This is a genomic window from Alphaproteobacteria bacterium (genome assembly GCA_040216735.1).
Classification (GTDB): Bacteria; Pseudomonadota; Alphaproteobacteria; order SHVP01; family SHVP01; genus CALJDF01.
Map to the genome: position 1 here is coordinate 1,256,583 of JAVJOO010000002.1, position 114,435 is coordinate 1,371,017.

At 59.5% G+C, this 114,435-nt stretch carries 113 protein-coding genes and 1 tRNA gene (1 of these 114 cut by a window edge); 64 read left to right on the top strand and 50 right to left on the bottom strand.

The window, feature by feature from the left end; all coding sequences use genetic code 11:
- Positions 1–278 precede the first annotated feature (278 nt).
- Positions 279–2,099, bottom strand: a complete 1,821-nt coding sequence (locus tag RID42_07410) for an asparagine synthase-related protein (GenBank protein ID MEQ8247495.1) — start codon at positions 2,097–2,099, stop codon at positions 279–281.
- Positions 2,100–2,317: 218 nt separating this feature from the next.
- On the opposite strand from RID42_07410, the gene RID42_07415 reads away from it, so the two are divergent.
- The 12 genes from RID42_07415 to pseB all read left to right on the top strand — a co-directional run bounded on the left by RID42_07415 (position 2,318) and on the right by pseB (position 16,045).
- Entirely contained in the window at positions 2,318–3,166 is an 849-nt protein-coding gene (locus tag RID42_07415; GenBank protein ID MEQ8247496.1) for an SDR family oxidoreductase, read from the top strand.
- A gap of 28 nt (positions 3,167–3,194) precedes the next feature.
- Entirely contained in the window at positions 3,195–4,328 is a 1,134-nt protein-coding gene (locus RID42_07420) for a polysaccharide pyruvyl transferase family protein (GenBank protein MEQ8247497.1), read from the top strand.
- A gap of 322 nt (positions 4,329–4,650) precedes the next feature.
- Positions 4,651–6,060 (top strand): hypothetical protein, encoded by a 1,410-nt coding sequence (locus tag RID42_07425; protein ID MEQ8247498.1) that lies wholly within the window; start codon positions 4,651–4,653, stop codon positions 6,058–6,060.
- Positions 6,061–6,086: 26 nt separating this feature from the next.
- Positions 6,087–7,013, top strand: coding sequence for a radical SAM protein (locus RID42_07430; GenBank protein MEQ8247499.1), 927 nt, complete (start codon positions 6,087–6,089; stop codon positions 7,011–7,013).
- Positions 7,014–7,290: 277 nt separating this feature from the next.
- Positions 7,291–8,163 carry an N-acetylneuraminate synthase family protein gene (locus RID42_07435; GenBank protein MEQ8247500.1) on the top strand — a complete coding sequence of 291 codons (873 nt, stop codon included), beginning with the start codon at positions 7,291–7,293 and terminating at the stop codon, positions 8,161–8,163.
- 501 nt (positions 8,164–8,664) lie between these two features.
- Positions 8,665–8,961, top strand: coding sequence for a hypothetical protein (locus tag RID42_07440; GenBank protein MEQ8247501.1), 297 nt, complete (start codon positions 8,665–8,667; stop codon positions 8,959–8,961).
- Positions 8,958–9,995, top strand: coding sequence for a Gfo/Idh/MocA family oxidoreductase (locus tag RID42_07445; GenBank protein MEQ8247502.1), 1,038 nt, complete (start codon positions 8,958–8,960; stop codon positions 9,993–9,995). Before RID42_07440 ends, RID42_07445 begins: the two co-directional genes overlap by 4 nt.
- A gap of 13 nt (positions 9,996–10,008) precedes the next feature.
- Complete coding sequence (locus tag RID42_07450; protein ID MEQ8247503.1) at positions 10,009–11,364, top strand: DUF4910 domain-containing protein; 1,356 nt, start codon at positions 10,009–10,011, stop codon at positions 11,362–11,364.
- The gene (locus RID42_07455; protein ID MEQ8247504.1) at positions 11,348–12,376 is read left to right on the top strand and encodes a GNAT family N-acetyltransferase; all 1,029 of its coding nucleotides are present in this window, start codon (positions 11,348–11,350) and stop codon (positions 12,374–12,376) included. The genes RID42_07450 and RID42_07455 overlap by 17 nt, the downstream gene beginning before the upstream one ends.
- A gap of 30 nt (positions 12,377–12,406) precedes the next feature.
- Entirely contained in the window at positions 12,407–13,396 is a 990-nt protein-coding gene (locus RID42_07460) for a formyltransferase family protein (protein ID MEQ8247505.1), read from the top strand.
- An 8-nt stretch (positions 13,397–13,404) separates the two neighbouring features.
- Positions 13,405–14,958 (top strand): hypothetical protein, encoded by a 1,554-nt coding sequence (locus RID42_07465; protein ID MEQ8247506.1) that lies wholly within the window; start codon positions 13,405–13,407, stop codon positions 14,956–14,958.
- 88 nt (positions 14,959–15,046) lie between these two features.
- Positions 15,047–16,045 (top strand): UDP-N-acetylglucosamine 4,6-dehydratase (inverting), encoded by a 999-nt coding sequence (gene pseB / locus RID42_07470; GenBank protein MEQ8247507.1) that lies wholly within the window; start codon positions 15,047–15,049, stop codon positions 16,043–16,045.
- A 72-nt stretch (positions 16,046–16,117) separates the two neighbouring features.
- Here pseB and RID42_07475 read toward each other — a convergent pair whose 3' ends face one another.
- Entirely contained in the window at positions 16,118–16,471 is a 354-nt protein-coding gene (locus RID42_07475) for a hypothetical protein (protein MEQ8247508.1), read from the bottom strand.
- A gap of 416 nt (positions 16,472–16,887) precedes the next feature.
- Here RID42_07475 and RID42_07480 point away from each other — a divergent pair, with 416 nt between their 5' ends.
- The 13 genes from RID42_07480 (at position 16,888) to RID42_07540 (ending at position 30,951) form a co-directional block, all read left to right on the top strand.
- Positions 16,888–17,967, top strand: coding sequence for an N-acetylneuraminate synthase family protein (locus tag RID42_07480; protein MEQ8247509.1), 1,080 nt, complete (start codon positions 16,888–16,890; stop codon positions 17,965–17,967).
- The gene (locus tag RID42_07485) at positions 17,964–18,620 is read left to right on the top strand and encodes a glycosyltransferase family 2 protein (GenBank protein MEQ8247510.1); all 657 of its coding nucleotides are present in this window, start codon (positions 17,964–17,966) and stop codon (positions 18,618–18,620) included. The genes RID42_07480 and RID42_07485 overlap by 4 nt, the downstream gene beginning before the upstream one ends.
- Positions 18,617–19,357 carry a glycosyltransferase family protein gene (locus tag RID42_07490; protein MEQ8247511.1) on the top strand — a complete coding sequence of 247 codons (741 nt, stop codon included), beginning with the start codon at positions 18,617–18,619 and terminating at the stop codon, positions 19,355–19,357. The genes RID42_07485 and RID42_07490 overlap by 4 nt, the downstream gene beginning before the upstream one ends.
- Positions 19,347–19,973: a pseudaminic acid biosynthesis-associated methylase gene (locus RID42_07495; GenBank protein ID MEQ8247512.1), complete on the top strand. Its 627-nt coding sequence runs from the start codon at positions 19,347–19,349 to the stop codon at positions 19,971–19,973. The genes RID42_07490 and RID42_07495 overlap by 11 nt, the downstream gene beginning before the upstream one ends.
- A gap of 36 nt (positions 19,974–20,009) precedes the next feature.
- Entirely contained in the window at positions 20,010–21,758 is a 1,749-nt protein-coding gene (locus tag RID42_07500) for an ABC transporter ATP-binding protein (protein ID MEQ8247513.1), read from the top strand.
- Positions 21,759–21,812: 54 nt separating this feature from the next.
- Positions 21,813–23,615: an asparagine synthase (glutamine-hydrolyzing) gene (gene asnB / locus RID42_07505; GenBank protein ID MEQ8247514.1), complete on the top strand. Its 1,803-nt coding sequence runs from the start codon at positions 21,813–21,815 to the stop codon at positions 23,613–23,615.
- Between the two features lie 10 nt (positions 23,616–23,625).
- Positions 23,626–24,777: a glycosyltransferase family 4 protein gene (locus RID42_07510; protein ID MEQ8247515.1), complete on the top strand. Its 1,152-nt coding sequence runs from the start codon at positions 23,626–23,628 to the stop codon at positions 24,775–24,777.
- Between the two features lie 8 nt (positions 24,778–24,785).
- Positions 24,786–25,598, top strand: coding sequence for an FkbM family methyltransferase (locus RID42_07515; GenBank protein ID MEQ8247516.1), 813 nt, complete (start codon positions 24,786–24,788; stop codon positions 25,596–25,598).
- A gap of 131 nt (positions 25,599–25,729) precedes the next feature.
- Positions 25,730–26,533 (top strand): FkbM family methyltransferase, encoded by an 804-nt coding sequence (locus tag RID42_07520; protein ID MEQ8247517.1) that lies wholly within the window; start codon positions 25,730–25,732, stop codon positions 26,531–26,533.
- 21 nt (positions 26,534–26,554) lie between these two features.
- On the top strand, positions 26,555–27,646 hold the full coding sequence (locus RID42_07525) for a glycosyltransferase (GenBank protein MEQ8247518.1): 1,092 nt from the start codon (positions 26,555–26,557) through the stop codon (positions 27,644–27,646).
- A complete protein-coding gene (locus tag RID42_07530; protein ID MEQ8247519.1) occupies positions 27,633–28,697 on the top strand; it encodes a hypothetical protein in 1,065 nt (354 codons plus the stop codon). The genes RID42_07525 and RID42_07530 overlap by 14 nt, the downstream gene beginning before the upstream one ends.
- Positions 28,698–28,733: 36 nt before the next feature.
- Positions 28,734–29,828, top strand: coding sequence for a glycosyltransferase (locus RID42_07535; GenBank protein ID MEQ8247520.1), 1,095 nt, complete (start codon positions 28,734–28,736; stop codon positions 29,826–29,828).
- A gap of 4 nt (positions 29,829–29,832) precedes the next feature.
- A complete protein-coding gene (locus tag RID42_07540) occupies positions 29,833–30,951 on the top strand; it encodes a glycosyltransferase (GenBank protein MEQ8247521.1) in 1,119 nt (372 codons plus the stop codon).
- A gap of 8 nt (positions 30,952–30,959) precedes the next feature.
- Here the strand turns inward: RID42_07540 and RID42_07545 are convergent, their stop codons facing one another.
- The gene (locus RID42_07545; protein MEQ8247522.1) at positions 30,960–32,381 is read right to left on the bottom strand and encodes a mannose-1-phosphate guanylyltransferase/mannose-6-phosphate isomerase; all 1,422 of its coding nucleotides are present in this window, start codon (positions 32,379–32,381) and stop codon (positions 30,960–30,962) included.
- 100 nt (positions 32,382–32,481) lie between these two features.
- Between RID42_07545 and RID42_07550 the strand changes: the two genes are divergently transcribed.
- Genes RID42_07550 through gmd form a run of 3 tightly spaced genes read left to right on the top strand, consistent with a single transcriptional unit; the run spans position 32,482 to position 36,634 of the window.
- On the top strand, positions 32,482–33,882 hold the full coding sequence (locus RID42_07550; GenBank protein ID MEQ8247523.1) for a glycosyltransferase family 39 protein: 1,401 nt from the start codon (positions 32,482–32,484) through the stop codon (positions 33,880–33,882).
- A gap of 5 nt (positions 33,883–33,887) precedes the next feature.
- Positions 33,888–35,606 carry a glycosyltransferase gene (locus tag RID42_07555; protein ID MEQ8247524.1) on the top strand — a complete coding sequence of 573 codons (1,719 nt, stop codon included), beginning with the start codon at positions 33,888–33,890 and terminating at the stop codon, positions 35,604–35,606.
- A complete protein-coding gene (gene gmd / locus RID42_07560) occupies positions 35,603–36,634 on the top strand; it encodes a GDP-mannose 4,6-dehydratase (protein MEQ8247525.1) in 1,032 nt (343 codons plus the stop codon). Before RID42_07555 ends, gmd begins: the two co-directional genes overlap by 4 nt.
- On the opposite strand, the gene RID42_07565 is transcribed toward gmd, so the two are convergent.
- Complete coding sequence (locus RID42_07565; GenBank protein MEQ8247526.1) at positions 36,594–37,607, bottom strand: lysylphosphatidylglycerol synthase transmembrane domain-containing protein; 1,014 nt, start codon at positions 37,605–37,607, stop codon at positions 36,594–36,596. The two genes, gmd and RID42_07565, sit on opposite strands and share 41 nt — an antisense overlap.
- A 119-nt stretch (positions 37,608–37,726) precedes the next feature.
- Between RID42_07565 and RID42_07570 the strand changes: the two genes are divergently transcribed.
- Complete coding sequence (locus RID42_07570) at positions 37,727–38,599, top strand: methyltransferase domain-containing protein (protein MEQ8247527.1); 873 nt, start codon at positions 37,727–37,729, stop codon at positions 38,597–38,599.
- Positions 38,600–38,660: 61 nt separating this feature from the next.
- Positions 38,661–40,493, top strand: coding sequence for a hypothetical protein (locus RID42_07575; protein ID MEQ8247528.1), 1,833 nt, complete (start codon positions 38,661–38,663; stop codon positions 40,491–40,493).
- Positions 40,494–40,503: 10 nt separating this feature from the next.
- Here the strand turns inward: RID42_07575 and asnB (RID42_07580) are convergent, their stop codons facing one another.
- Positions 40,504–42,366: an asparagine synthase (glutamine-hydrolyzing) gene (gene asnB / locus RID42_07580; GenBank protein MEQ8247529.1), complete on the bottom strand. Its 1,863-nt coding sequence runs from the start codon at positions 42,364–42,366 to the stop codon at positions 40,504–40,506.
- Between the two features lie 296 nt (positions 42,367–42,662).
- Between asnB (RID42_07580) and RID42_07585 the strand changes: the two genes are divergently transcribed.
- From RID42_07585 to RID42_07605, 5 genes are all read left to right on the top strand, one after another.
- Positions 42,663–43,241, top strand: a complete 579-nt coding sequence (locus tag RID42_07585) for a D-sedoheptulose 7-phosphate isomerase (protein MEQ8247530.1) — start codon at positions 42,663–42,665, stop codon at positions 43,239–43,241.
- Between the two features lie 657 nt (positions 43,242–43,898).
- On the top strand, positions 43,899–44,615 hold the full coding sequence (locus RID42_07590) for a glycosyltransferase family protein (GenBank protein MEQ8247531.1): 717 nt from the start codon (positions 43,899–43,901) through the stop codon (positions 44,613–44,615).
- The gene (locus tag RID42_07595) at positions 44,608–45,600 is read left to right on the top strand and encodes a Gfo/Idh/MocA family oxidoreductase (protein MEQ8247532.1); all 993 of its coding nucleotides are present in this window, start codon (positions 44,608–44,610) and stop codon (positions 45,598–45,600) included. The genes RID42_07590 and RID42_07595 overlap by 8 nt, the downstream gene beginning before the upstream one ends.
- 3 nt (positions 45,601–45,603) lie before the next feature.
- Positions 45,604–46,929 (top strand): DegT/DnrJ/EryC1/StrS family aminotransferase, encoded by a 1,326-nt coding sequence (locus RID42_07600; protein MEQ8247533.1) that lies wholly within the window; start codon positions 45,604–45,606, stop codon positions 46,927–46,929.
- A 126-nt stretch (positions 46,930–47,055) separates the two neighbouring features.
- Positions 47,056–48,033 (top strand): hypothetical protein, encoded by a 978-nt coding sequence (locus tag RID42_07605; GenBank protein MEQ8247534.1) that lies wholly within the window; start codon positions 47,056–47,058, stop codon positions 48,031–48,033.
- On the opposite strand, the gene RID42_07610 is transcribed toward RID42_07605, so the two are convergent.
- A complete protein-coding gene (locus RID42_07610) occupies positions 48,014–49,384 on the bottom strand; it encodes an MBOAT family O-acyltransferase (protein MEQ8247535.1) in 1,371 nt (456 codons plus the stop codon). The two genes, RID42_07605 and RID42_07610, sit on opposite strands and share 20 nt — an antisense overlap.
- Positions 49,384–50,415, bottom strand: coding sequence for a hypothetical protein (locus tag RID42_07615; protein ID MEQ8247536.1), 1,032 nt, complete (start codon positions 50,413–50,415; stop codon positions 49,384–49,386). The genes RID42_07610 and RID42_07615 overlap by 1 nt, the downstream gene beginning before the upstream one ends.
- Positions 50,416–50,648: 233 nt before the next feature.
- Between RID42_07615 and RID42_07620 the strand changes: the two genes are divergently transcribed.
- From RID42_07620 to RID42_07635, 4 genes are all read left to right on the top strand, one after another.
- Positions 50,649–51,638 (top strand): SDR family oxidoreductase, encoded by a 990-nt coding sequence (locus RID42_07620; GenBank protein MEQ8247537.1) that lies wholly within the window; start codon positions 50,649–50,651, stop codon positions 51,636–51,638.
- 113 nt (positions 51,639–51,751) lie between these two features.
- Positions 51,752–51,922 carry a hypothetical protein gene (locus tag RID42_07625; protein ID MEQ8247538.1) on the top strand — a complete coding sequence of 57 codons (171 nt, stop codon included), beginning with the start codon at positions 51,752–51,754 and terminating at the stop codon, positions 51,920–51,922.
- A complete protein-coding gene (locus RID42_07630) occupies positions 51,919–53,229 on the top strand; it encodes a 3-deoxy-D-manno-octulosonic acid transferase (GenBank protein MEQ8247539.1) in 1,311 nt (436 codons plus the stop codon). The genes RID42_07625 and RID42_07630 overlap by 4 nt, the downstream gene beginning before the upstream one ends.
- An 18-nt stretch (positions 53,230–53,247) precedes the next feature.
- A complete protein-coding gene (locus tag RID42_07635) occupies positions 53,248–54,282 on the top strand; it encodes an MraY family glycosyltransferase (GenBank protein ID MEQ8247540.1) in 1,035 nt (344 codons plus the stop codon).
- Here RID42_07635 and RID42_07640 read toward each other — a convergent pair.
- Together RID42_07640 and RID42_07645 are read right to left on the bottom strand one after the other, a co-directional pair.
- Entirely contained in the window at positions 54,279–54,782 is a 504-nt protein-coding gene (locus tag RID42_07640) for a transcription termination/antitermination NusG family protein (protein MEQ8247541.1), read from the bottom strand. The two genes, RID42_07635 and RID42_07640, sit on opposite strands and share 4 nt — an antisense overlap.
- Positions 54,779–55,399 carry a winged helix-turn-helix transcriptional regulator gene (locus RID42_07645; protein MEQ8247542.1) on the bottom strand — a complete coding sequence of 207 codons (621 nt, stop codon included), beginning with the start codon at positions 55,397–55,399 and terminating at the stop codon, positions 54,779–54,781. The genes RID42_07640 and RID42_07645 overlap by 4 nt, the downstream gene beginning before the upstream one ends.
- Positions 55,400–55,599: 200 nt before the next feature.
- Between RID42_07645 and RID42_07650 the strand changes: the two genes are divergently transcribed.
- From RID42_07650 to RID42_07665, 4 genes are all read left to right on the top strand, one after another.
- Positions 55,600–57,552, top strand: a complete 1,953-nt coding sequence (locus tag RID42_07650; GenBank protein ID MEQ8247543.1) for an ATP-binding protein — start codon at positions 55,600–55,602, stop codon at positions 57,550–57,552.
- 52 nt (positions 57,553–57,604) lie between these two features.
- Positions 57,605–57,678, top strand: a tRNA-Gln gene (locus tag RID42_07655).
- Positions 57,679–57,723: 45 nt separating this feature from the next.
- A complete protein-coding gene (locus RID42_07660; protein MEQ8247544.1) occupies positions 57,724–58,134 on the top strand; it encodes a DUF350 domain-containing protein in 411 nt (136 codons plus the stop codon).
- Between the two features lie 12 nt (positions 58,135–58,146).
- Positions 58,147–59,031, top strand: coding sequence for a serine protease (locus RID42_07665; protein ID MEQ8247545.1), 885 nt, complete (start codon positions 58,147–58,149; stop codon positions 59,029–59,031).
- Between the two features lie 14 nt (positions 59,032–59,045).
- Here RID42_07665 and RID42_07670 read toward each other — a convergent pair whose 3' ends face one another.
- Positions 59,046–59,981: a glutathione S-transferase family protein gene (locus RID42_07670; protein MEQ8247546.1), complete on the bottom strand. Its 936-nt coding sequence runs from the start codon at positions 59,979–59,981 to the stop codon at positions 59,046–59,048.
- A gap of 304 nt (positions 59,982–60,285) precedes the next feature.
- On the opposite strand from RID42_07670, the gene RID42_07675 reads away from it, so the two are divergent.
- Positions 60,286–60,792: an N-acetyltransferase gene (locus RID42_07675; protein ID MEQ8247547.1), complete on the top strand. Its 507-nt coding sequence runs from the start codon at positions 60,286–60,288 to the stop codon at positions 60,790–60,792.
- Between the two features lie 46 nt (positions 60,793–60,838).
- Here the strand turns inward: RID42_07675 and RID42_07680 are convergent, their stop codons facing one another.
- The 4 genes from RID42_07680 to RID42_07695 are packed head-to-tail and all read right to left on the bottom strand — an operon-like array spanning position 60,839 to position 67,546.
- Positions 60,839–62,920: a hypothetical protein gene (locus RID42_07680; GenBank protein MEQ8247548.1), complete on the bottom strand. Its 2,082-nt coding sequence runs from the start codon at positions 62,918–62,920 to the stop codon at positions 60,839–60,841.
- Positions 62,917–65,682 carry a DUF4159 domain-containing protein gene (locus RID42_07685; GenBank protein ID MEQ8247549.1) on the bottom strand — a complete coding sequence of 922 codons (2,766 nt, stop codon included), beginning with the start codon at positions 65,680–65,682 and terminating at the stop codon, positions 62,917–62,919. The genes RID42_07680 and RID42_07685 overlap by 4 nt, the downstream gene beginning before the upstream one ends.
- A 12-nt stretch (positions 65,683–65,694) precedes the next feature.
- The gene (locus RID42_07690) at positions 65,695–66,603 is read right to left on the bottom strand and encodes a DUF58 domain-containing protein (protein ID MEQ8247550.1); all 909 of its coding nucleotides are present in this window, start codon (positions 66,601–66,603) and stop codon (positions 65,695–65,697) included.
- A 7-nt stretch (positions 66,604–66,610) separates the two neighbouring features.
- Positions 66,611–67,546 carry a MoxR family ATPase gene (locus RID42_07695; protein ID MEQ8247551.1) on the bottom strand — a complete coding sequence of 312 codons (936 nt, stop codon included), beginning with the start codon at positions 67,544–67,546 and terminating at the stop codon, positions 66,611–66,613.
- A 116-nt stretch (positions 67,547–67,662) separates the two neighbouring features.
- Between RID42_07695 and RID42_07700 the strand changes: the two genes are divergently transcribed.
- Genes RID42_07700 through RID42_07715 form a run of 4 tightly spaced genes read left to right on the top strand, consistent with a single transcriptional unit; the run spans position 67,663 to position 70,427 of the window.
- Complete coding sequence (locus RID42_07700) at positions 67,663–68,232, top strand: DUF1285 domain-containing protein (protein ID MEQ8247552.1); 570 nt, start codon at positions 67,663–67,665, stop codon at positions 68,230–68,232.
- Positions 68,225–68,884, top strand: a complete 660-nt coding sequence (locus tag RID42_07705) for a CoA pyrophosphatase (protein MEQ8247553.1) — start codon at positions 68,225–68,227, stop codon at positions 68,882–68,884. The genes RID42_07700 and RID42_07705 overlap by 8 nt, the downstream gene beginning before the upstream one ends.
- Entirely contained in the window at positions 68,885–69,157 is a 273-nt protein-coding gene (locus RID42_07710; protein ID MEQ8247554.1) for a DUF6111 family protein, read from the top strand.
- A gap of 55 nt (positions 69,158–69,212) precedes the next feature.
- Positions 69,213–70,427, top strand: a complete 1,215-nt coding sequence (locus RID42_07715) for a CCA tRNA nucleotidyltransferase (GenBank protein ID MEQ8247555.1) — start codon at positions 69,213–69,215, stop codon at positions 70,425–70,427.
- Between the two features lie 7 nt (positions 70,428–70,434).
- Here RID42_07715 and RID42_07720 read toward each other — a convergent pair whose 3' ends face one another.
- From RID42_07720 to RID42_07735, 4 genes are read right to left on the bottom strand one after another with little or no spacing between them, the layout of a single operon-like run.
- Positions 70,435–70,980: a hypothetical protein gene (locus RID42_07720; GenBank protein MEQ8247556.1), complete on the bottom strand. Its 546-nt coding sequence runs from the start codon at positions 70,978–70,980 to the stop codon at positions 70,435–70,437.
- Positions 70,981–71,038: 58 nt separating this feature from the next.
- On the bottom strand, positions 71,039–71,584 hold the full coding sequence (locus tag RID42_07725; protein MEQ8247557.1) for a hypothetical protein: 546 nt from the start codon (positions 71,582–71,584) through the stop codon (positions 71,039–71,041).
- A 13-nt stretch (positions 71,585–71,597) separates the two neighbouring features.
- Positions 71,598–72,449: an oxygen-dependent coproporphyrinogen oxidase gene (gene hemF, locus RID42_07730; GenBank protein MEQ8247558.1), complete on the bottom strand. Its 852-nt coding sequence runs from the start codon at positions 72,447–72,449 to the stop codon at positions 71,598–71,600.
- Entirely contained in the window at positions 72,446–72,928 is a 483-nt protein-coding gene (locus RID42_07735) for a tRNA (cytidine(34)-2'-O)-methyltransferase (protein ID MEQ8247559.1), read from the bottom strand. Before RID42_07735 ends, hemF begins: the two co-directional genes overlap by 4 nt.
- Before the next feature lie 150 nt (positions 72,929–73,078).
- On the opposite strand from RID42_07735, the gene petA reads away from it, so the two are divergent.
- The 8 genes from petA (at position 73,079) to RID42_07775 (ending at position 81,345) form a co-directional block, all read left to right on the top strand.
- The gene (petA, locus tag RID42_07740; protein MEQ8247560.1) at positions 73,079–73,621 is read left to right on the top strand and encodes a ubiquinol-cytochrome c reductase iron-sulfur subunit; all 543 of its coding nucleotides are present in this window, start codon (positions 73,079–73,081) and stop codon (positions 73,619–73,621) included.
- A 10-nt stretch (positions 73,622–73,631) separates the two neighbouring features.
- Positions 73,632–74,882, top strand: coding sequence for a cytochrome b N-terminal domain-containing protein (locus RID42_07745; GenBank protein ID MEQ8247561.1), 1,251 nt, complete (start codon positions 73,632–73,634; stop codon positions 74,880–74,882).
- The gene (locus tag RID42_07750) at positions 74,879–75,655 is read left to right on the top strand and encodes a cytochrome c1 (protein MEQ8247562.1); all 777 of its coding nucleotides are present in this window, start codon (positions 74,879–74,881) and stop codon (positions 75,653–75,655) included. Before RID42_07745 ends, RID42_07750 begins: the two co-directional genes overlap by 4 nt.
- Positions 75,656–75,774: 119 nt before the next feature.
- Positions 75,775–76,668, top strand: a complete 894-nt coding sequence (locus RID42_07755; GenBank protein MEQ8247563.1) for an S-methyl-5'-thioadenosine phosphorylase — start codon at positions 75,775–75,777, stop codon at positions 76,666–76,668.
- A gap of 1 nt (position 76,669) precedes the next feature.
- Positions 76,670–77,197, top strand: coding sequence for an adenine phosphoribosyltransferase (locus RID42_07760; protein ID MEQ8247564.1), 528 nt, complete (start codon positions 76,670–76,672; stop codon positions 77,195–77,197).
- A gap of 23 nt (positions 77,198–77,220) precedes the next feature.
- Complete coding sequence (mtnA, locus tag RID42_07765) at positions 77,221–78,321, top strand: S-methyl-5-thioribose-1-phosphate isomerase (protein ID MEQ8247565.1); 1,101 nt, start codon at positions 77,221–77,223, stop codon at positions 78,319–78,321.
- 77 nt (positions 78,322–78,398) lie between these two features.
- A complete protein-coding gene (locus tag RID42_07770) occupies positions 78,399–80,456 on the top strand; it encodes a bifunctional aldolase/short-chain dehydrogenase (protein ID MEQ8247566.1) in 2,058 nt (685 codons plus the stop codon).
- A gap of 37 nt (positions 80,457–80,493) precedes the next feature.
- A complete protein-coding gene (locus RID42_07775) occupies positions 80,494–81,345 on the top strand; it encodes a VOC family protein (protein ID MEQ8247567.1) in 852 nt (283 codons plus the stop codon).
- On the opposite strand, the gene RID42_07780 is transcribed toward RID42_07775, so the two are convergent.
- The 11 genes from RID42_07780 to RID42_07830 form a co-directional block, all read right to left on the bottom strand.
- Positions 81,342–82,664, bottom strand: coding sequence for a TRAP transporter large permease subunit (locus tag RID42_07780; GenBank protein ID MEQ8247568.1), 1,323 nt, complete (start codon positions 82,662–82,664; stop codon positions 81,342–81,344). The two genes, RID42_07775 and RID42_07780, sit on opposite strands and share 4 nt — an antisense overlap.
- Positions 82,665–82,668: 4 nt before the next feature.
- A complete protein-coding gene (locus RID42_07785; GenBank protein MEQ8247569.1) occupies positions 82,669–83,205 on the bottom strand; it encodes a TRAP transporter small permease subunit in 537 nt (178 codons plus the stop codon).
- 61 nt (positions 83,206–83,266) lie between these two features.
- Complete coding sequence (gene dctP, locus RID42_07790; GenBank protein ID MEQ8247570.1) at positions 83,267–84,331, bottom strand: TRAP transporter substrate-binding protein DctP; 1,065 nt, start codon at positions 84,329–84,331, stop codon at positions 83,267–83,269.
- 112 nt (positions 84,332–84,443) lie between these two features.
- Positions 84,444–85,766, bottom strand: a complete 1,323-nt coding sequence (locus RID42_07795; protein ID MEQ8247571.1) for an FAD-binding oxidoreductase — start codon at positions 85,764–85,766, stop codon at positions 84,444–84,446.
- Positions 85,767–85,771: 5 nt separating this feature from the next.
- Positions 85,772–86,443: a dienelactone hydrolase family protein gene (locus tag RID42_07800; protein MEQ8247572.1), complete on the bottom strand. Its 672-nt coding sequence runs from the start codon at positions 86,441–86,443 to the stop codon at positions 85,772–85,774.
- Positions 86,436–86,912: a MaoC family dehydratase gene (locus RID42_07805; protein ID MEQ8247573.1), complete on the bottom strand. Its 477-nt coding sequence runs from the start codon at positions 86,910–86,912 to the stop codon at positions 86,436–86,438. The genes RID42_07800 and RID42_07805 overlap by 8 nt, the downstream gene beginning before the upstream one ends.
- Positions 86,913–86,918: 6 nt before the next feature.
- Complete coding sequence (gene ychF, locus RID42_07810; GenBank protein ID MEQ8247574.1) at positions 86,919–88,019, bottom strand: redox-regulated ATPase YchF; 1,101 nt, start codon at positions 88,017–88,019, stop codon at positions 86,919–86,921.
- A 6-nt stretch (positions 88,020–88,025) separates the two neighbouring features.
- Positions 88,026–88,619, bottom strand: coding sequence for an aminoacyl-tRNA hydrolase (gene pth / locus RID42_07815; protein ID MEQ8247575.1), 594 nt, complete (start codon positions 88,617–88,619; stop codon positions 88,026–88,028).
- A gap of 39 nt (positions 88,620–88,658) precedes the next feature.
- Positions 88,659–89,315 carry a 50S ribosomal protein L25/general stress protein Ctc gene (locus RID42_07820; GenBank protein ID MEQ8247576.1) on the bottom strand — a complete coding sequence of 219 codons (657 nt, stop codon included), beginning with the start codon at positions 89,313–89,315 and terminating at the stop codon, positions 88,659–88,661.
- A gap of 105 nt (positions 89,316–89,420) precedes the next feature.
- Positions 89,421–90,353 carry a ribose-phosphate pyrophosphokinase gene (locus tag RID42_07825; GenBank protein ID MEQ8247577.1) on the bottom strand — a complete coding sequence of 311 codons (933 nt, stop codon included), beginning with the start codon at positions 90,351–90,353 and terminating at the stop codon, positions 89,421–89,423.
- Between the two features lie 99 nt (positions 90,354–90,452).
- Positions 90,453–91,079 carry a carbonic anhydrase gene (locus RID42_07830; GenBank protein MEQ8247578.1) on the bottom strand — a complete coding sequence of 209 codons (627 nt, stop codon included), beginning with the start codon at positions 91,077–91,079 and terminating at the stop codon, positions 90,453–90,455.
- A 304-nt stretch (positions 91,080–91,383) separates the two neighbouring features.
- Here RID42_07830 and RID42_07835 point away from each other — a divergent pair, with 304 nt between their 5' ends.
- Complete coding sequence (locus RID42_07835) at positions 91,384–92,358, top strand: sodium-dependent bicarbonate transport family permease (protein MEQ8247579.1); 975 nt, start codon at positions 91,384–91,386, stop codon at positions 92,356–92,358.
- A gap of 28 nt (positions 92,359–92,386) precedes the next feature.
- Positions 92,387–92,698: a hypothetical protein gene (locus RID42_07840; GenBank protein ID MEQ8247580.1), complete on the top strand. Its 312-nt coding sequence runs from the start codon at positions 92,387–92,389 to the stop codon at positions 92,696–92,698.
- Between the two features lie 37 nt (positions 92,699–92,735).
- On the opposite strand, the gene RID42_07845 is transcribed toward RID42_07840, so the two are convergent.
- Genes RID42_07845 through lgt form a run of 4 tightly spaced genes read right to left on the bottom strand, consistent with a single transcriptional unit; the run spans position 92,736 to position 96,277 of the window.
- The gene (locus tag RID42_07845; protein ID MEQ8247581.1) at positions 92,736–93,659 is read right to left on the bottom strand and encodes a hypothetical protein; all 924 of its coding nucleotides are present in this window, start codon (positions 93,657–93,659) and stop codon (positions 92,736–92,738) included.
- Entirely contained in the window at positions 93,622–94,383 is a 762-nt protein-coding gene (gene pgeF, locus RID42_07850; protein ID MEQ8247582.1) for a peptidoglycan editing factor PgeF, read from the bottom strand. Before pgeF ends, RID42_07845 begins: the two co-directional genes overlap by 38 nt.
- Positions 94,380–95,462: an SAM-dependent methyltransferase gene (locus RID42_07855; protein MEQ8247583.1), complete on the bottom strand. Its 1,083-nt coding sequence runs from the start codon at positions 95,460–95,462 to the stop codon at positions 94,380–94,382. The genes pgeF and RID42_07855 overlap by 4 nt, the downstream gene beginning before the upstream one ends.
- Positions 95,459–96,277, bottom strand: coding sequence for a prolipoprotein diacylglyceryl transferase (gene lgt, locus RID42_07860; GenBank protein ID MEQ8247584.1), 819 nt, complete (start codon positions 96,275–96,277; stop codon positions 95,459–95,461). Before lgt ends, RID42_07855 begins: the two co-directional genes overlap by 4 nt.
- Positions 96,278–96,436: 159 nt before the next feature.
- Here lgt and RID42_07865 point away from each other — a divergent pair, with 159 nt between their 5' ends.
- Positions 96,437–96,727: an accessory factor UbiK family protein gene (locus RID42_07865; GenBank protein MEQ8247585.1), complete on the top strand. Its 291-nt coding sequence runs from the start codon at positions 96,437–96,439 to the stop codon at positions 96,725–96,727.
- Between the two features lie 5 nt (positions 96,728–96,732).
- Here RID42_07865 and RID42_07870 read toward each other — a convergent pair whose 3' ends face one another.
- Positions 96,733–97,365: a DUF3105 domain-containing protein gene (locus RID42_07870; protein ID MEQ8247586.1), complete on the bottom strand. Its 633-nt coding sequence runs from the start codon at positions 97,363–97,365 to the stop codon at positions 96,733–96,735.
- Positions 97,366–97,706: 341 nt separating this feature from the next.
- Between RID42_07870 and RID42_07875 the strand changes: the two genes are divergently transcribed.
- Genes RID42_07875 through RID42_07885 form a run of 3 tightly spaced genes read left to right on the top strand, consistent with a single transcriptional unit; the run spans position 97,707 to position 99,402 of the window.
- Positions 97,707–98,210, top strand: coding sequence for a YbjN domain-containing protein (locus RID42_07875; GenBank protein MEQ8247587.1), 504 nt, complete (start codon positions 97,707–97,709; stop codon positions 98,208–98,210).
- Positions 98,211–98,221: 11 nt separating this feature from the next.
- Positions 98,222–99,043, top strand: coding sequence for a pyrroline-5-carboxylate reductase (gene proC, locus RID42_07880; protein MEQ8247588.1), 822 nt, complete (start codon positions 98,222–98,224; stop codon positions 99,041–99,043).
- A gap of 20 nt (positions 99,044–99,063) precedes the next feature.
- Positions 99,064–99,402 (top strand): tRNA-binding protein, encoded by a 339-nt coding sequence (locus RID42_07885; GenBank protein MEQ8247589.1) that lies wholly within the window; start codon positions 99,064–99,066, stop codon positions 99,400–99,402.
- Between the two features lie 5 nt (positions 99,403–99,407).
- Here the strand turns inward: RID42_07885 and RID42_07890 are convergent, their stop codons facing one another.
- The 3 genes from RID42_07890 to RID42_07900 are packed head-to-tail and all read right to left on the bottom strand — an operon-like array spanning position 99,408 to position 101,931.
- The gene (locus RID42_07890) at positions 99,408–100,739 is read right to left on the bottom strand and encodes an ATP-binding protein (GenBank protein MEQ8247590.1); all 1,332 of its coding nucleotides are present in this window, start codon (positions 100,737–100,739) and stop codon (positions 99,408–99,410) included.
- A 12-nt stretch (positions 100,740–100,751) separates the two neighbouring features.
- Positions 100,752–101,435 carry a response regulator transcription factor gene (locus RID42_07895; protein MEQ8247591.1) on the bottom strand — a complete coding sequence of 228 codons (684 nt, stop codon included), beginning with the start codon at positions 101,433–101,435 and terminating at the stop codon, positions 100,752–100,754.
- A gap of 1 nt (position 101,436) precedes the next feature.
- On the bottom strand, positions 101,437–101,931 hold the full coding sequence (locus RID42_07900; GenBank protein ID MEQ8247592.1) for a MarR family transcriptional regulator: 495 nt from the start codon (positions 101,929–101,931) through the stop codon (positions 101,437–101,439).
- A 76-nt stretch (positions 101,932–102,007) separates the two neighbouring features.
- On the opposite strand from RID42_07900, the gene RID42_07905 reads away from it, so the two are divergent.
- On the top strand, positions 102,008–102,910 hold the full coding sequence (locus tag RID42_07905; protein ID MEQ8247593.1) for a branched-chain amino acid aminotransferase: 903 nt from the start codon (positions 102,008–102,010) through the stop codon (positions 102,908–102,910).
- A 15-nt stretch (positions 102,911–102,925) separates the two neighbouring features.
- Here the strand turns inward: RID42_07905 and RID42_07910 are convergent, their stop codons facing one another.
- From RID42_07910 to RID42_07960, 11 genes are all read right to left on the bottom strand, one after another.
- Entirely contained in the window at positions 102,926–103,420 is a 495-nt protein-coding gene (locus tag RID42_07910) for a molybdenum cofactor biosynthesis protein MoaE (protein ID MEQ8247594.1), read from the bottom strand.
- 1 nt (position 103,421) lies between these two features.
- Positions 103,422–103,673 carry a molybdopterin converting factor subunit 1 gene (gene moaD / locus RID42_07915; GenBank protein ID MEQ8247595.1) on the bottom strand — a complete coding sequence of 84 codons (252 nt, stop codon included), beginning with the start codon at positions 103,671–103,673 and terminating at the stop codon, positions 103,422–103,424.
- Entirely contained in the window at positions 103,670–104,881 is a 1,212-nt protein-coding gene (locus tag RID42_07920; protein ID MEQ8247596.1) for a molybdopterin molybdotransferase MoeA, read from the bottom strand. Before RID42_07920 ends, moaD begins: the two co-directional genes overlap by 4 nt.
- Positions 104,882–104,927: 46 nt before the next feature.
- Positions 104,928–105,449 carry a molybdopterin-guanine dinucleotide biosynthesis protein B gene (mobB, locus tag RID42_07925; protein MEQ8247597.1) on the bottom strand — a complete coding sequence of 174 codons (522 nt, stop codon included), beginning with the start codon at positions 105,447–105,449 and terminating at the stop codon, positions 104,928–104,930.
- Positions 105,446–106,027 (bottom strand): CDP-diacylglycerol--glycerol-3-phosphate 3-phosphatidyltransferase, encoded by a 582-nt coding sequence (gene pgsA / locus RID42_07930; GenBank protein ID MEQ8247598.1) that lies wholly within the window; start codon positions 106,025–106,027, stop codon positions 105,446–105,448. Before pgsA ends, mobB begins: the two co-directional genes overlap by 4 nt.
- Positions 106,028–106,072: 45 nt before the next feature.
- A complete protein-coding gene (uvrC, locus tag RID42_07935; protein MEQ8247599.1) occupies positions 106,073–107,962 on the bottom strand; it encodes an excinuclease ABC subunit UvrC in 1,890 nt (629 codons plus the stop codon).
- 387 nt (positions 107,963–108,349) lie between these two features.
- On the bottom strand, positions 108,350–108,769 hold the full coding sequence (locus RID42_07940; GenBank protein MEQ8247600.1) for a dihydroneopterin aldolase: 420 nt from the start codon (positions 108,767–108,769) through the stop codon (positions 108,350–108,352).
- Positions 108,766–109,524: an SDR family oxidoreductase gene (locus RID42_07945; protein MEQ8247601.1), complete on the bottom strand. Its 759-nt coding sequence runs from the start codon at positions 109,522–109,524 to the stop codon at positions 108,766–108,768. The genes RID42_07940 and RID42_07945 overlap by 4 nt, the downstream gene beginning before the upstream one ends.
- On the bottom strand, positions 109,521–110,489 hold the full coding sequence (locus RID42_07950) for a calcium/sodium antiporter (GenBank protein ID MEQ8247602.1): 969 nt from the start codon (positions 110,487–110,489) through the stop codon (positions 109,521–109,523). Before RID42_07950 ends, RID42_07945 begins: the two co-directional genes overlap by 4 nt.
- 209 nt (positions 110,490–110,698) lie before the next feature.
- Positions 110,699–111,148: a YeeE/YedE family protein gene (locus tag RID42_07955; GenBank protein ID MEQ8247603.1), complete on the bottom strand. Its 450-nt coding sequence runs from the start codon at positions 111,146–111,148 to the stop codon at positions 110,699–110,701.
- 1 nt (position 111,149) lies between these two features.
- The gene (locus RID42_07960) at positions 111,150–111,572 is read right to left on the bottom strand and encodes a YeeE/YedE thiosulfate transporter family protein (GenBank protein MEQ8247604.1); all 423 of its coding nucleotides are present in this window, start codon (positions 111,570–111,572) and stop codon (positions 111,150–111,152) included.
- A gap of 163 nt (positions 111,573–111,735) precedes the next feature.
- Here RID42_07960 and RID42_07965 point away from each other — a divergent pair, with 163 nt between their 5' ends.
- Positions 111,736–112,341 carry a nitroreductase family protein gene (locus tag RID42_07965; protein ID MEQ8247605.1) on the top strand — a complete coding sequence of 202 codons (606 nt, stop codon included), beginning with the start codon at positions 111,736–111,738 and terminating at the stop codon, positions 112,339–112,341.
- On the opposite strand, the gene RID42_07970 is transcribed toward RID42_07965, so the two are convergent.
- Both RID42_07970 and uvrB read right to left on the bottom strand, forming a co-directional pair.
- Positions 112,338–113,183 carry a GNAT family N-acetyltransferase gene (locus RID42_07970; GenBank protein ID MEQ8247606.1) on the bottom strand — a complete coding sequence of 282 codons (846 nt, stop codon included), beginning with the start codon at positions 113,181–113,183 and terminating at the stop codon, positions 112,338–112,340. The two genes, RID42_07965 and RID42_07970, sit on opposite strands and share 4 nt — an antisense overlap.
- Positions 113,184–113,190: 7 nt before the next feature.
- Positions 113,191–114,435 carry the 3' portion of an excinuclease ABC subunit UvrB gene (gene uvrB, locus RID42_07975; GenBank protein ID MEQ8247607.1) on the bottom strand. The gene runs 942 nt beyond the window's last position, so only the last 1,245 of its 2,187 coding nucleotides appear in the window; its start codon lies off the right edge, out of view; its stop codon occupies positions 113,191–113,193.

Genomic DNA, 114,435 nt, shown 5'->3' on the forward strand with positions numbered 1-114,435 from the left:
ACTCTCCCGAACCTAGCCTCCGTGAAAGTCGGTTCGGAAAAACCAATAAACATCCCGTATGGGGGGCTTTGCTAGAAAATCTTCGGGCACAACGAAAAACGCTCCCCCTGCCGAGGCCCCCATTCCGGAAAAGTGTGGAACGACCGATATAGCCAATTCGCCCAATTGATTCCCGGTCCTAACGAGAAGCGCGATCGAAACGGTTCCGCCCATCAGAACGACAAAGCCCTTTGGACTGGCTGCGGTCTTTAGATGCAGCAAGGCGAATCCCTTGCCGACTAAAGTCGGCGCAAGAGTTGGTCGATGGTCAATAGCCCAACCAACACTTGGCTCGTTCCGTAGTCAGGCAGCGCCGGTGAGGCGAGAATATCTTTGACGTATACTCGGAGTCGGTCCCTCTGAAGAAAATCTAGCGCCTCTAGAGACGGTCCTTTCACAAAATCTTCAAGAAAGGGCTTCCACTGCGTCTTGAGCAGGTGGTCGTATGGAATACCCATGCGTTCAAATCTGTCGTCTCCTGGTTCCTCGCGAAGGCCCAGGCGTCGCAACGCAAAGTCTTCAATCTGGCTCACGGTGCGTCGGGCCGAAGAATATCGGATCGGAAATCGGTGGTTCGCGGCGGCTAAGTTTGCCAATTGGGGACTAGCTAGTGTGAGAGCTGTGCGTTGAATGCGCGCGTCGAAGCGCAGGCTAGATGGGAGAGTTTGGTACAAATGGTAAAGGTCGTTGTCAAAGGATGGCGTTCTTTGTTCGAGCAGCGTGTTTATTCCCCAATGATCTGCACACGAGTAGTGACGCGCCAGGTTCGAAAAGGAGAGGTACTCCCACACATCAGTGGGCTCATCTGCAACATCAAGCGCTTCATCGTAGATCGAATCGAGTTCGGCACGCAGCCGTTCTTCTTCCTGCTTTCTAAACGCGGCGTCAAAAAAGTCGTGGTCTGGCCTTACTCGATAAGAAATTGAATTTGCGAAGTGGCCAACGATATTGGTGGGCAGGTGTTGCGGCAGCCGAAAGAAGAGCGTGTGGCCCCCAATACGTGGGTTCCACCTGGGCAAGTACATACCTTGGAAGAAGTAGTCAAAACCATGGCCGTGAAATCCTATGTCGGCGTAAGGCGCTATCTGTTCTTCCAAACCTATGAACATGCACATGGGCACGTATTGTCCCGCGCCAACACGGGCGGCCCTGGCGAATGTTGATTGATAGTGGGTTTCTGGCGCCGCTACGAAGACATGCGGCATGCCGACCATTGCGGCTGCTTCCTTCGCGACACGAACTTCGCGGTTCTCGAATGCTGCAATGGTGAAGCAGGTAAACTCTTTTCCGATGCTCTCAAGGCTGGAAAGAAGCAGTCGAGTATCCATTCCGCCAGACAGAAATAAGGAATACCGTCCTTCTTCGCTGGTTCTCCTACGAAGCGATCCCCGCACTCCCTCCAACAGTAGAGTTGCTGCGTCTTGGACTCCGATTCGCGACTTGTTCTTGAAGTTCGGTCTCCAGTACTGACGAACTTTCGTACTTCCTAGTTTGATTTCGATGATGCTTGAAGGAACCAATAGCTTGGTGTTTTTCTCCGGTGTCTTGTCGCCAAAGACCCTCTTGTAGTTGAGGAAGTCGAACACAGTCGAGGTGTCGAGTTGAGCCCGTCCCAACGATGCTAGGCGCTCCCAAACATCAGCAAAAGTTGTTCCGAGCACGACTAAGTCGTCAAATACAGCGTAGTAGAGTGTCGGATACGCGAATCGGCAATTGATCGCTCGGAGGGTGCGGTTGCCAACATCTGCGTGGATCAGGAGGAACTCCCCGTTGATCTCCGAGAGTTCGCTATCCGACGCGCCCCTCGCGACAAGTTTTGCGGCCCCCATCTTATCGATGCATTCGCCGAGTATTGGGTTGCCAAGAACGCATACCCGATGGTCGTCGATCTGCACAAAGAAGGGCTTTGGCCTAAAACGAGCATGTGCGACATCGGCGAACCAGCCGTCCGAAAAGGAAGCCCACGTTAAGGTTCGGGTGCCTCGGATAATCTCGATGAGAAACGAGGGTTGCTCCCCCGGTGAAGGGACTTCGCCGGCAGATTGTTCTATCGAGCCCATTGTCTTCCTAATTGTGCAGGCAAGATCATAGTTATGACTAGGCCTCTAGTGTGGCACATGCTTTTGTGGTTCAAGAAAAGGTGCCGAGCCTATTTTCAGCACTCGAGAGACGTTAAGTGATGCGACAATAGGGTATATGAGGGCGATGGGGTGGCACTAGGTCTGTACGCCGGAGCCTTTCACCCCTAGGTACGGTCCAGTAAGATAGAGGAATTGTTGTGACAAGTGTTTTCCCAGCCTTGGTACTAGATCGCTTTGATCTAAATGGGCGGGTTGCCGTCATTACAGGTGCCGCGGGATTGCTCGGCTTACGCCATGCCCGCGCGTTGGCATCTCTGGGCGCTGACCTCCTACTCATGGATTCCCATGCGCCGCGGCTTGAGAGCGCTGTCGCAGCAGTCAAAGAAGAATTTCCAGTTAGGTGTATTGGTATTCCTGGGGATATCAGCAAACGCAAAGATGTCGAAGGTGCCTGCAAAACCGGAATAGCGGAGTTCGGCAGGATCGATATTCTCATCAACAATGCTGCAAATAATCCGCATGTCGGGTCGAGCAGCCCCGGCGTCGAATGGAGCCGTTTCGAGAACTACCCGATGGAGACTTGGGATGCCGACATTGCGGTTGGTCTGACAGGGGCGATGCTTTGTTGTCAGACTTTCGGTGCTGAGATGGCTAATCGCGAGAGCGGCGTCATACTCAACATAGCTTCAGACTTGGCGCTCATTGGGCCCGACCAGCGGCTCTATCGCAAAGTTGGCGTTCCGGATGATCAGCAGCCGGCAAAGCCGGTTTCGTATTCTGTGGTGAAGGCAGGGCTCATTGGCCTGACGCGGTATTTGGCAACGTATTGGGCCGATAAGAACGTCAGGGTCAACGCTATTTCACCGGGCGGCGTGTTTGTGGATCAAGATCCGGGGTTTCGGGTGAAGCTAGAGAGCCTTATTCCGCTTGGACGCATGGCTCAGCCAGAGGAGTACATGGCCGCGGTGGCTTTCTTGGTTTCCGACGCGTCCAGTTACATGACGGGCGCCAATCTGGTGATCGATGGCGGTAGAACCGCATGGTAACCGACAAATCTCTTCGAGAATTGCCAAAGTGAAACTGCTCCATTTAGCCAACTCTCTCAGCACGAATATCGGAAACGGGGCGCTGATTCTCGGCACCGAAAGAGTGCTCGACGAGGATCTGGGTCCTATTGAATGGCTCCGAGAGCCCTGGGATGACTACACGTTCGAGAGGCGGAAGTTCGATGACACTTTCGTCGAGAAGGTAAACGCCACCGACGGCCTGCTCGTTGGAGCCGCAGTCGCAATCAATGGACGACCGTATCTCGCAAATGGCGGCATGCGTCTCGACCTACCGCCACCCCTGTGGGCTAAAGTGCGCAAGCCGATTATCGTTTACGGAATATCCTACCGCCATTGGCCCGGCCAACCCTTCCATCATTTGGAAAAGCTGCGCGAAACAGTTCGTGTTCTGTTGGACAGGCCAGATTGTTTCTTCTCCGTCCGCAACGATGGCACCAAGCAGTGGCTCGAAGAACTGCTAGGGATTTCCGACGAGCGCATCCGGGAGGTACCTGACCCCGCAATCTATGTGCCTAAATCGCAAGTGGAAGCGGCGGAATTAGAGCCAGGCCGTCCCAACATCATCTTTGCGCCGAACGGCGAAGACTCCGACCTACGTTTTGGGAGCCGCGGCAATGCGTCCGAATATCGTCAGCGCATTCTCGGTGCAGTAGCTAGAGTCTTAACCTCTGTCGTCGAACGGACCAACGCCAATATCATTTTGGTGCCGCACTATCTCGATGATTACGGAATGATCTCGGAATTGTGGCCAATGTTGCCGCCTCGAATCGCGCATCAGAATACAGTGTCTACCGGGCTGCGCCGGATTGGTTCGACTGAAGAGTTCTACGGTCTTTATGCGGGTGCAGACGTAGCGATCAGTATGCGAGTGCATTCAATGTCGCCATCGATCGGGCTCGGTGTGCCCATGGTCCCACTGGTGACGCAAGACCGGATGAGGGCATTCCTGAGCCGTGCCTCGCTTGAGGACTTCGTCGTCGATGCGTTTTCAGACGACTTGGAGGAACAGCTTCTATCGCTCACTCTTGGTTGCTTGGAGAAGCCAGACTTTGTTCGTGGTCACTTCAAGCGGACGATGACGAGGTTCCGTGAGGAAAGCCGGGAATCACACCAACAAATCCGCAAGACACTGGGCGTTTAGTTTCCTATTGCGTTGGCGTGCGGAGCGAGATAGATACTAGGCGCAGTAGAGCTGGTACACGGCACCCAGTTGGCGGAGCTTGCCAGTTTATCAAGAATCACCCTTTTGCATCCGGCCCCCGTACTAGCTGGTCGAGTGACGGCATAGCTGTCTTTGCAGATAATTGATTTAGAGCTGCCTAGGGGTTCGTCATTCGAGCATCTTGGATGATTAGTCGGGCCGCCAAAACTTCTTGTCGTGGAATTCTTGGGGTAGCGGGCCTGAAAGCAATTGCACGCAATTTGGATGAGTCGGTTGCTGCCGTTATCTGCTCGGAGTGATCATGTCTAGTGGAAGTGTGCCGAAGGTCATGTTTACACGGCTGGCTTTCGGAGTGTTGTCCCTAATGGTCAAAGCGGGGGCCCACAAGGCCGTTGCCGTCATTCTGTCGAAGGCAATCGTCCGCGAGTCAGGTTCCTGGAAACATGCCCAGCCGCCCCGCGTTACGCTGCTTGCGCTTTCCCCAAGGAGATTTCGCGGCGACATTGATGTTCTCCCCTCTTCTGGTGTGGTCCGCGTACTGGAGTTGCCTGAGCGCTGGCAGCAGCACATGATATCTTGGTTCTGGCCACTGGGATCGATTAGTTCGCTTGAGTCTAGCTGGGATTTTTTTTCTGATTTAGGCAGTGAACTTGAAGGATGCCGGGCACGATACAGGCGCTTCCTGACCAAGCTTGTCGCTGAACTTTTTGACCGGTTGAACATCGATGGGGTCGTTAGTGCTGCGGTCTGGTACGTCCAGGATTTGGACTGGGGTATTGCGGCAGAAGCAAACGGTCGAGCATACATCGTCCTTCAAGCTGAAAATCTTGCCACGGCACCTGGGCATGTAAAACGGTTGGAACACAACGCCCGGCGCATCGGAAAATTCCAGGGTAGCTATATCATCACCCACAACGAGGTGAGCCGCGGTGCATTTGTTCGCGGAGGACTGATCGCCCCCGATCGCATCGTTGCAGCGGGGGCGCTGCGAATGGATGGGTACTTAAAAAAAATCGAGCGCGGCATTCAGCGCTCAGGCCAGCGAAAACGTGTGGTTCTTTTTTCGTTTCATCGAATGGCGGGGCTATGGGGACTCTCGAAGGTCAATTGGCCAAAGGATCCGAGTGTTGGCCTTACGTGTTTTTTCGAGCAAGTGCATCGCGTGATTGCGCGGTTGGCCACGGAGCTTCCCAGCGTCGACTTTGTTATCAAACCGAAGTGGGGTGGGCAGTGGATTGATGAAATACAAAAGGTCCTCGAAAAAGACGGCATTTCGTTGGATTCACAACCCAATCTGACTGTTTCGGAGGCGCTTGAGCCTCACTCGCTGATTCTGGACTCGGATGTCGTGATCGGTTTTGGCTCAACGACCCTTCTTGAGGCGAGTATCGCAGGTAAGCCGACGATAATGCCGGTATTCGAGGAGGCCTCCCGGGAGGAATACAAGGACTATTTGCACTTCAGCGACTCATTGGACATGTTTCTAGTACCTCGAAGTGAGGACGCTCTGCGTCGCGAAATTGTCAGGTGCCTCGAAAACCCGGTCATTGACGAAACGAGATATGCCTTAAGTAAGGCGGCTTTCGAGAGCCATGTTTCCAGCGCTTCTGGAGGGGTGCTTGAGAGGTACATCTCTAGACTGGAAGCGATCGTTGTAGAGCGGCGGCAACTGATTATCGACAACAACATTTCCCAAAGAAAAACCGGATAGCGTCCAGCGAGAAAGAGAGAGACCAAATGAATGTAATGGTTCACCCAAGTACACCGAGCGCACAGGGTTTGGAGGCTGCTCTTAAGCGTGTTGACAGTCGTTCATTGCCTGACGTTGTAAATGCTGAACTGACAAACAACTGCAACCTAATGTGCGCCAAATGTCCGACCTATGAAGCTGGCCGAGGGCGCGGCTACATGTCTAGGGACCGTTTTGTTAAGATTCTGGAAGACATTCGTCTTGGACGGGACCAAGTGGCGAGCATGGGGCTTAGCGGTGGCGGTGAAGCCATTCTTCATCCAGAAGTTTTCGATTTTATTGCACTGGCGCGCGACGTTCCAAACTTGGCTGGTGTCCATGCAGCAACGAATGCGCTGGGGTTGACGCCCGAGGCGGGGCGGTCGCTCTTAGAGGCAGGGCTAACAAGCTTGAAAATCAGTTTGGACACAAACGACCCGAAGCTCTTCCTGCGCTACAACCGCGTTGATGGCTATGAGCAAGTTGTCGAGAACATCAGCCGCTTCTTCGAGATTAGAAAGGCCGGAGACTATCAGTGCCGCGCGGAACTGAAGGTTACCTTATACAAGAAGGACGAGGCCTTTATGCGTGAAATGCGCGAGAAATGGGAGCCAATCGTTGGGACGGTTCGCTTCACCGGAATGCATAATTGGCTGGGTCTGCGCGGTGCCAATCCGAAGATGATCCGGACAACTCCGTGTCAGATTCCCTGGAACGAGGTGCAGATATTGTGGGACGGTCAGATTACCCTTTGCTGCTTTGACACAATGGAGGGTTTCATCAACATGGGGAATGTCGACGATATCTCGCTGACCGATTACTGGAAGACCAGCGAAACCATGCGCTCATTGAGGCGCGCTCAGCTGACATCTGACTTCAAGGACCATCCGGTATGCGGCAACTGTGGCGTTAACGAATACGAGCGAGATATCTAAGGCAGGAAAGAAGTCCTTATTTCTTGGCTACCTGGAACCACCATTGGAACTCGAGGGACAGCTTCTCGAAGCTTTGGACGAACAGGTAGAACGTCACGCGCTGTCGCGCAGGTCGCCAACTTTTTGAGACGCGTATTTGGTCGATTGAAGGACGTGCCACAGAGGCCTGTCTGAAAGCGTTGGCGAAAGCGAGAATCGACGATTATCTACTTCGCAAGAGATGGAGTTGGGGCGGGACGGAGCGCTGCAGCTTGGTGAAAACATGGAGAAACGGTGAATGACTGAAGTTGTACAGATCGGAGACAGGCTGGTCGGCGACGGCCAGCCCGTCTATTTGATCGCAGAGATTGGGATAAATCACAACGGTGACATCGACCTGGCCAAGCGCCTGATCGACAAGGCTGTAGAGGCCGGTTTTGATGCAGTGAAGTTCCAGAAGCGCACGGTGGAGGTCGTTTACACAGCAGATGAGCTCGCTAAGCCTCGCGAGTCCCCGTTTGGGACTACGAATGGAGACCTAAAGCGGGCGCTCGAATTCGGCGACAAGGAGTATGCCGAAATCGACCAGTATTGCCGCGAGAAGCAAATCCAGTGGTTCGCTTCTCCATGGGATGTTGGGAGCATTGATTTCCTCGAGAAATACGACCCACCTTGTTACAAGGTCGCGTCGGCGATGCTCACTGACGATGTGCTGCTGAAGAAGCTAAAGGAAACCGGTCGTCCCATTCTGGTATCGACCGGAATGAGTTCATCGGAGGAAATCGATCACGCCATGGATGTCCTCAAGGAAGCGCCTGTCGTGATCTTTCACTGCACTTCCACGTATCCGAGCGACGACAAGGAACTCAATCTCTCGGTCATCGCCGCCCTACGGGAACGGCACAACGTGCCGATCGGCTATAGCGGTCATGAAGTAGGTGTTATGCCGTCCGTGATGGCGGTTGCCGCCTATGCTGCGTGCACGGTTGAGCGTCATATAACGTTGAATCGGGCGATGTTCGGAAGCGATCAGGCCGCAAGCATCGAACCACACGGCATGGATCAACTTGTCAAATATATCCGCATGTGGCCTACCGTAAAAGGCGATGGGGTCAAGCGAGTCTACGAAAGTGAGATTCCCATCCGCGATAAGTTGCGCAGGGTCGGCTGATTGTTCGTTTGACCTAATGCTGGGCTCCATTCAGTGACCGACGTACTCGCGCTTGTACCTGCGAGGGGAGGCTCGAAGTCGATTCCACGGAAGAATCTGCTTCCGCTTGCGGGTAGGCCCCTGATCGCTCATTCGATCCAACACGGCCTTGACTGTCCCGCGATAACGCGGGTTCTGGTCACAACCGACGACGAAGAGATTGCTGAAGTGGCAAGGGCGTTCGGCGCGGAGGTTCCATTCCTCAGGCCGACCGATCTCGCGGGAGACTATTCGTTGGATGTCGAATTCCATCGCCATGCCCTGGAATGGCTTCGGGATAGTGAGGGCTACCTTCCTGATATCGTCGTTAACCTTCGTCCATCTCACCCGATGCGAAGTATCGCGACCATTTCTAGAGCCATCGAGACGTTCGGTAGCTGCCCGTCTGCGGATTCTCTTCGCTCCGTGCGGTTGGCTGATCAGACGCCTTGGAAGATGTGGACCCTTGACGAGAATGGTTTCATGACTACCGCGGGGAGGGAATTGGATGGCATCCGCGAACATTACAACATGCCCCGTCAGTTGCTGCCCGTCGCCTACTGGCAAGACGGGTACGTAGACATCGTTCGTCCCGACGTTGTACTCAACAAGGGCTCGACGACAGGAGACAGCGTCCTCGCGTTCATTATTGACGAGCCTACGATCGACATCGACTACGCGGATCAACTGGAGGCAGCTGAATCTCGCCTTACAGGGAGTGCAGCACCGACAAGTGCACCTAGGAACCCGACGGATGCCGGGACCCGATACCCCTCATGAAGATACTAATCTGCGGTCTTGGCTCGATCGGACAACGTCATGCCCGATTGCTGCGTCAGGTCGGTGGGAAGGGTCTCCAGCTTTCCTGCTTTCGTGCCCGGGGTCTCGACCTAGTGATTTCGGACCGACTGACGGCAGATAAGGGCGTTTCCCCCGAGAAGTTATACGGTCTAACCCGTTTTGATGACCTCGCGTTGGCGCTGGCGGATCGCCCCGATGCCGTGTTCGTGACTAATCCTATCTCGATGCACGTCGAGACGGCACTTGCGGCCGCTCGTGCCGGCGCGCATGTCTTTGTCGAGAAGCCGCTTGGCCATAGCCGAAAAAACTTGATCGAGCTTCGCCAGGCTCTGGCGGAGCGTTCGCTTGTCGGAATGGTCGGGTATCAACTTCGCTTTCATCCCGCGATCCAGATCATAAAGGATGAGTTGGAGAACGGTGCGATCGGACGTCTTGTTTCGGCAGAGTTCCACTTCGGGGAGTGGCTTCCAGGCATGCACCCATATGAGGACTACCGGGAGAGCCATGCTGCGCGACAGGATCAGGGCGGCGGGGTGATTTTATGCCTCAGTCATGAGATCGACATTGCCATGTGGCTGGTCGGTCGACCGAACAGAGTGTACTGCGTCGGTGGCCATCTTTCCAACCTGGAGCTCGATGGCGTCGAAGATACCGCCGTCATCACGATGTCTTGTGACGTTGAAGGTCGAACGATACCGGTGACGGTCGGTTTGGATTTTTTGCAGAAGCCACCGCGTCGTTTCCTCCACCTCGTTGGTGAGTCGGGAGTGATTCATTGGGATTACTACGACAATTTGGTCATTGTCGAAGAGGCGGCTGGCGGGTTGAAACGGATTCACGAGTTTCCGGGCTTTGCCCGCAATGCGATGTTCGAAGCAGAGATCAGGAATTTTCTTGACGCGATTCAGGGAAGGGGCAATGTCCGGATCGCCATCGAAGATGGGATCGCGGCAACCGAGGTTTGCCTTGCGGCGCGCGACTCGATGAATTCCGGCCGAGCTATCGATCTCTAGGGCCCATACGCTCATGTCTGACAAAGCGAAAAGCGGTGCGCAGTGGGCATGCCGAGAAGATATCGGCGAGGCCTTGTACGGGTTTGTCTCCACACTGTTCCCATACTGCCGGTCTTTGACCGGAAGCGGTGTTCGGCAGACCCTCTCAGCCATAAGGGCGTTGCTGCCCGAACTCGACATCCACGAAGTGCCAAGCGGATCCAAGGCATTCGACTGGACCGTTCCGGAGGAATGGACAATCCGGTCGGCGTGGTTGGAGAGCCCCGATGGTACGCGAGTCGTCGATTTCGAAGACTCCAATCTGTCCGTCGTGAGTTATTCCGAGCCTATTGACGCGATCATACCGCTTGCCGAACTCCAGCCGCATCTGCACTCTCTTCCGCAACTCCCTGACGCTGTCCCCTATGTCACGTCGTACTACAAGCGGAGTTGGGGGTTTTGCATGCCGGATCGGATTCGCCGCGGACTGCCGGAGGGCGATTACCGAGCCTTCATAGACAGCTCGCTCAAGCCAGGGTCTCTTTCGTATGGGGAGTTCTACCTACCCGGCGAGAGGCCCGAAGAGGTACTCATCTCGACCTATGTATGTCATCCTTCGATGGCCAATAACGAGCTCTCAGGGCCGGCCGTCGCCACCTACCTGGCGCGCTGGCTTGCGACCGAGAAACGCAAATTTTCTTACCGGTTTGTCTTCGTACCCGAGACGATTGGAACGCTAGTCTATCTGAGTCGAAACCTAGACGCGCTGAAAGCGCGCATGGTGGCAGGCTTTGTCCTAACCTGCATCGGCGACGAGGGCGATTACTCCTATCTGTCTTCTCGAGCAGAGGGCACACTAGCCGACCGGGTTGCCAGGCATGTCTTGCGCCATCATACAGACCAGCCGAAGACCTACAGCTACCTTGAGCGAGGCAGTGACGAACGGCAATACGGATTTCCGGGTATCGACCTGCCGGTTTGCTCGCTGATGCGCACGAAGTATGGCGAATATCTGGAATACCATACGTCGCTGGACGATCTTTCGTTTGTCACGCCGGCTGGACTTTCCGGCGGCTATCACCTTGCTAGGCAGTGTGTGGAATATATCGAAGCGAACGAGTTGTACGTCGCAACGACGTTGGGAGAGCCGCAGCTTTCTCGTTACGGCCTCTACCCCACGACAGGGGGGAGAAAGGCCAGTGATGAGGCGCGCCTGACCCTGAACGTGCTCGCCTATGCAGACGGTAGAAACGATTTGTTGGCGATCGCCGACCGCCTCCAACAACCAATGGCCGATGTTGTAGCGGCAGCTGCCGCGTTGAAGAACGCGGGACTAATTGACACACGGGGTTCCCGCACGACAAGAAATAGAGATGAGCTCAGACCCTAATCGGTTCTATCAGGATGGGTACCTTGATTTATCCGGGTACTCCCTTGCGGATGCCACTTTGGGCGAAGAGTGGGATGCAGCAGTAACTTTGTCTCCGCAAGGTTCTATTTTTGCGACCTCCGCGTTTCTTGCGCCGCTGGCCGATGACGTGTCGCTCATCTATTGCCTCAAGGGCACAGAGAAAAAGGCGTGTGTCGTTGCAGCGAGCGAAGACAAGGGTAGGAAGGCGAGCCTTCCGCCTTGGTTGGTTTACGGCGGGATCATTTTCTTGCCTCACCCGCCAGCTCGAAATATGGCGCAGAACGTCTCGGAAGAATTTAGAATATCAAGTGCGCTTGTTCAGGAGTTGTCCGTTCGGTTCTCGTCCATTGAACTCGCGTTGCACCCGAGATTTGGTGATCTGCGTCCTGTGCTGTGGCACAACTACGGTCAACAGGGGGGATTTGAAATCTCGCTTCGCTACACGGCGATGATTGAGCTTCCTGAATTTGGAGGCGCCCAGTCCGGAAGTGAACTTGAAAAAAGCCCACTCTATTTGAGGGCTAACAAGTCCCGAAGACAGGAACTCCGTTACGCCATTCGTGACAATGTCGTCACCAAGGAAGATCTGGACCTCGAACTTTTCCTTGTGCTCTACATAGATACTTTTACACGACAAGGAATCGATGAGTCAGAAGTCGACGTGTCCACTTTGAGGAATTTGTTGGCAAGTTTGGTCAAGGCCGGTGCGCTCCGAATGTATAGTAGCCGATCAGAGGCTGGAGACCTGCTCGCTTGCGCGATTTTCGCGATTTTTCGAGATGAGGCCACCTACCTCTTTGGTGCGACCAGCCGCTCTGATCGCAATGGAGCCGGCGGGACCAAGGTGATCTGGGATGCGCTCCATGATCTGTGGGCGCGTCACATTCGAACGGTAGACTTAGAAGGGGTGAATAGTCCAAAACGGGGATACTTTAAGCTTAGCTTCGGCGCCGAGCTCATTCCATATTTCAGAGTGCGCCTCGATTCCTAATCGAAGCTTGATGCGATGGTAGGGGGGGAAGTGCAGCTTGATTTGCCCACCGAACGCAAGGTTTGCTTGGTAGGTGCGGGTGACGCCGCGCGACTCCTTTGCAAGCACCTTCTGCGTTCATCCGTAGATCTGAGCATAATCACAAATTTCGAACTGGATAGCTCGTGGTCATCGACGGTTGGTACGCCGCTCTGCTCGCACCCTGTTATGACGAAGAGTGTCAATCCGGGCGAGAAGGACGAACTCAAAGTGGCGGTCGCCGAGCTAATGCCGACAATAATAGTGGTGGCTGGGTGGCCCGCGTTTGTTGGCGCTTCGATTCGTGATTCCGTTGGAGGCCGAATCTTTAACTACCATCCGTCCGAGTTGCCCGTTCTTCGGGGGGCTGCGACGGCGAGTTGGGCCGTTATGTGTGGCACAAGCCGCGTCGGCGTCTCAATTCATCAACTTACCGGAAAACTTGACGCGGGCCCCTTGCTAATTCAGTACACGCGGGATGTTGGCCGAGAGGTTGAGACGCCCATCGAGTACCTTGATGTCGCTTACCAAATAGCGAACCAGATCGTGTTCCCAGAGTTTGCTGGTATGTTAGCGAGTCACAAGTTTGTAACGCTGAGGCCGCAAGAAGAAGCAAAGGGTGTCTATTTTCCCGCGTTACTAACGCCGATGAATGGTGTTCTTCAGTTTTCTTGGTCGCCGGCAGAAACCGTGCGCTTCGTTAGAGCGTTCAGCGCTCCTTACCCGGGAGCGGCGCTCCATTATCGTGGAGAGGTCTATCGAATCAGAGAAGCCGCCATGGCAGAAGGTTTTCTGAAGGGGCATCCATTTGTGGATGGTCTAATTTCTAATCGAGATCAACGTACTTTGTACGTCCATGTGCGGGGCGGTATTGTCGCATTTGGCTCGATTACTGATAGCCAGGGCCAAGATATTAGCCCCAAAGACGTGTTTCGAATTGGCGATCGTCTCGTGCAGCCGCCTGAGATAGTTGCTCGCTCCCTTTCCTATAGGTCGACATAGGACGCCGCGTGAGTCGGGCCGTACCCGTTTCGCTTCGCAGCCTTAAGGAGTACGGGCCAAGAGCCTGGGCGGAAACTGGGCAATGGCCCGTGTCGGAGCAGGAGTTCAGGCTGATTGTCGACTCCATTGATGGTGCATACGAGACAATCTATTCATCACTTGATGGTGTGTGGCGATCTGCTCATCAAACCGACTCAAAATTTTTTGAGTGGATGAAGCAATTCGTGCATGCCCAAGTTGTCCGCAATCGGTGCGAAACGATAGGGGCAGACGAAGCTACCTCATACTACGCTCCCCTCCCCACTCCTTCGTACCGACTTGGCTTGAGGGACTCGCGATCTTCTGTCCTGGAGCCTCTCAAGCAAGCTAGACGCCAGTGGCTCGCAAATAGCCATCAGGGCTCTTGGCGCCGTGTTCGCGCATTTGGTGGAAAGGATGGGATTTGGTCGCTCGGTGAGGTCGGGCGACTGAAGCGCGATTACCTTCGGAACGAAAAAACCTCCTGCGTCGTGATATCGCCCGGCAGCCTTTTCGACGGTGGATTCGCCTCCGTCGATATCCCTCAAGGCCCACGAGATGTTGTTGGAGCAGTTCTCTCCGAAAGTGCGAAAGTCTGGAGCGAGACCTTAGGTGTGAATGTCCCATTGAAGCATCTGCTCGACCTTTGGCTGGAACGGACTTCGTATTTTGGCGGGTGCATAGTCGCTTTGAGTGCGCAGGCCAAATTTCCAGAAACGCTACTGGTTGGAAGTCCGGGAAACGCACTTTCGCGAGCCGCGGCTTCGGTCGCCCGCACAGAAGGCGCAGAAGTTATTGTCTTCCAACATGGCCATAATCCCGGGACTACTTTTGCACGAACATTGGCCCATAGCGAATTCACGCTTGGTCAGTCAGTAGCATGTGCGACCAGTGGAATGGCTGAGGCTTTTCGGCAGTTGGCTGCGAGATTCTCCTTTTCGGCAAACAAGAACACCAAGTTCCAGTCGGTAAAGAGCCGCGTCTACGAAGAAATGAGACAGGTGTTTCTGGGGTATTCGTCCAACAAGGCAAAGGGGAGGGTAGTAATGGTTGGTTATCCGATGAATACGCCAGCACCCCGATTGTCATATGGATACGGAGATTTCTTCGCGCTTCAAATTCCGCTGGAGCTAAAGGTCGTAGATACATTGAAGCGATGTGGATATCAGGTCGTTTACAAGGCGCATCCGGATACCGCTAGCTTGGTTGCGCCGCTTTTCTCCGACGATGTTGAGGTCGAAAAGGATATGTCTTTTGAGGCAACTTTATTGTCTGCCGAAACGGTAGTCTTTACCTACCCATTGACCTCTGCGCTCGGAATAGCTCTCACCTCCGATCGGCCCATTGTCATGCTTGATCTTGCGGGACGAGACTGGGTTCCGGAGGTCTATGCTGATCTTGCGCGCCGATGTGCAATGGTGCCAGCGACACTTGATGATCGAAATTTTATCTCGGTTAACGAGGGCGCGTTGATTGACGGGCTCGTGCGGGCTCCAGATCTGGTTTGCGACGACTACTTTGTGAAATACATGAGCCAAGCTTGATGGGTTGGATGCTGATTATGCCAACGGCTAGTAGGAAAAGACGATAGGTATGATAAATAGATTCGAGAGTAGGGTTGCGACTGACCTTTTGGAGAAAAAGACTGTTCTGGTCACTGGAGGAACAGGCTCGTTTGGACGCGCGTTCGTCAAGATCCTTCTTGAGAAGTTTTCCCCTCAGCGTGTCATTGTTTTTTCTCGCGACGAACTCAAGCAATTCGAAATGCAAACGGAATCGGATTCCCAATTGCCCACGATGCGTTTCTTTCTGGGAGATGTGCGTGATGTGGATCGGCTGGAGATGGCGTTCCGGGATGTCGATATCGTTATCCACGCGGCTGCGCTGAAACAAGTGCCCGCGGCGGAATACAATCCGTTCGAGTGCATTCGGACCAACGTTCATGGTGCGGAGAACGTGGTGAAGGCATCGATTCGTGCGGGCGTGAAGCGTGTGATCGCCTTGTCCACCGACAAGGCGGCGAGTCCAATCAACCTCTATGGCGCTTCGAAGCTTGCGTCCGACAAGATATTCACCGCGGCACATTGGCTCGTCGGCTCCAAGGTTGAGCCGAAGTTCAGTGTGGTTCGCTATGGAAATGTGCTGGGCTCTCGAGGAAGCGTCGTACCCTTTTTTCGAGATCAGATTTCCCGAGGCTCCGAGAGCTTGCCGATAACCGATCCGCGCATGACCCGTTTCTGGATCACGCTTGAGGAGGGCGTTGCCTTCGTTCTGTCATGTCTCCCCCTAATGCAAGGTGGAGAGATATTCGTTCCGAAGATCCCGTCGATGAAGATTGTTGACCTAGCGCGAGTTATGGCTCCGCGAATGAATACACATGTTGTTGGCATCCGTCCGGGCGAGAAGTTACATGAATCGATGATTACATCAGACGATGCGCGCAATACCTACGAGCTACCCGATCGTTATGTAATAACGCCGGAGCAGCCCCAAGATAGGGCCGCCTATCATCCTGCCGAACGGCTAGTGCGAGAGGATTTCAGCTACGTGAGCGACAAGAACTCGGAATGGCTTTCCGATGAAGTACTGGTCGGTCTCCTCGCAGGTCTGGGGATTTCTCCTGCTGCGTGAGCTGACGTGAGGCTGATTGTCACTGGGGCATCCGGCTTGCTTGGTCCATACCTTATGGAAGCCGCAGGGGCACTAGGCGAAGTTGCCGGGGTGGCGCGACGGGATACTGACGTAGTGGTCGACTTGGCCGACGCCAGCTTGGTCACCCGCCACCTTGACGAAATGCGTCCCGACGTGGTTATCCATGCTGCGGCCTGGACGGATATCGAAAGGTGTGAGCAAGACCCCGAAGGTGCGGAGCGAGCGAATGTCTTGCCCGCCGCGAATCTTGCAGAAGCAATGCCTGAGGAAACTCGATTGGTCTTCCTTTCGACCGATCAAGTATACGCGGACGAGCCGGGCCTCAAACGCGAGGGTATCGCCGAGCTTCCGGTAAACGAGTACGGCCGCAGCAAGTTGAGGGGAGAACGGGCAGCGTGCAGGCACAAGAATACAGTTGTGCTTCGTTGCAACCTTTTTGGACCGTCCCGAACACCAGGGCGGTCCAGCCTTAGTGACTGGGTCGTCAAGAATCTGGCTGAAAACAAAGAAATAGGCCTATTTACCGATTCCTTCTTCTCGCCCCTACACATGGAAACGCTAGCTGCCGCCGTTTGCCACATGGCGATTGCCGAAGTTCGCGGCACCTACAACCTCGGATGCCGGAACGGGCGATCAAAGCGGGACTTTGCCTATTTGGTGGCGTCGCATCTCGGTTTGCCCTTCACGAGCGCCCGAGATGCGCGGGCATCGGACATTCCGGATCGAGCCCCGCGGCCAAAGGATCTGCGGATGGACGTTTCAAGGATCGAAGCGATTCTCGGGCGGCCGATGCCGTCCCTGGAGGAGGAGATTGCAAAGCTATGACGAAGCACTCGAAAGATATCGAGATCGGCCGTCACCGAATTGGCGTAGATCAGCCCGTTTACTTTATCGCCGATATCGCGGCTAATCATGACGGAGATCTCGGTCGAGCGATCGATCTCATCCATCTCTGCGCCGACGCGGGAGCGCAGGCGGCGAAGTTTCAGAATTTCCGAGCTTCGACCATCGTGTCCGATTTCGGCTTCCGGTCGCTGGGAACGCAGCAGGGCCATCAGTCGAAGTGGAAGAAAAGCGTGATCGACGTCTACGAAGAGGCTTCCCTACCGCTGGGATGGACGCCGCAGCTTCGCGAGGCCTGCGACAAATCCGGCATCGACTATTTCACGACTCCCTATGACCTCGATCTGCTCGCGCAGTTATCGGAGTTCGTTTGTGCCTGGAAACTCGGATCAGGGGATATTACTTGGCACGAGAACATATTAGCCCTCGCTTCGGAAGGGAAGCCGCTCCTCATTGCAACCGGAGCGTCCGACATGAACGAGGTCCGAGCGGCTGTTGAAGTCGCCAAGACGCAAACCGACGACATTGTCCTTATGCAGTGCAATACTAACTATACCGGCTCGTTGGAGAACTTTCGTCACATAGCTCTCAATGTTCTCAAGACTTACGCGACCGAGTTCCCGGATGTCGTCCTTGGGTTGTCGGACCATACTCCGGGACACGCAACCGTGCTCGGTTCGGTGGCGCTCGGTGCGCGGGCCATCGAGAAGCATTTCACTGACAGCACGGGTCGCGACGGACCAGATCACGCCTTTGCTATGGATCCGAAGGCTTGGCGCGAAATGGTTGACCGGACCCGAGAGCTGGAACTCGCGCTTGGACCGTCGGAGAAACGAGTAATGGAGAACGAGCGTGAAACGGTAGTAGTACAGCGGCGTTCACTTCGTGTGAAGAAAGACATCGCTGAGGGAAGTGTACTAACCGGCGATGATCTCGCTCCGCTTCGTCCATGCCCGCCAGACGCCATTTCGCCTTACAAAATGAACGAAGTGGTGGGGCGCAGGCTCCGCCGTAGCATTCCGGCCGGTGACTACGTGCGCTGGAACGACCTCGCTTGACGGTTGCAATCGTTATTCCTGCGTTTAATGAAGCCGGCTCGATTGGTCAGGTAGTTGTAGGAGTGAAGTCTTTGGGGCACGTCATCGTCGTCGACGATGCCTCCAGCGACGCGACAGCGGATGTCGCTGAGAGCGTCGGTGCGCACGTCGTGCGCCATGAAACGAACAAGGGATATTCTGGCGCCTTGAACTCAGGCTTCCGGACGGCCCGGGATCTGAGTGCGGACGTTTGTGTCACTTTTGACGCAGATGGACAGCATCGTGCCGAGGACTTGCGTTCCATTCTTGACTTGATGGGGCGCGATGATGTTGCGCTCGTGATCGGCGCGCGTCCGTCGCAAGCACGCATTTCCGAGAGAGTCTTTTCGGCCTATGCGCGCCAGCGGTACGGGATTCCAGACATACTGTGCGGTCTAAAGGCATATCGGATGGACCTCTTTGACGCGCGCGGATATTTCGACATGATCGACTCGATCGGAACAGAACTTGCCCTTTCCAGCATCGCCCACGGCGCGCGGTGGACCTCTTTTCCCATCGCGGTCGAAATCCGCGCGGATCAGCCTCGAATGGGCAACGCTCTTCGCGCGAATTGGCTTATCTTCCGTGCCCTCTTCCGCGTAATTAGGGCGGACCTTGGCGGGTGGCGTCAGTGAAAGTAGTTGCGATCACACAGGCGCGCATGACATCCACCCGTCTGCCGGGCAAGGTGATGCTGCCGATCCTTGGCAGGTCGATCCTCGAGTGGCACGTTGAGCGCGTTCGCCGTGCGGAACTGGTCGACGACGTCGTAGTTGCAACGACCGAGAACGCAAGCGACGATGTCATTTGCGAAGCGGCGAGGCAACTCGGCGTTGGTTGCTTTCGCGGCGATGAGCATAATGTGTTGAGTCGCTATCTCGCGGCGGCCAATGAATTTGATGCCGACATCGTTGTGCGAGTGACCTCAGATTGCCCGCTGATCGATCCTTGCGTGATCGATCAGACTATAAGGGCCTTCCTGGACGCAGAACCTAGTGTCGACTACGCATCAAATCGCGCTGTTCAGACCTATCCTCGCGGGTTGGACACGGAAGTGCTGTCGAAAGACTTACTTGCGCTTGCGGATCGCGAGGCGGATCGCCCAGACGACAGGGAGCACGTGACCCTGTTCGTGTGGCGTCAGCCGGAACGTTTCCGAGTCAAGAATGTCCCTTGTCACGTGGACCTGAGCCAGCATCGCTGGACGGTGGACACCGCCGAGGATTTTGACCTCGTCTCCAGAATTCTTGGAGCCGTTGGCGGCGACGGTCCGGGGTTCACACTTGAGGACTGTCTTCGGGCCATTGAGATGAACCCGGAGTGGCCCATCATCAACGCACACATCATACAAAAGGCTCTCAATGCGACATAAGACCGAACACGAAGCTTTCTGGGCTGGAAGTTTCGGCGACAACTACATAGACAGGAACCAAGGTAGTCGCTTGCTTGCGGTCAACCTCGCTTTGTTCTCGACTATTCTGCGGCGTTGCATCGGCGTCGAAAGCGTTCTTGAGCTGGGTGCGAATGTTGGCATGAATTTACGGGCTCTCCACGCGTTGCTTCCCCAGGCGTCGCTCCGAGGGATTGAAATCAACGAAAAAGCCGAGGCAGTTCTTCGTGACTTACCATATGTGGCGAGCGAGCGGCGCTCTCTGCTTGGCTATCGTGCGGCTGAGATGGCCGATCTGGTGTTCACCAAGACCGTGCTGATCCATATCGACCCCAACCATCTATCCGAGGCATACGCAGCGCTCTATGAAAACACACGCCGCTACTTGCTTGTCGCCGAGTACTACAACCCCTCGCCGGTCGAGGTAACCTACAGGGGCCATCAACACCGTTTGTTCAAGAGGGATTTCGCAGGTGACCTGCTGAAAACCTATCCTGACCTCCAGCTCGTCGACTACGGTTTCGTTTATCACGGCGATCAGTTCGCGCAAGACGATATCACCTGGTTCCTAATGGAAAAGGAAGAAGGGGATGTATGAGCTGGCCGGGCGTTGTCTCACTCTCAAGGGGTCGGTGTGATTGAGCTTCGCAGGACAAAGGGCCTTGGTCTCATCCTTAGCCTGGTGGCGACCACGCCACGTAGGTCCGCGCTTTTGGTCGTGTTGTTGCTCGTCGCCGGCATCGCAGAGGGTGTAGGGATTGCGGCCTTCTTGCCCCTGCTTCAAGTGTCTGGATTTGGCGAGTCGGACAATGTTCTGACTTCGACCATTTTCGAAACGATAACGGCCACGGGTCTCGATGCATCCCTCGGTGTAATACTCTCGATCATCGCTATCGTTTTCGTGGTCAAAGGCCTCCTGATGATGGCTGCGAATCTCGCGATGGGCTACGGTTCGACGACATTTGCAACCGATCAGCGCGCGGAGATCGTCAAGAGATTTCTTCGCGTCCGATGGGAATATCATCTGACCATCCCGGTCGGCTCACTTTCAAACGTCATAACCATCGACACGGCGCGAGGAGCATCAACCTATGCGCTGAGCTTCCAGTTAATTGCCCAAGTGGTTCAGATCACCGTCTATTTTTCCATTGCCTTCTGGGTATCTTGGGTCGCCAGCATCGTTGCAATTGCAGGAAGCGCTGTGATTTTGACAAGCATGTCCTGGTTGGTTGTTATGTCGCGGCGGGCCGGCGAAGCGGAACAAAAATCGTATAAGCGGTTGGCTTCGCGCTTAGTCGATCAGTTAGGTGGCGTAAAGCCCATCAAGGCAATGGGTGCTGAAGACAGTGTCGAACCTCTTTTGCTATCGGAAATCGGGAAGCTTGATCGGTCAATGCGGCAAGCGGTCGTAAGCCGCGCCGCGCTTACGACCCTGCAAGAACCCTTAATGGTCATGACCCTGTGTGGCGGCATCTTCGCTGCAGTTGGCGTTTTCTCCTTCGACATCAGTACGATTCTACTCTTGGTTCTCGTGTTCTATCGCACGGGCTCGCGTTTGACCGGCATGCAGGGGCGCTATCAGTCGTTGGTGTCCAACCAGTCGTTCGTCCACGAAACACTCGAACGAATTCGAGAGGCTGGAAACCAGCAGGAACGGCTGCATGGCGGCGGCACGCCGTCGCTCGATGAAAAACTTGAACTTCGCAATGTCGCATTCAAATATGGGCAAAAGGCCGTTGTTGAGGATGTGTCTCTCACGGTCCCTGCCGGAAAACTCACGACACTCATTGGACCGTCTGGATCTGGCAAGACCACGATCGTCGATATCGTCATCCAGCTGCTGATCCCGACGAGCGGCGAGGTGCTGATCGACGGTCGTTCGCTGCTTGAGATGGATATCCGCAAGTGGCGGAAGATGATTGGCTATGTCCCACAGGAAACCGCCCTGTTCAACGATACAATCTTGACGAACGTGACGCTTGGCGACCCCAAAATCGATCAAGATACTGCTGTCCAGGCACTAAAGGACGCGGGTGCCTACGAGTTTGTATCGGCACTTGAAAGGGGGCTTGATTCGACCGTCGGAGAACGCGGTGCACAGCTTTCGGGTGGGCAACGGCAACGCATTGCCCTGGCTCGCGCGTTGGCTCGCAAGCCGCGGTTGCTCATTCTGGACGAGCCAACCACAGCTCTTGATCCGGTTTCTGAAGCGTTGTTCTGCGAGACCCTGCGCGACTTGTCCGGGCGCCTGACCGTGCTCGCTATTTCCCACCAAGTCGCGGTCGCGGACATAGCCGATCAAGTTTATCGCATTGGCAACGGTACTGTCATGAAAGTGGAGAACCGGGCGAACTCGTCGACCTACGGGGACAGAGTATCCTAATGATACGCGTATTCTTTGCCATATCGTTTCTTATCAGTTACCTGCGCTAGAAGTATGTGTGGCGTTTTTGGGATGTTCCTGTCCCGGCCTTTAAGGGAGGACGACATTGCCCTAGGCCGACAGGGGAACGAGTTGTTGGCACATCGCGGACCCGACGGCCAGGGCGAGTTCTTCGATATCGGCGATGGCGTCTATCTCGGGCACAGGCGGCTTCGGATTATCGACCTGTCGGAACGCGCGAAGCAGCCGATGACGCGCGGTAAGACCACGATTTGCTACAACGGAGAAATCTACAACTATGCGGAACTTGGAGCGGACCTAGCCGCTGCGGGGGTCTGTCTTGGTACAAGTAGCGATACGGAGGTTCTCCTCCAGGGGTGGCTGCACTGGGGGCCAGCCGTGTTGGACCGCCTTGATGGGATGTTTGCGTTTGCGCTCTGGGATGGCGCTACCGGAATCCTTGCCGCCGACCTATTTGGCGAGAAGCCACTCTATTACAGCGAGACCGAAGATGGTGTCTACGCGGCCTCCGAGATCAAGGTTCTGGCGGAGCTCCTTGGAAGCGCGCAAGCGCTCGACGAAAGTCGGTTGGCTGCTTTCATGGCATTAGGGTTCGTACCGGCGCCGGAGACTGCTTACCGCGGTATCAAGAGGGTAATGCCCGGCACCTACCTTATCGTGCAGGACGGCAAGATCTCCAAGACTGTGAAATACTGGACTACACCTTCCGGTGAACCAGGCAGGGGGCCTGTTCAACAGCTTTCGGAAAAGGCTCTCGATAGGATACAGGAGGCGTTGGTTCTCAGCGTGAGCCGGCGACTCGTCTCCGATGTGCCGTTGTGTCTTTTCGGATCAAGCGGTGTGGACTCATCCCTTGTGGCTGGGATCATCGGGCGTGATCTTGGCGCCGATATCGAGATGCTTACGATCCGATTTAAGGATACTGCGGTCGACGAAAGCGTCGAGGCGGCAGCAATGGCCCGTGACGTCGGTGTCGAGCACCGGATTGTGGACGGAGTCGCTCAACCTCAAGACGTTGGCTGGAATTCATTGTTGGATTTATTTGGCCAGCCCAACGACAACATGAGCATATTGGCGTCCCTGCAACTTGCTGAAGTTGCACGGGAAAATGGCTATGTCGTCGGCCTGGTAGGAAGTGGTGGCGATGAGGCGTTCTACGGCTACCTGAAGCAGCAGTTCTTTTGGAGACATCGTCGAATAATGGCGCTTCCAGAGCCGGTCAGACTAGCGTCGCGTATTATGTCGCCGCTGGCACCTTTCAGCAGTCGGATTCGCCTATTTCTTGATCTGGTTGCCGTGCCGGATGGGGAACGTTACATCGCCGTCAAGAACCAGCCAGCCTATCGAGCTTTGAAGCAAATCCCTTCGATGAAACTCTGGGCGAAGTACGCATTTGCAGAGACGGGAACGCCGCTTGAGTTCGAGGTGCCGCGCATCGAGCGCGACTGCGTTCTTCCGGGCAGCCAGCTTGATTCGCTCGATCTTGGCTCAATGCACGTTGGTGTCGAATTACGAACACCGTTTTTGTCGCGGGGCCTATTCGAGCTACTGGCCAATTACGACCCCCGATCATTCCTTGCATTTGGACAAAAGTCTATTGGCCGACGTCTCGTTGCTCGGTATCTCCCTAAGTCAGGTGCGGCAAATGGAAAGAAGGGGTTCGTTTTCCCTTTAGATCAGCTGCTAGCCGCATCAATGCGCGAACCTTCCGTGGCAGGCTTGCCGGCCACGGTTTCGAGCGAGATTTGGAAGAATCGCTTTTCAGGATCGGGTTGGGGACGATTAGCTGTGCGCCTCGCTCAGGCCGACGCCTTCGTGAACAGGACGCCAGCGTGAAGGCTTTCGGATGAAAGAGGGGGAGTTCCGAGCCTTGCTCCCGATAGTCGGGGATCGAATCGGGGGAAGCCAGCTTTCGGCTCTGGCCTTGGCCGAACAGATTCGGGCCCATGGGCGTTTCTCTCCGCTTCTCGTCCTTCATCGGGATGGTCCTGTGGCTGACCTCTTGCGATCGCGAAGCCTCTCGTTCGAGTTCTTGCCCGTCCCAGCTTTGCTGGGTGAGGGGGGCTATCGTCCGTCTAATCTTTTGAGACACATTCGGGCGGTCGTTCGGATTGCACGGTTCCTCAGGCGGTGGAAGGTCGCCATCGTGCACACCAATGACCTCAGGACAAATCTGTCATGGGCGCTGCCCGCAAGGCTTGCTGGAAGCAGGCAGATTTGGCATCAACGGACGTTCTTTCCCCAATCGCGGCTCGCCCATCTTGTTTCGAGGTGGGCGGCACGTATCGTGTGTGTCTCGGAGTATTGCAAATCAACACTTCCTTCCGATCGGCGGGATCGCGCGGTTGTTGTGTTTAACCCCATCCCGGTACCGGCGTCGATCTTGGACCGGCCGGCGGCCCGTGCGGCACTTTGCCGGGAGCTTGGGGTTGGTCCCGCGACGCGGATCATCCTCTTTGTCGCCAATTTGCAGCCGCAAAAGCGACCGGACATCTTCATCAGGGTAGCCCAGAAGGTGCGCGAAGTGAGCAACTTTCCCATCATATTTGTGCTATTGGGCGAAGATAAAAAGGGAATGCAATCTAAACTCGAACTCTTGGCCGAAGACTTAAAGGTATCGGACATCGTTTTCTTCGGGGGGTTTCGGTATCCGGTTGATCACTGGATGGCGGGGGCCGACTTGTTCCTCGCGCCTCAAGTTTGTGAAGGGTTTGGGCGGACCCTGGTCGAAGCGATGCATGCGCAAGCACCTGTCGTTGCAGCGCGATCGGGCGGTCATCCGGAGATTGTGATCGATCCCAATGTTGGGGTCCTCGTTCCTGCGGACGATGCCGGTGCGATGGCCCAGGCAGTGACTCAGCTCTTATCCGATCCGAATCGTGCATCGCTCATAGCAAAGCGAGCCAGTGCGGTCGTTGCGACGAAATTCAGTGCTGAAGCACACGCTGAAGCAATCATCAACGTCTACGAATCTTGCATGGATTTGGCGAACCGATGAGGAGCAGTATGCCGCCGTTCGTGCGAACATTGTTGCGTTTTGCGTTTAGGGCCGTGTTGAGCGTACCAGGAGTCAAATTTGGCGTTTCGAAGAAGGTTGGCCCCTTCGGTCCATTTGTCATGGACGGGTGCTTCCTTTTCAGCGATTTCTCAAATTGGGATTCATACAAGAATTCCGGCTTCTCGATTGGCGTTAATTCCATTAGACCCGGCGCAGTTGTGCTCGATGTTGGTGCGCATGTTGGGCTTTTTGCGATGCCCGCCGCAATTGCAGCCGGGAAGAACGGCGCGGTTGTTGCGTTTGAGCCCGCACCGAGGAACGTTGATCTGCTTCGCCGGCACGTACGCCTTAATAAGTTGTCAAACGTTGAAGTTGTTCAGACGCTTCTTGGCGATCAGGTTAGGCGCGACGTCGAGTTTCATGTCGCGAGCCGCGATTCCGGTCTCAACTCGCTTGCCGACACGCCGAAGCTGAAAGGATCTCGAAAGATCGGGTTGCCGATGATCAGCCTCGACGCATTCTGTTTCGACCGCGGCCTGAAGCCGAATCTGATCAAAATGGACATCGAAGGAGGCGAACTTGCGGCGCTACGTGGAGCGCGGAACGTCTTGCAACGCGATCGGCCATTGCTACTGTTGAGTGTCCATCCCTGGCATCTGCGCCAACTTGGGCACTCGGTCGAAGAGGTCCAGGATCTTCTGGGCGAGTTGGGTTACGAGGTTTTCGACTCGGACGAAAACAGGGTAGAGACCCTCGGTGGACATGAGTATTTGGTAGTGCCAAGGGAGATGGAGGGCAATTGGTGTCTAACCGTGCTGTAAATGCGATGCGCGTGTTGCGCTACATGGGGCCAACTGGGCTCATTGCGGCCCTCGTGGGGGGGCTTAGGATTGAACTCACAAGACGGTTCTCAAGGCAGAGGCTCATCAGTAAGCGCGTACACGGTCAGACGATGTTTCTCGACGTCAACGATCGTGGGATTTCTCGAACGCTTCTCTTGTTTGGCCGAAGAGAAGAAGACCATCGTCGGATACTCAATCGAGTGCTCCGGAAGGGGATGAATGTTTTCGATATCGGCGCCAATATTGGCTACTACGTACTGATGGAAAGGTCGCTGATCGGCAGCGACGGGCACATCCTCGCGATCGAACCGTCTCCATCTAACACGGAACTGCTGATGCAGAACGTGGAAGCTAACGGCTATCAGAACGTGACTGTCCGGCAGGCTGCCGTCTCTGACCGCGCGGGTAAGCGCGATCTTAGGCTTTCCCATATGTCGAACCTGAACAGTTTCCACGATGAAGGTTCGGCAAGCCGTTTTTTCAGTGGTGAGGTAGTCTCCGTTGAAACGTTTACGGTACCTATGTTGGCCGAATCGATGGGGCCGCCTGATTTTATCCGCATGGATGTGGAGGGGCACGAAGTCGAGATCCTCAACGGGCTCGTCCCGGCTGTTGAAGCAGGAAAGATGGCTCCGATGATTCTCTTCGAGACCCACCGGTCGACTTATACACCGGATCACGATATTCGGGGCCCATTGGAGCGTCTTTTCCGCGCAGGCTACACCGTGCCTTTCGTCGCTTCTTCGACGGAAGATGGCGCCGAAAAGATGGTAAAGATGGGGTACGCGACGGAGGGGTTGTTTACCACCGACTTTCAGCGGCGAGCCATTTTTGAGAAACTCAAGCCCAGCGATCTTATCGACATGGTGTGCGGTGAGGGCGGAATTCGGACGGTTCTTCTGGCCAAGCCCTGATTTGGTAGCTAGGGACGGCTTATGAGGCGGACCTCACTAGTTATCAGCGATCTAGGGAGCGGCGGTGCGCAACGCGTTCTCATCAATTTGGCCCGTCTTTGGTTGCAGCAGAATCTGTCGGTTACCGTCATTACTTTCGCTGGCCCGGAATCCGATTTCATGGTGTTGCCGGTGAAGGCGGCGCGCCTCAATGTCGGTGGGTACGGTCCATCCAATTCGCTGTGGGAAAGCCTAGTCGGTAATGTCGGGCGTGTGCGGCGTCTGCGCAAGGCAATCCGCGACTCCCGTCCTGACGTAGTGGTCTCATTCCTTGCTGCCACCAACATTCTGACAATATTCGCCACCTTCGGCCTCAACTGCCGGGTCGTAATTTGCGAACGGAACGACCCCAAGCGGCAATCTCTGGGCCGGCTCTGGGATTTCTTGAGATGGCTGTTCTACCGGTTTGCCGATGTCACAACTGCTAATAGCCGCGATGCCATTGAGTCCCTTAAGCGCTATGTCCCTGCGGCCCGTCTCGAATATGTTCCTAATCCGGTTATTGCGCCGGAAGGGGTGGTTGCGAAAAACCTTCCCTTTCCTGTCATCTTGTCGGTGTGCCGTCTCAGCCACCAAAAGGCAGTGGATTGCGTGCTAAGGGGTTTTGCGCGCGTGATCGAGTCGTTTCCGGACTGGCGCCTCTTGGTTGCGGGAACGGGAGAAGATGCTGCGGACCTGAAGCAGTTGTCCGCGCGCCTCGGGATTGAGTCTCGGGTCGTTTGGCTGGGGGAAGTGGAGGATCCGTGGGCATATTATGCAGCGGCCGAGGTGTTTGTCCTTGCCTCGCGATACGAGGGCACGCCCAACGCCCTGCTTGAAGCGATGGTCAGTGGCGTTGCGCCGGTCGTGTCGGATGCGATCTTGGGAGCGGACGGTCTGGTTTTGCATAACCGATCGGGCCTAGTTTTTCCGGTCGACGAGGATCGTTCTTTGGCGGACGCGCTAGCACAGCTCATGGCGGACGAGGAAAAACGCAAAACGATTGGTCGGGCGGCACGCGAAAGTGTTCGACGCTATCTAGAAGACGACGCCATGTTGGCGTGGAATCGTGTCATCGGCCATGTTCCGAGTTAGGATTCTTGCCGACCGACTGACCAACCAGAATACGGCGGCGCTCCTATATCCGATTTTTCGGTTTAAGCAGCTTGCTCGGGAACAAGGCCTCGACATTGATATTCTCTTCGAGAACCGTGTCGATCAATCGAACCCCGATCTTCTCGTGGTGTTCGATCGATTTCTGGGTGCGAGGGACGGTCGCGAGAAAGTCGGCCAGCATCTGAACGAACTAGGGAAGAGCGCTGGTGCCCTTGCCTACTTCGACACCGGCGACAGCAGCGGATTGCTGCATCGCGAGGCCCTGGAAGCGAGCGACATCTACCTTAAGTCGTTCGTCCTGAAGCCCAGGGAGCGATACAGTGAAGCGCACTACGGTGGCAGGGCCTTTACCGACTACTATCATCGCAGATGTGCCGTGACGGACGACGTGCCACTGTGGTCCGAGCCGGTCACTGACAGCTCTAAGTTGGACAAAGTTCGTGTTGCATGGAGTCCGGCTTTGTTCCCCTACCAGCGCTGGGCCAATCGGGCGGCCAAGGCGTATCGCTTCGTCAGAATGCCGTTGCTTCTAAGGTGGCCGCGGTACTACCGGTCGCCGCGTACGCCCCGTCCTTTGATGGCCTCATGCCGAATGTCCTCCGGCCACAATCGGAGAAGCGTGGTCTACCAGCGAGAATGTCTGCAGCAAGCCCTAGTCGGCATTGTCGATACGGATTTCATCAGCCGCCGAGGGTATGAAGCGGAGATGCGGCGCGCACGGGCAGTCATCTCGCCGTTTGGGTGGGGTGAGTATGCGATCCGTGACTACGAGGCGATGGAAAGCGGAGCGGCGCTCATCAAGCCCGACATGAGCCATCTGGAGACCTGGCCCGCGATCTATCAGGCGGGCGAAACCTACGTGCCACTACACTGGGACCTAAACGATCTGTCCGACATTTTCGCTCGCCTTGCTCAAGATTCGGAATCGTTCATCGCGATCGCCGAGAGAGGGCAGTCGGCCCTGCGGGCTGCTCAATCTGACGGTAGCGCTTTTGTGCGTCACCTTACTGATGTCCTGAGAGTCGACTAAGTGCGATCGCTGAAGATCGTTTATCTAACGAGAGCGATGGAACTTGGCGGTGCAGAACTGCAGTTGGCCATGCTCGCAAACGCCATGGCATCCAGAGGTCACGCCGTGACCGTGCTGACGTTCTATCCAGGCCAAGAAAACAGTAGGCTTCAGTTCAATGAGGGTGTCGTCCACCGCGTACTCGGAAAGGCAGGCCGCTGGGACATAGTCGCCTTCCTATCGCGCCTGCGCCGGGCCTTTGCGGATGCATCGCCGGATGTCATCCATTCGTTCCTCGGTCCGCCCAATGTCGCGGCGGCCCTCGCGCGGAGAAAGGGCAGTGGGGGACGTTTGATTTGGGGCATCAGGGCGTCGAACATGGATGCGGGTCGCTATGACTGGGCCCACGTTGTCGCGCTGCGTCTCGAGCGGATGTTAGCGACGCGGGCGGATCTTATCGTGGCGAACTCCACGGCGGGCAAGGAGCATGCAATTCGCCAAGGTATGCGTGCCGGAAAGGTCACTGTTGTGGGAAACGGCATTGATGTGGTGCGTTTCTGCAGACGCCGCGATGAGGCGAGGAAGCTTCGAACGTCCTGGCTTGGGCCGTTCAAAGGTCCTCTTATCGGTCTCGTCGCTCGCCTAGATCCGATGAAAGATCATCCAACGTTTCTCCATGCAGCAATGGCGCTCGTCGAGCGGATGCCGGAGGCGGTGTTTGTCTGTCTGGGAGGTGGAAGTCAGGCCTATGGTGCCGCCATGCGGCGATTGGCGGTCGATCTCGGGCTTCAAGATCGGATCCGCTGGTCGGAGCCGGTTGACAATGTCGAAGTTGCGATGAATGCGTTCGACCTTGTGACCTTGACGTCTTCGTATGGAGAGGGATTCCCCAATGTCCTCGCCGAGGCCATTGCGTGTGAGGTGCCGGTGGTCGCGACCGATGTAGGTGACGCGCGGCGGATCGTTAGCGACGATAACAGGATTGTTCGTCCTGGCGAGCCCGATGCACTGGCAGCCGCCTGGTACCAATCGCTTCAGCAAACACCGGAGCTTCTTGCGCAGACAACGGCACGTCACCGGAAGCGGATTGTACGTGACTTTTCACATGCCTCGCTATTGGAGCGCATGGAAAAAATATACGCCGAGTTATGAAGACATGAGGAAAATCCGAGTCGCTCACCTCATCACGTCTCTAACTGTCGGCGGCGCCCAGTCCATGCTTTACAAACTTGTTGCCGGTATGGATCGGTCGCTCTTTGAAAGCCATGTCATTTCAATGACCGACGGCGGCACCATGGCGCCTGAATTCGAAAAGCTGGGCGTAGCAGTTTCATCTCTCGGAATGAGGCCGGGGTCGCCCAACCCCGTCGGTGTGCTGCGCCTCCGACGGCTACTGGAACGGGCAAACATCGACGTACTACAGACGTGGTTATACCACAGCGATCTGCTGGGAACTCTGACGGCGCTGACTCTGGGGAAACTTCCGGTCCTTTGGAACATTCGCTGTTCCACTATGGGTCCGGAACACGAGCGCTTGCAGATGAGGGTGATTCTCTTCCTCTTGGTACGTTTGTCTCAACGACCGACGGCTGTGGTCGTTAACTCGGTAGCCGGTAAGAAGGTGCATCAGATCTTTGGCTATGTGCCGCGTAGGTGGGAACTCATTGCGAATGGCTTCCAACTGACAGCTGGCGCGGATGCGGCTGCGCGCTCGGCTCTCGGTTTTGCCCCCGACGACGTCGTGTTCGCGATGGTTGCCCGGGACGACCCCATCAAGGATCACCTTACCTTTTTACAGGCCGCAAGGTCGCTCCTGACAAGCGTGCCACGGGCCCGTTTCATGCTCGTCGGGGAGGGGGTAACGCCTGACACTCCCAAGTACGCATCTTGGGCAGCCGACCCAGTACTCGGTCGGCGTCTGCATTTGCTTGGTGAGAGGCGTGATGTCACTTGGCTTCTAGGGGCTGTGGATTGTTTGGTTTCTACATCGTTGGGCGAGGGTCTGCCAAGCGTCGTTGGCGAAGCGATGGCGGCCGGCGTTCCCTGCATTGCGACGGACGTCGGGGATACCGCCCGCCTCATGGCTGATACGGGCATCCTAATCTCTCCGGGCCGACCCAGAGAACTTGCGAGCGCGATGGAAAGGATGGCTGAAGATTCTTCGTTAAGGCATTCCCTGGGCACAAAGGCCAAGGAGCGTATCGAACGCGACTACTCTTTGGAGGCAGCTATAAAGACGTACGAGAACCTTTACCGAAGTGCCGTGGCATCTTGAGCGCTAGCCTATCCGATGCGCCCATAGACGTCGCTGAAACGCTCGATGTCGGATTCCTCAAGAATCGGACCGGTTTGGACCTCGATGAGATTAAGGGGCTCCTTAGAAGGGTTCTCCAAGCGGTGCTTAGTCATCTTGGGTATGAAAGTCGATTCATCTTGCCGTAACTCGAAGACATCTTCGCCGCGCGTAACTTTGGCGACGCCCGAAACGATGACCCAATGCTCTGACCGATGATGGTGGCGCTGTAGCGATAACGCGCCATCCGGTTTGACGTGAACTAGCTTGACCCGAAAGCCCGGGCCACGATCCAGTTCTTTGTAGTGCCCCCACGGGCGGTAGGCGGTTCTTGCCACGAGGTGCTCGGTACGGTTTTCCTTCGACATCAACGAAACTAGGTCTCTTACCTTCTGGGTGTGGTTGATGTCTGTCACCAGAACCGAATCTTCGGTTGCAACGACCAGGATGTTCTTTAGCCCAAGCGCGGCAAGGACGGGGCCCTCGGAGCGAAGGTAGCTTGAGGACACGTCGATGGAAATCACGTCTCCGATCGTTGTGTTGCCCTGGACATCGGTTTCCGAGATCGAGGCTACCGATTGCCATGATCCAAGATCGTTCCACGTGGTCTGGAGTTCGGATACTGCGAGATTGGAATGCCGTTCGAGCACTGCGTTGTCAAAGGAGACACTTGGCGTCTTTGCCATCTCCGACTCGTTCAAGGTGACTAAGCCTGCACTTCGTGAGCCCGAAAAAAGGCTCTTGCGAGCCTGTTCGATCAGATTTGGCGCAAGGGTTTCGAAAGCGTCAATTGCTTGTTTGGCCGAAAAGACGAAAATGCCGCAATTCCAGAGATGGCGGCCCGTCTTCAGGAGGCGCTTGGCTACTTCGAGATTTGGCTTCTCGACAAAAGAGCGAACAGCGTAGCACTCACCGCGGTCATCGAGCGGTTCCTCCAATTCGATATAGCCGAAGCCGGTTTCTGGCCGGTCGGGTTTGACCCCAAGCACGGCAATTGTACCGCTCTGCGCAGCCGTTGCAGCCTCCTGGAGTGCCTTGTGTAGAGCGCGAGGGTCCCCGACTAAGGTGTCGCTCGGAAGCACCGCGACCACTGTGTCGGGATCTTGTTCCGCGGCGAGGAGCGCGCCGATCGCCACGGCCGGTCCCGTATTCCGTCCCATTGGCTCGAGAACAATATTTCCGACCCCAACGCTGATCGCCTGTATTTGGTCTTGCACAACGAAGCGGTGGTCCTGGCTGCAGATTATGTCCGGCGGCAGGAACGAAGAATTGCCGGCGAGCCCGGTCAAGCAATACTGAAAGAGCGTCCGATCTTCATGAATGGAGAGGAATTGTTTGGGCATGTGGGCGCGTGAAAGCGGCCAGAGGCGTGTTCCGCTTCCGCCGGAAAGTACTATTGGTTTAATGCGCATAGCCCGGAGATTCGATTCCAATAATGAATGGTGTATCGGGGTGCCGAGTGGTGTACTCGTCGAAAGAGAAAAGGTCTAGGTAGGTCAAATGGGAAGCCGGTTGAAACTCGAGGTTGCAGTACTTTTCGGAGTATTGATTGTCCTTCAATTCATGACGAGTCTCAACGTTTTGATCTATTTTCCGGATGGGTTTTGGACGGAAGGCTACTACCACCCTGCGGCAGTTAACTTGCTTGAGCATGGTGTCTACGGTTTTTACGACGGAGACAGTCTGACTCCCACCACGAACCGCCCTCCGCTCTATGTGATCTTGCTTGCTGGTCTGTATTCGATATTTGGTGCACACGAAGTCATCGGAGTGATCCTCAACAACATCATGCTATTTGGTGTTTTCGTTTTCACTTACCTGCTCGGTAGGCGCTTAGGCCCAGCGATCGGCTTCCTTGCAGTTATCATGGTGGCGCTCGACTCCATTTATCTAGCAGAGGCTAACCGGAACCAATCTGACATGGTGTTCTCGCTACTTGTCGTAGCGTCGCTCTACGCGATCGTGCGAGCGCTCGATGGTGGGCTTTCCTTGAGACGGGTTGCAATAGTTTCGATTCTTGTTGGGTTGGCGACATTTACCCGAGCCGCCGGCCTTTACCTTTGGGTCGCTTTGCTGATCGTCATCGTGGTGGCGTCTTGGCGCGTAGAACGTGCGCGCCGAATCGCGATGGCAGGTCTCATTGTGATTGTGATCAACGGTGCCTTTGTTGTTCCTTGGATGATCCGAAATCAGTCGATCACGGGGAACGCCGACTTCGCCGGGATGAAGGGATATCATCTGACTAACTACTTCGCGCCGCTCTTCATCGCGAATAAGAAGGGGCTGACGTATGACGAGGCGTCAAAGCTCATTTTTTCTGGGATCGAAAACGATCCAGAGTTTCAGGCGATTACAAACCAGGGAGAGAGGGAGAGGTATTTTTCGCGTTTTGCCAGGGATCTAATTCTCGACAACATTCCCCACGCAGCATGGGCCGTGATCGAGAATATCCCCAGGATGTTTCTGTCCTACGCGTCCGAGCCGCTGGCAGTCTACCTTGGGCCGCAAGGCTTTGAACGTTGGTATCTGAGGTATCAACAAGGGGCGGTTGGAGGGAGTGCTGAGAAAGAGAGCCTTGGAATCATGGGGCGGCTCCGTGACTACTACGAGAGCGGCACGTGGTTCATCGTCGGATACGGCATCCTGGTGAAGATTCTCAATGCGGCAGTGGTCATCCTGTCGGTCGTAGGATGTGTCGTGTTAATTTTTTCCAGGTCTGCGACCAATCGAAACGTGGGATTGGCGGTCTTCCTAATCTGCGGGGTATTGACCCTGACGGCGATAGTTGCGACTCAGGGTAGGTTCCGCCTTCCCATCATGCCCGGCATCGGGGTTGCAGCGGCATATATCCTTATCCTGCTTGTCTCGCGTATCCGGGGCCAGGATCGACCAGTGGCGGAACATCAGAAATGAATGAGATGTCTTTGAGCGAGTCGGCGACCAAGCCTCCGCTGGTATTCGCAGCCACATATAATGAACGCGATAATATTGAAGAGCTATGTAGACAGGTCCTGGGGCTACCCTTAGGTGTGTCCATGCTCGTGGTCGACGACAACTCACCGGACGGTACAGGTCGAGTTCTCGATCGGATCGCGGCTTCCGAACCCCGCCTGAAAGTTATGCACCGACCGAGAAAACTCGGCCTTGGAACGGCCCACATGCTCGCAATGGCCTACGCCATCCATCATCGTTATCCCTACCTGGTCACGATGGATGCAGACTTTTCTCACAGTCCTGCCGATATTCCGCGATTGCTAGGGGAGCTTGAGAGAGCGGATCTTGTAATCGGGTCTAGGTACATGGAGGGCGGTCGGTGCGACTACAAGGGGTACCGGAAGTTCCTTAGCTGGTCGGCCAATCGTTTTGGCAAGCTTCTGCTGGGCATGCCGGTACACGAGCTCACCACATCCTTTCGAGCATTCCGAACTTCGATGCTCGTCGATCTCGACTATGCTACGGTCCGATCGCAGGGGTATACCTTCTTCCTGGAATGCGTTTGGCAGATTGCACGCGGAAAGTTTCGCTGCCGGGAGGTGCCCATCCACTTTGCCGACCGGCTGCATGGGCGGTCCAAGATTCCTCGTCTCGAAGTCTTTCGGGGGATTGGCAAACTACTTCTACTGACGGCGCGGCGTTTGCGCGGGTGGCGCCGGTGGGGCGGCGGAGCGGTGGTGCCGAAGGGCGGCTGCCCTCATTGCGGTGCTGTATACCGTGTGGAGGTCTATCCTTCCAAGAACCAGGGTGCGGATACAAAGGTGGAAGCGTATCGATGCACGTCTATGGAACATGGGTCCAAGCCCCAAGTCGTCAGATGCCTAATGTGTGGCCTTCTAGCAGCAGGAGAGCCGGCCAGTGGGCGCGAAATTCTCGATCTCTATCGCGAGGTTGAGGATCCGAGTTACCTCCGCAACCAGTCATCGCGAATAAAGACTTTCTCGCGAATCCTGGACGAGATGGCGAACTGGGTCCCCGAGCGCGGAAAGGTCCTGGAGGTTGGTGCTTATTGCGGCGTCTTCATGGACTGTGCCGCTGGCCGGGGATGGGATATCGAAGGTGTCGAGCCTTCGAGATGGGCTGCATCCCTAGCCCGCCAGAAAGGTCATACGGTTCACAGCGGAAGCCTTCCAGAAGTTTCTGACAGGCTTAAACCTCCTTACCAGACCGTTGCCATGTGGGATGTCTTCGAACACCTATCATGTCCGGGCGAAACCTTGGACGAAATCGGATCCCTTCTCTCCGATGACGGTTATCTCCTTTTCTCCACGCTCGATGCCGAATCCCGCTGGGCTCGAATGCTCGGTCGGAACTGGCCGTGGATCATGGATATGCATCTTCTCTACCCCTCCGTCAGGACTGTCTCGACTATTCTCGAGGCGCACGGCTTTGAAATAGCGTCCGTGCAGCCGTATCGCCACTACGCATCGATTTCATATCTCTTCGAGAAGATCGGCCAAATTGCGCCAGGGGGTATTGGTAAACCGTTCGGCATGATCGCAGGTGTTCTTCCGAAGCGCCTTGCATTGCCGGTTTACCTAGGTGACGTGAAGCTATTCGTATGCCGCAAGATCGTTTCCGACGGGCCGCGCGAGCCAGTCGTCGTGGTCAATAAGCAAAACATTGAATTGGGTGGTTCATGACAGGTGTTGCCTTCATAACCGGCGTGACGGGGCAGGATGGGTCCTATCTTGCCGAATTTCTTCTCGCCAAGGGGTACGTGGTACATGGCCTCTGCCGCCGCAGCTCGACGAATAATCAGTCGCGAATCCGAAAGTTGGTCGAAGAAGGTGGCAGTCCACGCTTTCACCTGCACCAGGGTGATATGACGGATAGTGACAGCCTGTTCCGCATTGTAAGCGAGACCAAGCCGACGGAGGTCTACAACCTCGCCGCGCAGAGCCATGTTCACGACAGTTTCTCTGCGGGTGAGTACACTTCGAACGTCAACGGGCTAGGCCCTCTCCGTCTTCTCGAAGCAATTCGAGTGCTTGGTCGCACCAACGAAAGCCGCTTTTACCAAGCGTCGACTTCCGAGTTATATGGCAAGGTCCAGGAAACGCCGCAGACTGAATTGACTCCGTTTTATCCGCGCAGTCCATATGGCGTTGCAAAGCTCTACGGCCAGTGGATTACGATCAACTATCGTGAGGCGTATGGGCTTCATGCTTCGAATGGCATTCTGTTCAATCACGAGAGCCCTCGCCGCGGAGAGACCTTCGTGACCCGGAAGATCACTCGTGGCGTCGCTGCAATCGCCAAGGGCTCAAGAACTCCAATCCATTTAGGGAATTTGGACGCGCTTCGAGACTGGGGTCATGCCCGAGACTATGTTGAGGCGATGTGGCTCATGCTCCAACAAAGTGAGCCTGACGACTATGTAATAGCGACTGGTCAGGCCCGCAGCGTAAGAGAATTTGTCGAAGCGGCCTTCGCCTGTACCGGTAGGAGCGTCGAGTGGACGGGAGAGGGCGTTGATGAACGGGGCATTGATGCCCGCGATGGACAGGAACTTGTCCGGGTCGACGAAAAATTCTTCCGGCCGAGCGAAGTCGAAGCGTTGCTTGGGGACAGAACAAAGGCGCAACGTCAGCTCGGCTGGGAACCGCGGACAACCTTCGAACAGTTGGTCAGCGAAATGGTAGATAGCGACGTCGCGGCTCTTGCTTGACGAAGTCAGAATTCCGATCGCGTCGGAGAAGCTCGGCGCTGGCCCACAACGTGCCACACACAAGTCCCTGTGCGAGAGACAACAGGCCAATTCCCAATCCCAACAGGAGGGCGTCCGCTGCGGGGACATCGATCCGAGTAAAAAGGAATACCAAGCTTGTCTCGCGCACGCCCCAGCCACCGATGGAGATTGGCAGAGCCGATAGAAGAAGGCCTATCGGTGCGAGTACAAAAAATGCGCTGATTGGAATCCCGGGAGAGATTTCCGAGAACCAGATAAAAGCCGATACCAGCAGGGCGAAATGAGAAAGCGCGCCGAGTACGAATGCGGGCACGAGCTCTGCCTTGCGCACTACAGGCAGTGCCCTCAGGATTTTGCCGAGTACTCTTGGCCAAAAGCCGGCCCTCGCTGCTATCCGAAACGCGATCAGGGCAAGGAGTCCGAGGCCTACAAGCGCTGCAACGGTAGCCGCACCCTGCCATCCCAGTATTCCGAGTTCGGTGTCATATAGCGCGAGGTACGAAGGGGCAAACAATGTGGCCAGAAGAAGCAACGCGACGAGTCCAACAGCCCGATCGACCAGTGTCGCTAGGATCGCTTCAGAAATGCTGAAACGATATCGCCGGAATAGGAGAAACGCGCGAATCGCGTCTCCACCGATGCTTGATGGCATCGCCTGCCCGAAGAAAAGGCCCGCAAACAGCGTCGAAAACCCGTGTCGTTGGGCGAACTTCGAATTCCACCAACGACATATAAGAGTCCAGCGAAGCCCCAACAGCGCCACCTGAACTGCCGAGAGCCCGAACACAACGAGGATCGTCGTGGCCCTAATCCCTTCAAGCTTGATCCAGGCCTCGCCAAAGTCGAACTTTCGGAATACCCAATAGATGAGTACCGTGCTGACCGCCAATTTCGCGGCGGTCAGAAACCGCTGCCTCAATAAATTTTTTTTGTCAGAGGGAAGCTGCCGCAACTCAATGTTCCTGTCGTATCATCACCGTGACACTTTCTTCGCCTAGAATGCGGCTATCGACCGTCATACGCAGAAGTCGCTTGCTAAACTGCGCCTATTTTCTTGTCGATGACTATCGGATGGGTCGGCGTCTGCGTTTGGGGCGGATCGAAACCTCCTCGGGTACCCGCCACCGCCATGGCAACATCGAAAAGAGTATAGCCTATATCGATCGTGTCTATGAGGACTACCTTAGATACGGTGAGATCGAAGCGTTCCGAGGTTCTGTTTGTGAAATCGGGCCGGGAGATAACCTGGGTGTCGCACTCCGGATACTCGGAGGCGGTGCGGAGGAGGTCGTGTCTATCGACCGGTTCTACTCTCGACGAGATGAGGCCTATCAGCAAGCAGTCTACCAGGTATTGGCGGATACATACGGCCTTGGGCATCTGTTCCAGGGCGACGTGGCCGAGAGCAACGTTCAGCAGCTCACCTATTTGCCGGCGACCCCGGCGGAGCAGTTCTTCGGTACCGCTGGCGGACGCTTCGACTTCATCGTTTCGCGAGCTGTACTCGAACACCTTACCGACCCGATTGCCGCTCTTTCGCAAATGAGTGCGGCGCTCAAGTCCGGCGGGATGATGATTCACCGTATTGACCTCCGCGACCATGGAATGTTTCCCCGTCACAGATCGCTCGAGTTCTTGACGGTGTCAGATCCCGTTTACCGGCGTATGACGCAGAACAGCGGTAGACCCAACAGAGTTCTCGTCGACCGCTATCGTCGTTGGCTCAACGAGTCTGGTCTTTCCGGGCGCATTCTCGTGAGCCGTCTTGCCGGGGTCAGGACCGAACTTGATCCAGCATGTTGGCAAGAGCTCGCCGTGGACGTGCGGGAGCAAGCCTTGCGTGAGTCCGCACATGTACGGTCGCGACTTGCCCGAAGCCTTGCAAAGACCAGTGACCAAGATCTTGCCGTCAGCGGGATCGTTTTGGTCGCGCGGAAACCGTAGGCGAGAAGAAATGCCCGCTAGTCATGAACAAACCTCAGTCTTGGCGGGATGGGCCATTGGGATGGCGCTTGCCGTCGGGACCCTTGTCTTCTTCCAGTCGGATGTGTCGATCACACAGGCCGGGGCGGATGCAACGATCGGGCGGACTAAGGATGTCCTTCTTCTCAGTATCGCTTACGAGTTTGACCAGACGAAGTGGCTGGCCATCACCGTTGCACTCATGGTTTGGGCAGTTGTCTTGGCTATGCGGGTTGAGTGGGTCGAAACACCGAAACTCGGTTTGCCTGACATGCTTCTTCTGGGATTTGCCGGTCTAGCCGTCCTCTCCCTTGCCTGGACTCCAGATCCTCGGGCCGGAGCCCTAGCGTTAATTCACGGCGGCATTGCGGTGGCCAGCTACATCTTAATGAGATGGACGGCTCCGACCGTTGGAAAGTTTATATTGTTCTCCTTTGGCGTCACCTCCGTGTGGGGCGTCATCGCGATATGGGCGGTCTTCTCCAGCGACCAGATACTTGGCGGGACCGGCAACGACAATTTTCTCGCTGAGTTCACTGTTGTTGCTGGTGCGTTATCGTTGGCATTCGCACACCAAGAGGTGCAGTGGCTGCGCTATCTCGCACGGGTCACCGTCGCCGCCGCACTGGTATTCGTGTTTTTTGTGCCACAGGCCAATCTACAGATATTGGCACTGATCGCGATTGCGATCTATGCCCTGGCGTGGCGAGGGCACCAACGAGTCGCCATCTTCGTCCTGACGCTGATCGCCATCGCGACCCTGTCAACGACAGCATTCTTGATGGTTGATGCGAGCTTCCTGCAGGAGGCGCCGATAAACGTTCGCGACCGACTTCAGATTTGGGTTAGTACGATAGTGCAAATCAGTCATGCTCCGGTTTTCGGTCATGGCGTCGGTAGCTTCCTCTATCGCATGGGGGACTTTACGGATTCCTACGCTTCTCTCGTTCCTCAGCTTGGCCTGCCGGCCTATGACAACTTCGCTCGTCAGGCCGGTGCCGCTGACAACGAACTCCTCCAGGTTGCAAGCGACTTCGGCCTAGTGGGCGCAATTGTTGTTGTCGCGTTTGTCCTCGCGATGATGCGACGCGTTCTGGAAGATCGGGGCACGTTGACGGGTCGTTTGGGGTTTGTACTTGCAGCTGCTATCCCGCTTGCACTCGTGTCACAGACGTTTGAGAAGGCGTTTACCATTGTTCCAATACTAGTGATCTGTGCGTGGGTCGCTCGTAACGTACCCGTCCACCTTACAAGTCGATGGTCTGGCGGCCTGGCCGCAGTGGCGATGGCAATCTTTCTTGTGCCGGCAGGCATCACATTGGTCCCCGTAGTGAAGGCAAGTTGGTTGTTTTCAGAGGGCGACGCCTTTGAAGCACTTAACTCGCTTTACGGTCTAAACAACCAGTTGGCGCCAGCAGCCGGTCGAATTCTGCTGGCATTGGATGAATCTGATAAAGACCCAAGACTACGTCTTCGAGCCTTTCCCCAAGTTTTGGTCGCGGGCCCAGACTTCTGGACGGAAAAGGGTTTGTCGGAGGAGGAAATTGAAGGTCTATTCGCTCTTAGTTCCTCGGCGTCGCCTCACAATACGCTTCTAATCGATCTGCGCCTCAAGCAACTCCTGTCTTCTAAGGGCCGATCGGTGAGCCGTGGCGAGGTCGAGTCGTTACTCTCGCTACTGCACCGGAAAGTCGGCTGGTATATGGCCAACCCGCATGTTTTGGAAGCGGCGATCGCCCTCCAGGTTGGGGAGCCGGATAGAGCCAGGGCGGCGCTGGAGCGGGCACGCAGTCTGATCAAGGCTCCGCTTGGTCCCCGGGATACCGCCAACCTCGAAAATATCGAGATACTCAGCCGTCAGCTAGGTTCCCGTTAGCGCACCTGCGTCAAGGCGTAGCGTTCCAGTGCCGAGACCATTGTTGCAGGGTAAGGACCATCCAGAGTTCGTGCTGTCGGTTGACGGCTCCTTGTTTGTGTTCGCGCCAAATCTTTGAAACGGCTGTTGGATCGAAGAATCCCTGCGCCCTGATTGCCGATTCCGAAAGTAGATCGTCTGCCCAGGATGCCAAGGGGCCGTCAAGCCATACTCCGACGGGCACGCTGAAGCCCTGCTTTGGACGTTCGTAAAGCCCAACCGGTAAGTGCCGAGACAGCATTTTCCGAGGCAGTGCTTTCCCCACACCGTTCTGTACGTGGACCTCGGTTGGGAGAGAAAATGCGAGCTCTACGAGACGGTGGTCGAGGAGGGGGACGCGCGTCTCAAGGCCAACCGCCATGGAGGCGCGGTCCACCTTGGCCAGGATGTCGTCCGGAAGATAGCTGAGGGTGTCGCTAACCTGCATCTCACGGACTGTCCCGGGGGTTTCGCCGTGTTTTTGGACGGCAGGATAGTGCGCCCGGTTTCGCATCAGATTCTCCCTCGATACAGCGAGAAGATTGTCGTGCATCGCCAGCAGTCCCGGCTGGGCAGCTAGTTCGCCAAATCGTCGGAGCTTCGTTCGCTTGTCGCGAAGGCAGACTGTCGCGGGCATTAAACCCGCGGCGTTGTTGGCTAGCCGGGCAAGGATATGTCGTACCGGAGGTGGGCCGAGGGCGCCGATCCGAGACACCCAGTGGTAGCGGGAGTATCCCGCGAATAGTTCGTCGCCTCCGTCGCCGGAAAGAACCACGGCGACATGTTCTCGAGCGAGCTTCGATATGAGTAGCGTGGGAAGTTGCGAGGAGTCAGCGAACGGCTCATCGTAAACTTCCGGCAGTTGCCCGATTAGGTCGAGGGCAAGTTTGGGTGTCGCGCCAACTTCGACGTGATTCGTTCCAAGGTGCTCAGCGATTGCCCTCGCTGCGTGGCTTTCGTCGTAGCGAGGATCGTCAAAGCCGACGGTAAAACTCGTAACGTGGACGGGGGCGCGGGCTTGGTTTGCGACCGCAGTTGTCAGGGAGGAGTCGATTCCGCCCGAAAGAAAAGTGCCAATCGCAACGTCACTGATCAGGTGCTCATGGACAATCTGGTCTAGGAGTCCGCAAATATCGTCAATGCTGGAGGCATTGTCGGGCAAAACTGAGGGCAGTTGCCAGTAGCGCATGCTTGTGGATTTGTCCGGTCCAGCGAGTGTGAGTATGTGGCCGGCCTCCAGTTTTTGGATGCCTTTGAATATGCTCCGCGGTGCGTGGACAACGCCGTAGCGGCAGTAGTCCCCAACCGCATTGAGGTCGAGCAGCGGTTGGAAATCCGGAAAATGTCGGAGTGCTTTCAATTCGGATGAGAAGACGATGGCATCTCCTGCCCGACCCCAGTAGAGCGGTTTGATCCCAATTCTGTCCCTGACTAGGTAGAGGGTGCGTAGACGGTTGTCCCACACCGCCGCGGCAAACATGCCGGCCGCTCGCTCGATAGCCTGTTCGATTCCCCAATGTGAAATTGCCTCGACAAGTACCTCCGTGTCCGACGTGCCGCGAAACACATGCCGATGGCCCCGAAGTACTTCCCGGAGAGCGGGGGCGTTATAGATCTCGCCGTTATAGGTCAGCACAAAACGACCATCGGCCGATGTCATGGGTTGCTTGCCCGCATCGCTCAAGTCTTGGATAGCTAGGCGCCGATGACCGAGTGCAACTCCGGCTGCTGGTTCCAACCAAGTTCCGCGTCCGTCGGGCCCTCGGTGCGCCAGGGAGTCGGTCATCAAGTCCAAGACAACACGATCGGCGGCGTCGAGCGGGCGCCCGCGCCAGAAACCTACAATGCCGCACATTGACTAGTTCGCTACTTCCTAAGGAGACGGGCGCGGGTCATGATATCGGATCTTCTGCCCGTGTGACCACTCGCTAGTGTCTCCTGCTATGTTGACCGAAGGGAGCAGGCGATTCGAAGGCTACCTGGAAACCCTTCGGCGCAGGTTAGTACGTTTATAACTTTGAAGTTAAGCCTTTCCATTCGAATGTACGTCCCAACAAATTATGTTCTCTCGGAAACCTATGGCGCCGAAAACCTTCCCGACGGAAGCGCCGAATCGACCGGCAGCGCCCAAACCAAGAATAGGTGACATTGATGGATGCCAGAACCTACTTCAATGAATCATTCGATGAGCATGAGACTGTCGCACGCGAGACAGTTCTAGCGGTAGAGGACGGCTTTGTGCGGCTCCTTGAGCTTTGCGTCCAGTCCATTAGGAGCGGCGGTAAGCTAATGTTTTTCGGCAACGGCGGGAGCGCTTCCGACGCGCAGCACCTTGCGACAGAGCTTACCGTTCGTTTCATCACCAATCGCCCGTCCATCGCAGCGATTGCGTTGACCACCGACACTTCGGCGCTGACTGCAATTGGAAACGACCTAGGATTTGAATTCCTGTTCTCACGCCAAATAGAGGCGTTGGGTAAGCCTGAGGACGTTGCGATCGCGATATCAACATCGGGGCGTTCGCCCAACATCGTTCGAGCTCTTACCAAGGCCCGCGAGATTGGCATGACGGCAGCAGCGTTCGGGGGAAAGGACGGCGGTGACATGAGAGGTCTGGCGGACCCACTTTTGATTGTGCCGTCAATGACTACCGCTCGCATTCAGGAGATGCATATAGCCCTAGGGCAGATGCTATGTGGTGCGCTGGAGATCAAACTGGGACTCGTCTGAGTCATCTGCCCCTGGTGCCTCAAGGGCGCGGGCATGAACCGCTGTGGCGATTCGTTCGCTTTTGCCATCCAAAAGGCCATGGTTTTCGCAAGGACGCATCTGTCAAAGGTCAAACCCGGCGCAGAGTAGCGTCAGACGCGAAGGCTGAGGCAGTGCGCACCACTATCGGTCGACGCCGTCTTGACCGCTATCTTGCTTCACGCGATGGCGTCGCGACAAGTCCGAACGATTCGAGAGAGCGGTGTTAGCGAGAAGCGGCAAGGAAACAGTACCCTCGGCACTAGATGCACAGGTTCACGCCGAGTGATCTTGTCGCCCTCACAACGGTCTATTCTGCTTCTAGAAGCGTTTGGCACCTGCTGTAGGATTGTCCAGTTTTGGCTAGAATAGGTTTGTGCCGACGGGCCAAAAGCCAACGGAATGCACTTCCCGGATCGGAACGCGATGAAATGCCAACAGGTATCTCGGGCGACTACTCTTGCCCCGATACTGACTAATTCGATATGGATTGCGTACGGTTGTGCGTCCTAAACAAGTCGTTTCTGTGTCTTGCGCGAACGGTCAGCCTGAAAACGATCTGATTCCTGGATAGTCAATATTCGGACCAATATGCCATCATCTGAAAAAAAACGAGTCTGCGCGACAATCGAGGCGCGAATGACGTCCTCGCGTCTGCCAGGAAAGGTCATGTTGCCGATCCTGGGCAAGCCGGTTCTCGAACTCATGATTGAACGTATCAAGCGTGTGCCTTCGATCGACGCCATCATTATCGCCACGACCAGTAACGCGACCGACGACTGTTTGAAAGAACTTGCGGAAAGGCTTGGCGTCTTCTGCTTTCGAGGAAGCGAGGAGGATGTGATGGGCAGAGTCTTAGGAGCTGCGCAAGCGTATGACGTTGACGTCATCGTGGAGCTGACTGGGGATTGTCCCATGATCGATCCGATGGTGGTCGAGGAGTGTATTGTGGCCTACCACAGAAGTGGCGTGGACTATGTGTCGAACCGGCTTGAACGTACCTACTCGATCGGAATGGACACCCAGGTTTTCTCAACCAGTGCGCTTGCGGACGCTGCCAACCGAACACAGGCGCCTAACGATAGAGAGCATGTTAGTGCCTACTTCTATGCCTACGACCACAACCTCTACACTCTCAAGAACGTAGCTGCGCCGCCGGAGCTGACGGATCCCGAATTGGCTATAACGCTCGACACGCCCGAGGACTATGACCTGATCAAGACTATCTTCGAATTGCTCTACCCTCAGAACCCAGAATTCACACTTGCCGATATTCTCGACCTGACGGTTCAGGAGCCCCGTTTGCGTGAAATAAACCGTCGGATCAAGCGCACTTGGGATCGAGCCGATGCCTGACTCCCCTTTTCGAGTCCTGGTAATCGGATGCGGGATGATTGCTGGCGGGTATGACGAAGTGCACAGCGATGGGGGCACCGTACTCAGTCATGCCGGCGCTTATCGTCGGTCGGGCTGTTTCGAAATTGTCGGATGTGTCGAACCCGATGCGACCCGCCGCAAGGAATTCATGGAATATTGGAAGGTTGACCGAGGCTTTTCGAGCATTGACGAAGCCTTATCCGACGGCATTGCGTTTGAGGTTGCGAGCGTGTGCAGCCCTACGGCGGACCATCCGACGAGTTTGCGTAAACTTCTCACCACGTCCGTTCGCGCGGTCTTTTGTGAAAAGCCGATTTGCGAGTCATTGCAAGAAGCAGTTGAACTTGCCGATGCATACCGGAAGCAGAATCGCATCCTAGTCGTAAACTACCGGCGTCAATGGGACCCTTCGATGATTCGACTTGCCCAGGACTTGAAGTCCGGGCGGTGGGGGAAGGTCCTTGCCGGGTCGGTTTTCTACGGGAAGGGGCTCCGGCACAGTGCGAGCCATATTGTCGACCTTCTGACCTTGTTACTCGGCCCATTGGAGGTCTGCGGTCGACTCGGTCGGCGTGGGGATTTTGTCCAAAGCGACCCGTCCCACGAGGCGGTATTGCGGACCGCTGACGGCGCCAGCGTAGTACTGCTGGTCGGTGACGACAGGGCCGTTTCGGTCTTCGAGGTCCATCTTGTCACCGAGAAGGGGCTCATTGATATTGAGGACAGCGGGCACGTTCTTCGTGTCCGACCCAGTCGACGCGATCCCCGCTATCCGAGCCATGTAACACCTTCCAAAGGAGAGCGTATCAAGACCGGTTTGGAAGACTCCATCTTTTTTGCTGTCGAAAATCTGCGCGAGGCCCTGGGCACCGGTGCTACGATACGAAGTGGTGCCGAATCGGCTATCGCGACGATGAGCATCTGTGAGCAGATCGCACTTTCCCCTTCCTATTATGAAAGCTGACCCATGAGTGATCTTGCCCTTCTTGGCGGCAGACCCGTCCGCACGAAACTGTTTCCAGCGCATAATTTCATCGGTGCAGAAGAGCAAGATGCAGTCCGCAAGGTCCTAGAGAGTGGCGTACTCTCCAAGTACCTCGGGGCTTGGCATCCCCATTTCTACGGAGGACCCGAGGTCCGGGCATTCGAAGACGAATGGGCTGAAATGTGTGGCGCTAAACATGGCGTCGCGGTCAACAGCAATACCAGCGGACTCTTAGCATGCGCCGGGGCCATGGGCGTCGGCCCGGGTGACGAGGTCATCGTTCCACCGATCACGATGTCGGCGACAGCAACGGCACCGCTCATTTTCAATGCCGTTCCAGTATTTGCCGACGTGGATCCGACAACTTTTTGTATCGATGCTGCCAGTGTACGCGACCGAATTACGCCGCGAACAAAGGCAATCATTGTGGTCCACATTCTAGGCAATCCAGTGGACATGGATCCAATTATGGAAATCGCAAATGAACATGGCCTCATGGTGCTTGAAGATTGCGCGCAGGTGCCGACCGGTACTTACAAGGGACGCCCCCTCGGCACGATCGGGAACCTCGGTGTCTTCAGTCTCAACTATCACAAGCATGTGCATACCGGCGAGGGCGGCGTGGTGGTGACCAATGACGACGATCTTGCCGAAAGGGTGCGTCTAATTCGGAACCACGCCGAATCAGTCGTTGCTGGGCGGCCCGGGATCAACCTCATAAATATGGTCGGATTCAACCTGCGGATGACAGAAGTCGAAGCGGCGATCGGTCGGTGCCAAATAAAAAAGGCGCCGGACCTTGTGCGGCGCCGTCGCGAGAATGTTGCATACCTGGAGGGCGCGTTTGACGATTTTCCCGGCGTTACGATCCCCAAGACGGCGCCTGGACGGGACAGCTGCTACTACTTTCATCACATGTTTTATGATGAAGATGAAACTGGCGTTCCTCGCCCGCTGTTGGTTGATGCCCTGAGGGCTGAATTGGCCCCCTACGAGCTTAGAGAGGACGAAGGCACACTGATAAACTATGGGTATGGTGGCCCGCTCTACATGCTTCCCATGTTCCAGACGAAAACGGCGTTCGGGGATGTCTCTTGCCCGTTCAGGTGTCCGCACTATGGGGGAGATGTGGACTATAGCGCCGGTATTTGCCCGAATGCGGAACGGTCGCACGCAACGGTGATCACCCACGACCTTATGAAGCCTTCGCTCGCCAAAGAAGACCTCGACGATGTTGCACGGGCGTTCAATAAGGTTTTCGCTCGCCTCGACGACTTGCGCGGTTACCGTCGCGACAATGAAGACTGATTCTCGCCCATGAGCACTGGACCAACTACCCGCATGCTCATGTTCTCACGGGATGCAGGGGGAGCGAACGTGGTTGTGGCCGTCCACGATCTCCTAACCGGACGCCTGGATATTACTAGTCTTCAAATGGCTGAAGCCGCGGTACATCTAATGGAGTCGCTGGTCTCCGACAGCAGTACCCTTGAGCTGATGGTATATGCTCGGGAATTTGCACTTCCGGTATGGCGAGCCGCCGGCATTCCCGCGACAGACTGGCTGGAGGTCCACCGGGACTGTAGGTCCGCTGATGCCAGTGCGGTCAGTTACATCGCTGAGTGGCTTGTCCGCAACTCCATCAACGTGGTTGTTACGGCGACGGGGGGAGAAGGCCAGGAGCAGACCGACAGAGCGATTTGGCTAGCCGCTAGACGCTGCGGCATTCCCTCGCATGTCGTCATGGACCGGATGGTATTGGTAGAGGAGCGTTTCCAAGGACGCGATGGCGAGTTCGTTCGTCCTGATTTTGTTCATGTCCCGAGCGAAGAAGGGAAACGTCTGCTTGAGGAACTTGGCTTCTCACCGGAGTCTGTTCGGGTCGTGGGGCCTTTGCACTTGGACAGGGTAAAAAGACTTCAGAGCGAAGCGCGCGAAAAACGAGCTGAGCTTCGCGAGGCTTGGGGAGCTTCGCCGGACGACAGGGTCGTCCTCTACGCATCGGAACCAGTTCGGGAGACTGAGGTGTTCCTAAAGGGGCGTAGTCCTGACGAGTTTCGCGCCCTTGAGTGCCTGATTGATATGATTCGCGACGACGGACTACCCCAAGAGATAGCGGGCGATCCGGCGAGGTCACTAGTCGTCATTCGTCCCCACCCGCGGGACTCAAAAAATAAATATTTGGCCTATGAGGCGAGCACCTTTCCGCGGGTGTTGGAGAGTAGTAGCGGTACACCTGTTGAAGTCGCGCTTGCGGTCGATGCGGTTATGGGCATGAATTCCTCCTTGCTCTACGAGGCAGAAGCAATGGGAGTCCTGGCATTCTCGCTCGTCGAAACAAGCCCGTTCCAGCGGAAATTGGGACCCCGCCTTCCCGCACCACCGTGCAAGTCTAAAACCGGAAGTAGATGAAGGTGTTTGAGTCGTCGATAAACAGGAGTGTCGTGACGGCAATAACCGCGGCAACCACGCCAAATCCGATAGCGGTGCCGCAACCCATGCTACGCCCCTTCTCGATCAGTCGCTCGTAATTTACGCCAAAGCAGACTGCGAAGGCAGCAGCGACAATGACCCAGCCGGTCGGTCCGGGTGTTGCCTCGCCACCCAGTCCGACCAAACTCGTCAATAGGGCACCGGCGCCGCCGAAGTCGTAGAGGAAAAGGCTCCACCCCAGACTCACCAATGTAAAGTTGAGCAACCACTGCAGGAGTCTTGGAAGACGGTCCCATGCAGGGCGTATGAGATGGTAGCCCCCTACGAGCCCGCCGTGGTAGAGGCCCCAGACCACGAAGTTCCACCCGGCGCCATGCCACAGGCCCACAATTGCAAACACAATGGTAATGTTACGGACGTAATGTCGATTACCGCCCATTGGCAAGTAGAGGTAGTCACGGATCCAATAGGAAAGTGTCACGTGCCAGCGTCGCCAGAACTCGCGCGGGTTTAGACTGTCGTAGGGCCGCAGAAAGTTGTCGGGAAAGTGGAAGCCGAACAGACGACCGAGTCCAATCGCGGCCAACGAGTAGCCGTAGAAGTCAAAATAGATCTGTAAGCTGTAGCCCAGCGTGACAAATGCTGCGCCACTTGCGGAAAGTGCCGCCGGTGACTCGGAGAACGACGCCATTGCGTTAGAAATACCATCCGCCAGCAGGACCTTTGAGCCGATTCCCACAATGAAATATGCCGTCGCGATGTATACGTCCGATAGTGTGGGACGGAACTCTGCCAATCGGCGGATGGGAGCGACCACTTGTTCGAATCTGAGGATCGGGCCTGCCACGAGTTGAGGAAAGAAACTCACATAGAGGGCCAACTCGCGAAATCGGGGTTGTTCGTCGATGTTGCCCCTGTAGCGGTCGATTGCGAAGGCGATTAACTGGAATGTAAAGAACGAGATGCCCGCAGGCAGGAGGACGTTGTCGAATAGCGAGAACTCCTTGATCCCCTGATCGCCGAGCAATAGGCCGCGAACGGACGCTTCAAGGAAAGCCGCGTATTTGTAATACACGAGCGCTCCTGCGGGCCCGATGATTACGATCACAAGCCGCAGCCAGCCTCCGCGCATCACGTGTGATAGCGTCAGCAGATAAACCCAAACCATCCCCGCAGCTAGAACGGCGGCATGTTCTAGGCCTGACCAACCATAGAAGACGAACGAAGCGAAAATAAGAAGCCAGGCCCGGAGTTTGGCCGGTGCAAGGAAAAAACCGAAAAGGACGAGTGGTAGAAAGAGGAAGAGGAAGCCAAGGTCGTTGAACAGCATCAGGAGCCGACCCCTCCGACAGCCAGCGAAACGACAAACCGTCCTAATGATTTGGCTGGGGCATGTGTCTGGTCGAGCCACGTGGCGTCATTTTGAAACGGCTCGAAGGCCTCGGCAGTTACACAATTTAGCTGCAGCTGGTCGCACTGCTCGACGAATACTCGGCGCAGTACTTGGACATGTTCAAGCTGCGAAGGGGGGCCATCCAGAACAGTGCCGGGTGCTAGCGGTGATTCAAAAATGAATATCTGACTGCCACTTCTGTCAACTTTGGCCAGTCGTGCCAGATCTCCCGCAAAATAGTCTGGCCACAGCACGAAGGGGGCCGGAATCGTAAGCGTCGACTTCACCTCGCTTGAAGTGCGTCCGAGATCTTCGGCGCTAAGGCTGCGGCTGCCGTCGCGTCGATAGCGCACGCCGTCTTCGTTTGAGCTCAATGCCGGGAAGGAGTGCTTCAGCCGGGCGAAGAGGTAATCGAAACTGAATGTTTCTGTTAACTGGGCTTTTTCTGCTCGTATGTGGTCGATGAAGGATTGAACCGTAAGTTTAGGCTCGCGGTTTGCGATCAGTCGGGACAGATCGTTCGCCGCGACACGAATGCGATCACCAAGGCCTGGGAACTTCGCCTCCGACACCTGGTTTAGGGCGAGGTTATCCAGGCTTATGACAACTGTCCCCGGGAGCGCCCTCTTGTCCGCCAAGTACTCGACCAATGCGACGCTGTCGCGAAAGGAGGAACCGGGAACGCCAAAGTTGAAGACAGTCCCGGGCAACATGCCGGGAAGGTCGTCCTCTGACACGCCGACGATCCTGCTATTACCGAAAAGACCAACTTCGTACTGCGGCACATCGGCAGCATGTTTGGTCTTGAGCGCCGCCAAATCGAATTTGTCGAGCAGGTCGAGGTTCGTTGATTTGGATTCCGCGCTCCGTGCGAAAGGATCCGGTAGGATCGAACTTCCGCGGCTGCCGATGACTACTACACATCCGACAAGAACCACACTGAGGAAACTGAAGAGAAACGTGCGCATTGCGGTGTGTTTGTTTGACGGGGGGCTAGCGTTTGCGCAGCATACCATGATCGGCAGTTGTCAGCGTATCCAAAGTGTTGTCCATGATGGTATTTTTCCACGCAACGAGGTTGCTTAGCCGAGTGGCAGAGGGATACTGGTACTAACCTTGTCAGAGAGTAGAACTTGATGTGGATCGCTAGTCCTGTGAAACACCTGTTGTATCTCGGCGGTCGGATGGAATTAGGCACATTGTGAGAACCCTCGTCACTGGCGGAGCGGGTTTCATCGGTAGTCACGTGGTGGACCGGCTGCTCGATGAGGGTCACGAGGTCATTGTCATCGATAACTATTCTACAGGTCGGCCGGCAAACATTGTTCACGTGGCGCGGCGCCTCACTGTCGTCGAGGCTGATATTGCACAACCCGGATCGTGGGTTGGCGCCTTCGACAAAGTAGATTGGGTGATTCACCTCGCCGCACTTGCCGATATAGTGCCTTCAATCCAAAACCCCGAGGGGTATTATCGCGCGAATGTGGACGGCACGTTCAATGTGCTTCAGGCAGCAAACGCTGCGGGGGTGAAGAGGTTCGTGTACGCTGCGTCATCGTCCTGCTACGGCATTCCCGACGATTTTCCGACACGGGAAACCGCAGAAATGAGGCCGCAATATCCGTACGCGCTAACCAAGCTGCTTGGCGAGCAATTGGTGATGCATTGGGCTCAAGTATACGACCTTCCAGCGGTATCTCTGCGCTTCTTCAACGTTTACGGCCCGCGCTCGCGTACTTCAGGGACCTACGGTGCGATGTTCGGGGTTTTTCTGGCTCAAAAACTTGCGGGTAAACCGTTCACCGTTGTGGGCAATGGGGAGCAATCCCGTGACTTCACGTACGTAACAGACGTCGCCGATGCCGTTTACGCAGCGGCGGCAAGCAACGTGACGAGCGAGATAATGAATGTTGGATCGGGTGTGACAGTTTCCGTCAATCGGGTTGTTGATTTTCTTGGAGGTCAAAGAGCTTTCATACCGAAACGCCCGGGCGAGCCAGACAAGACGTTCGCCGATATCAGTAAGATTCGAAGCCTTTTGGGCTGGCGTCCGAAGACCGGCATCGAAACGGGAATATCGATGCTTCTGGAGAATATTGATTACTGGCGCGATGCTCCTGTCTGGGAACCCGATTCAATCGCTGCAGCCACCAGCGATTGGTTCAAATATCTTGGCAAACATTCGGCATGAACGTCCCAGGGTCCCTTGATCAGGCGTTTGTAAAGTGTGGATCAGTTGTTCGAGAGACTGCCCTATCAGGTTGGTCGGCCAACACAATCCCAGGCCTTTGCCAACCGAAGAAAATGAAACTTAGCATTGCCGTGCTCGACGATAGGGATGGGGGCGGCCTTGCTGGGTTGGCGAATCCGTTGCTCCCAGCGCTTTCCAGCACGACGGCGCGCACACAAGAAATGCATGTTACGCTCGGCCAAATGCTTTGTGGTGCGTTGGAAACCGAACTCGGTCTCGCATGAGCCTAGCGGGAACGCTGGGGCTCTCGTCCTATCGCGTCGCCGGTTATTTGGCCGGACCTGTCGTGCGACGAAAATTGCGTCAGCGCATGGCGCTTGGAAAGGAAGACCCGCAGCGAATAGGAGAGCGCCTTGGACACACCCGAGCAGATCGTCCCTCGGGGACCTTGGTTTGGGTCCATGCGGCGTCGGTTGGCGAGGGCCTTGCCGCCCTGCTCCTGATCGACGAGATACACAAACGGCATACGGCCCTTCGGTTCCTATTGACGACGAGCACCGTTACGTCGGCAAACCTTCTGGCGTCCCAACTTCCTCCCTTCGTAATCCATCAATTTGCGCCGGTCGACTTACCAATGGTCGCTCGACGTTTTCTCGATCACTGGCAACCGGACGCGGCACTCCTCTTGGAATCCGAGTTCTGGCCGAACCTTTTGCTTGGGCTCGCGCATCGCGCAATCCCGGCTGCCCTGGTCAACGGTCGTGTCTCGCCTGACTCCTACGCTCGGTGGTCCGCACTTCGGCCGGTCATCGCTGACCTGCTCGCCTGTTTTGAGGTTTGTCTGGGTCAATCCGATCGCGACGCCGAGTACTTGCGCGCACTCGGGGCGCTGCACGTCGTTGCCACTGGAAACATCAAGGACGCGTCACCGCCGCTCGGGGTCGATAAGACGACGCTCGACGCGGTTCAAGCGGCAGTCGGCGATCGACCTCGTTGGATCGCGGCGAGTACGCATGCGGGCGAAGAGGTTGTCGTGGCTGAAACCCACCATGCGCTGTTGCACCGGTTTCCCAACCTGTTGACCATCATCGTACCCCGGCATCCAGAGCGGGGTGCGGAAGTTTGCAGGACGTTAGATGCCCGCGGGACTACGGCGGCCCTGCGGTCTCGGGGGGAGGAAATCGGGCGCGATACGACCGTTTACATCGCTGATACCCTTGGGGAAATGGGGTTGTGGTACCGGCTGTGCCCAATTGCTTTCATCGGGAAGTCCTTGATCGGACGAGGCGGGCAAAACCCGTTGGAACCGGCCCGACTCGGGTGTGCCCTCCTCATGGGCCCGCACATGTCAAATTTTCAGCAAATTTCTACAGACTTGGTATCCTGTGGTGCAGCCCGGTTGGTCGATGACGCCGCCGATTTGCAGTCGCAGCTTGGCGCGTTGCTCGGCGACGACGAGGTTCGTCTGGCGATGATACGGGCGGGTCAGACTTACAGTGCAGCGGGAGGCATGGCGATGACAGCGACGATGACCCACCTGGAGTCGATTCTTTCTCGCGTCGGAAACGGCATCGCGTTGGCGCGGAAATGACGAGTTAGGGAACTAACTTTGTTTCTGGCAGCCTATATTTTTGCAGGTGCTTTTACCCTCGCGGGTTGCATTTTTGGCCGTCAGATCGGCACTGCACTCGGCGTGATGGATTTGCCCGATGGGCGCCGAAAGCTCCATGCTGCCCCGACGCCTTTGGTGGCGGGGGTGGCGGTGATGATTCCGGTCGTCGCGATGGGACTTGTCCTGTCACAAACGTCGATATGGGAGCCGCTTTATCTCGCGATTTCGGGCGTATCGGCATTCTTCGTCGCGCTTGGCCATGTCGACGATCGCAGCCATATCCGCGCGCTTTATCGGTTGTTGTTGTCCGCACTGGTAGTCGGGTCGGCGCTTTGGGCGGTTCCTGGATTGACGGTACGCGTTCTTAGTTTCAGCTTTTCCGATCAGTCGTCGCCGATTTTCTTGGGCAGCATCGGCGGTGCCGCATTTAGCGTTCTGTGCCTAGTCGGTCTTCAGAATGCCGCAAACATGGCGGATGGTAAGAACGGCTTGGTAATCGGGATGTCCTTGATTTGGATCCTGCTCCTATTCGCCTACACCCCAGCGCACATGGATCCGCTGCTAATCGTTCTAGCGATCGGTCTCGTCGTCGCACTCACCTTCAATCTTGCGGGGAAGGTGTTTCTGGGGGACGCCGGAACCTACGGTCTCAGCGTGACGATCGGGATGATTGCCCTATACAGCTACAATGTCGATTTCGTCGGGTTTCCCGCCGATGCCGTCGCCCTGATGTTCTTGGTTCCTGTGGTCGACACGTTGCGACTGATCGTTTTGCGCACCTTCAGGGGGCGCTCGCCGTTTTCGCCCGATCGCGATCACCTGCACCACGTTCTGCTCGCGCTGATGCCGTGGCACTGGGCCTTGACGACCTATCTTGCTCTGGTTGCAGTCCCGAGCCTTGTTGCACGCTACAACGTAGATTGGACGGGTAGTTTGGCGATCGGGACGTTGACGATTTACGCGATCTTGATCGCGCAAAAATACCGGCCGATCGGGGTCGCCGCGTCGAAGCCTGGGTCGTCCTCGACCTAGGCGCTTTCCGGCACGATGGCGTTCGCGGCGACGCGGGTACGAACCTGTCGTCCCAGGAGGTCGACCAGAATGATCACGCGATCCTGGTCGTCGTGGCAATCGAAGATTCCGACTTGATCGCACAAAGAACCCGAAACCAAACGCACCGATTGGCCCTTTGTCAGGGGGGCACGGCCGAGGTGCACAAAACCGTCGCCACCTTCGCGATCCTTGATTTCTTGGATCAACCGGTCGGGGAGCGTAGGAAGGTGGGAGCCCATTCGAACCAAATCGACGACACCTTTGGCGGAAGCCGCAACGGCCGCCGCAAATGCCGAACCAGGCGCGGATTTGACGAACAAATACCGAGGAAAAAGCGGACGCGCGACCATGTCGGTCCGCCGAGCGTGCCGCCGCATGGCCATGTACTCGGGCAAGTAGGCGTCAAATCCCAATTCCCACAAATTGGTTCGCGCCCAACGTTCTTTGCGCGGCTGCGTATAGGCCACATACCACGTCATTTTGTTGTGCTCTTCTGATTGACGCGAAGAATCTTAGGCACCCGAATGGTCAATCCCGCAGGATGGTCGGCAAGCTCGTCGTAGGTTGCCTGGCCGGCGTTCATGTCGGTCACGATGAAGACATCGACGGCGGGGATATCGTCTATGCTTTTCACGACCGGAATGCCGAGGAAGGTCGGCTCGTTTCCACTATCGACTATGGCAGCGATTTCGATCGGGTATTGCCCTGCGCACAAGATCACTATTTCTGCTATTTCGCTCCGGCCCGCGAGGGCGACACGGCTGTAACCCGCGGCAACACAGGATTCCAAGATCGTGTCTAGTTCATTTCGGGCGTGCCTATAGAAGCTGAACGACGACTTTAAGTATCGCGCGGTAAGGCGACTCTTTTCGGAGAACCCTTTGGGCGTAAGGTAATAGGCGTAGCGGTTGGGTGGTGCTTGCGACGCTTTGATCCACCCCCGCTTAATGCATCGCTTGATATAGGCATTCGTCAAACCAAGGGCGATGCCGAGATTCTGTGCGAGGCTACGCTGGGAATGCGGCTCGTCGCTCTCGACCGCGCTTAACAAGTCCAACGTGATTTCGGTCTCGGCGCTGTTTGGTTGGTCGGGCATTATTTTTTGAAAGGTGTTCAGGACGTGAACACTAACGCGTTCATGACGTGAACGTCAAAATCTTTCGCAGGTCTGCCGACCTTCGCTCCGCCGTGCAACGGGAACGAGGCTAAGCCCAGGGACCGGAAGCGCCTTCCCAGACCATTTGCACGCTCTATAGTCTGGGCAGGATTGTATCCGCGACACGTTGGAGCGTTGCAATGGAACTAGGCCGCCGCTTGTTTGGCAAAGAAACAGCGCCGGGAAGCGCGACCCTAAAGGGTCTCATCGCGGCGCTGCATGCCTTGCCGCAAGGGTTTGCTTTGTTCGATGCCCGGGACAAGTTGGTGGTGTGCAATCCCGCCTTTCGTGAGGTTTTTGAGGCTGGCGACGACCCCATCCCCGATGGCGCCTCCTACGCGGCCGTTCTGCGAGGCGCTGCCGTTAAGGGAAAAATAGAGGGGGTTCGACGCGACGAAGAAACGTGGCTCGCGGAACGCCTCGCTGCGCATGTAAACCCTGAGAACATCTTCAATCTAACGCTTCGGACCGGTCGTACATTCGTTGTTTGGGAGCAACGGATTCCTGGCGGCGGCACGGTCGTGAGCCTCGTCGAGATTACCAGCTACGAACGCCGCGACGCCGCCAGCCGGACCAACGAGCAAAAGGCGCGGGCGATGCTCGATAGCGTCTTCGATGGCGTTTTGACGATCGGCGCAGACAGTGTCGTCGACAGCGTCAACGCCCGGGCCGCGGAGATATTCGGGCGGCCAATCGAAACCATTATCGGCAATAGTGTGGGGACTATCTTTCCCGATCTTCCGCTCTCGGAGCTTATTGGAGACGACGCGCTGGGTGGCATCCGCGAGCTCAAAGGCCGGGGCCCGGCGGACGCCGCGATCAACCTTGAGGTTGCGGTGAGCGAACTTCCCGACACCTGGTCGCTGCAAGATCGCCGCCGCGAAACCCGCCAGACCTTTGTCGCGACGATCCGCGACGTGACCGAACAAAGGGCGCTCGCCCGGCAGCTTCAACAGGCGCAGCGGATGGACGCAATCGGTACGCTGGCTGGAGGAATCGCCCACGACTTCAACAACATACTTTCGATCATCATGGGATACGGCGGCCTGATCCAGCAGGACTTGCCGGAGGGCACCGAAGCGCGGGAAAACGCAGATATGGTGGTCCAGGCGGCGCGACGGGCCCGCGAACTGGTCGAGCAAATCCTGACCTTCAGTCGCCATTCGGACGACCAAGCGAAGAAACCTTTGGATCCGAAACCGGTGGTGAAGGAGGTTCTCAAGCTGATTCGGTCGACCGTGCCGGCAACCATTGAGATCGTGCAGGAGATCGGCGAGGATGAAGGACGGCTCCTTGGAGACGTGTCTCAACTCCATCAGATTGTGATGAACCTTTGCACCAATGCAGTGCATGCGATGGGTGCAGGCCCGGGCCGGCTTCTGGTGTCCTTGACCCGTGAAAATCTGGATGCCGAGGCCGCCGCCGCTTGGGGTGTCCGAAGTGGCGATTTCTGGCACCTCAGCGTTGCCGATAGCGGCGAAGGAATTGCGCCCGATGTCTTGGACCGCGTTTTTGAGCCCTTCTTCACGACCAAAGAACGGGGACAAGGGACTGGGCTTGGCCTCGCGGTTGTCCACGGGATCGTCACCGATCACGGTGGCGTCGTGCGCGCCGAAAGCAGGCTAGGGCAGGGAGCAACGTTCCATGTCCTCCTCCCGGTGGACGACGCCGAGCGAGAAGCCCTGGTGGACGCGCCTGTGTCGACCGCCCTCGCCGGCCGCGGTCGCATTTTGCTCGTCGACGACGAGACGCTGATCGTTCGAATGGGGCAGAAAATCCTCAATCGCCTCGGCTACACGGTTGTTGGCGCAACGGATTCAGAGGAGGCGCTGGAGACCTTTCGCGCCGATCCGGGCGGTTTCGATCTGTTGATGACCGACCAGACGATGCCGGGGCTGACGGGCGATGCCCTGATCGAGGCCGTGCGGGCGATTCGACCCGACCTACCGGTGGTGCTGTGTACCGGCTACAGCCAGGTGATGGACGAGGAAAAGGCCAAGGAAATGGCGATCGACGCCTTTGTCATGAAGCCGTTGGAGCGGGAGGAAGTCGGACGCATCGTCTCCACTGTCTTGGCTGCGCGGGTGGGCTAAGGCCGGTGTTGCAGCCTGCCGCCAATCGCCATATCTTGCGCCGCCGATATGGTGGGGCGTGGCCAAGTGGTAAGGCATCGGGTTTTGGTCCCGTGATCGCAGGTTCGAATCCTGCCGCCCCAGCCACCGGTGGGGTTGAGCCGATCCCCCGACACTAGTGGAGGAGACGCGGTGGACCCCGTTTTTCAAAGTTTCCTGGCAGGCTTTCCCGTTTTTATCGCTCACTTCGCGCTAACGGTTGCCCTTCTGGTGGCCGGGATCGCGGCGTACATGGCGATCACACCGCACCGCGAACTAAGCCTTCTCCGGGCCGGCAATACCGCCGCGGCAATCTCGCTGGGCGCCGTCGTGATCGGCCTCGGGCTGACGCTGGGTGTCAGCATGGCCAACAGCGTCACGTTGTTCGATATCTTGGTTTGGGGCGTTGTCGCGCTCGTGCTGCAGCTCGGGACGTTCTTCGTTATCGACCGGCTCTTGCGCGGCCTTCCGCAGCGGATCGAAGAGGGCCAGGTCGCCTCGGCGATCTTTCTCGCCGCATCGAAGCTGGCCGTTGCCATCGTGACTGCGGCTGCGTTGACCTAGGGCGCCAGACCGGTGCGTCGTCTCGACGTCCTCTTGGTTCTGGTGTTGCTGGTGGGGGTCGCGGTCTCCGCGATTAACGACGGTCTCTCGCCGCAGCAGCGTCGCCCCGAACCGACGGTCGCACCGTCGCCCGCGCCGAGTGCCTCTGTGCCGCCGCCGGCGGAGCGTCGCGGTACCCTGCCGCCGCCTTCGTCGCGCGACGCGGGCTTCGAGGTCGAATCAACGCGGAAGTCGACCGACGTGTCGGGGACGGCATTCGCGATCGGCAGCGGGATTTGGATGACCGCGGAACACGTGACGCGATCCTGCGGCGCGCTTTTTGTCGAATCCGGTGCCCAGTTGCTCCCCGTTCATCGCCTCGTTGAACACCCCTCCGCTGACGTCGCGGTCTTTCAGACCGATCATGCCGGGCCGCCGCTGGCGCTGACCGACCGGCTCGATATTGGGCAAGCCGGGTTTCACCATGGCTTTCCCTCTGGGCGACCGGGCGATGTGACGAGCACGCTAGTCGGTCGGGCGCAGATTCGCGTGCGTGGCGCGATCAACCGGATCGAACCGGCGGTGGCCTGGGCGGAGAGGCAACGTTTTCCGTCCCGACTCGAAGAGCTCGGTGGGATCAGCGGCGGACCGGCCCTCGACGCCGAGGGCCGCGTGGTTGGCGTGACCGTTGGGGGGTCGGAGCGTCGAGGCACCGTGCTCACCGCCGCGCCGGCGACAATGCGTGAAGTGATCGCCCAGGCGGCGGTCGTTCTTGAGCCGGGCGCTACTGGCCCGCGCGCCCGGCCGGACCCGAACAGCGTGACCGCCTATGGCGACGCGTTGCGGCGCGACCTGACGGTTGCCAAAGTCATTTGTCTGTTGCGCCCACCGTCACGCCGACCGTTGTCGCGCCGTTAAGTACGCATTGCGGGTTAGTCGAAATCCAGCAACGGCCCCTTGGGCACTATCCCGAGCGGATTGATGGAGCGGTGGCTGTGGTAGTAGTGCCATTTGATGTGGTGAAAGTTCACGGTCTCGGCGATACCCGGCAACCGGTAGAGCCCGCGCAGGTAGGCCTGCAGGTGGGTATAGTCGGCAATGCGCTGCCGGTTGCACTTGAAATGATTGACGTAGACCGCATCGAACCGGATCAGGGTCGGGAAGAGCCGAATGTCGGCTTCGGTTAGGATGTCGCCGATCAAATAGCGTTGACGACCAAGGCGCTTCTCCAGATCGTCGAGGGTCGCGAATAGGGCGTCGAATGCCGCGTCGTACGCTTCCTGGGACCCGGCGAAACCACATTTGTACACACCGTTGTTGACGGTGTTGTAGATGCGTTCGTTGATCTCATCGATTTCACGCCGGTGGGCCGCCGGGTAGAGGTCGATCGGGTGCGTCGCGATTCCGGCGAGGGCACCGTTCAGCATTCGAATAATGTCGGCCGATTCGTTGTTCACGATCCTGCCGGTCTTGAGGTCCCACAGGACTGGAACGGTGACACGGCCGCTATAAGTTGGGTCCGATGCTGTGTAGACATCGCGCAGAAAAGCGCGCCCGGCAACGGGATCGGGGATGGCGCCATCGCGGTCGGAGAAATGCCAGCCGTCGTCGGTCATGTGCCAGTCGACGACCGCGACATCGATCGCTTCGGTCAATCCTTGGAGCGCCCGGGCGATGAGCGTCCGATGGGCCCATGGGCAGGCGTAGGACACATAGAGGAGGTAACGTCCGGGTTCGGCGGGGAAGTCGGTGGTCCTATCGGCGCTCACCCAGTTGCGAAACCCACTATCGCCGCGGACGAACTCGCCCTTTTTACTGCGTGGGATTTGCCCGTCGGCACTCCATTTCCCGTCGATCAGTAGTCCCATTTGGCGGCTTCCCTTCTCTGGTATCCCGGTGTCGTGGCAGGGAGTCTACGAAACGACACACCTTATCAGGACCTCGACGCAGCATGACGATTTGCGATTGCGCGGTTTGCAGTTGCCTTGCGTTGGAAACGCGAGGGTGTTAGTGGGAGTGCCATGACGACCAGACGGGACCGACGACGATAAACCCTGCGCGTACCGCGCGAGCCGTCCCCGTGCGCGCCTTAGGGCGCGTCGTCTTCCCCATTTCTGCTGCTTTGGCCGCGCCGCGTTGCGCCCGATCAGCCCTCGTTGCCGGAGAGTAACCATGTTCGAGATCGTCCCCGAGCGGCCCCAGGATTCCGGTCCGCGGGAAGCCTTGTTAGACCTTGCCTTTGGACCCGACCGGAATGGACGAACGGCCTACAGGTTGCGCGACGGTGTGATGCCGGTGCGGGCGCTTTCCTATGTCGCCCTTGTCGATGGTCAGTTCCAAGGAAGCCTCAGATTCTGGCCGATTCTTGTGCAGGGCGCCCGGGCACCTTTGCTGCTAGGCCCGTTGGCCGTCGAGCCGGCCGGTCGCGGTCAAGCCATCGGCATTGCCCTTGTGCGCAATGGATTGCGGCGCGCGCGGGTTCTAGGCCATGACCTTGTGATTCTTGTCGGCGATTACGCTTACTACAAACGGTTCGGATTCGTGCATGCCACGCACCTCAACCTTGTCATGCCCGGGCCGGTAGAAAAGGACCGGCTCCTCATACGCAAGTTACCGCGCGGGCGGATCATTGGTGTCACTGGACCAATCCTCCCGGCTCTGCCTGCGGCACAAAGCTGATTGTCGGTCGTTCGGGCGGTTGTGAAGGTGGGCGCGATCTCGCCGCTTAACGGCCTTCGCGGTACCAGGCGAACATCAGGCCACCGATCAAGAGTAAAAGCACGGCGAGTGCCGGCAACAACGACACTTGGCGCACGCCGGTGACAAAATAACTCTCGTTTCGTAGGACGCCGATCCAGTCGCGTCCACCCGATGCGGCGCCAGGCCGGACCCGGCGAATGTCGGGGGTGCCGTCGTCGGTTAGCCAGGCGATGCGTCCGCCGCTCTCGTCGACGACCGGTTGCAGTCGCGCGGCGGTCGCGCGAACGTCGGCGAACTCTCGCGGGTTGATGGCGCCGACCGCGGCTACCGTTGTGTTGAGGTCGTCGGCGAATCGATAGAGGCCGGTTTCCGTCGCGGTGAACGACGCGGTGAACCGCCCTCCCGTGGCCTCGGACAAAACGATGTCCTGGGTGGCTCCGGATGGACCGGTAATGCGCACCGGCGGGATTTCAGGCGACAGGCTGCGCCGTTCGATCGTGATGGTATTGCCGTTGGCTGCCGCGCGAAGTTCCTCTTCCTCCAGGTCCGGTTCTTTCATCAACCAGTGGGCAAGCCGCCGCAGGAGTTCCGCCTGGGGTCCGCCGCCCTCGAAGCCGCGCGCCCACAGCCAAGCATGATCGGACAGCAGTTGGGCGATACGTCCGTCGCCGACGCGATCGACCACGAGGAGGGGGTGTTCGTTCGGTCCCGACATCAACGCCGCGCCCGCGGTCTGGGCGGACTCGACCATGCGGAACCAGCGACCCCAATCGGGGTCGCTCCCCGGCGTGCCGGCGCCGCGTAGGTCCGATGTTACCGGGTGCCGGCGCCCAATATCGGTCAGCGCCGGGCGGAAACCCTGTTCGTAGACGCGGCCCGTGGGCTCGGCTGGGAGGATCCGGCCCAAGGGTGTTCGGAACAAACTGAGCGGCGTCGCGAAGGCCGGTCCGGCCGCCTCCAATAGAGCGCCGCCGTTCTTGACGTATTCCGCGATGTTCTCGACGTAGGTCGGCAGCAGCACGCCGCGCCGCCGGTACCGGTCAAAGATGATGAGGTCGAACTCGTCGAGCTTTACTTCGAACAGCTCGCGGGTGGGAAAAGCGATCAGGGAGAGCTCGCGCACCGATGTCCCGTCCTGCTTTTCCGGTGGCCGCAGGATCGTGAAATGCACAAGGTCGACCGACGGGTCGGCCTTGAGCAGGTTACGCCAAGTCCGCTCGCCGGCATGGGGTTCGCCCGAGACGAGAAGAACCCGGAGGCGGTCGCGCACACCCGAAACGCTGACGGCCGCGCGGTTGTTTTGCAGGGTTAGTTCCTCGGTTGCAGCGTCGACATCGATCTCGACAATCGTCAAGCCGCCGTGGTCGAGTTTCAGCGGAAGCCGACTCGTCTCGCCGATGGGGACGCGGTGGAACTGCGGTTCGCCGCCGTCCAAGCGAACCGTGACTCGCGCCGTCGAGGCGCTTGCTGCCGGTTGCCCGGTGTCCTCGATCCGCACGGCGACCTCAAGGTCGGTTCCAACAATCCCATAGCTCGGCGCTTCTTCGACCACGAGCCGCCGGTCGCCGTCGGTGCGGGTGCCGCTGAGCAAGACATGCACGGGTGCGCGCAACCCGGTCTGGGCGAGGTTGTCGGGGACATCGTGGACTTGACCGTCGGTAATCAGAATGGCGCCGGCGACTTGATCCGGTGGGATGTCGGAAAGCGCGTTGCCTAACACCTCGAACAACCGCGTGCCGGTGTCGCTGTCGGCGTCGGTCGCCCCGGAGGCGACGACGCGAACCTCGATATCGTCGTACCGGGCCAGGGCGCTCTGAACCTCCGCAAGCGCCCGCGCCGTTTGGGCGGCGCGCTCGCCGATCCCTTGGCTTTGGCTTTCGTCGACGACGACGATAGCGACATCCGGCAGCGGGTCGCGCTCTTCGCTGACCAGAGACGGGTTGGCGAGCGCCGCCAACACCACGGTGAGGGCGATCAGCCGCCATGCGATGCCCGACGCGCGGCGCCAGAGCCCGAACGCGACCAGGGCGACGGCGGCAGCCGCTAGTGCCGCGAGGCTCCACCAGGGGAAGAACGGGGCGAAGGCGATGTCGGCAATATTCATCATTGGCCCAGACGTTCGAGAATGGCCGGAATGTGGACTTGGTCTGCTTTGTAATTGCCGGTGAAGGCGTACATGACCAGGTTAACGCCGAATCGATAGGCCATTTCGCGTTGCTGGTTGCCGCCCGGCACCGGGGCGGCAAGATAGCGGCCGCCTTCGTCAATGGCCCATGCCGCAGCCCAATCGTTGCTGCCGACAATCACCGAGGAAACCCCATCGTTGGCACCGCCGATTTGGCTTTCGACCCAGACCGTACCGCCGGCATAGCGTCCGGGGAATTCTTGCATCAAATAGAACGCTTTGGTGAGGACGTGGTCCTCTGGCACCGGCGCGAGCGGCGGCATGTCCAAGCCGCGCAATACTTCGCGCAGGCGGCGCACGCCCGGGCCGTCGGCGGAGGGGCCGCGGCTGAACGTTGTGGTGTTCAATTCGACGTTCTGTTGATCGCGGGTATCGAACACGATGGTGCCGCCGGTTTTCATGAACGAATCGATCTTTGCCAGGGCTTCGTCGCTCAGGTCGCGTTGCGCCGGGGCGATGGGCCAATACAGCAGCGGAAAGAACACCAATTCGTCGGTCTCGATATCGACGCCGATCGGACTGCCGGGTTCGATCGCCGTGCGCCTCTGGAGAACATCCGAGAGACCGCGCAGACCCGAGGCACTCAGTGCGTCAATCTGCGCGTCGCCGGTAATCACGTAGGCGAGGTGGGTCTCAAGCGTTGCGGCGAGGGCAGTCGACTCTGCGACCTGGGCCTCCGCGCCGCGGGGAAGGCCGGTCGACAGAGCCGCGACGACAAGAACCGCCCCGGCGGTCATGCGCCGCAGCCGTAACTGGCCGCGCAGAATGAAACTCGCCACCATATCGGCAAGGATCAACAATGTTGCCGCCAACAGCAACCAAGACAAAAGGGTCAATTCGGTAGTCGTCGCGTAGGTCGCCCGGGCTGGTCTGCCCGGCAGGGAATCGAGGGTCTCATAGGCTCCCAGCGCAACCGGTAGATTCAGCGCTCGGCGCGATTCCTGGGTTCCATAGAACCCTGGGGGATGTTGCGGGCTGATCCGCGCCGCCTCGAAAACTTCCGGTCCGGCGGGGAGGACGCCGGCGCGCGGCGACCCCAGCCGCCCGAACCCATCGACACTCGCGATCGGCGGTAACGCCGCGGCGCCCTGGGTGCCGGCGACGCCCTGGCTTAACCCCACCAGACGCTGCAGCATTTCGACGAATAGGCCCGACAGCGGCAGGTCGGACCAGGCGGTATTGGCGGTGACGTGGAACAGCACGAGCCAGCCGTTGCCCCGCCGTTCCGCGGTGACGAGCGGTGTGCCGTCTTCGAGACGGGCCCAGGTCTTCGGCGACAGATCGAGATCGGGTTCGGCCAGCACTTGGCGGAGAACGCGCAGGTCGGCCGGGGGTTTAAGGCCGGCAAACGGACTGTCGGGTGGAAAGGCGCCCAGCCGTGCGGGCGTCGCCCACGTTAGGGCGCCGCCCAGGAGCCGGGTGCCGCTGCGCAACCGCACCGGCAGGAGGTCGTCGGCACCCTCCGCAAGCTTAGGGCCGGCGAAGCGGACAAGGACGCCGCCGTTGTCCAGCCACTGCTCCAGCGCCGGCCGGTCGGCGGCCACGACTTGACCGATATCGGCCAAGGCAACAACCGCGAAACGACCATCCAGTAGGTCGCCCAGTGTGGCGCGCTGAACCTCGCTGAACGGTTCGAGGGCGCGGTCGAGATAGAACACATCGGACAGCAGGGGTTGTTGCGATTCGATGTCGCCGCCCGAAACCAGCCCGACCGGCCGCCGCCGCCAGCGCTCATCGACCAAGACCAAGCTGCCGGCCGAGCGTTGTCCCTCGACCTCGAGGCGGGCGATTTTGTTGCGCGTTTCCGCGGGCAGGTCGAGCTCCGCACCGGCGCGCGCTGTCCCTGGCTCGAAATCGACAGGAACGCGGTGGAGCAATTGGCCTTGATCGCCGGACGCGCGCACCCAGTAGCGGTTGGCCGTGGCGCTCGCCGTACCGGTGGCCCGCCGAACTTGAACGCGCAACAGGGCGCCCTGTCCCTCGGGCGGCTCCAGGATTACCGGCGTCTTTAGGGCTGCGTCGGCGATCACCGTGAGCGGCCCGACGATCGACATCCGTTCCGCCAAATCCCGCGTTACGGCGTCGGCAGAATCGGCAATGCCGTTGCTCAACCACACCACCTCGGCCGGAAGGTCGAAGGGCAGGTCGATCAGGGCGTCGAGAGCCGCGCGGTGATCCGTTTCCCACGGTTTCGGGACAAGCCCATCCATTACCCGGCTGGCTTCGTTCGCTGGCATTAGGCCGGTCAATCGCGGCTTGGTGCCGTCGACGTGGGGGGCCGTCGTCAGGACCGCAACGGGCCGGCCTTCCCGGTCGGCCTGGTCGAGAATGTCTTTCGCGGTGTCCAGACGGTCCTGCCAGTTTGTTGCGGCAGCCCAATCGTCGTCGACCACGACCAGCAAGGGGCCGTCCCCGCGCAATTTCGACCCGGGGTTCAAAATGGGTTCGGCCAGGGCCATCACGATGAGTGCGGCGATCAGCAAACGCAGCGCCATCAGCCACCATGGAGTCCGTGCCGAACTTTCCTCGGTTTGCTTTAGTCCGAACAGTAGTCGGATCGCCGGAAAGGGCACCCGTCGCGGCGACGGCGGCGTTACGCGCAGCAACCACCAAATAACCGGGAGGGAGAGGAGGCCCAACAGCATCCAGGGGGCTGCGATACCAAGACTACCGAGGGTCAGCACGGGTCTCTCCGGTTACCACAGATTGCCGCGGCTGAACGCGGCGTAGAGCGGCAGCAGCGCTTGCTGGGCGGGGCGGTCGGTCCGGTGGAAGTTGAGCGACCAACCCGTCCGTCGCGCAAGGTCGGAAAGACTTTCCCGCAGCGCCGCCAACCGGGCGCGGTACGCTTCGCGGAGGGATTCGGCTTTGCCCACGGTCAGCGCGCCTTCCTGCTCCAATCCTTCGAACAGGGTTCGGCCGCTAAACGGCAGTTCTTCTTCGGCCGGGTCGAGGATTTGCAGCAGGTGCCCCGAAACGCCCGCCGCTGCGAACCGTTTGACGAGCGCCTCTGTCTCCTCAAAGGGGGCCAGGAAGTCGCCGATCAGAACTAATTCGGCATGCCGCGGCATACGTTCGACCGGTGGAAGGTTGGCGCCCAGCGCGTTCTCGCGCGCCAACGTGACCGCCATTTCAGCGAGCGTCGCGCGACCGGCACGGGCTATCCGGTCGCTCCCCAGCAGGGCGACGTGTTCGCCGCCCAGCATCAGCAAGGATGCACAGGCGAGTAGGAGAACCGCGGCACGGTCTGCTTTGGTGTCGAGCGATGCTGCCGAGCGATATTGCATGGAGGCAGAGTTGTCGCGCCACAGCCATACGCTCTGGGCGGCTTCCCACTCGGTTTCGCGAACGTAGGTGCGGTGCGATTTCGCGGATCGCCGCCAATCGATGCGGGTTGCCGGATCGCCCGGCCGGTAGCGGCGAAACTGCCAAAAGGTTTCGCCTTGGCCGACTCGGCGGCGGCCATGAACACCTTGGGCGACCGTGGATGCCACACGTTCGGCCTCGATAAGCATGGGCGGCAGGGCCGATGCCAAGATCTCGGCACGCTCGCGCACGCGTTGGGCGGTGTCGATCCCGCCGGTCGGTGTGGTGGGCGCGGCCACGATCGCCTTAGCGGTAGGGGTCGCAGAGGCGGTCGATTAGCCCCGGCAGCGTCACCCCCTCGGCCCGCGCTGCGAAGTTGAGCGCCATCCGGTGCCGTAGGGTTGGGGCGGCAAGCTCGACGACATCATCGACGCTCGGCGACAGGCGGCCCTCCAGCAGCGCCTTGACCCTCACGGTCAGCATCAGCGCTTGGCTGGCGCGCGGCCCGGGGCCCCAGGCGACCGCACCGCGCACTTCGGCGATATCTGAGGTTTCAGGTCGACCGGCGCGCACCAAACCGAGGATCGCCTCGACGACGCTCTCGCCGACGGGGATCCGGCGAACTAGGCGCTGCGCCGCCAGCAGTTCGCCGGCAGTCATGACGGTTGTCGGCGCGCCCTCTGCGGCGCCGGTGGTTGCCAACAACATGCGCCGCTCCGCGTCGAGGTCGGGATAGGTGACGTCAACTTGCATGAGGAAGCGGTCGAGTTGGGCCTCCGGCAGCGGGTAGGTCCCCTCCTGCTCGATCGGGTTCTGCGTCGCCAGCACATGGAACGGCCGCGGGAGCGGGTGACGCGTCCCCGCGACGGATACTTGCTGCTCTTGCATGGCTTGGAGGAGGGCGGATTGGGTGCGCGGACTGGCGCGGTTGATTTCGTCCGCCATCAGCAGTTGGCAAAATACCGGACCGGGAATGAAGCGGAAGGCGCGCTGGCCCGATTCGGATTCCTCAAGCACCTCAGAGCCGATGATATCGGCGGGCATCAGGTCGGGTGTGAACTGAACGCGCTTATCTTCGAGACCCATCACAGTTCCCAGAGTCTCGACCAAACGGGTTTTAGCCAAGCCGGGGACGCCGATCAGCAGAGCGTGCCCGCCGGCCAGCAGGGTGATCAGGGTATGGTCGACAACTTCTTGCTGTCCGAAGATGAACTCGCCGATCTTCGCCCTCACCTGAGCCATCTTTTCGACGAGCCGCTCGGCTTCGTGCACGATATCGCCGCTGCCGTCGGTGGCGGTAGGAGTGTGCTCAGTTATACTCACGCCAATTCTCCTAGTGGTGGACTGGACAACAATCGATGCCGAACGAACGGCCAGATGCACGCGACCTTGAAGCTGCCTTGCGAAGTGCAGGGCCGGCGCGTGGCGACCGCTCGAGCGACCTAGTCTGCGGCGACATCGACATACGCATAGCGCGCGACGGTACTTGGTTCTACCACGGCTCCCCGATCGGTCGGAAACGGTTGGTCAAGCTGTTCTCCACAGTGCTGCGCCGCGAAGCCGATGGCCAATTCTACCTTGTAACGCCGGTTGAAAAGGGGCGAATTCAAGTTGACGATGCACCTTTTGTTGCGGTCGAGTTAATCAGTTCGGGGCAGGGCCGGGAACGGTGTTTGCGGATGAGAACTAACCTGGACGAAGAGATAACAGTAGACGACGAACATCCCATCCAAGTGGTTCACGATCCAGTGACCGGCGAACCGTCGCCCTATGTAAGGATTCGGGACAGTCTGGACGCCCTGATCGCGCGCCCTGTCTATTACGAACTTGCGGAGATCGCGGAGGAGGCCCCAGGGAAGCCGGGCGACTATGGCGTGTGGAGCGAGGGGGCGTTCTTCGTGATCGGTCGGGAGTCCGCCGATGCCTGAATCGGTTGTCAGGCTGGTTGCGGATCTGCGAACGACCGGGCCGCAGCAGTCGATCTCTCTGCTGCGCGAGCGATTGGCTCACCCGCCGGCCTACCGCAGCGACTACGATCTTAATCCCGGCATGCGGTCGGAGGCGCCGCCGCGCGAGGCGTTGACCCCGGCCGCGGTACTTGTGCCAATCGTTGGGCACGCAGGGACTCCGACAGTTTTGCTCACAAAACGGACCGACCATTTGCGCGACCATGCCGGTCAAGTCAGTTTCCCAGGCGGGCGCGTCGAAATGGCCGACGAGGGGCCGGCCGATACGGCGCTGCGCGAAACCGACGAAGAAGTGGGGATCGACCGCAGCCATGTTGAAATCGTTGGGCACCTTGCTAACTATGAAACGCGAACGGGGTTCTCTGTAACGCCTGTGGTCGGCTACGTTCGCCCCGGTTTCGAACTCAAGCTGGATCGGTTTGAGGTGGCGGCGGTATTCGAGGTGCCTTTGGAGTACGTATTGGATCCGCGCAATCACGAACATCAGAGCCGTGAATGGAACGGCGTCGAACGGCATTTCTACGTTATTCACTACGACGACTATTACATCTGGGGAGCGACCGCCGGGATGCTCGTCAACCTCTATCACCGTATGATTCATCGGATTGGTTGAATGCTACGCAAGTTACTCCAGTACCTGCCGTTCTTTTTGCCGTTTATCGGCTACGCCATTTATGTGGTCGTTGCGCGCGCCAGCGGACGCGATGCGTCGTGGCGGAGAGCGCCGTGGCTATGGCTGACGGCCTTGGGTTTGTTGCTAACGATCTTTGCCTTTGTCGCTTTTTGGGCTTTGGACCAAGGTGGCGATACGGGGGGCACCTACGTCCCGCCCCGTCTCGAGAACGGCCGGGTCGTCCCCGGGCAGATCGTACCGAGCGACCGATGACCCGCCGTTCCGGCAGGCCGTGAAACCTGTACTCGCCATAGCTCCGCCGGATTGGATGACCGCGGCTGAGACGCGCGCTGTGGTCGCCGCGTTGACCGCAGAGGGTGCCACCGTGCGGTTCGTTGGCGGATGTGTGCGCGACGCGGTACTGGATTTGACGGTCAGGGATGTCGATATAGCGACGCCCGATGCGCCGGACCGAGTGTCGGCGCTGCTCAAGGCCGCTGGCATCAAGGCGATCCCGACAGGGGTCGACCACGGCACGGTGACGGCGGTGACCCAAGGCCGCCATTTCGAGATCACAACGCTGCGCCGCGACGTCGAAACCGACGGCAGGCACGCTGTTGTCGCGTACACCGACGACTGGGAGACCGACGCCGCCCGGCGCGACTTCACCATCAACGCTCTCTATGCGGATCCCGACGGCACCGTCTATGACCCGGTCGGCGGCTTACCGGATATCCGAGCGGGGCGGCTACGTTTCGTCGGCGAGCCTGCGAAGCGAATCGAAGAAGACGCGCTTCGGATTCTCCGATTTTTCCGCTTCTTCGCCTACTACGGTCGGAGCCAGCCCGATGTTGCGTCGCTCGACGCCTGCGCTACGTTGGCCGAGCGGGTTGTCTCGTTGTCGGCCGAGCGGGTATCGGCGGAACTCCTGCGTCTCTATGGGGCACCGGACCCCCTTAGCGCGTTGTCGATGATGGCCGCGGCTGGGGTTCTCCAACAAGTCTTGCCCGAGGCTACCCGGCTTGAGCCGCTCCATGTCCTCCTTCAGATTGAAGTGTCTGCCGACATTGAAGCCGACGCGCTGTTACGACTGGCTGCGACGATTTCCGAGGACGCGTCGACGGCGGTTGCCGGTGCGATCGCGGACCGGTTGCGCCTGTCGAATGCGCAGCGCGGACGTCTCGGCAGTCTTGTCGCGCCGCCGTTTGCCGTGGTTCCCGATATGAGCGACCACGATATGCATGTCGGCCTCTACCGCGTCGGCCGCGCTGCGTTCGCCGATCTGGTTTGGTTGACGTGGTCCCGCCAGGGTGTGTCGGCGAACCTGATGCCGCAGGTCAAGATGGCGGCGGCGTGGGATATCCCGAAATTTCCGTTGCGTGGAGAGGATGTCGCGGAACTCGGTGTTGCCGAAGGACCGGATATCGGAAACCTGCTCCACAGGGTCGAGGCATGGTGGATTGCCGCCGACTTCGCCGCGGATCGCGACGCCTGTCTCCGTCAACTTCGCGACGTTGCGCGCCAATCTGGCGCAACGCTTTAGGCGTTTGCTAGTTCGCTACTTTAACCAGCCGCCCTTTTGCCGTCCGCTGCGCTTCACCGTCCCGGAAGGCGGTGAACTCCAAGTCCATGCCCGTCGGCTTCAGCGAGCGGTCGTAGACCTGCATGTCGTAGCCGCCGTCGTCGCGGATCACCAATGTATGAACAGTTAGCGTTTGTTGGTTCAGGCGGGCCCAGGCGAACCGTTCGTCGACCAACGGATCGCTCGAGCCGATGGCACGCCAAACGTTGGCGCGGGCGGTGGGTTCGAACTTGATCTCCGTCGAGCGGCGTTCGGCGGTCGGCGCGTTCGGGTCGCCGCGCTGGCGCAGAACGGTCGTCCAGGTCACGGAAAAGCCCGCGCTATCGGGACGAATTTCGACGTCCATATCGCGGGCCGTCAGTTGGAAGTTGACGCTGACGTTGCTCTCGGAAATAGCGCTGCCCGACCATTTGCCGAAGAACGCGCCGATATTGACCGACGATTGCGCCCACGCTCCGGTGGCAAAGAGGGTCGCGACCGTCGCCGCCAAGAAAACACCGATCAATCGCGTCATTGTGGCCTCCTCATTGTGGGGTCGAGTTTAGCGTCGGGCGAGCGTTCCGGCCACCTGGTCAACACCAGGGCGCCGCGTCGCTGCTTTTCCGCGGAGCAGGTTCCAGGCGTCCCTGCACGACGCGGGCGAGCCGACCGTCGTCGAACCGCGCGAAATGGAGTTCCATACCCCCGTTTGAAAGACGCCGTTCGTAGATTTGAAGCTCTTCCTTGCCGTTTTCGTTGGTCGCTCGATTGAATACCCGCAGCGTTTCGTTCTCCAGTTCGGCCCGCGCTCGGGCATTGCTGGCCGACCCATCCGCCGAAAAAACCGCGTGCCAGGTGTGTGGTGCATCGCCAGGGGCAAAGAGCATCATCGCGAAACTCTGTCGGTCCGGGCCGTCCGCCATTACCCGCAACGTCGACCAGCACAGTTGGAAACCGGTTGGGTGATCCCGCACGATCACTTCGAGGCCGCGGAGTTCCCGTTCGGTGTCATCGCCGACCTCGGTTTCGGCGATGCCCTCGCCAACCCAACGGCCAAAGAAGGGTTGAAGGTCCGCTTCCGCGGCCTGTGCCGCGGAGGCGGCGAGCAGCCCGATCAATATGGCTGTCGCAAGCCTCATCGAATTGCCCTGTTCATGGCCACCGTGCCTCGGGCGGCAACGACATCAGGATCGCGTCGATGTTGCCACCGGTTTTGAGTCCGAATTGAGTGCCGCGGTCGTAGACAAGATTGAACTCGACATAGCGACCGCGCCGGACCAATTGATGCTCCCGCTGATTGGCGGTCCACGGGTCGTTGAAATGCCGACGCACGATGGTCGGATAGACCGACTCGAAGGTTTCGCCGACCGCCTGGGTAAAGGCGAAGTCGTCGTCCCAGTTTCCGGAATCGAGATAGTCGTAAAAGATACCCCCGACGCCGCGGGGTTCGTCCCGGTGCTTGATGTAGAAGTACTCGTCGCACCATTTTTTGAACTTGTCGTAGTAACCTGGATCGGACCGGTCGCACGCCGCCTTGTAGGCCGCGTGAAACGCCTCGGTGTCGCTGTCGTCCGGGATCATCGGCGTCAAGTCGGCGCCGCCGCCGAACCACGATTTCGTGGTCGTAATGAACCGGGTATTCATATGGACTGCGGGAACCAACGGCGAGCACATGTGCGCGACAAGCGAGATGCCGCCAGCCCAAAAGGCACCGCTTTCCTCGGCACCTGGAATGTTCTTGCGGAACTCATCGGAGAACGTCCCGTGCACCGTCGAAATGTTGACCCCAACCTTCTCGAAGACGCGCCCCTTCATGATCGACATGGTCCCGCCGCCCCCGCCGGGCCGCTCCCAGGTCTTCCGCGCGAAACGCCCCGCTGGCCGATCGCGGTGCATCCCCGTGTGATCGTCCTCGAGCGTTTCGAAGGTCGCGCAGATGCGATCGCGTAGCGTTTCGAACCAGGCCGCCGCCGAGTGGCGTTTCGAGTCGAGGTCGTCAGTCATTCGTCTTTATCCTTTACGAGCGAGTCGATGGCCGGGAAGATTTCAGTTTGACGCATTGCTTCGCCGATCACCATTGCTGCAGCCACCGCAACGTTGAGCGAGCGCAGACCCGGGCTCATCGGGATACAGATGCGGTGGTCCGCTGCGGCATGCACCTCTTCCGGTGCGCCGCGGCTTTCGCTCCCGACGACGATCCAATCGGTCGGCTCGAACGAGAACTGTGCGTATGAATGCTGCGCCTTGGTGGTGAGGAGCACCAGCCGTTGCGCTTGCCGAGCGCTCAGAAAGGCTTGCCATGATGTGTGCCGGGTGATCGCCGCCGCCGATGCATAGTCCATGGCGGCCCGCTTGAGATTGCGATCGCCGAACGGAAAGCCGCAGGGTTCGATGACATCGATCGGGAGCGCCAGACACGCCCCGAAGCGGATTAAGGTGCCCAGGTTCTGGGGGATATCGGGCTGATATAAGACAAGGCGCACAGGGTTCCTTTTGCACCAAGCCCCTAGGGGCCGGGAGCCCGAATCTGTTGCACTGCGGCAACATGTCGCTGTTGCCGCTGATTGTGGACTTTATTTGGAATTGATGGAATAAAGGCGCGCACAAATCCTTGGTTTTAACGAGGTTGGTAGATGGCGACGACGGCCCCACACCCGGGCGAAGAGGGAACCCGCCGCGACTTTATTTTCGTTGCCGCGGTATCGGCAACCGCAGTCGGCGCGGGGTTGGCCGTTTGGCCCTTCGTGAATTCGATGAATCCGTCCAAGGACGTCTTGGCTGAGGCGGTCGCCGAGGTTGATTTGGCGCCCATTGAAGAAGGACAACGGATCACGGTGTTCTGGCGGAAGAAGCCGGTCTTTATCGATCACCGAGCGCCCGCGAACATCGAAGCGGCGCAAAACGTTGCCTTGACCGACCTCAAAGATCCCCAAACCGATGCCGAAAGGGCGCAGCGCCCTGAATGGTTGGTTATGGTTGGGATTTGTACCCACCTGGGTTGCATTCCGGCTGGGCAACGGGTTGGGGATCGGCTGGGCGATTTCGGCGGTTGGTTCTGTCCGTGCCATGGATCGCACTACGATACCTCCGGACGAATCCGCAAAGGACCGGCACCCAAGAACCTTGAGGTTCCGCCTTACTCGTTCATTAACGACACGACAATCCAACTCGGATAGGGGACGGTAGATGGCCGGAGGACCTGCACGCCAGTACAACAACCGCCTGATTCGGTGGGTTGAGTATCGGATGCCCATTTTCAGCGCGGTCGAAGCGACGATCGGCCGCGACATGCCCACACCGAAGAACCTCAACTATTGGTGGTCGCTCGGGTCGGTGCTGTTTTTGGCGCTCATTATTCAAATCGCGACCGGGATTTTCCTGGCAATGCACTACATCCCGAACGGGGCCATGGCGTTCGACTCGGTCGAGCACATCATGCGCAACGTGAACAACGGGTGGCTGCTGCGCTACACCCACGCGAACGGCGCTTCGCTGTTCTTTGCCGCCGTTTATCTGCACATGCTGAGGGGCATGTACTACGGCTCTTACAAGGCACCCCGTGAGCTACTGTGGATCATCGGTGTTGTCATACTCGTTGTCATGATGGCGACGGCGTTCATGGGATACGTGTTGCCCTGGGGCCAGATGAGCTTCTGGGCCGCCACCGTGATCACCAATCTCTTCTCGGCGATCCCATGGATCGGCGAGGGGATCACCACATGGTTGTGGGGCGGGTTCGCTGTCGATAGCCCGACGCTGCAACGCTTCTACAGCCTGCACTACCTGTTACCGTTCCTGATCCTTGGGCTCTCGCTCATGCACGTTTGGGCGTTGCACGTGCACGGCCCGTCGAACCCGGTAGGGATCTCAGCGCGTAGTAAGCAAGACACGGTGCCGTATCACCCGTACTACACGTCCAAGTACATGTCGGTAATTGGCATAGCGCTGATCATCCTGGCGTTCCTGGTGTTCTATCAGCCGAACTTCTTGTCCCATGCGGACAACTTCAAGCCGGCCGACCCGCTCCAGACACCGCCCAATATCGTTCCGGAATGGTACTTCCTGCCGTTCTACGCGATTTTGCGCTCCGTCCCGGACAAACTCGGCGGCGTCGTGCTGTTCGGTGGATCGATCGCGATTCTCTTCCTGCTGCCGTGGCTCGACACGTCCCGGGTGCGGTCGGCCCGCTTCCGTCCAACCTATCGCTACTTCTTTTGGATTTTTGTGGCCGACGTGATTGTTTTGGGTTGGGTCGGCGCACAACCTGCTGAAGGCTCAGCGCTCCTGATTAGTCGCCTCGCCACCGCGTATTATTTCGCGCATTTCCTCATCATCTTGCCCTTCGTCGGATGGTTCGAACGGCCAAGGCCCTTGCCAGAAAGTATCAGTAAACCGGTGCTTAAGGGCGGTGCGGCCGCCGCGGAGGCTGCAGAATGACCAGCTTGCGAAACTACCTTGCCGCCGCAGGCGTCGCTGTCGCGTTGGCCGTCGGTTCGACTCAGGCCCTCGCTGCGGGAGATGGACCAGTGCCGCCGGCACACGACTGGTCCTTCAACGGCGTTTTCGGCAAGTTCGATCGGGCCGCACTGCAGCGTGGATACAAAGTCTACAAGGACGTTTGCGCCGCCTGCCATTCGCTGAAGTACGTCGCGTTCCGCAATCTCGTCGAAATCGGGTTCACCGAGGCCGAAGCCAAGGCATTGGCGGAAGAGTATGAAGTGGCTGGCGAACCCGACAGCGACGGCGAGCCGACGACCCGGAAGGCAAGGCTCTCCGATACCTTCCCGTCCCCCTATGCAAACCCGCAGGCAGCCCGTGCAGCGAATGGCGGTGCTTACCCGCCGGACCTGTCGCTGATCACAAAGAACCGCGACTACGGCCCGGACTATATCCGTGCGCTCCTGGTCGGATACGAAGAGCCGCCAGCCGACATCACGATGGCCTCGGGCATGAACTACAATGCCTATTTTTCCGGCCATCAGATCGCGATGGCGGCGCCGCTCAGCGATGACATCGTCGAGTTTGTCGATGGCACCGAGGCTTCTGTTGCGCAGTTGGCTGAAGATGTGACCACCTTCCTGCACTGGGCCGCAAACCCGGAGCTGGAGGAGCGTCATGGCCTCGGGTTCCAAGTCCTGGTCTTCTTGATCTTGTTGACCGGCCTGTTCCTCATCGTCAAACAGCGGGTTTGGCGGAAGCTGGACCACTAGTCGGGTGCCTAATTGAATCGAAAAGAGGCCGCGCGTTGCGGCCTCTTTTTTTTGACGTCTAGGCAGTACAAGATCAAACGAGACTGAGTGACTATTCGTTACCTATTGCGAGCGGGTGCATGAACGAACAGCACACAAAGCCGGTTATCGGGATCCTCGGGGGATCGGGCCTATACGAGATCGAGGGGCTGACCGATACCCAGTGGATTACGATTAAATCGCCCTGGGGCGAGCCGTCGGACGCCGTGTTTACCGGGTCGCTCGACGGAACGCGGGTCGTGTTTCTGCCTAGGCATGGACGCGGACACGTTCACGCACCGTCTGATATCAATTACCGCGCCAATATCGATATTCTCAAACGTGCCGGCGTGACCGATATCGTTTCGCTCTCCGCGGTCGGCTCGTTCCGTGAGAACTTCGAACCCGGCACCTTTGTGATTGTAGATCAATTCATCGACCGCACCTTTGCCCGCGAAAAGAGTTTCTTCGGGGCGGGGATGGTCGCGCATGTATCGGTGGCCAATCCGGTGTGCACTCGCTTGGGCGACGCGTTGCAGGCCGCGGCGTTTGCCATGAAGCTCAACGTCGTGCGGAACGGGACCTACCTGTGCATGGAGGGGCCGCAGTTCTCGACCCGGGCCGAATCGGAACTCTACCGCAACTGGGGGTGCGACGTGATCGGGATGACCAACATGCCCGAAGCCAAACTCGCCCGTGAAGCGGAGATCTGTTATGCGACGGTGGCGATGGTGACCGACTTCGATTGCTGGCACCCGCACCACGACGATGTCGAGGTTGCCGACATCGTCAAAGTTCTTATGCAGAACGCCGACAATGCGCGCGCCCTGGTCAAGAATGTCGTGCCGAACGTCGCGTCGTCGCGCCCCGCGGTGTGTCCGCACGGCTGCGACCGGGCCTTGGACTCGGCCATGATCACCGCGCCCGAGGCGCGCGACGGTGCGCGGCTGGCCAAGCTCGATGCCGTCGCCGGTCGTGTGCTGGGGGTGTCCTAGCATGCCGATCAAATCGCGCATCCGCACCATTCCGGACTACCCGAAACCGGGCATCATGTTCCGGGACATCACGACCCTGCTCCAGGATCCTGTCGGCTTCCGCTTGACCATCGAGGGTTTGGTGACTCCATTTGCCAAGCTGCGGATCGATAAAGTGGCGGCGATCGAGGCGCGCGGATTCATCCTTGGCGGCGCGGTCGCGGAGAAACTGGAAGCCGGATTTGTCCCGATCCGTAAGAAAGGGAAACTGCCCAATCGCACGCTCGGCCGCGACTACCAACTGGAGTACGGGACAGACCGTGTCGAGGTGCACGACGATGCGATCCTCGAGGGTGAGAAAGTCCTTCTGATTGACGATCTGATTGCGACCGGCGGGACCGCCATGGCCAGCATCGCACTGATCGAAGAAATCGGCGGCGCGATCGTCTCGTGCGCATTTATCGTCGACCTGCCGGATCTTGGCGGCGCGCAGCGGATTCGCGAGGCCGGCCATAGCGTCCATGCGCTGTGCGCCTTCGAGGGCGACTAGTTGCCTCACGGCAGCGATAGGCAATGAACGTCGAGGGTACCCACTATCGCTCCATCTGGCTCGGCGCCGACGGGTGGAGCGTTGAGATCGTCGACCAAACCCAGTTACCGCATGCTTTTAATACGCGTTCGCTGCGGTCGAGCGACGACGCGGCAACCGCGATCACGACCATGCAGGTGCGAGGGGCGCCGTTGATCGGGGCGACGGCTGCCTATGGGTTGGCCCTAGCGATGCGGGAGGACGCCTCCGATGGGCATTTGGCCAACGCCTATACACACCTGCTTGAGACGCGGCCCACGGCGGTGAACCTGCGGTGGGCGCTGGACGATATGCGCGCGTTGCTTGGCAACATTCCAGCTGAACGCCGCGCCGAAGCAGCCTATCAGCGGGCCGCCGAAATATGCGACGACGACGTCAACATCAACCGGGCCATCGGCGAACACGGGGCCGAGCACATCGTCCGACTGTGGCACGAGAAAAAAGACGGCTCATCGGCCGAGCCGGTCAATGTCCTGACCCATTGCAATGCGGGCTGGCTTGCGACCGTTGACTGGGGAACGGCACTTGCGGCGATTTATGTCGCGCACGACGAGGGTGTGCCGATCCATGTTTGGGTCGACGAAACCCGGCCCCGCAACCAGGGCGCGGCACTCACGGCGTGGGAATTGCAAAAGCACGGCGTTCCCTACACTTTGATTGCCGACAACACCGGTGGGCATTTGATGCAGGCCGGTCAAGTCGACCTGTGTATCACGGGAACCGACCGCACCACGCGCAACGGCGACGTCGCGAACAAGATCGGTACCTACTTGAAGGCGCTCGCAGCCTTCGATAACGGGGTGCCGTTCTATGTCGCCTTGCCGTCGCCGACGATCGACTGGAACCTATCGTCGGGTCGCGACATTCCGATCGAACAGCGCGACGCCTCCGAGGTCACTGAAATGACCGGGCGCACTGCGGACGGGTCGATCCAGACCGTGCGGATCGCACCGGAGGGTGCCCGGGCGGCAAACTACGGCTTCGATATCACGCCCGCGCGGCTGGTCACGGGGTTGGTCACCGACCGGGGCACCTGCGCGGCCAGCGAAGAAGGGTTACTGACCCTCTACCCTGAGCAGGCCTAAGTCCTCGAACCGTTGCCCGACGGGGCCAAAGCGGCTAACTCTCGACCACCGAACCGCAAGCAGGATTCTCGACCGCCATGGACTCACGCTGGAAGCCCGCCGAAGCCCGCGATTATGTCACCCGCTATGCCGACAAAGGAGTCGGCGAGGACGTTGCGCTGCGTGTCTACACGACCCGGCTTTTGGGCAGCGATCCGCGCCTCGTTCTCCACGGCGGGGGCAATACCTCGGTCAAGACGACCGCGACGGACAAACTGGGTGATTCCGTCGACGTCCTCTGTGTGAAGGGGTCGGGGTGGGATATGGGCAATATCGAGCCGGCCGGTCTGCCCGCCGTCCGCATGGATGTGTTGGGCCGGTTGCGCGCGCTGGACGCCTTGAGCGACGAGGACATGGTGGCGATCCAGCGCACCGCACTGATCGACCCCGGTGCACCGAACCCGTCGGTCGAAACGCTCCTGCATGCGTTTATGCCCCACAAGTTCATCGACCATACTCACTCGACTGCAGTACTCGCGCTGACCGACCAGCCTGACGGTGAGGCAATTTGCGCCGAAGTCTTTGGCGATCGCGCGGCGTTGGTTCCCTACGTTATGCCGGGCTTCGGGCTCGCCAAAATCGCCGCGGAGGTGCAGGCGGCGCACCCCGATGTCGAAGGGCTGATTCTGCTCAAGCACGGTATCTTCAGTTTTGGTGCGACCGCTGAGGAAGCTTACGGTCGGATGATCGAACTCGTGACCCTGGCCGAGAAGCGAATTGCCAAAGCGTCTGGCCGGGCGTTTGCCGCAGCGGCGATTCCCAAGAAAAGCCTTTCGGTAGAGGCGGTTGCGCCGGTTGTGCGTGGCTTAGTGGCGACCTGCGTTGACGACAACGACGGTATTTGGCGTCGCCAGGTTCTCGCGTTTCGCACCTCCGACGCCATTCTCAACTTCGTCGGCGGTGCCGAGGTTGCACGCTACGCAAGCCAAGGTGTCGTTACGCCCGACCACACCATCCGTACGAAGAACTGGCCGGTGATCTTACCTCCGGCGGAAGACCTCGCCGGTTTTCGCGAGGGCGCCAGCGCAGCTGTTGCGCGGTTTGCGGAGGACTACCGCGCCTATTTTTCCCGGCACAACGGGAAGCGCGGGCCGAACAAGACCATGCTCGATCCGATGCCACGGGTTGCATTGGTGCCGGGGTTAGGGATTTTCGGCATGGGTGCGTCCGCCAAGGATGCGGCCATCGCTGCCGATATTACCGAGAATATGGTCGACGTGGTTACCGACGCCGAAGCGATCGGCAGGTTTCTCCCCGTTACGGAGGCCGATTTGTTTGACGTCGAATATTGGTCTTTGGAGCAAGCCAAACTTGGCAAGGGGGTCGAAAAACCATTGGCCCGGCAGGTAGCGGTTGTCACCGGCGCTGCGGGGGGGATCGGTGCCGCGACGGCGAAGGCCTTGGCCATGCAAGGTGCTGAGGTCGCGCTGCTGGACCGCGACGATGCTGGGGCTCGGCGCGTTGCTGGCGAGATCGGCGGGGCGGCAACCGGGTTAGCTTGCGACGTCACCGACGCCACCCAAGTCGCGGCGGCTCTGGACCAAGTCTGCCGGGTGTTCGGTGGCATCGATATCGTGGTCTCTAACGCCGGCGCGGCTTGGCAGGGTCGGATCGGCGAGGTGGCCGACGCTGACCTCCGCGCCTCGTTCGAGTTGAATTTCTTCGCCCATCAGTCGCTGGCCAAGGAAGCCGTGCGGATCATGCTGGCGCAAGGCACGGGCGGTTGCTTGCTGTTCAATACTTCCAAGCAGGCGGTCAATCCGGGACCGGATTTCGGGCCCTACGGCTTACCCAAGGCCGCAACCCTGTTCCTGATGCGGCAATACGCGCTCGACTACGGCGCCCAGGGGATTCGAACCGGCGCGGTCAACGCCGACCGCGTCAACACCGGGATTTTCGCCGATGGCCTGTTGGAACAACGTGCCAAGGCACGCGGACTTACCGCCGAGCAGTACCTACGATCGGGCAACCTCCTGAACCGGGAGGTCAAGGCAACCGATGTCGCCCAAGCCTTCGTCGACCTCGCCCTTGCCCGCAAATCGACCGGTGCCGTAATGACCGTCGACGGCGGCAATATCGCCGCGGCGCTCCGCTAGGCGCATCACGCCGGTTGTGAGGGAGGGTAAGTCAAGCATGGCAAACGGGATCGACGGTATCGACCACGCGGTCGTGGCGGTTGCGGACCTGAGCGGCGCAAAGGCGCACTACGAACGCCTCGGATTCACGGTCACGCCGCGACGTCGCATGGTAGGCTGGGGCACGGCCAACTACAGCGTCATGTTCGACGACAAGGACTTTATCGAACTGCTCGGCGTCGTCGATTCGTCGGCCTTTCTCACGCCGGGGCTCGCCGACTTTCTGGTTGGCGGCGAAGGGGCGATGGGCGTTACCTTGCGCGCCAACGACGTGACCGCCGCCCATGCCGCGCTCATCGCGTCGGGTGCCGATCCGACCCCGCTCAACGAAGTCACGATCAACTGCGAAGCGCCCGACGGCGATGTGCCGCAGTCCTTCCGTTGGCTCAAGATCGGCGAAGCGGCGACGCCGGACATGTACCTGATGCTGGTGCAGCCCCTAACGCCGCAGAACATGCGCCGCCCGGAATGGGTCCGACACGCCAACGGTGCGCGCGCCATTCGGGCGATGACGATCGTCGTCGCAGATCCCGATGCATTGCGTTTGTCCTATGAGGGTCTGTTCGGCGAGCAAGGCCGCTCGATTGCCGGCGGTTTTGAAATTTTCACCGGACACGGCGACTTTCGCTTTGTCACGAAGACTGCGTTTGCGGCGTGCTACGGCGCAGCCGCCCAATCGATCGACCGCCCGGTCCCCGCCATTGCGGCGCTGACACTAAAAACCGCCGACTTGGCGGCCGCCCAGCGATGCTTTGACAAAGCGGGCGCGACGTACGCCCAACGGAACGACGGGATTTGGCTAGCACCGGGGGATGCATGCGGCGTGATCTTGGAATTTGTCGCCGACTAAAATCCCAGTAAGACGGTCGGCAGATAGGTCGCTGTCGCCGGGAATAGAGCGACCACACCCAGGACCAAGAGTTCGGCGACGACGAAAGGCAGGACGCCGCGGTACATGTGACCGTAGGTGATTTCCTTGGGCGCGATGGAGCGGAGATAGAAAATCGCGGGGGCCATTGGGGGTGTCATGTAGCTGGTCTGGATGACCACGATCATGAGCACGGCGAACCACACCTGGTCGACGCCGGCGGCCTTGAGCGGCGCTAGGAAGATCGGAAGTGCGATCAAGACGATCGTGATCCAATCCAGTACGAAGCCGAACAGGAACACGATGAACAGGAAGACGGCGACGAGCCCTGCCGGCGGTAGGTTCAACGTATCCACCGCGCCTGCTACGAGATCCCGTCCGCCATTGACCAAAAACACCCCGGAAAACATGCCGCCGCCGACGACGATCAGCATTACCATCGCGCTGATCGACACCGATTTTCGGACCACTTGGTAGAGGACCGACCAGGAGAATTCCCGGTAGGCGAGGGACAGGGCGAGGGCACCGCCAGCACCTACTGCTGCGGCTTCGGTGGGCGATGCAATGCCGAAGATGATCGAGCCTAGCACCGCGCCGATCAGAACCGTGGCCGGGAGCAATCCAGTTGCGGTGACCCGCAGCTTTTCACTCAAAGGGACCGATACCATTTCACGGGGGAGCTTCGGCGCCTGCTCCGGCCTCAGCACACCTAGGATCAGGATGTAGCCCACGAAGAACAGAACCATCAGCAACCCGGGAATGATGATCCCGACAAATAGATCGCCGATGGAGAGTTCAGCGATCGAGGCATAGATGATAACGGTGACCGACGGCGGGATGATGGTGCCCAACGATCCCCCGGCGCAGATGGTTCCGGAAATAAGACCTTTGTCGTAGCCGTGCTTCAGCATCGGTGGGATCGCCATCATGCCAATGACGGTTTCCACCGCACCGATAATCCCGGTCGCGGCGGCGAAGATGCCGCACATGGTGATTGTGGCAACGGCGAGGCCACCGGGCATTCGACCCAGCCACATCTGCATGGTCTCGAAAAGCCGACGGGCGATCGACGTGCGCTCCAGCATCGACCCCATGAAAATGAATAGTGGGATCGCGGCCAGGACGGAGCTGCCGGCGACGCCCATCGTTCGACCGTAGAGGACCTGTCCGATCGTGTCGCCGAAGGCAACGAACCCAAACACGAAGGCGACGCTAATCAGCGCAAAGGCAACGGGAATGCCGAGGAATATGAGCGCGAACAGCGCGGGGAACATCAGGGCCGAGAGGAGCGACGGATCCATGGCCCTAGTGGGGTAAGTTGACGTTGGGCGCGCGGACCGCGCTAGAACCAAGGAACCCCAAAACATGGCGAACCGCTTCCGCCAACGCCTGCAACCACAGCGCGGCGAGGCCGATCGCAACGGCGGTGTTGAACGGCCAGATCACGGGCGCCCACGGGCTGATCGCTTCTAACTCCCCGGTCGCCAAGGCGCTCCAGGCAGCGATCGCGGCGGACCGAGTCACGAAGCCGAGCGCCGGGAGAAAGAGAACGATGTAGAACACGGCGTTGGCCAGGTGCTGTGTCCCGATGCTCAACCGCGACGACAGAAAATCGATTCGGACGTGATTGTTCTTCGCGAGGGTCAAGGCTGCGGCCAATACAAACAACGCGCCGTTGAGCATGTAGGAGACGTCGTAGGCCCAGATTGTTGGCGCGTTAAACGCGTAGCGCGCGGCGACTTCATAGAGCATCGCGGCGATCAAACCGAGGATCATGCCCATCGCGACAAATGCCGCGGCAAAAGAAATCAGGTCCGCGGCTCTAAGGAGGCGTGAGGCCACAATCTTCCGCAAAAGAAAGGGGGCGGGCTATCCGCCCGCCCCCGGGTTTCAGGGAGCCGCGCTACTCAAGATCCCAGGCGCGGGTGAAACCGTTACTGGCCCACGCCGCCTGGTAGGTAAGGACGGAATCGAGGATCTGCTGCATCCACGCATTCCCCTTGCCGCTTTGTTCCTTCGCCTGGGCCTGGAGCCACTTCAGGGTCTCGGCCTTGATTTCGGCCTGAAGCGCCGGATCGAGGGTGACGAACTCGTTACCGTTCTTCCGGTATTCCGGCATCGCGGCCTGGTCGGCCTGACCTGTCGCCATGTACGACTGGAAGGTCGTCAACTGCGCCGCCAGTTCGATGAGTTGCTTGTCGGCATCCGACAGGGCGTTCCATTTGTCCAGGTTGATCACCAGTTCAACCGGTGAGGACGGCTGGTGAACGCCCGGCACGATCAGGTACTTCGCGACCTTGTGGAACCCCATCCCGAGGTTGCCGCCGGGTCCGGCCCAATCGACCGCGTCGATCACTTTACGCTCGAGCGCGCTGAATATTTCGCCGGAGGGTAGTACGACGGTCGAACTGCCGAACGATTCCTTCATCACCGTGGCCCAAGCCCCGGTGGTGCGCATCTTCAGGCCGACGAGGTCTTCCTTAGTGCGAATCGGTTTGGTCGAGACCGCGAAAAATTCGGTCGTGCCAATGCCGAGCAGCAAGGCATGGACGCCAAGGACCTCTTGCCGATATTTCTGATGGAGTTCCTTGCCGCCGCCGTTGTAGTACCAGTGCATATAGGTTTCGGGTGACGGGCCGCCAGGGAAGTCCGACAGCACGGCGTTGGCGGGGTCGGCGTTGACCAGGAACGCGGCGGACGTCCAACCTGCCTCGACGGTTCCCTTCGCCACCTCCTGGTGCACTTGGAATGCCGGAACGATCTCGCCGACGCCGAACGGGGTAATGTCGATCCGTCCGCCGGAAAGCAAGCGCACTTGATCGGTGAATTTCTGCACCATTTCGGTCCAAAAGAACGTATTGACCGGTACGATGCTCTGTAAGCGCCATTTGACTTCCTGCGCCTGTGCGCTTGCCGCGCCGATGGTCAGCGCCAAGACAAGCGCCATCGATCCCAATAGTCTGCCCACGTGATCCTCCCTCAGTGTTCTTGGCAATCGAGAACGATTGCCATTGGAGTACCCAGGGTAGTGTGGAATTAGGGTGCCGCCAAACGCCAAACGTGCAGCGGCAAATGTCCGGTCAAAAACGGGGTGGGTCGAGGCCGTCATCGCGCATGAGTTGGGCATCGTGCCGTCTGAAGCGCGGCACCATCAGGCGCGCGACCAGCCGCATCATGGGTGGCACGAAACTGGGCTGCTCGATCGGTGCGGCGAGGTCTTCCTTCGGCGTACCGCTGAGAAAATCAGCCAGGACGGTGCCCATCGCGGTGCCGGTCGGGATGCCCCGTCCGGAAAACCCGATCGCGGTGACAAGCCCCGGCGCGAGTTCGAACAGGCGCGGAAACAGGTCCGCCCGAAGGTCGATCGCCCCCGACCAAAAATAGTCCCACTTCGCGCCGGCCAATTGGGGCCACACCCAGCTATACCGTCGGGCAACGAGGTCCTCCATGCTGCGCCGGCTCATGCCGCGCCACCCGGATCCGTTAAAGGCTGTCACCAGACGCCCGGACCCATCGAACATCAGCGCGAAGGTATCGCGCCGGGTATCGACCAAATGGTTGTTCTGCGGCAGGACGCCGCGCCGCATCTCTTCGGCCAGCGGTGCCGTTGCCGCGCAACCTAAGGAGAAAGGCGCGTAGGTGTGTTTAAGCCGGGGCCATAGGGCATTGCCGTAAGCGCCGGTCGCGATGACCACGGAGTCCGCCGTCACCCGTCCGCGCGGCGTCGTCAGCCGCCACCGGGTGCCGGTACGCTCTAGTTTATCGACGGACGACTGGGTAAAAAGCCGCGCGCTTTCCTGCAGCGCCGCGCGGGCCAAGCCACGGGCATAGCTCAAGGGCTGCATGTGGCCCGCGTTCTCGTATACCCACGCGCCATGGAACTTGTCGCTTCCCGTCAGCTCTGCGGTCTGCGCCCGGTCGAGGAGTTTCATGGGGCGGCCCAGCGACTGGTAGTCCGCGTATTTTTCTTCCAACACCTTCATCATGCTGGGCGTGTGCGCGGCGTGGATGCAACCGGCCATCGTTAGGTCGCAGTCGATCCCATACTTCTCGACAAGGCCGAAGATCAGATCGGCCGCGCCGGTTTGCAGATTGATGAGACGGCCGGCTTTTTCCTCGCCTAGGCGTTTCTTCAAGTTGGCGAGCGAGAATTCGGGGCGAAAATGAAAGGTCGGGGTCAGGTGGCCGCCGTTACGCCCAGACCCGCCATAGCCAATCTCCCGGGCCTCTAGGATCACGGTATCGACGCCCCGCTGGGCGAGGTGCAGGGCCGTGGACAGCCCGGTATATCCGGCGCCGATGACGGCTACCGAGACGGAAAGATCGCCGTCGAGCGGTTCAGTGGTGGGCGGCGGCGATGCGGTCGCCGCCCACAGCGCCTCTGCGAGGTCGCCCTTCGCCACGGCCGTTAGCCGATGTGTTTTTGGAAAAAATCCATTGTGCGCGTGGTCGAGATTTTGTCGCTCTCGGCGTGATAGGACGCACGCTGGTCGCAATGGAACCCATGGTCGGCCTCGGCGTACCGATAGACAGGCACTGCGGGATGGGCGGCTTTGATCTTCTCGACGTCGGCGATCGGAATGCCTTTGTCTTTGTCGCCAAAATGCAGGATCACCGGCACTTTTGGCGTCTCGGCCACGAAATCGACGACCCGGCCACCGTAGTAGCCAGAGGCGCAATCGACTCCGCAATCCCGAATGGTCGAGACCCAAGCGACGCTGCCGCCCCAGCAGTAGCCGACCAAGCCGACCTTGCCGTATTGTTTGAGCACGTCGGATGCGGCGCGGAGGTCCTTTTCGACATCGGCCCAATTCACTTGGGTGACGATGCCGCGACCGGCCTCGATGCCGGCGGCGTCATAGCCTAGATCGACGTTCTTCTGGATCCGGTCGAACATCGCGGGGGCAAGGGCCGCATAGCCCGCCTTTGCAAATCGATCGGTGTCCGCGCGGATGTGCGAGTTCACCCCGAAAATCTCTTGGACGACGATGACCCCACCCTTGGGCTTGCCGCCCGGCAGCGCCAGGTAAGCGTCCATCTCGAACCCGTCTTCAGCCTTGACTTTAATGTCCTCACCCATCGTTGCCTCCCTGGTCGGCAGCCGCGTGGCTGCGTCGCCGCATGAAATTGTTGGTCTTCAGGCTCATCACGACCTGGTCGTCCTGATTGAGCACCGTGTATCGCATTTGCACGATACCTCGGTCGGGCTTGCTTCGCGAGGGCCGGGCGCCGATCACTTCACCCTCGGCGCGCAGCACGTCGCCGGGCCGCACCGGTCGAACCCACCGCAGTTCGTCGATTCCCGGCGAGACCATGCCGCTGTCTTCGTCCATGATCGCATCGACCATCATTTTCATGAACATCCCCGCGGTATGCCAGCCGCTGGCGATCAGGCCGCCCATGTCGCTTTTTGCCGCAAACGCCGGATCGGTGTGGATGCGTTGGGGGTCGTACTTTTCGGCAAATTCGACGATCTCCCGCTCGCTCACCTCGTAGTGGCCGAACGCGAAAGTGTCGCCGACGGTAATGTCTTCAAGATAACGCGCCACGTCTCCTCACACGTTGAAACGAAATAGGAGGATATCGCCGTCGCGCACCAGGTAGTCGCGGCCCTCCGAGCGCATCTTACCCGCTTCCTTCGCGCCGGCCTCGCCGCCACATGCGATATAGTCGCCATACCCGATGGTTTCGGCACGAATGAACCCACGTTCGAAGTCGGTATGGATTTCCCCTGCGGCTTCAGGTGCCTTGGCGCCCTGGCGAACCGTCCAGGCGCGGCTCTCCTTGGGTCCCGAGGTAAAATAGGTGATGAGGTTGAGGAGGGCGTAACCGGCGCGGATGATCTGCGCCAGCCCGGTCTCGTTGAGGTTCATCGCAGCGAGGAAATCGCGGCGTTCCGCTGGGTTCTCGATCTGGGCGACTTCGGCTTCGATCGCCGCGGCAATGACGACGCAACCCGCGCCCTGATTCGCCGCCCACTGCGCGACCCTGTCGGATTGGGCATTGCCGGTGGCTGCGGAGTCTTCCTCGACGTTGCAGACGTACAGAACTGGTTTTGAGGTGAGGAGTTGTAGCGCCTGCCAGTCACGCCGCCGATCCACGGGCACCGTCGCTGTGCGGGCCGGACGACCGTCGCGCAACGGCTCGAGCGCCAACTGCATGAGATCGACCAAGGCCTTGGCGTCGCGGTCGCCACCTTTGGCCTTTTTCGCGGCTGCGTCGGCGCGGCGTTCCAGGCTTTCGAGATCGGCGATCATGAGCTCGGTCTCGACGGTCTCGGCATCGGCAATCGGATCGATGCGGCCTTCGACATGGGTGACGTTCTCGTCCTCAAAGCATCGAACGACATGGACGATCGCATCAACTTCGCGGATATGTGCGAGAAACTGATTGCCTAGCCCTTCACCCTTGCTGGCACCCCGGACCAGGCCCGCGATATCCGCGAAGTCGAGGAACGTGGGTACGATCTTTGCCGATTTGGAAAGCGCCGCGATTTTTTCCAAGCGGTCGTCGGGCACCGACACGCGGCCTACGTTGGGCTCGATGGTGCAGAACGGGTAGTTCGCCGCTTCGGCTTGTGCCGTGCTGGTCAGCGCGTTGAAGAGCGTCGACTTCCCGACGTTGGGCAGGCCGACGATGCCGCAGGTGAAGCCCATTCGCTCTTACTCCGTGTCCGGTGATGCCGCCGACTTAGACGGTGGCGGCGGCAGGCGCCGCGCGAGATCGCTGGAAAATCCAGGGATGTCCCCGATCACGAGGGCCGGCAAAGCGCCGCTGACCGCATCGATCGCGGCATCGACCCAGGCCATGTCAGCCTTAGAGAAATTGCCGAGAACGTGATTTGAAACCCGGTCGCGTTCGCCAGGGTGGCCGATTCCGAATCGGACTCGAATGTAATTGCGCCCGATGTGTGAATCGATACTGCGTAGTCCGTTATGGCCAGCGTTGCCGCCGCCTCGCTTGCACCTGATCTTCCCTGCTTCAAGGTCGATCTCGTCGTAAAAGACGATCACGTCTTCGGGCTCTAGTCGGTAGTAGCGCATCGCCGCCACCACAGCGCGACCGGAATCGTTCATATAGGTTTCCGGTTTGAGGGCATGGGCGCGGCGACCGGAAAGCCGTCCCTCGCACACCTCGCCGTGAAAGCGCTGGCGCCACGCTGTAAATCCGTGGCGCCGGACGATTTCGTCGATGGCCATAAAGCCAATGTTGTGGCGGTTCTTGGCGTAGTCGGGACCGGGATTGCCCAGCCCCACCAATAAGACCATTGGTTAGGCGAAAGGCGCGGCGGGGCCTTAGCCCTTGCCGTCCTCTTCGTTCGCTTCTTTATCGTCGCCCGCGGCTTCGTCGCCCTCGGCTTCGACGGTTTCAGCGACTTCAACTTGGACGGTCGGCGCCGCGATGGTCGCGATCGTAAAGTCGCGATCCGTTATCACTGGGCGGGCGCCGCCGGGGAGTTCGATCGCGCTGATGCGGAGGCTGTCGCCGATATCGAGGCCGGCCAGCTTGGCGGTTAAGGTCTCTGGAATCGCACCGGCACGGCACTTCAGTTCGACCTCGTGGCGAACGATGTTGAGAACGCCACCCAACTTAAGGCCGGGGCATTCTTCTTCGCCCTCGAAAACGACGGGAACGTTGACGTTGATCAGCGTCGAGTCGGTAACCCGCAAGAAATCGACGTGCATTGGGACGTCGGTCACGGCGTGGAAATGGATCTCGCGTGGCAAGACGTGCTCTTTTCCGCCACCAAGGGTGATGTCGAGCAGACGGCTGGTGAATCCGCCCTTGGCGATTTCGGCCTGAAGTTGGCGGCGCTCAATCACCACATGGGTGGGGTCTTTCTCCGCGCCGTAAATGACGGCAGGAACCATACCGGCTCGGCGGGCAGCGCGGGCGGCGCCCTTTCCGGCCCGGTCTCTCACCTGCGCGGCGATCACGTGCTGGTCGCTCATCGCAATTCTCCTATGTTTCGACGGGATACGGCCCGATTGGCGCCAGCCCCTAGAGTGCTGACACCGCTAAAGCGGCGCCGTTCTATACCTATTCGGGGACGATTCCTAGTCCCAGAGGCTGGAAACCGAGGATTCATCGCTGATTCGGCGCATTGCCTCGGCCATCAGCGGGGCAATGCTCAATCGGCGGATATTGTCCGAGACCCGCATCGCCTCCGTCGCCACGATTGAATCGGTGGTGACTAGGGTTTCCAAGGCGGAACTGGCCACCCGGGCCACCGCCCCGCCCGACAGAACGCCGTGGGTCACGTAGGCCATGACCGATTCCGCGCCCTGTTCCTTGAGGGCATTCGCCGCATTGCACAGGGTTCCTGCCGAATCCACGATGTCGTCGACCAGGATGCAGCGGCGGCCTTCGACGTCGCCGATGATGTGCATAACCTCCGAAACGCCCGCACGTTCCCGGCGTTTGTCGACAATGGCCAGGTCTGCGTTCAAGCGACGGGCCACGGCGCGGGCCCGAACGACCCCCCCGACGTCGGGCGAGACGAACATCAGGTTGTCGCTGTGAAAGCGTTCTTTGATGTCCTTGGCGACGATCGGCGCGACATAGAGGTTGTCGGTGGGGATATCAAAAAAGCCTTGAATCTGTCCGGCGTGCAAATCCAGCGTCAAAACGCGGTCGGCGCCAGCTTCGGTAATCAAGTTAGCCACGAGTTTGGCGGAGATCGGCGTGCGGGGGCCGGGCTTCCGGTCCTGCCGCGCGTAGCCAAAATATGGGAGAACCGCGGTGATCCGGCGAGCCGAAGCGCGCCGTACCGCGTCGATAGTGACCAGCAGTTCCATCAGGTTGTCGTTCGCCGGATAGGACGTGGACTGGACGATAAAAACGTCTTCGCCACGCATGTTGTCGTGGATTTCGACGAACACTTCCATATCTGCGAAACGCCGAATGGAGGCTTTGGACAACGGGAGGTTGAGGTAGGCGGCCACCGCTTCAGCCAGCGGCCGATTGCTATTGCCTGCGATGATTTTCATTGCTGGCGAGACGCGGGCCTACTGCATGGCGTCATGGAAAAACCCGAGGGCGTTGAAAGCGCGCGGACTGTAACAAGGGGGGTGCGGCATGTAAACGCATTAGGCCGCGGGATTGAATGTTCCTGTGTCCGAATCCCTAACATGCAAGATGCCCGTCGCAATGTCGAAAAAAGCGCCGCGTAACCGGAGCGTTCCTTGGTTTACACGTTCGGACACAAAGGGAAATGTCATCAGATTCTCGATCGAATTCCCAATGCTTGCGAGTTCGAGTGTGCGCTGGCGCTCGGCGTTGTCGAGGTCGCCCGTATCGCGGCCCACCTTTTGCCTGACGTCGTCCAAGATAGACATCCACTTACCGATAAAGGTGCCCCGTTCGCGTCCGGCGAGACTGGCGGCAATGCCGCCACACCGGGCGTGACCGAGCACAACGATCTGGGCCACTTGCAGCGACGTTACGCCGAATTCCAGGGCCGCCGACGTGCTGTGAAAGTCGTCGTTTGGGGCGTAGGGAGGGACCAGATTGGCGACATTCCGGACAACGAAAATCTCACCGGGCGCGGTATCGAAAATCAACGCCGGGTCGGCGCGCGAATCGCAACAAGCGATGACCATCACCCGCGGCGATTGCCCGGTTTCCGCCAACTGCCGGTACAGGTTGTTTTGTTGCGCGAAGCGGTCCTCGCGAAACCGTCGATAGCCCTCTAGGAGGTGGTCGAACTCAGGCATGGGGGGGCCGAAGGGTGACGCCGTCTGCAACTGGGTCTTGAGCGAGGCACATTTGATACAAAAGAAGACGCTTTCGGTTCGAGTCTAGCCTCCCAAAGGATAGTTTGCTGAGCCGCACCAGGATAGACCTAACGTGCTGGCGGCTGGTCTATAGCTAATGGGCCTGAGCCGGGATAATGGACAACGCTTGTCGTGCAGGTTGTCGTAAACTCGGGATTAGCGTGCTTAGGTGGGCGCCGCTGGCGGGTGTGCGACCGGTGATGCATCGCGTTGCCAAGGGATTGAACGAACAAGGTCGAGTGGTATGGGTTTCTTAGACGCCGCTGTGTCGAATCTGCTGACACCGATGATCCTGGCGTTTGCGCTTGGTCTCGGTGCCGGTCTATTGCGATCGGACCTCACCATTCCAGAGGCGATTGGCAAGGCGATGGCGGTCTACCTCATGTTTGCGATCGGCCTAAAGGGAGGTGTTGCGGTCCACGAGCAAGGCGTCGGCGCCGCACTCGTCGTGGCCCTCGTTGTTGGCGCATTGCTTTCGTTCGTTCTCCCGTTCCTGGCCGTGGTTCTAATCCGGATTCTCAGTCCCGCAACCGATCTTGCGACCCGGGCCGCGGTGGCTGCACACTACGGTTCGATCTCGGTAGTGACGTTTCTGACCGCATCGGAGTTCTTGCGCCTCAACGGTATGGACTACGAGGGCTTCATGGTCGCCGTGGTCGCGCTTATGGAAACGCCCGCCATTATTGCCGGCCTGTGGATCGCCCACCGCGGCGGCGTCCGTTCGAATATGTCCCAATCGGGCGGTCTCTACCGGGAGATACTTCTCAACGGTTCAGTGGTGTTGCTGCTCGGGGCGTTCGTGATTGGCTGGATCGTCGGCCCGGTCGGGTCTGACGAGGTCAAAGGGTTCTTCGACGTCCCCTTTAAAGGCGTACTGACCCTATTTCTACTCGACATGGGGCTGCTGGCCGCGATGCGTATTCGTCAGGCTGGCGGCATTTCGCCCGGTTTAGTGGCCTTCGGGGTCGTCATGCCACTGGCCAGTGCGGCGATTGGTGGGATTGCCGGTGCATTGATCGGACTAAGCGTTGGGGGGACCGTCCTCCTCGCGGTACTCGCGGCGTCGGCGTCCTACATCGCGGTGCCGGCGGCGATGCGCCTTGCGCTACCCCAAGCCAATCCAGGGGTCTACGTCACGCTCTCGCTTGCGGTGACGTTCCCCTTTAACGTCGTGATCGGCATTCCGTTGTATCTGTCGGTGATCCAGAGCCTCTTGTAGCCAGAACCTGACGTAGGGAGACGTCGACGTGCGCGAACTATTCGCAAAGAAGCGACTTGAGATCATCGTCGAAGGGGCGTTGGTCGAGCGGGTGCTTGACGTCTTGGAGAAACAGGGCGCCGAAGGGTACACCGTTCTGCCGGCCTCGGCCGGTCGTGGGGATGCCGGTCGGTGGCGTCGGGACGACATTACGCCGGCGCTTGGCCGCACGGCGATCCTTGTCGTTGCGAACGACGGCATGGCCCGCAAGCTGGCTGAAGCGGTCTACGATCTCCTCGCCGACCACGCCGCGATGATCTTGCTCAGCGACGTCAAGGTGTTCCGCGACGCGGACTATTGAACGCGACACTCGCTGGCTGCCGTGGCAGCGCGGCGTCCTAGTTTCGCGCCGCCGCCCCTCCGGTCCGGGTCATCATCTCAACGATACCGTCGGCGGCGGCGCCCGCAATGGCCGGCGCCGCGTCGGACCAGGCGCGATCAAGCGCACCGGCCGGAACGATATTGCTTTGTGAAACCACGCCGAGTTCTTGCCCGTCCTGCCGCAGCAGGACCCAGTCGATCGAGATCCGTTCCGCCCCGTTGCTCGCCGCGGCCCGGTCGAACCAGCCGGTCAGGACGAGAGTCGTGGGATCGTCTTGAGAGGCGATGAAGATGCCGCGCATCCGTAGGGCGGCGCCGAGAGAGAGCGTCAACGATGCGGCGCGCTCCTCCGGCAAGCCGGCAATCGACCAGATCGCCACGGGCTGAAGAGGCGTCGACGGTGCAACGGGAGGTTTCGAGCCGGTGGCGAACTGCGCCGCCGCTTCGCGGGCGACGGACTCGGCCAGGAGAGCAAGCGCCGCTGTATCGCTGGCTGCCCAACCTTCAGCATCGACCCGCTGCTCGACCTCGAACGACCTGACGAGAGCCCCCCTTGGGTCGATCAATTGCCACGAACTGAATACTACAACCGCGGCGCCATCGGTTCCTGCGATGCGGGCGCCGCCGACCAAAACATAGCGGTTGGTTTCGTCCTGTGGTCCAGCGATGGCGGGAACGTTTGCGTCGCGCAGCGCCGCCGCCACCAATCCAGTAAGCGGGGCCGCGAGGGCAGGGTCCTGCACGCTGGGGGTTCTGACGATGATTCCACCCCGCGTCCCGAGCCGCGCAAAATCAGCCGCATTCAGGCGCTTGCTGTCGGGTTGAAACGGTCGGGGCACCGGTTGGCAGGCGCTCAATACGGCGAGCAAAAGCCCGAGTGCCGCGACCGCCGCGCGCGGCGCGCTACGGCGCAAGGGCAATGGCCGAAATCTGGCGACCATAGTCAGATTCGCTTCTGTGGGTTGCGCGGCGATAGCTAAAGAAGTCGTTCTCAAGGGCATAGGTATCGTGGCCGCTCCAAGCCACCGACCCGAGTCCGGCGCGGCGCAATCGGTGCATCACGTAACCGGGCAGATCGAATTGGGCGTGGCCCGGCGATCCTTCGGTGAAAAACCGGTTGGCTTCTTGGTCCTCGGCGAGGAACGTCGCTTCGAAGTCGGCGCTCACTTCATACGAGGACTGGGCAATGGTCGGGCCGACGACAGCAGAGATATTGCCTGGCCGCGCGCCTAATTCCACCATCCGGTCGATCACCCGTTCGGCGACGCCGCTCAGTGTGCCGCGCCAACCGCAGTGCGCACCGCCGATTACGCCGGCCTGCGAATCGGCAAACAGGACTGGGGCGCAGTCGGCGGTCAGAATACCGAGGACGACGCCCGGTGTGTTGGTCACAACGCCGTCGGCCACCGGCGGTTCCGCCGGCCACGCGCCGGTCGCGTGCGCAACATCGGTTCCGTGCACCTGATGGACCGTGTTCAGGGAACCAGTCGGCACCCCGATAAGGTCCAGAACGCGCGCGCGGTTCGCGCGGACACGATCGGGTACATCGTCCGACCCCCGGCCGCAGTTGAGGGAAGCGTAGATACCCGTCGAGACGCCGCCGCGCCGTGTGAAGAAGGCGTGCCGAACGCCCGGCGCCGCGGCAAGCGGATCGGATCGAATCATGGTGTTGCGAATCCTGCCGGTGCGAGTCCGGCGCTGGCGAAAGCCAGAACCTTGAACAACGTGCCCATCTGGCTGGGATCGGTCAATCGATGCGTCGCCGCGGCGATTGCGGTCCGATCGCCCGTGGCCGCCGTTGCCAGGGCCTCGGCCCGGGCGGCAATGCCGAGCTGCGCCAAGAAGTCGCCCTGCGGCACAGGCCCCCAAACGCCGGCGCCGCCGCTTCGCCCGGCGCGGTCGAGAGCCGTAAAATCGACGTGGGCACAGATATCGACCGTCCCGGGCGCACTGAGGATATCCTGCGCACGGTGCGCCCGGACGCCCTGGACGGTGTCGCCAAGGCCCGGGCGATCATAGCCGTAGTCGACAATCAGGACGGCGCCACCCCAACGGGCGACACGTGACGCCAGCTGCCTGGCCAGTACCAGTGCCGCCGGACTGACTTCGGCGATGGCGTGTACCGGCGGGTCTTCAAAAGTTTCAAGTTCGGGGAGCTTGGCCGAGCCGGGATCGAGAACGAAACGGAAGCCTGTTTCGTCTTGGACAATATCGATAAGGCGTTCGTGCCAGGTGCCGTCGGCGAACTGATACTGGTGCACCGGCAGCGCGTCGAACAACTCATTGGCGACGATAATTGCGGGACCGTCGGGGACCGAGTCGGCGGTGGCATGCCAGTGGGCCGCGTATCCCGAGAGCGCTGCCGCTTGGCGGTCGCGCAGAAGTGGGCTGGTCTCGACGAGGTGGAGGTCGAGGCTGTCGTGGAAGCGGGGGATCCGGCGGGTCGCTCTGAGTGCGTCGCTCAACAAGGTACCGCGACCCGGTCCAAGTTCCACCAGGCGCACCGGACCGGGTTCGCCCATTTGTTGCCACAGATCGGCGCACCAGGCCCCGATCAGCTCGCCAAACATCTGGCTGACCTCGGGTGCCGTCACGAAATCGCCCGCCGCCCCGAAGGGGTCGCGGGTCATGTAGTAGCCGTGTTCGGGGTTGCCGAGGGCTTCGGCCATAAAGCGTGCGACCGAGATCGGCCCGTGGGCGGCGATCAGTCGGTGCAGGTGTTGGCCGAGCGGCGTGCCGGTCACTGCGGACGTGGCACCGTTGGCGCCCGGTGCAGCGCCCAGGCGATCAGGAGGAGGCCGAACAGAAGCAATGGGAGCGACAGGACTTGGCCCATGGTGATCCCCCCTGCGAGAAATCCGAGGTGGGCATCGGGTTCGCGAAAGAGCTCGACGAACAAACGCGCCGCTGCATAGCCCGACACGAAGATGCCGGTCAGAAATCCCGGGCGATGCCGCATCGCGGTGCTGAAATAGAGAAGAACCATGATCGCAAACAACACGATCCCCTCAAGACCGGCCTCATAGAGTTGACTCGGGTGACGCGCCAGCGGTCCGCCGTTGGGAAAGACAACCGCCCAAGGTACATCGGTCGTGCGTCCGTACAGTTCGGCATTGATGAAGTTGGCAATACGGCCGAAAAAAAGGCCGATTGGGCCGGCCACGGCGATCATGTCGGCCACGGCGAGCAGGTTGAGGCCGCGCCGCCGACAGAAAAGAACGATGGCGCCGGTGACCCCAAGGAGGCCGCCGTGGAAGGACATACCGCCCTGCCAGATGAAGAGAATTTCATGGGGATGAAAGAGATAGAACTCCGGCTTATAGAACAGCACGTAGCCCAGACGCCCGCCCAGAATGATGCCGACCGTAGCCCACACCACGAAATCGTCGGCGTCCTTCCGGCTCCACGCGCTATTGCCGCGGGCGATCAGCCACAGGACCAACCGCCAAGCGAGAACGATCCCGGCAATATACGCGATGGCGTACCAACGGATTGCGAAGGGGCCGAGGGAGATCAAGACCGGATCGATAGTGGGGAAGGGAAGGGCGCTCAGGATCATCGGCGCTCGCTCTGCGGGGTTGGATGGGGCGGGTTTGTTGTAAAATAGGGAAACGCTGGGATGAAACCAAGAGTACCCGCGCGGCGTGGCGATCTTCACGCCGTTGCTTCACCTGCGATCATGGCGGCTCTATAGTCTCTCCAGCTTGCGGAGGAATCGATGCAACCGAACAATCCGATTTTTGACGATTTGGCGCGCGTCGCCGGAGGCGCGCTCAGCGCGGTCGGCGGTCTTCGCGAAGAAATCGAAGCCAAGCTCAAGGATCAGGTCCATCGCTGGCTAGGCGACATGGATCTGGTGACTCGCGAAGAGTTCGAGGTCGTTCGCGCCATGGCACAAAAGGCGCGCGAAGAGAACGAGTCCCTGGCCGCGCGGGTGAAGACGCTTGAGGCAGCGCTGAAGGCGTCAAAACCGGCGGCCAAACCGACCAAGGAATCGCCCACCGCCTGACCCGGTTATCGGACCGGGTTTTCGGGCCCACGACCGCGGAAGCGGTCGATGAACGCGGCCGCCACCGCTGGCTCGAAAGGTTCGAGCTGCAAGAGGTTTCGCCATGCGGCAAGGACGACGCCCGATCCTTGGCCCGGTTTTTTGGTAACGATCACACCGCTCCACGGCCCGCGATATAGCGCGGACCAATCGCGCAACTCATCCAGGACCCCATCGTCGGGTTCATCGTAGTAAATCACAATGATGCCGTGCTCGAGCGAGTGAACCAACCGGTCAAGCGGTTGTTCCCGAGAGTAGAACCCTGGGGCAAGCGGATTGGGGTTATGGGGACCGGTTGTTGGATAGTCGCTCACGTAACTCGCGTTGGCGACGTGGGCGTTGCCTCCGTCGGGCACGGTGACGACGGCGCCAAGACCGCCGCGCCCCTGGTCCGCGAGCTGCAGGAACGCGGTTTCGTCGATGCCGCCGGAAACCTCGGACGCAACGGCCCAAATCACTAAAGCTGCGACGACCCCGACGATTCCCAACTCCCACGTCTTGAGGCCCAAAAAGCGTCCGCGCTTGCGGCGGTGTGCGGCGGTCGCGGCCGCAGGGTTAGAGTGGGGATGGCGTCCTTTTTTCTTACGCTTCTTTGCCACGTCAGTGGGTCCTTTCGCTGATCGACCGGCACGGTGGCAAAAAAATTGTGGATAAAAAAGCTGCCGCCGCACCACGATCGTGTGATCCCGATTCGCTAACGCATTGAGACGACTCGCAAAAGCGTTTTTCTGCCGAGTCGAGAAACTACCCACAGCCTATTGATTCAAAACGAGAATCCGAGAAACGCCGCTTGACGCGGAGTCCACGCCTTTGGCATACATCTTGGGTTGCCGACTGCTAGAGACACTAGATCGTGCGATTGGGAGCCTCGGGGTGAAACTAAATTACCCGGCCATCCGCGGCGAGCTCCGGGCCAAGCGCTAGTGCAGGGGAGCCGAGAATGACCATGCTGATCACCCACGATGCTGCGTCGGTCGGCAATCCACTCGATATCATCGAACAGATTGTCACTGCCAACGAGTGGCCGTTCGATCGCCACGCCGACGATGAACTCAACGTCGGTGTCGAGGGCAGTTGGACTCGCTACCATTTGTGGTTCGCCTGGCGGGAGGAGCACGAGGCGCTTCAGTTCTCCTGTGCCTTCGATCTGAAGGTTCCCAAGGAAAAAGTTAGCGCCGTCCACACGCTCATGGCGCTGATGAACGAAAAGCTTTGGCTCGGTCATTTCGATCTCTGGGCGCACGAGGGTCTCCTCATGTTCCGCCACGCCCTGGTCTTCTCTGGCGGTGCCGAAGCGACCAGTGCCCAACTCGAAGATGTCGTCGAAGCTGGGCTGCGCGAGTCCGAACGGTTTTACCCGGCGATCCAGTTCGTGTTGTGGGGCGGCAAAGGGCCGAACGAGGCAATCGCCGCGGCGATGCTCGAAACCGAAGGCGAAGCCTGACCGCGCCCTCCATGGAGACGCTCGACGGTCCCATTCTCCTCGTCGGCTGCGGCAAGATGGGTGCCGCGTTGTTGGCCGGCTGGCTCGCGCGCGGTGTCCAACCCACCGACGTCCTGGTCGTCGAACCGACGGATGCCGGCGCTGCGGTCGCCCGCGAACACGGGGTTCGGGTCGCCTCCGATATCGCGGCCGTCGCTCCCGACGTCTCGCCCCGCGTGGTCGTGTTTGCAGTTAAGCCGCAGGTTCTACCCGCCGTCGTTCCCCCGTATCGCCGTTTCGCAGGGCCGGCGACGACGTTCCTGTCGATCGCCGCAGGCAAGCCGCTGGCGTTCTTCGCCGAACATCTATCTGCCCGGGCATCGATCGTTCGGGCGATGCCCAATACGCCGGCGGCGATTGGCCGCGGGATTACGGTCCTTTGCGCGAACGAGGCGGTGACGGCAGCAGACCGGACGTTAGCCCAAAGTCTGATGACCGCAGTTGGCGCCGTCGACTGGATCGACGACGAAGCGTTGATGGATGGGGTGACGGCCGTTTCCGGCAGTGGACCGGCCTATGTCTTCTACCTGATCGAATGCCTGGCGGCAGCCGGCGTCGACGCGGGTCTCCCGCCGGCACTGGCCGCGCGCCTCGCGCGCCTGACCGTCGAAGGATCTGCTGCGCTCAGCGCGGCCGATCCCTCCAGCCCGGCAACCCTGCGCGCGAACGTGGCCAGTCCAGGCGGTACGACCGCCGCAGCATTGACGGTTTTGATGGGCGATGCCGGTCTGCAAGACGTAATGACGAAGGCTGTCCTAGCTGCGGCGGCACGGTCGCGCGAACTGGCCGAGTGAGCGGGACGCTCCAGAAAGCCATGCCAGAGATCGGCGTCGAGGATTTTCTCAAGGTCGATATCCGAGTCGGCACGATCGTTTCCGCCGAGTCCTTTCCCGAAGCGCGCAAGCCTGCCTACAAGTTACAGATCGACTTCGGTGAAGTGATTGGCGTCAAACGTTCGTCCGCGCAGATCACGGTACATTACCAACCGACCGAACTGATCGGCCGCCAGGTCGCTGCCGTCGTCAATTTTCCGCCCCGCCAAATCGGTCCGATGAGATCGGAGGTGCTGGTACTCGGTTTTCCCGATGAAGCCGGAGCGGTGTGCCTCCTCGGCGTCGATCCGTCGGTCCCGAACGGCGGGCGGTTGTTCTAGCCGGCCTAGATCGGCAGCCGGAGACGCGCCCGCAGTCCTCCCAACGGCGAATCATCTAACGTCAGATCGCCCCCGTGACTACGGACGACGTCGCGGGCGATCGTTAAACCCAGCCCGACCCCGCCCGCACCCGAACGCCGGGCGTCGTCGAGACGGCTGAACGCCTTAAATGCATCGTCGCGCAGTTCAGGCGCGATTCCAGGGCCATTATCGTCGACAGTGATTTCCACGAAGGTCGGGAATCGTGTCGCGCCGATTTCCACCCGCGCCGCCGCGCCCGTTCCTGGCGTTCCATAGTGCATGGCATTGTCGATCAGGTTGGTCAGACATCGCTTAAAGGCATTGGGGCGAATCGGCATGGCCAGATTTGATGCGGCCTTCAGAGTTACGTCGTGCCCTTGCCGGTGCGCTTCATCGACGACCTCTCCCAGGAGTGCGGTAACATCGGTAGCGACCGGGCGTTCGGTATCCTGGCCTCGGGCAAACGAAAGGTACTCCTCTATCATCTGTTCCATACTGCGGATGTCGGCTTCGATGTTGGTGACATCGACTTGCTTGCCGATCAGCGCGAGTTCCAGTTTGACGCGCGTGAGCGGGGTCCGCAGATCGTGGGATACGCCGGCCAGCATCTCGGTGCGTTGCTCGACGCTGCGCCGGAGGCGGTCGCGCATCGCCATGAAGGCGCGCGTGGCTAAACGGATCTCGCTGGCACCAGAAGGCCGGATGTCGCCGGCCTCGCGCCCTTTTCCCAGGGCATCGGCCATGTCGGCGAGGCGGTATATGGGGCGCATCTGGTTGCGCAAGAACACGATCGCTATGCCGAGGAGAATAAGTGACGAGCCTACCATCCACAGAACGAAAATGGTCGTGGTCGTGCTGTCCAACCGCTTGCGCGATGTCAGGATTCGCAAGACGCCGTCGGGCAACTGCACCAGAATCTGAACGCGGTCGCCAAAGTTCGCGGTGTCGATCGCATAGGGCCGGAAGAGACGCTCGCCTAGCGCGCGGTACAGCATACGGTCGGGGATGTTGAAGACGGGTTGGTTTCGGGTTACCGATGGCGGCAGGACCTCTTGCGGAATCACGCCCGCATCGATGTCCAAATAGGTCCGGGCGAGGCCCAGAATTTGTGCTTGGGCGGCGTCGTCGGCGCCGTCCAATAGCCTAATCATCAGGGCAATGTCGCCGGCGACGCCCAACGACAGGCGCCGCGTTACGGTGTCCCAGTGGTTGTCGAAGAACACGATGGCCAAGATGATCTGCAACAGCACGACCGGGGCAACGACGATGACAATCGATCGGCCCAGCAGCGTTTTAGGAAGGAATCGCTTCAGCATGACAACGTCGGCTCAGTCCGGGCGTAAGACATAACCCTCGCCCCAGACGGTTTGGAGGTAGCGCGGAACCCTTGGATCGTCTTCGATCTTTCGGCGCAAGCGGGTGACCTGGACATCAACGGTTCGGTCGCTGACCCCCAAGGCGTCGCATAGGACGTAACGGGAAATCGTTCGACCCGGTTGCTCGGCGAACATTTTTAGGAGGCCGGTTTCCGTTGATGTCAGGCGCACAGGTTTGTCGCCGTTGCGCAATTCGTTGCGTTTGAGGTCAAAGTAGAAACTGCCCAGCGACAGTCCGGCGAGCGGCGGCGGTGGCCCGGCGGAGCGGCGGAGAATGGACGCGACTCGCAGCAATAGTTCGCGCGGTTCGAACGGTTTCGGGAGGTAGTCGTCCGCGCCGGACTCGAACCCGGCAATACGGTCCTCGGGCTCGCCGCGCGCGGTGAGCACGAGGATCGGCACGTCAGTCTTGGTCCGCAGATCCTTGGTCAACGTGAGACCGTCTTCGCCCGGCATCATGACATCGACAATCAGGAGGTCGAAGTCGAACCCGGTCATGCGCTGGCGCGCCTCCAGGGCATCGCAGGCCGTGGTCACGTGGTAGCCATGCTCGATCAGGTATTTCTGGAGGAGCTCGCGAATCCGCCGGTCGTCGTCGACAACGAGGAGGTGGCGTACCGCGGACGGCTCGTCCATCTCAGCTCTTCTGAACGGACTTGAGAACGGCGGCACGATCGGCGGCGTCGACAAGCCCGAGAAGTACCTTGCGGTAGCCTTCCACCGCTTCGGCGCCGGCTTCGCGGTAGGCCTGGGCGACCCGCGCGCGTTGGGCCTCGGACACGCGCCGCTCCAGTTCGCGGCCCTTCTCGGTGAGGTAGAGCAAACGCTGGCGCCTGTCGCGCAAGCCCTTGCGCTGCTCGACATAGCCCTCGGCGACGAGCTGGCCCAGGACACGGCTCAGGCTTTGTTTGGTGATGCGCAAGATGGCGAGGAGTGCCGCCACCGTCATCCCGGGGTCGCGTTGAATGAAATGGATCGCCCGGTGGTGTGCCCGGCCGAATCCATACTCCGCCAGGATCGAATCGGGCTCGTTGGTGAAGTCCCGATAGGCGTAAAAGAGGAGTTCGATCCCCTGCCGAAGCTCTTCGTCGCGGAGGAACAGCGGGTTGATTGTGGGTTTTACGTCAGCCATGTTGACATATGTGACTTACATTGTTACAAGAATGTCCCCGAGAGGGTTACATAATTAATCATCAAGCGGTGGCGCCATGTCCCTTGTTCCATTCGACGATCGTGACGGTGTTATTTGGTTTGACGGTAACCTCGTGCCGTGGCGGGACGCGAACGTCCATGTTCTGACCCACGCGCTGCACTATGCTAGCGCGGTCTTCGAAGGGGAACGAGTCTACGAAGGCGAAATCTTCAAACTGACCGAACATACCGAACGCCTTCATGGATCGGCGAAGCTGCTCGGCTTTGAGATTCCCTACTCGGTAGCGGCGATCGATCAAGCGTGCCGCGATGTCGTGAAGGAACTCGGTTTTCGCGACGGGTACCTGCGTCCTATTGCTTGGCGTGGCTCGGAAATGATGGGCGTGTCGGCGCAACAATCCAAGATCCATGTGGCGATCGCGGGATGGGAGTGGCCGTCCTATTTCAACCCGGAACAACGCCTCAAGGGCATCCGCCTCAAGACCGGTCCCTGGCGGCGACCGGCGCCCGACACCGCACCGTGCAAGAGCAAAGCGGCAGGTCTCTACATGATCTGTACCCTCTCCAAGCATGAGGTCGAGCGCCAGGGTTATGACGACGCCCTGATGTTGGATTGGCAGGGGAATATCGCCGAATCGACAGGCGCCAATATTTTCCTGGTCCAGAACGGCGTTTTGCACACACCAACGCCGCGAAACTTCCTCGACGGGATTACCCGTCAGACCGTCATCGCACTGGCAAAGAACCGTGGCTACGAGGTGGTAGAACGGATCATCGCGCCCGAAGAGCTAGGCAAGACCTCGGAGGTCTTCCTAACTGGCACCGCCGCGGAGGTCACGCCGGTGGGGTCGATCGACGATCATCGGTTCACGGTGGGCGCGATTACCCAGACCTTGATGGCCGATTATGACAACACCGTTCGCCGCCGCCCGCTCCAGGCGGCCATCGCCGCGGCATGAACCGTCGCAACCGTGCTAGCGACGGGGCCTAGCGTTTAGGTCGGCGGGGTCAGACTTAGGCTGCGCCGACCACCGCGCGGTCGCCGCTTCGTCGGCTTCGCGCGCGTCGACCCATTGTGCGCCGCTGCCGGTTTCTTCCAGCTTCCAAAACGGCGCTTTGGTCTTCAACCAGTCGATCAGGAACGCACACGATTCCAGTGCCGCCGCGCGGTGCGCGGAGGTTGTCGCGACGAGTACGATGCGATCGCCCGGCTCCAACCGGCCATACCGGTGGATGATCAAGCAAGATTCCAGCGGCCAGCGCGTGCGGGCCTCCTGTTCAATTGCCGCGAGCTGTTTCTCCGTCATCCCGGGATAATGTTCCAAGGTCATGGCCGCGACATCGGTGCCGTCGGCAAGGTCGCGCACCGTGCCGGTGAAGGTCGCGATGCCGCCGATGCGCCGGTTGCCCGCGGTCAACGCGTCAAGTTCGGCGCCGATGTCGAAGTCTTCGCGTTGAACCCGGATCACGTCACCCTCCCGTTACCGGCGGAAATAGTGCAACCTCGTCGTCGTTGGCGACGGGATCGTCATCGCGAGCGTATTCTTGGTTCACCGCGACGCGCACGACAGACAGGTCCGAGAGCGCTGCCGCATGGGCGTCGCTCCGTTGGCGAAGCCAGGTAAGCAGCGCTCCCACGGTAGCGATGTCGCGCGGGACCTCGACGGTTTCTTCGGCGACGCCAACTCGTTGCCGCAACCAGGCGAAGTACAGCACTTTCACGGCAACACCTCGCTGTAGGGAATGAACGGAAGAACATCGCCATGTGCAACGGAGGACAAATCCTCGCCGAGTTCAATCAACCCGTCGGACTCAACCATCGACGTCATAATCCCGGCGCCATCGCGGGCAAATCGGTGTGCAATCGGTAGATCGCCGTCGGCACCGTCGAGCCGGGCCCTGATCCACTCGCGCCGGCCAATTTTCTTGCGACAGGAGAAACCGGCGGCGACGGAGAAGCGGTGCGGCGACGCGACGTTGGCGCCGGCCATTCGATGGACAATGGGGCGGACGAACATCAGAAACGTCACCATCACAGCGACGGGATTTCCTGGAATGCCGACAAAGGCGGAATCACCGATCGTTCCGAGTGCGAGCGGTCGCCCCGGTCGGATCGCCAGCCGCCAAAAATGGAGACTGCCGAGGTCCGCAACGACGCTGCGGACATGATCTTCGTCGCCCACCGAAACGCCGCCGGAGGTGACTACCAGATCGTTGCGGGTTGACGCCTGGGCTAGGCCGGTAGCGATCGCCTCACGCCGGTCGGGCAATATTCCAAGGTCCTCGACCGTGCAACCCATGCCCTGGAGCAGCGCGGTCAACGCGTAGCGGTTGGCATCGTGAATGGCGCCCGCTGGCAACGGCTGCCCCGGCTCGACGATTTCATCGCCGGTCGAGAAGACCGCGGCGCGGAGGCGGCGCCGGACCGAGAGATCGGCGTGACCCGCGGCGGCGGCAAGACCGATATCCTGGGGCCTTAGGATCTGTCCCGGCGGCAGAATAATGGTGCCCGCGGTCATGTCCTCGCCCGCGCGGCGGCGGTTCGCACCGGGATTGAGTCCCGGCGGGATGGTGACGCTGTCACCCCCAAGGCTGCAGTCCTCCTGCATCGCTACGGTATCGAGACCGGCCGGCATCACCGCGCCGGTAAAGATACGCACGGCGCAGGACGGCGGCACCGTGTCCGACCACGGATGGCCCGCGGTTGCGCGACCGGCGACCCTGAGGAGCGTCGGCGAACCGGCCCGAAGGTCTGCGGATCGAAAAGCGTAACCGTCGACCGCGGCGTTGTCGTGCGGCGGGACGTTGCCCGGGGCGGAAACACGTTGGCCCAAGATACGGCCATGCGCTTGCATTAGTGGTAGACGCTCGGTGCCGACCACGGGTTTGAGTCGGGTCTCGATCAGGGCCAGCGCTTCGGCGGTCGTCATCAACCCGCTCCCGGGGGTGAAACAATCGTTGCCGAGTTGTGCCATTTCAGATTTTTCCGCCGGTCGTGCCTGCGTCCAAGCCGCAATGCCGGAGGATGAAACGGGCGATCCCGGTGGGGTCGTCGAGCGACAGAACGGGACAGGTGAGCTTCGGCCATGGCCGATCGCTCGCCACCGCCACTACCTGCGGATCGTCCCCCCACAGGATCGGTGCGGCGTCGTCGCCGCGGACGACCTCCATTTTGTCGTGGGTACTGCGTTTGAAGCCTTCGACGAGGACGAGATCGACAGGCGACATCCGCGCCAACAGTTCGTGCAAGTCCGCTTCGGGGCCATCGCGATGTTCGTGCATTAATGCCCAGCGCTTGGCCGAAGACACCATGACCTCGTGGGCGCCGGCGGCGCGGTGCTCGAACGAGTCCTTGCCCGGCTGGTCGACGTCGAATGCGTGATGGGCGTGCTTTACTGTCGATACCGTCAACCCGTGGGCAACGAGGACGGGCAGGAGCCGCACCATCAGTGTTGTCTTGCCGCTCCCCGAATATCCTGCAAGGCCGAATACCTTCACGGCGAATCCGCCTTGGCGTTGCGGTGCGGGCGATCGGGTCGCATGTGAGCGAGGCCGCCGCGCAAGTAGTCGTAACCGGTGTAGACGGTGATCGCCGCGGCGACCCAGAGAAGGGCGGTCCCGATCGTATCAGCTTGGGGAATGACGTCGGTCAGCAGCAGCAAACCGATGGCGACAAGTTGGACGCCGGTCTTCCATTTGGCCAAACGGCTGACCGCCACGTCGACGTGTTTGCCGGCGAGGAACTCTCGCAACCCCGACACTAGAATCTCGCGCAGCAGGATGAGCAGCGCGGCAATCACGGCGCCACCGGCCAGGGTGCCCGTCGCGACCATCATGAGCAGCACTGCCGCGACCAGCAGTTTGTCGGCGATCGGATCGAGGAATCGACCGAAATCGGATGTTTGCTGGCGCCGCCGGGCGAGCATCCCGTCGAAATAGTCGGTCACGGCGGCATAGGCGAACAACCCGAAGGTCGTCCAGCCGTTCGCCGGTACCGGCAAATAGAAAGCCGCAACGATCAAGGGAATGACGGCGATGCGCGACAGGGTCAGCAAGTTCGGAAGATTGGTATCCATTGTCACCGGGGCGATTGATGCCGTCCCATACTACGCGCCGCGGCGCTAGGTTTCGCTGTGGAAGAAGCCGTACACCACTTTAGCTACGTTGCCGCTGATGCCCTCGACTTTCTCGAGGTCGTGTAGACCCGCCCGGGCGACCTCGCCGGCGGAACCGAAGTGGTGCAGCAGGGCCCGTTTGCGCCGGGCGCCAATGCCTGGAATTTCATCGAGCGGCGACGTCCCGATTGCCTTCGAGCGGCGCGCGCGGTGGCTACCGATCGCGAAACGGTGCGCCTCGTCGCGCAGGCGTTGGATAAAGTAGAGGACGGGGTCGCGCGGCTCCAAACGCTTCACGGTGCCGTCGGCGAGGAACAATCGTTCCCGCCCGGCATTGCGGTCGGGCCCCTTAGCGACACCTGCAAGGGGAATTTCGCTGAGCCCGAGATCGGCGAGGACGTCTTTGGCCACGCCAAGCTGACCCTGTCCGCCGTCGATCAAGACCAGGCCCGGCCACAGCGCCCGCGCTTCGTCGTCGTCCTTGAGTAAACGCTTGAAGCGGCGTGTCAGCACTTCGCGCATCATGCCGTAGTCGTCGCCAGGGGAGATCTCCGTGTCGCGGATATTGAACTTGCGATAATGGTTCTTCATGAAGCCGTCGGGGCCTGCCACGATCATCGCACCGACGGCATGGGTGCCGCTGACGTGGCTGTTGTCGTAGACCTCGATTCTATCCGGGGCGTTCTCCAGACCGAAGGTTTCCGCAATGCCCTCGAGCAAGGCGCGCTGGGTCGCACTTTCGGCCATGCGCCGGCGCAATGCGTCGTCCGCGTTGTCCAACGCGTGGCGGACGAGATCGGCTTTCTCGCCGCGCTGGGGTTTGTTGATCTTGACCGAATGCCCGGCCCGCACCGAAAGCGCCTCCTCAACCAACGCGCGCTCGCCGCAATCGTGGCTTACGAGGATTAACCGCGGTGCCGGTCTGCTTTCGTAGAATTGCCCGAGGAACGCGGTAAGGATTTCCGGCGGCTCCAACGATTGGGCGTGGACCGGGTAGTAGGCTCGGCTGCCGAAATTTTGGCCGCTCCGGAAGAAAAAAACCTGCACGCACACTTGGCTGCCCTCTTGATGTAGGGCGATCACATCCGCTTCGTCGACAGTTTGTACATTGATTCCCTGGCGCGCTTGGATGTGTGCAAGTGCGCGAATGCGGTCGCGGTACATCGCGGCGGTCTCGTAGTCGCGGGTTTCTGCCGCGGTCGTCATCAGTGCGGCGAGCCGTTGCTGAATCTCGTGGCTCTTGCCGGTGAGGAATTCGCGCGCTTGCTGCACGATTTCCTCGTAGGGGTGTTTCTCGATGCGCCCGACGCATGGTGCCGTACACCGTTTGATTTGGTACTGCAGGCATGGCCGGGTCCGACTCTCAAAGATCGAATCGCTACAGGAGCGCAAAGGGAATGCGCGTTGCAGCGCCGAGAGCGTGCGGTTGACTGCGCCGGCCGACGCGAAGGGGCCGAAATATTCCGCATCCCGGTCGCGCGGCCCCCGGTGCTTGGCAATCTGCGCCCAGGCGTGGTCACGGCGGATCATGATGTAGGGAAACGATTTGTCGTCCCGCAGGGTGACGTTGAAGCGTGGCTTGAGGCGCTTGATGAGATTCGATTCAAGCAGCAACGCCTCGACCTCGGTGTGGGTCGTGACGATTTCCATCGAGGCGGTCGCCGCGATCATGTTCAGGATGCGGTTGGTATGCCCGGTGCGGTTGGCGTAACTACCTACTCGCCGCTTAAGGTTTCGAGCCTTCCCGACATACAGCACCTCGCCCCGGCGGTTCAGCATGCGGTAGACGCCGGGGACGCTCGGCATACTTCTTAGGGCGGCGCGAATGACCGCGCGTCCGTTGTCCGACGGCAGGTCTTCTTCGGTCAGGTCGGGATTGCCGGGGGACGGGGTCATGGCTTGGTTATAGGGGTCATGGCTTGGTTATATCGCGACCGTGGACGGACCCGTCAACGGGCACACGACAGGATTGATGACAAGGCCGACGCTACCCGCCAAGGTGGTGCAATGTGACGGTCCCGTGATGATGTCCACGACTCCTGGGGACAAGTTTGTGGACGGGTTGCCGGTGGAGGGGGTTCAAGCGTGGTTTTCCGTGCGCGACTTCACAATGCCCAATTTATAGGCATCTTCTGCAACCCATTGAATTTGCAGAAGATATCAAAATCAAGTGGTTCCTAATCGGGACCTTGTGTTTGTTCTGCAACACCCGTTTCGAGCGTGCCAGCGCCCATGTGCACAAGTTTCACCGGTCCAGGCAGTGTCGGCGATTCGTGGGTAATGTCAGGGCCCTAGGCTCTGCCGTCGACGTTCAATCTCAACACCGACGCTGCTTGCATCGGCTAGCGCCTGGAGTTTTTCGATCCGAACCCGGGTCGCAATGACCCGATCGTCGGCCAGCGTCAGGCCGGCAATTTGCTCGGCGAGGGTCTCGACCAAATTGATGTGGCCGGCCCCGATCAATTGGCGCACACCCTCGACCACGGTTTCGTAATCGACGACGTTTTCCAACTGATCGTTCAAGGGGTGCGCATCCTCCCTGACGGTCAGATCGATGTTGATCCGGACTTTTTGGGTGCGGCGCTTTTCGTGCCGGTGGACGCCAATCTCGGCCAGCAGCAGGAGATCCCGCACAAACACATGGCGCACGCCGTTTTCGGCGTCGGCGAGCCGCAGCGGATGAATCGTCGATACGCCGGTCATTCCAGTGGCGCCCCGCTCGCGGTTCTCCAAGTTAGGTGGGCGCCGCCATCCAGGGCGATCATCTGCCCGGTCATGCCCCGTGCGGAGAGGATATAGCGCACTGCATCGCAGATTTCTTCCGGCGACGAGCCGCGACCGAGCGGGGTGGCGGCGCACTGGCGAGCGAAATCCGCGGCGCTCTGCCGGCTACTCGGTAGAACGGGCCCCGGTCCGATGCCGTTGACTCGAATCCGAGGGGCAAGCGCGAGCGCGGTCATTTGGGTGAGCCCCCACAGACCGACCTTGCTCACCGAATAGGATAGAAACTCGCCGGTCAGGTTCCAGACCCGCTGGTCGATCAAATTGACGACATTGCCTTCGGTCTCCGGCGGCAGCGCATCGGCAAAAGCGCGGGTGAGAAGTGCCGGCGCCCGCAAATTGATGTCGAGATGGGTATCCCACAGGTCGACGCTGAGGTCGCCGATAGAATCGCGTTCGAACGCCGAGGCGTTGTTGACGAGCACGGTCACTGGGCCCAGGACGGCGACCGCCCGGTCAACCAGCTCGACGGTTTCGGCGGGGTCCGCGAGGTCGGCGGCCAGGGCGACCGCGGTACCGCCCGCGGCGACGATTTCGTCCACCAGGGTTTCGGCTTCGACCGGCGAGCGATGGTAGTGGGCGGCAATAGTCCAGCCGTTCGTCGCCAGATCGAGGGCGATGGCGCGGCCAATTCGTTTTCCCGCGCCGGTCACCAACGCACCGCCCTTGATACTCATTCGATCGACATGCCCGAGAAGCCGGCGAACTGCGACCACACATAAAGTACGTAGGCGCCGGTGAAGATCGTCCCAACTAAGCGGCCTAATCGCAGATGCCAAATGATGAACGGTACCACGACGACGACGGCGAGGATCATGATCGGGATGTCGAATGCGAGCATTCGCGCAGGGACCGGGATTGGCGTGACCATCGCCGTAATTCCGCCGACGCCGAGCAAATTGAAGAGATTGCTGCCCAAGATATTGCCGATCGCGACGTCGGCGTGCTTCCGAACCAGGGCGACGAAGGACGTCACTAGTTCCGGGAGCGACGTGCCGAAGGCAACGAGGGTCAGGCCGATGACCGCTTCGGAAATACCGATGTCGCGCGCGATATTGACCGCACCTTCGACCAAAAGGGACGAGCCGATAAATAGCGCGATCAACCCGCCGACGACGGAGGCGACGATGAGGGATTTTTTCTGCGGCCCCGATTCGAACTCTTCCAGTTCTTCCGCGTAGAGCTGGGCGGCGGCGGCGTCGCGTCGGGCCATGGTGTAGGCCAGGCCCAGGTAGCCGGCGAGCATCGCGACCATGGCAAAGCCTTCCCACCATGAAATGACGTTATTCAGTCCCAAAGCGGCCACGATCACGCTGACGAGGAATAACAGGCCGATGTCGCGGGCCGCCGCCCTGTTGCCGGCTCCGAGCGGGGCGATGATCGCTGGCAGGCCGAGTACAAGGAAAACGTTGGCAATATTGCTGCCGACGATGTTGCCGAGTGCGAGTTCGGGCGATCCCTTGAGCGCCGCGCCGATACTAACGATGAGTTCGGGCGACGAGGTGCCGAAGGCTACGACGGTCAGGGCGATGACGAGGGTAGGAACCCCGAGCCGATGGGCCAGCGCGACCGATCCACGAACCAGGAAGTCGCCGCCGAAAAACAGCAAAAGAAGGCCGCCGGCGACGAAAAGAAAGTCCATGTGGGGCGTCCGATCGATTGCCGCCCGGGTCGGTAGGGCGAAGAAAACCAGGATACTGCTGCCAACAGGCAGTCGGTCCCCCAATCTGGGGTAGTTTTACCTGAGTTTTCAAGTGCAACGCCGGTGGCGGTTGCGAAAAAAGCGGGCCATGCCGTCCATTGGCGGTGGACGAACCGGTGCAGCGCTAACGCGCGGTTGCCGGTGCAGCACTACCGCGAGGTTGAAGGAGCGGCAGATAGGGGCGCAAGGACTGCCAGAATTTTTGGTCCCACGAGCAAACCCAGAATCATCGCGGCAATGAAAACGTATGATTCAGTTTGGCCTCCTACCAATCCCGATATCGCCGGGCCGGGGCACAGTCCGACCAAACCCCATCCCGCGCCGAAGACGGCGGCACCGCCGATCAGTCGTCGGTCAATGCGTTCGGATGCCGGTAGGTCGAAGGCACTTCCGTAGAACGGGACCGAACGCTTCAAGATAAATCGGAAAGCCACAAATGTGACGACCACTGCACTACCCATCACGAGGATAAGGCTGGGGTCCCAGCTGCCGGCGACATCAAGGAAGGCTTTGACCTTCAAGGGATTCACCATCTCGGAAACGGCCAAACCCAAGCCGAATAGGATGCCTGCGGCAAGGGCCGAAAGATTGCGGACCATCTTACCCCCCCACGACGTGGCGGACGACGAAGACGGTGAGGGCGCCGGTGCCCACGAAGGTCAGCGTCGCGACGAGCGAACGCGGTGACAGCCGGGCCAGTCCGCAAACGCCGTGGCCCGATGTGCACCCCGCGCCGATGCGCGTCCCGACGCCCGTCAGGATGCCGCCGAGGATGACGACCGGCCAACCGACGTCGAAGGCGATGACCGGTCGATCGATTGCGGCCAGCCAAATGCCTGACCCGCCGATCAAGCCCACGATGAAGAACAATCGCCAAGACCAGTCGTTGCCCGTGGGCCGCAAGAGCCCCGCGAGGATGCCGCTAATTCCGGCCAGACGGCCGTTGATCGCAAGCAGGAGCGCCGCGGAGAGCCCAATCAGACCGCCCCCAGCGATCGCCGATATCGGCGTGAAGTTTTCCATGGCAAGTCCCTGAATGGTTGAACAGCCGGAAGGTGGTGCTGACGTGTCCGGTTGCAAGGTATTAATTTACAGTATTGGAAATGAGTATAAAGTAAATTACAAATATTTGATGTTTTTAAGGCTTGCCGCTATAAGCCGCCCGATCACTGCATGCGAGGGCTCTATGCTTGAAAAACCCGCCGATACCGCGTCCCCGATCCACCCGCTCCTCGGCAACCGCTGGAGCCCGCGCGCGTTCGCCGACAAACCGGTCGAACCGGCAAAATTGCTGGCGGTTTTTGAAGCGGCGCGGTGGGCTGCTTCCAGTAACAACGGTCAACCCTGGGCTTTTGTCGTGGCGCAAAAAGACGACCCTGCCGCCTTTGCGCAGATGATCGATTGCCTGATGCCAGGCAACCAAGGTTGGGCGTCGCTGGCACCGGTTCTCATCCTCACCTTTGCCAGGCCGACCTGGCCCGGTGAGGATCGCCCCAACCGCACCGCCCAGCACGACGTTGGGATGGCAACCGCGATGATGTCGATCCAGGCCGAAGCGCTCGGCCTGCGCACGCATCACATGGGCGGAATCGTCCTCGACAAAATCCGTGAGGTCTATGCCGTGCCGGACGACTTCGACCCTGTCAGTGCGATCGCACTGGGTTATCAGGGCACGACGGACTTGCTGGCTGAAGAAAAGGACCGAGCCCGCGAAACCCTTCCGCGGACACGGAAGGCCCTCGCCGAAATCGTGTTTACCCAGCGATTCGGTCAGGCCGCGACTCTCGTTTAGGCGGGCGACTCGTTTGCGGTGTCCAGCAGGTACGAAGAAACGGTGCCAACGTCGCGAAACCCGATGTTCCGATAAACCCCGCGGCCCATCGCGGAGGCCTGCAGGACGCCTGTCAAGAATCCGAATTTTCGTCCTTCGCGCATGGCATGACGGGTGAGGGCGGTGCCGATGCCACGCCGCCGGTACGCGGCGCGGGTTGCAAGGTTCTGGAGCGTCGCGACGCCACAGTAGGTCGTCAACGTTGCCATCCCCACGGCGATCCCGTCGACCCGCGCGACGAAATGTTGGTGCGGTTGTTTGGCATCCAAACCGATCGCCCGGTGTAACTGAAACGAGGGCTCGGCCGCGAAACGCGGGAACTCGAACCCTTCGACCCCGATTTCGTTCCATTCACGCAGCGTCGACTCGTCTCGAACCGCCTCGATCGAAATATGCTCGGTGGCCTCGTCGTGATCCTCGAGGTGGGTGAGGTCCATCGCCATGGCGACCGCATCGTCGCCAAAGGAAAAGCCGCCTTCCTCCAGACGCAAACCAAGGTTGTCGGGCGCACCGTCCGGACCGAGTCGCCAAATCATCGGAACGCCGAGGTGATGCGCGTGGGAGACGACCGTTGCGATCCGGCGCTGGGTTTCGCCGCGCGTGAAGCGGGCGCCGTACACTTGATTGAAAAATATGTGAGGCACCGGCGCCTCGGTCCACGTCACGTCGGGTTCGACATGAACCGTAATCCCCGGCCACACGGTCCAGGACCGAAAATGCGCCCAGCAGGTCTCGCAAACGATCCTTGCGAGGTCCGCGGCCTCGGTCGTCGGCGGCACGGTCGCCCGAGAATCGCCCGCCATCAAAGCGTCAGATCCACGTCGTCTTGTTGGTCTTGCCGCGGCGAACCCGCGTTCCGGCCCGACCGCCGGACGATCGCGCGCCGCTCTTGAGGTCCCGTTGCCGGGCGCGGACGTCCTTTGCCGATTCGCCCGGCAGCCCGAGCTCCGCACTTTCCAGACGACTGATTTCATCGCGCAGGCGGGCCGCGTCCTCGAATTCGAGATTAGAGGCGTAATCCAGCATCTTCTTTTCGAGGTCTTGAATGTGCGCCCGCAGATTGTGGCCAACCAGATGCTGGAACCCGTCGCCGTCTTCGGAGAGCCCCGGCGTCACATAGTCCTTCTCGAACACGCTTTGGAGAACGTCGGAGATATTCTTCTTCACGCTCTCGGGTGTTATCCCATGGGCCTCGTTGTAGGCGCGCTGTTTGTCGCGGCGGCGTTCGGTTTCCTTCAGCGCGTAGTCCAGGCTGTCGGTCATTTTGTCGGCGTACAGGATCACCCGGCCTTCGAGGTTGCGCGCCGCCCGGCCGATGGTTTGAACCAACGACGTGCGGGACCGCAAGAAGCCTTCTTTGTCGGCATCGAGAATCGCGACGAGCGCACATTCCGGGATGTCGAGACCTTCGCGCAGCAAGTTGATCCCAACCAAGATGTCGAAGGCGCCGAGCCGCAAATCGCGCAAGATTTCGATCCGTTCCAGCGTGTCAATGTCTGAATGGAGATAGCGGACGCGCAGCCCCGCCTCGTGCATGAACTCCGTCAGGTCCTCCGCCATGCGTTTTGTCAGTGTCGTCACCAACACGCGATAGCCCCGGGCGACAGTTTCGCGGCACTCGTGCAACAGGTCGTCGACTTGGTTCTCGACCGGCCGCACCAGACAGACCGGGTCGATCAACCCGGTGGGGCGGATCACCTGGTCGACGATGACCCCAGCCGCGCGCTCCATCTCGAACGGGCCCGGCGTTGCCGAGACATAGACCGTCTGCGGCCGCATGGTGTCCCACTCTTCGAATTTGAGCGGGCGATTGTCGATGCACGAGGGTAGGCGGAAACCGAACTCCGAAAGCGTCGACTTGCGGCGAAAGTCGCCCTTGAACATGCCGCCCACCTGCGGCACCGAGACATGCGACTCATCGACGATGAGCAACGCATTGTCGGGCAGGTATTCGAACAACGTCGGGGGCGGCTCGCCCGCCTTTCGACCGGTCAGATAGCGCGAATAGTTTTCGATCCCGGCGCAACTGCCGGTGGCTTCCAGCATTTCGATATC

Excerpts from the sequence above, each read along its gene's own strand:
- RID42_07410 (MEQ8247495.1), bottom strand. The coding sequence starts at position 2,099 with ATGGGCTCGATAGAACAATCTGCCGGCGAAGTCCCTTCACCGGGGGAG.
- RID42_07425 (MEQ8247498.1), top strand. The coding sequence starts at position 4,651 with ATGTCTAGTGGAAGTGTGCCGAAGGTCATGTTTACACGGCTGGCTTTC.
- RID42_07430 (MEQ8247499.1), top strand. The coding sequence starts at position 6,087 with ATGAATGTAATGGTTCACCCAAGTACACCGAGCGCACAGGGTTTGGAG.
- RID42_07435 (MEQ8247500.1), top strand. The coding sequence starts at position 7,291 with ATGACTGAAGTTGTACAGATCGGAGACAGGCTGGTCGGCGACGGCCAG.
- RID42_07440 (MEQ8247501.1), top strand. The coding sequence starts at position 8,665 with ATGACTACCGCGGGGAGGGAATTGGATGGCATCCGCGAACATTACAAC.
- RID42_07445 (MEQ8247502.1), top strand. The coding sequence starts at position 8,958 with ATGAAGATACTAATCTGCGGTCTTGGCTCGATCGGACAACGTCATGCC.
- RID42_07450 (MEQ8247503.1), top strand. The coding sequence starts at position 10,009 with ATGTCTGACAAAGCGAAAAGCGGTGCGCAGTGGGCATGCCGAGAAGAT.
- RID42_07455 (MEQ8247504.1), top strand. The coding sequence starts at position 11,348 with ATGAGCTCAGACCCTAATCGGTTCTATCAGGATGGGTACCTTGATTTA.
- RID42_07480 (MEQ8247509.1), top strand. The coding sequence starts at position 16,888 with ATGACGAAGCACTCGAAAGATATCGAGATCGGCCGTCACCGAATTGGC.
- RID42_07495 (MEQ8247512.1), top strand. The coding sequence starts at position 19,347 with ATGCGACATAAGACCGAACACGAAGCTTTCTGGGCTGGAAGTTTCGGC.
- asnB (MEQ8247514.1), top strand. The coding sequence starts at position 21,813 with ATGTGTGGCGTTTTTGGGATGTTCCTGTCCCGGCCTTTAAGGGAGGAC.
- RID42_07510 (MEQ8247515.1), top strand. The coding sequence starts at position 23,626 with ATGAAAGAGGGGGAGTTCCGAGCCTTGCTCCCGATAGTCGGGGATCGA.
- RID42_07515 (MEQ8247516.1), top strand. The coding sequence starts at position 24,786 with ATGCCGCCGTTCGTGCGAACATTGTTGCGTTTTGCGTTTAGGGCCGTG.
- RID42_07520 (MEQ8247517.1), top strand. The coding sequence starts at position 25,730 with ATGTTTCTCGACGTCAACGATCGTGGGATTTCTCGAACGCTTCTCTTG.
- RID42_07525 (MEQ8247518.1), top strand. The coding sequence starts at position 26,555 with ATGAGGCGGACCTCACTAGTTATCAGCGATCTAGGGAGCGGCGGTGCG.
- RID42_07530 (MEQ8247519.1), top strand. The coding sequence starts at position 27,633 with ATGTTCCGAGTTAGGATTCTTGCCGACCGACTGACCAACCAGAATACG.
- RID42_07535 (MEQ8247520.1), top strand. The coding sequence starts at position 28,734 with ATGGAACTTGGCGGTGCAGAACTGCAGTTGGCCATGCTCGCAAACGCC.
- RID42_07540 (MEQ8247521.1), top strand. The coding sequence starts at position 29,833 with ATGAGGAAAATCCGAGTCGCTCACCTCATCACGTCTCTAACTGTCGGC.
- RID42_07545 (MEQ8247522.1), bottom strand. The coding sequence starts at position 32,381 with ATGCGCATTAAACCAATAGTACTTTCCGGCGGAAGCGGAACACGCCTC.
- RID42_07555 (MEQ8247524.1), top strand. The coding sequence starts at position 33,888 with ATGTCTTTGAGCGAGTCGGCGACCAAGCCTCCGCTGGTATTCGCAGCC.
- gmd (MEQ8247525.1), top strand. The coding sequence starts at position 35,603 with ATGACAGGTGTTGCCTTCATAACCGGCGTGACGGGGCAGGATGGGTCC.
- RID42_07570 (MEQ8247527.1), top strand. The coding sequence starts at position 37,727 with ATGGGTCGGCGTCTGCGTTTGGGGCGGATCGAAACCTCCTCGGGTACC.
- RID42_07575 (MEQ8247528.1), top strand. The coding sequence starts at position 38,661 with ATGGCGCTTGCCGTCGGGACCCTTGTCTTCTTCCAGTCGGATGTGTCG.
- asnB (MEQ8247529.1), bottom strand. The coding sequence starts at position 42,366 with ATGTGCGGCATTGTAGGTTTCTGGCGCGGGCGCCCGCTCGACGCCGCC.
- RID42_07585 (MEQ8247530.1), top strand. The coding sequence starts at position 42,663 with ATGGATGCCAGAACCTACTTCAATGAATCATTCGATGAGCATGAGACT.
- RID42_07590 (MEQ8247531.1), top strand. The coding sequence starts at position 43,899 with ATGACGTCCTCGCGTCTGCCAGGAAAGGTCATGTTGCCGATCCTGGGC.
- RID42_07595 (MEQ8247532.1), top strand. The coding sequence starts at position 44,608 with ATGCCTGACTCCCCTTTTCGAGTCCTGGTAATCGGATGCGGGATGATT.
- RID42_07600 (MEQ8247533.1), top strand. The coding sequence starts at position 45,604 with ATGAGTGATCTTGCCCTTCTTGGCGGCAGACCCGTCCGCACGAAACTG.
- RID42_07605 (MEQ8247534.1), top strand. The coding sequence starts at position 47,056 with ATGGCTGAAGCCGCGGTACATCTAATGGAGTCGCTGGTCTCCGACAGC.
- RID42_07610 (MEQ8247535.1), bottom strand. The coding sequence starts at position 49,384 with ATGCTGTTCAACGACCTTGGCTTCCTCTTCCTCTTTCTACCACTCGTC.
- RID42_07615 (MEQ8247536.1), bottom strand. The coding sequence starts at position 50,415 with ATGCGCACGTTTCTCTTCAGTTTCCTCAGTGTGGTTCTTGTCGGATGT.
- RID42_07625 (MEQ8247538.1), top strand. The coding sequence starts at position 51,752 with ATGAAACTTAGCATTGCCGTGCTCGACGATAGGGATGGGGGCGGCCTT.
- RID42_07630 (MEQ8247539.1), top strand. The coding sequence starts at position 51,919 with ATGAGCCTAGCGGGAACGCTGGGGCTCTCGTCCTATCGCGTCGCCGGT.
- RID42_07640 (MEQ8247541.1), bottom strand. The coding sequence starts at position 54,782 with ATGACGTGGTATGTGGCCTATACGCAGCCGCGCAAAGAACGTTGGGCG.
- RID42_07645 (MEQ8247542.1), bottom strand. The coding sequence starts at position 55,399 with ATGCCCGACCAACCAAACAGCGCCGAGACCGAAATCACGTTGGACTTG.
- RID42_07650 (MEQ8247543.1), top strand. The coding sequence starts at position 55,600 with ATGGAACTAGGCCGCCGCTTGTTTGGCAAAGAAACAGCGCCGGGAAGC.
- RID42_07670 (MEQ8247546.1), bottom strand. The coding sequence starts at position 59,981 with ATGGGACTACTGATCGACGGGAAATGGAGTGCCGACGGGCAAATCCCA.
- RID42_07675 (MEQ8247547.1), top strand. The coding sequence starts at position 60,286 with ATGTTCGAGATCGTCCCCGAGCGGCCCCAGGATTCCGGTCCGCGGGAA.
- RID42_07680 (MEQ8247548.1), bottom strand. The coding sequence starts at position 62,920 with ATGATGAATATTGCCGACATCGCCTTCGCCCCGTTCTTCCCCTGGTGG.
- RID42_07695 (MEQ8247551.1), bottom strand. The coding sequence starts at position 67,546 with ATGGCTCAGGTGAGGGCGAAGATCGGCGAGTTCATCTTCGGACAGCAA.
- RID42_07700 (MEQ8247552.1), top strand. The coding sequence starts at position 67,663 with ATGCCGAACGAACGGCCAGATGCACGCGACCTTGAAGCTGCCTTGCGA.
- RID42_07705 (MEQ8247553.1), top strand. The coding sequence starts at position 68,225 with ATGCCTGAATCGGTTGTCAGGCTGGTTGCGGATCTGCGAACGACCGGG.
- RID42_07710 (MEQ8247554.1), top strand. The coding sequence starts at position 68,885 with ATGCTACGCAAGTTACTCCAGTACCTGCCGTTCTTTTTGCCGTTTATC.
- RID42_07715 (MEQ8247555.1), top strand. The coding sequence starts at position 69,213 with ATGACCGCGGCTGAGACGCGCGCTGTGGTCGCCGCGTTGACCGCAGAG.
- RID42_07720 (MEQ8247556.1), bottom strand. The coding sequence starts at position 70,980 with ATGACGCGATTGATCGGTGTTTTCTTGGCGGCGACGGTCGCGACCCTC.
- RID42_07725 (MEQ8247557.1), bottom strand. The coding sequence starts at position 71,584 with ATGAGGCTTGCGACAGCCATATTGATCGGGCTGCTCGCCGCCTCCGCG.
- hemF (MEQ8247558.1), bottom strand. The coding sequence starts at position 72,449 with ATGACTGACGACCTCGACTCGAAACGCCACTCGGCGGCGGCCTGGTTC.
- petA (MEQ8247560.1), top strand. The coding sequence starts at position 73,079 with ATGGCGACGACGGCCCCACACCCGGGCGAAGAGGGAACCCGCCGCGAC.
- RID42_07745 (MEQ8247561.1), top strand. The coding sequence starts at position 73,632 with ATGGCCGGAGGACCTGCACGCCAGTACAACAACCGCCTGATTCGGTGG.
- RID42_07750 (MEQ8247562.1), top strand. The coding sequence starts at position 74,879 with ATGACCAGCTTGCGAAACTACCTTGCCGCCGCAGGCGTCGCTGTCGCG.
- RID42_07755 (MEQ8247563.1), top strand. The coding sequence starts at position 75,775 with ATGAACGAACAGCACACAAAGCCGGTTATCGGGATCCTCGGGGGATCG.
- RID42_07760 (MEQ8247564.1), top strand. The coding sequence starts at position 76,670 with ATGCCGATCAAATCGCGCATCCGCACCATTCCGGACTACCCGAAACCG.
- mtnA (MEQ8247565.1), top strand. The coding sequence starts at position 77,221 with ATGAACGTCGAGGGTACCCACTATCGCTCCATCTGGCTCGGCGCCGAC.
- RID42_07770 (MEQ8247566.1), top strand. The coding sequence starts at position 78,399 with ATGGACTCACGCTGGAAGCCCGCCGAAGCCCGCGATTATGTCACCCGC.
- RID42_07775 (MEQ8247567.1), top strand. The coding sequence starts at position 80,494 with ATGGCAAACGGGATCGACGGTATCGACCACGCGGTCGTGGCGGTTGCG.
- RID42_07780 (MEQ8247568.1), bottom strand. The coding sequence starts at position 82,664 with ATGGATCCGTCGCTCCTCTCGGCCCTGATGTTCCCCGCGCTGTTCGCG.
- RID42_07800 (MEQ8247572.1), bottom strand. The coding sequence starts at position 86,443 with ATGGGTGAGGACATTAAAGTCAAGGCTGAAGACGGGTTCGAGATGGAC.
- ychF (MEQ8247574.1), bottom strand. The coding sequence starts at position 88,019 with ATGGGCTTCACCTGCGGCATCGTCGGCCTGCCCAACGTCGGGAAGTCG.
- RID42_07820 (MEQ8247576.1), bottom strand. The coding sequence starts at position 89,315 with ATGAGCGACCAGCACGTGATCGCCGCGCAGGTGAGAGACCGGGCCGGA.
- RID42_07825 (MEQ8247577.1), bottom strand. The coding sequence starts at position 90,353 with ATGAAAATCATCGCAGGCAATAGCAATCGGCCGCTGGCTGAAGCGGTG.
- RID42_07830 (MEQ8247578.1), bottom strand. The coding sequence starts at position 91,079 with ATGCCTGAGTTCGACCACCTCCTAGAGGGCTATCGACGGTTTCGCGAG.
- RID42_07835 (MEQ8247579.1), top strand. The coding sequence starts at position 91,384 with ATGGGTTTCTTAGACGCCGCTGTGTCGAATCTGCTGACACCGATGATC.
- RID42_07845 (MEQ8247581.1), bottom strand. The coding sequence starts at position 93,659 with ATGGTCGCCAGATTTCGGCCATTGCCCTTGCGCCGTAGCGCGCCGCGC.
- pgeF (MEQ8247582.1), bottom strand. The coding sequence starts at position 94,383 with ATGATTCGATCCGATCCGCTTGCCGCGGCGCCGGGCGTTCGGCACGCC.
- lgt (MEQ8247584.1), bottom strand. The coding sequence starts at position 96,277 with ATGATCCTGAGCGCCCTTCCCTTCCCCACTATCGATCCGGTCTTGATC.
- RID42_07865 (MEQ8247585.1), top strand. The coding sequence starts at position 96,437 with ATGCAACCGAACAATCCGATTTTTGACGATTTGGCGCGCGTCGCCGGA.
- RID42_07875 (MEQ8247587.1), top strand. The coding sequence starts at position 97,707 with ATGACCATGCTGATCACCCACGATGCTGCGTCGGTCGGCAATCCACTC.
- proC (MEQ8247588.1), top strand. The coding sequence starts at position 98,222 with ATGGAGACGCTCGACGGTCCCATTCTCCTCGTCGGCTGCGGCAAGATG.
- RID42_07885 (MEQ8247589.1), top strand. The coding sequence starts at position 99,064 with ATGCCAGAGATCGGCGTCGAGGATTTTCTCAAGGTCGATATCCGAGTC.
- RID42_07890 (MEQ8247590.1), bottom strand. The coding sequence starts at position 100,739 with ATGCTGAAGCGATTCCTTCCTAAAACGCTGCTGGGCCGATCGATTGTC.
- RID42_07895 (MEQ8247591.1), bottom strand. The coding sequence starts at position 101,435 with ATGGACGAGCCGTCCGCGGTACGCCACCTCCTCGTTGTCGACGACGAC.
- RID42_07900 (MEQ8247592.1), bottom strand. The coding sequence starts at position 101,931 with ATGGCTGACGTAAAACCCACAATCAACCCGCTGTTCCTCCGCGACGAA.
- RID42_07905 (MEQ8247593.1), top strand. The coding sequence starts at position 102,008 with ATGTCCCTTGTTCCATTCGACGATCGTGACGGTGTTATTTGGTTTGAC.
- RID42_07920 (MEQ8247596.1), bottom strand. The coding sequence starts at position 104,881 with ATGACGACCGCCGAAGCGCTGGCCCTGATCGAGACCCGACTCAAACCC.
- pgsA (MEQ8247598.1), bottom strand. The coding sequence starts at position 106,027 with ATGGATACCAATCTTCCGAACTTGCTGACCCTGTCGCGCATCGCCGTC.
- uvrC (MEQ8247599.1), bottom strand. The coding sequence starts at position 107,962 with ATGACCCCGTCCCCCGGCAATCCCGACCTGACCGAAGAAGACCTGCCG.
- RID42_07940 (MEQ8247600.1), bottom strand. The coding sequence starts at position 108,769 with ATGACCGGCGTATCGACGATTCATCCGCTGCGGCTCGCCGACGCCGAA.
- RID42_07945 (MEQ8247601.1), bottom strand. The coding sequence starts at position 109,524 with ATGAGTATCAAGGGCGGTGCGTTGGTGACCGGCGCGGGAAAACGAATT.
- RID42_07950 (MEQ8247602.1), bottom strand. The coding sequence starts at position 110,489 with ATGGACTTTCTTTTCGTCGCCGGCGGCCTTCTTTTGCTGTTTTTCGGC.
- RID42_07955 (MEQ8247603.1), bottom strand. The coding sequence starts at position 111,148 with ATGGTCCGCAATCTTTCGGCCCTTGCCGCAGGCATCCTATTCGGCTTG.
- RID42_07960 (MEQ8247604.1), bottom strand. The coding sequence starts at position 111,572 with ATGGAAAACTTCACGCCGATATCGGCGATCGCTGGGGGCGGTCTGATT.
- RID42_07965 (MEQ8247605.1), top strand. The coding sequence starts at position 111,736 with ATGCTTGAAAAACCCGCCGATACCGCGTCCCCGATCCACCCGCTCCTC.
- RID42_07970 (MEQ8247606.1), bottom strand. The coding sequence starts at position 113,183 with ATGGCGGGCGATTCTCGGGCGACCGTGCCGCCGACGACCGAGGCCGCG.